The following is a 104,906-nucleotide window of genomic DNA, read 5'->3' on the forward strand; positions in this document are numbered from 1 at the left end:
CTGGTGGACCGGGCCCTCGCCGGTCTCCGCGCCGGCGGCGACCGCTGGGGGACCGCTGCGGCGCTGAGCACCCGGGCCGCCCAGGCGCTGCTGCGGGGGGACCTCGCCGGGACGCGCGCCAGCGCGGACTCGGCCCACGCGCTCTTCGAGGAGGAGGGCGACGCCTGGGGGCTGCTCCAGACCTCCTATCCGCTGGCGGCGCTGGCCGCGATCACCGGTGACCACGCCCGGGCCGCGGCCCTGCACGAGCGCGGCTTCCGGCTGGCCGAAGAGCTGGAACTGCCGGCGGACGCCGCCGACCGGCTCACGGGCCTCGGCCGGGTCGCCCTGCTGGACGGAGACTTCCCGAGGGCCGAGGAACTGCACCGCCGGGCCGTCGCGCTCGCCGCCGAGCACGGCTACGCGGCCGGAGAGATCCACGCCGAGATCGGCCTCGCCCTCGGGGCCCGGCGCGCAGGCGATCCCGAACGGGCCGAGGCGCTGCTGCACAAGACCCTGACCTGGCACCAGGAGGTCGAGTTCGGGCCCGGACCCGCGCTCCTCCTGGCCGAACTCGGCTTCCTCGCCGAGCAGCGCGGAGACGCCCCCGCCGCCCTCTCCTTCCACCGGCGGGGCCTGGCGATCGCCCGCGGCGGCGGCGACCCGAGGGCGGTCGCCCTCGCACAGGAGGGCCTCGCGGGCGCGCACGCCCTCGCGGGGCGACCCGTACGAGCCGCCCGGCTCCTGGGCGCGGCGGCCCGAGCCCGTACGCGCGCGGGCGCTCCCCTGCCGCCGGCCGAGCGCGGCGACGTGGACCGTGTCACCGCCCGCGTCCTCGCGGCACTGGGCCGCGAGGCGTTCACGGAGGCCGCGCGCTGACCGGCGGGGGGCCGCGGCTCCTTGCGTCCGGTCGGCGGACGACCCTCGCCCGCCCGGGTCCATGGAATCATCGGAGCCGCCGAGCACGGATCTCTACGGGACGGAGGCGGGAGCGCATGGCCGCGGGATGGGTGGGGGACGACACGCTCTTCGCGGGCACGGCCGCCTACTACGGGCGCGGAAGACTCCCGTACGCCCCCGGGCTGGTGGACGCGCTCGCCGAGGCGCTCGCGCCCGACGGACGCGGACGCCTCCTCGACGTGGGATGCGGCCCCGGCACCCTCGCCCTGCCGCTGGCGCGTCTGTTCCGGGAGACCGTCGGCGTGGACCCGGACGCCGGGATGATCGCCGAGGCCCGGCGCGCGGCCGAGGCGGCGGGAGTCGCCGGACGGACCCGGTGGTTCCGGGGCCGGGCCGAGGAACTTCCCGCGGGCCTCGGCTCCTTCACGGCGGCGGCCTTCGGCCAGTCCTTCCACTGGATGGACCGCGAGACGGTGGCGAGGACGGTGAAGGGCATGCTGCGCCCCGGCGGCGCGCTGATCCATGTCTCGGACCTGAAGACGGAGACCCGGACCGTCGAGGCCACGCCCCACCCGGCGGTCCCGTACGCCGCGATCGACGAGCTGGTCCGGCGGTATCTGGGGCCGGTACGGCGGGCCGGCCGGGGCGTGCTGCCGGACGGCACGCCCCGGCGGCGAGGCCTCGGTACTGGCCGGGGCGGGCTTCTCGGGTCCGGAGCGCCTCGTCGTGCCCGGCGGGCAGATCCTGGAGCGCACGTCCGACACCGTGGTCGCCTCGGTGTTCTCGATGTCGTTCTCCGCTCCGCATCTGTTCGGAACGCGCCGGGGCGACTTCGAGTCCGATCTCCGCCGGCTGCTGCGGAACGCCTCCGCCTCGGACGTCTTCGCCGAACGCGGACCGAGTACGGAGGTCTTCGTCTGGCGGAACGGTCCCGCCGAGCGCTGACCGCCCCGGGGGAGCCGCGGCGCGGGAGCGGCCCGGCTCTCCCCCGGCGCCGGCGCGAGGTCACCGCTCGCGATGGACGGCCGGGGCGACGGCTACCCCTTGTCGGCCTCGGTGATCTGTCGCGCGACGGCCGCCGCCTGCGAGGTGGCGTCGGCGGGGGAGTCGAGGCTGACCGCGACGGCCAGCGGCCGGCCGGCCGGGGTGCGGGTGAACGACAGGGCCCAGGCGACCGACGCCGAGGGCACCCACGCGCCGACCGGGGCGTCGAGCGCGGACCGCAGCTGATCGGCCGTGTGCTGGGAGACGGCCCGCCGGGGCGGCACGGGCGTCTCGGGGTCGGCGACCAGGTGCGGGCGGACGCGATGGCCGCCGTTGGCGAGCACGGCCATGACCATGGCCATCTGCACCGGGGTGGCCTTCACCTCGAAGAGCCCGTTGGCCAGGAGAGCGAGCTGAGCCGGATTCTCCGCCTCGCGCGGCCAGACGCTCTCCAGGGCGGGCACCGGCGTCCTCATCGAGTCCTGCCCGAAGCCGAACGCCTCGGCCGTCGACGCCAGCGCGCCGGCCCCGAGATCGGACGCGACACGGGCGAACACATTGGCGCACGAGTGCCGCAGGGCCTCCCGCAGGCTGGCATCGGCGCAGTGGGCCGGATCGCCGGAGAACTCGGTCGCGCTGCCCGGGACGGTGTGGTCCGCGGGGCTGCGGGTCGGCGTGTCGACGGACGCGAGCAGTCCCTTCTCCAGCGCGGCGGCCGCGACGAGGACATGGGCGGCCGTACCCGGGTTGTCGGCGCTGCGCAGCGCCCGGTTCCTCAGCGGGCCGTCGGTCCCCCCTTCCTGGAGCCGGTCCCACGCCTTCACGTCGGCCGTCGAGTTCCCGCTGAACGCGGCCGGGTCGAACGACGGGGCGCTCACCAGGCCGAGGATGTCGCCGGTCTTCGCGTCGAGCGCGACCGCGGCTCCTTCGCGGCCGCGCAGCCCGTCGAACGCGGCCCGCTGTATCGCGGGGTCGATGGTCGTCGCCACGTCCTTCCCCGCCTCGATGTCCTCCCGCACGACGGCGTCGAGCCCCGTCGCGCCGAACGCCGTCGACCGGTAGCCCGTGACCGACGCGTACAGCTCTCCGTCGGTGTAGGTGCGCTCGAACGGGGCCTTGGGAATTCCCGTGGGCTGCCAGCCCGTGATCGGACGTCCCGCCACGAGGAGGTCCCCGGGGCTCCCGTCGGGCTTGGGGGCGGGCGGCCCCGTATCCGCCGACGCCCCCGTCTTCCCCGTGGGCTTCGGTCGCGCGTCATCCGTGTCGCGGGTCTCCGCGGCGCATCCCGCCGACACGCACACGGCGAACACCGTGAGGAGCGTGGTGAGTACGAGGGCCGGGCGGCGAAGCGGCAGGGGCATGTGATCATCCTATGCCCGCCCTCGGGCCCCGGCGCGGAGTCGGCCGAGGGCGTCCGCTGCCACGCGCCGGGCCGGTGGGCCGCCCCAGGAGCCCCGAGTGCAGCGGGAGTTAGGGGAATCACGTGATCCCGGCGATCCTCGGGCCGGCCCGGCGACCCGTCCGGGGATCCCGCGGCGGCCGACGGGAGGCCGCTGCCGGTCCCGGCGCGGGTCCGGCCGCCCGGAGCGGTGCCCTGACGTGCGGTCAGCCGGCCCTCGGGCACTCCGCGTCGTGGGGAAGGGCTCCGGTCCGCCGCGCGTCGGTCGTCTCCCCGGCCGAGACGGTCGGAGGCGTGGTCGGGTGCGTCGTCGCGGTCGCGGTCGCGGTCGGAGTCGGAGGCAGAGGCGTGGCCGTGGCCGTGGCCGTGGGCGCGGGCGCGCTCGGGCGCGCGGGCGGAAGCGACGCCGGGGGACGCATGCGCGACGCGGCGATCAGGGCGAGGACGACGACCCCGGTCATGACCAGGAAGACATCGGAGTAGGCGGCGCCGTCCTGACCGGAGTGGAAGGGGTTGACGGCATCGCCGCCGCTCTGCTGCCTCGCGGAGAGCAGGACGCCGAACGCCGCGGGGCCGGCGCCTGCCCCGAGGAACTGGGCCCCCTGGAGGACCCCGAGGCCGACGCCGACCTGTTCGGCGGGCAGTTCGCCGGCCGAGGCGCCGATGATGGTGGTCATCACGAGGACGAAGCCGACGCTGAGCCCGAGGACCCCGATGCCGGCGGGGATCACCGAGGACCCGCCGGTGAGGGTCGAGAGGAGCAGCGAGAACACCCCGATGAGGGCGAGCCCGGTGACCACCGTCGGCCGGGTGCCGAAGCGGTCGGCGAGACGGCCGATCAGCGGGGAGAGCAGGGCGACGGCGACTCCGGCCGGGATCATGACCAGCGCGCCCTCTCCCGGAGTGAGGCCGTTGACCTCGACGACCAGCAGCGGGACGAACACCAGACCGCCGAGGTTGGCGATCATGACCAGGAACGCGATGACGAGACTGGACCGGTAGACGCGGTTGGCGAACAGCGCCGGAGGGACGAACGGCTGCTCGACCCGGGCGGTGCGCCGGCCGAAGAACCCGAGCGCCGAGACCGCGACGAGCAGGCTGCCCCAGGACAGCGGGGCGGAGAAGCCGGAGACCTGGGCCTGGGTCATGCCGAACAGGACCAGCCCGGCCCCGAGGCCGAGGAGAAGGCCGCCGGGAAGGTCGAGCCGTCCCCTGCCCGCCGGAGTCTCGTGCGGGAGCACGCGCAGGGCCGCGGGCAGGAGCAGCAGCGAGACCGCGAACATGATCCAGAACAGCGCCGGCCAGCCGAGCGCCTGGCCGACTCCGCCGCCCATCGCCGGTCCGGCGGCCGCGCCGACGCCCGCGCCCGCGGAGACGAAGCCGATCCCGACGCCGCGCCTGTGGGCCGGGAGCAGCCGGGTGACGGCGATGACCGAGAGCACGGGGATCGCGGCCGCGCCGATCCCCGTCACGATCCGCCCGGCGACCAGCACGAGCAGGCTCGGAGAGACGGCGGACACCAGGTTCCCCGCGGCATAGGCCAGCAGGGCGAAGGCGAAGAGACGCCGCAGGCCCACCCGGTCGGAGACCCGTCCGTAGAGGGGAATGCCGACCGAGAACACCAGCAGGAACCCGGTGACGACCCAGGCGAGTTCCGCCTCGGTGGCCCCGAACTCCGCCCCGATCGCCGGGAGCATCAGCACGACCATGTCGCTGGCGGCGACCGTGACGAGGATCGCCGACATCAGCACGGCCAATAAGGCCCGTTCCGGAGCGGTGCGTTCGGTCGTGGTCGGAGTGGAAGTCATACGGCACGTCCTCCGGGTGACAGTCTGCCACCGTAGTAGTTACAGTTTGGGCGTGAAAAAGGCGGAGGCCCGTGCCTCCGCCGTCGAAAGCTCAGCGACCCCGCCGCGCGACCTCGCGCTCAACGGTCAGCACCCGCTGGACCAGATGGGCGATCGTCGTCCGGCCGAGCCGCTCCTCCATGGCCCGCTCGGCGGCCTGGAACTCCACCTCCAGCAGGGCCTGGATATTCCGCCCGACCTCACACGCGGAGCTGGGCGGATGGGGGTGCCGCGAGAGGACCGGCCCCGCCTCGACGGCGGCGTAGGCGTCGTGGAGCGTGATCTCGCGCGCGGCTCGGGCGAGCGACCAGCCGCCGTTGCGCCCCTCGGCGGACCGGACCAGGCCGGCGTCCCGCAGGCTGCCGAGGATCCGCCGCACCAGGACCGGATTGCTCGCCAGACTCTCCGCGATCTCCGCGGAGGTCAGCCAGCGGCCGCCCCGGTGCGCCAGCATCGTGAGCGCGTGAATGGCCACCGCGCTTCTGCTGCTGACGCTCACCCTGCCCCCCTTCTCCGGCCGGCGCTCCGCCGACGAACTGCAACTACGTTAGTGACAGTTGGATTCGGGTGTCAACGCGATTCCGTGCGCGGTCGCCCGCGGCGGTCGGGCGGTACGCGTTGTCGCGGAGGCGACGCGGCCGTGACGGCGGCCGTGGCGCGGACCGGGACGGGGGTGCGGGTCGGGCCGGGGGGCGGGTCGGAGGCGCGGGCGGCTCGGCACCCGCGCGCCGGGAGCGCCCCTGCCTCGGCTCTTGGCCCGACCCGGGCTGCCCCGACCCGGCCCGGGCGACCGTCCCTCAGCCCGCAGCCCCGTTCTTGATGAGCGGCATGTCCCGCGTCAGCAAACGGAATCCGACGCCGTAGTACAGCCCGCGCGCCTCCGGATGCCCCGGCGCGCCCAGGCAGGCGACCGTCGCGTGGACGGCCCCGGCCGCCCGCGCCCGGCGCATCCCGTGCAGAAGCATCGCCCTTCCCAGCCCCAGACGCCGATAGTCCGGATGCGTGCCGACCGGCTCGAACTCGACCGTCCTGTTCGCTTCGTCGAGCCACATGATGGTGGAGGAGGCCATCGTCCCGTCCGGCGCCTCCACCAGGATGTGCAGATCGCCGCGGTACGGCGCCGTCCGCCGGACGCCCTGATAGCTCTCGGCCGTGTACGCCGAGGGGCCCCAGGCGTCCAGATGGGCCCGGACCGCGGCCTCCGGCCCGGTCTCGTCGGCGGTGCGGAACCGGAATCCGTCCGGCAGGACCGGCTCCGCCACATCGACGAGATCCCGCTCGTTGAACTGGGTCCACGATCCGGAGTCCCCGAGCGAGTCCGGATCGGTCTCGTAGCCGTGCGCCGCCCAACGCTCCAGGGCGAACCCGTCGGCGGCGCTCGGCAGCACCGTGCGCTCGGTCCCCGCCGCCGTCCCGTCGTACCAGTCGATCACCTCGTCGACCAGCCCGGCGTGGTCGGGATGCACCTGATACGCGAGATACGCGCCGGTCACGTCCTTCACGGACCCGTCGCTCCGCCTCACCCGGTGCGGAAGGTGGGCCCAGCCCCACGCCGCCAACTCCCCGCCGGAGAACCACAGCCGACGGGGCCGGTGCGTACCGTCCTCGGCCCGCCGCCTGCCCCAGTTCCAGGCCAGTTCGCCATAGGTCGCGTCGCTGTTCACCAGATCCGGGCGGACGGCGGTGATCCGCTGCGCCAGATCCTGCATGAGCCGAAGGTCCGCGGCACTCACAAGCTCGAACGTCGTCATGGTGCGCCACTGTTTCAGGACTCCGCCCGGCTCTCGAACCGTTTTCGCGGGCCCCCGCCGTACCCGCGCCCGACGCCTGCGGCGACAGCGCCGCGACGGTCCTGGCGACCGGCGGCCAGGGCGTGCTCCAGCGCGAGGGCGACCGCTACCTCTGGACCACCACGTACAACAGCACCACCAGACCCGTCCCGGCCCTCGACGGCGCACCCCAGGACGCCATCGCGCGCACCCACGACGAGTACGACCGCGTCATCCACATGAAGCCGCGCGAGGACGGCGGCACGGACGTCGTACGGGTCGGCGTCGAGGACCCCGGCTGCACCAGCACCGTCGCCGTGCCCGCGGCGACGGAACGGGAACTCCTGCGATATAGTGATCATGTGCTCGCGGCCGTGACTCACGGCGGTGGGACCGGCGTTGGTGGTCCAAGGAAAGACACCCCACTTCCCGTGGGGGGATGCAGGTGCAAGGCCTGCCCAGCGCTCTACCGGGTCCCGGTCTCCTCATGGAGGCCGGGACCTTTTCGCTGCGGCCTCGGGCGGCGTCCCCGCCGCACCGGTCGCCGTCACGGCCCGCTGTCCGGCGCGCCCCGGCCGCCCGGTCACGCCCACTGGTCGAACGCCAGCTTCGCGACCAGCGAGAAGACCACCACCAGCAGCACGCCCCGGACGAACCCGCTGCCCTTCCGCAGCGCCATCCGCGCGCCGACCATCGCCCCGGCCAGATTGAACACCGCCAGCACCGCCGCGAGCTGCCAGAACACCGTGCCCTGGAACGCGAAGACGGCGAGCGCGCCGGCATTGGTGCAGACGTTCACGATCTTCGCGGTCGCCGAGGCCGTCACCAGATTCAGATGGAGGACGGCGGTCAGCGCCAGCACCAGGAAGGTCCCGGTCCCGGGTCCGAACAGGCCGTCGTAGAAGCCGATGCCGCCGCCGACGAGGACGATCGCCGTGACCGTACGGGCCCGGGTGACCGGCTGCCCCTCCCCGGCGCCGGCGGTCGCGCCGAAGCGGGGGCGCAGCAGGACGAAGGCGGCCACCCCCAGCAGCACCACCATGATCACGGGCCGGAGCACCTCGCTGCTGATCCCCGCAGCGAGGGACGCCCCGCCCATCGATCCCGCGAGCGCGGCGAGGCCGATCCGCACCGCCGTCCGCACCTTCACCGGTGTGTTGCGCACATAGGTGACGGCGGCCCCGGAGGTGCCGACGATGGCGACCGCCTTGTTGGTGCCGAGGATGTACGCGGCCGGGGCCTGGGGCGGTCCGAGCAGCAGGGCGGGGAGCAGCAGCAGCCCGCCGCCGCCCACCACCGCGTCGATCCAGCCGGCCGCCGCGGCGGCCAGGGCGAGAAGAAGCAGCGTGGTCAGCGATATGTCGGGCACGGTCGACGACCTTAGGGAGAAGATCGCCGCGGCGTCCATTCGGCGGGGCGGGCGCCGCTTCGCGGGGGCGCGGCGGCCCTCGGCGGTCCGTTGGACGGAATACTCTGGGCGGATGAGTGAGCGGGCGATGCAGGAACTGGCACTGCTGGTGCTGACAGCCCTGGCGGACGCGCCCCGGCACGGGTACGCGGTCGCTCAGGAGATCAAGGGAATCACGGACGGCCGGGTGGCTCCGCGCACCGGCGCGCTCTACGGGGCGCTGGACCGGCTGGTCGCGGAGGGGCTGATCACCGTCGTACAGGAAGAGGTGGTCGACGGCCGGGCGCGGCGCGTCTTCGCGCTCGCGCCCGAGGGCCGCGAGCGGTTGGCGGTCGAGACGGAGCGGCTGGCGGCGGCCGTCCGTGAGGCGAGGCGGCGGCTGGGGATCGACGGCGCGCCGGTGACGGCGTGATCGACCGGCTGCTGCTGCTCTATCCGCCCGGCTACCGGGCCGCGTACGGTCCGGAGATCGCCGACACCTACCGGGAGATGACGGCCGGCGCGGCGCGCCGGGACCGGCTGCGGGAGGGCGCCGATCTCGCCGGACACGCCCTGCGGGTCCGCTTCGGCCTGGGGTCGGCCGACCCGCTGGGCCGACTCGTCGCCTCGGCCGCTCCGTTCGCCCTGGCCGCCGCGGGAGTGAGCGCCGGCATCCGGCTCGCCCGCTGGTACGCCGGGATCGCCGCCTCGCCGACACCGTGGGGGACGGCGCTGCGCGTCATGGACGGGGCCGAGGTGCTCGGCCTGGTGTTTCTCCTGCTGGTGTCTGTCGGCGCGGTCGTCGGGCTGACGGGGCGGTGGACGGCGGGGCGGGCCGCCGTGGTGTGCGGACTGGCGGGAACGGCGGTGCTCGCGCTCACCGAGACCCATCCGAACGAGTACCAGTACCAGATCGTCGTCCCCGCGGCCGCCGTGCTCACCATCGCGGTGATACTGGCCTCCCCGCCGGATCTGCGCCCCGGACCGAGCGCGTCGGCGGTGGCCGGGGCGATGGCGGGGGCCGCCTGGCTGCCCGCCGTCGTCGTGGAGGCGGGAGCCGTCGGCTGGATGAGCACGGACTACGGCGGCTGGCCCTTGCTCGTTCTCGCCGTCACGGGGATCGCCCTCGCCCTGCGGGCGCGCTCCTCCGGACTGCGGGAGTCGGGTGCGATGGCGGTGGCCTCGCCGCCGTTCCTCGCCGACGCCTGTCTCCTCAACTGGTACGACCCGAAGCCCTTCGCCGTCCTGCTCCTGGTGCTGCCGGCCGCCGCGCTGCTCAGCGCGGCCGCCGCGAGGGCGCGCCGCCCGCGCTGATCCGGTCTCCGCGCACTCCGAGCCGCTCTCCCCCGGGAGAGCGGCTCTTCCTTGTGGCGAGCCTCCGCTCGTGGCGAGCACCCCGCTCACGGCGCACGCCCGCTCGCCGCGCACGCCCGGAAATCGCGCGTCCTGGACACTGTCACTCCAACGGAATATTCTCTTCAACGTTCCATCTGGCCGGTGTGTCCCGGGCTGCCCCGAACACGCCGTCCGGCCTGCCGTCCGACGGATCCGAGGCCCGCGCGCCCATCGGCTCACCCGAGCGAAAGGGCGTCCCCCGAAGTGCCGTTCACCCTCTCCCACGCGGCCGCGGTCATACCGCTGCTGCGCCGCCCCTTCGTACCCGTCGCGCTGGTCATGGGAGCCATGGCCCCGGACGTCCCGTACTTCCTCCAGACCCTGCGCGTCACGGTGACCGCCGGCGCCTGGTACGAGCCCTTCCTCAACGCCACCACCTCGCACTCGCCCACCGGGGCCCTGACCGTCGCGCTCCCGTTCACCCTCCTCCTCGTCGCCCTGTACCGGATGCTGCGGGGACCGGTCGGCGCGCTGCTCCCCCCTCACCTCGCGATCCCGGCTCCCGCGCCGCCGCGCGGCACGGCGGAACGGGCCCGCCGCGCGGGGTGGCTGGCCCTGTCGGCGCTCATCGGCATCGCCACCCATCTGCTCTGGGACTCCTTCACCCACATCGACGGGTACGCGGTCGAACGGATCGCCCTCCTGCGGGAGGCCGGGCCGGGCGGGCTCTCGGCGGCCCGGCTGCTCCAGCACCTGAGCACGGCGGCCGGTCTGGCGGTCCTCGGCGTCCATCTCTGGCGTCGCCGCGACCGGCTCCGCCCGCCGCCCCCCGCCCCGGCCTCTCCCGCCCCCGCCGCCCGGTGGAGCGTAGCGGCGGTCCTCCTCCTGGCCGCCCTGCTCGGCGCGGTCGTCCACACCGGCGGCGTCGACTCCTACCGCCGGGTGACCGTCACCGACACCAGCCGCCCCGTCATCCACGAAGTCGACGGCGAGGTCACCGAGATCACGTACCCCACCCGGACCGAGAACGCCCCCTGGACCACGGTCGCCGAAGGCGTCCTGTCCGACGCGGCCAAAGGCGCGGGCGCGTCCCTCGCCGCCGCCCTGCTCCTCCACGCGGCCGGCTGGCACCTCCACCGCACGCTGCGCGCGCCACGGCGAGCGCGTACCGCGGCCTGACCCGGCGTACGGACCGGCCCGGCCGAAGAGCGCTCGTACCGGTTCGTACCCGTGAGACGGCGGACGCCGGTTCACCCGATGTCGGCCGTTGTCGTCCGCGCGCAGGTGCCCGCCCTCCGGCACTTCTTCGCCAGAAAGGGAGGGCGTCCCGGCGGCGCGGGTGCGGACCCGCCGTCCCGCTGTCCCGCGGAAGGAACAGGGGTCCGGAACTCAGCGGCCGAGCCCCCGCCATGACCACCGTCGCCAAGCCCACCGGCGCGCCGCCGACGGCGGAAGAGCGTCGCTCACGGCTCCTGCGGGGACGGGGGCGAATCCCCAGCCGGGCGCTCCGCCGAAGAGCAGACGCCGGAGGTCGTCCAGATGCTCCTGCTGGGCGGCGAGCCGGGTGTTCAGCGCGCGCACCTCGGCCTCGGCCAGATGCCGTTGGAGCCGGGCGTCGGCCAGTTCCTGCCCCAACTGGTCGATGCTCGGAGAAGGGCTGCCCGGCCCCGCCACGGTCATGGCGGTGACCGGGCCGTCCGGATCGGCCGGCGAGTCCGGCTCCCTCGCCTCCCTCTCGGCGCGGGGCCGTTCAGCGGCCGGGGCCGATGTCTGCACGGGCAGACCCGCGGCCGACAGGTCCTCCGCCGGGATCAGCCACCCCCGTGCCGGATCCTGTCGGGCGCCGGGGAAGCCGCCGTTCTCCCGGCGGCGGCGGATCGTGGACAGGGAGACCGCGCACACGGCGGCGGCCTCCTTCTGAGACAGCAAAGATCGTTCCATAACAAGACATACTGCCCCGGTGTGGTCGAAGCCCGGCTCCCACACGGCCGCGAACCATTCGAATGCCTCGCCACAGCCGCCCGCGCGGACCCGGGCGCACGCTGGGGCAAGGCGCCGCCCGGCTCGGCACGGGCCGTCCGCGCCGCCGCGCCGACCGGCCGGGTCCGGCTCCAGCCCCGCGTCCGGCGTCCTGGGCAGGCCACCGCCGGCCCGCCGAAGCCGAGGGACGCCCGTTCGGGGGAGCACCGCCTACGGAGCGGACCTCGGGGGAAGCGCCACCAACAGCCCGATCGCGGCCAGCGCCACCAGCGGGCCCGCCGCGTGAAAGGGCGCGGCGAGGGCCACCGACCCGGCGATCCAGCCGCCCGCCAAGGCTCCGGCCATGCCGCTGCCGTACAGCGCGATACGGTGCACGGCGGTGACGCGGCCCAGCAGCTCCGGGGGAGTCTCCCGCTGCCGGGCGGAGAGCGCGACCACGTTCCACAGCGCGAAGCCGGCGCTGCTGACCGCGAGCAGCGCGCCGGCCGCGAAGGGGCTGTCGGTCAGGGCGATCAGCACGGCGGGCAGGCCGGTGGAGAGCGCGGCCGCGGCGAGCAGGGGCCGCACCCCGAACCGGGCGGCCAGCCTCTCCGAACCGAGCGCGCCCAGTGTGCCGCCCACCGCTCCGGCCGCCAGCAGCGCGCCGAAGGCGGCCATCGGAACGCCGAGTGCGCTGTCGCTGTAGAGGACGAGGACCGACCACCAGGCGGCGTCGGCGAAGCAGATCACCGCTCCGGCCGCGCTGATCACCCGCTGGCGGGGATGGTTCAGCAGCCACCGCGCGCCCCGGAGGATCTCCGTGCGCAGCCGTGCCGTCCCGGCCTGCTCCGCGCACCGGGCCGGGGGCGCGGTGCGGGGCAGGGCGAGCACCAGCAGCACCGCGGCGACCAGGACCGCGGCGTCCACGGCCACCGGCACGGTGAACGCGATGCCGAAGAGCGCCGCGCCCAGCAGCGGGCCGATGAACTCATTGCCGACGATCTCGGTGCCGAACAGCCGCCCGTTGGCACGCTCCAACTGCCGCTCGGACACCAGCCGGGGCAGCATGCTCTGTGCCGAGGTGTCCCGGAAGGTCTCGGCGGCCCCCAGCACGAAAGCGATGCCCGCCAGGATGGGGATGGTCGCGGTGTCCAGGGCGAGCGTGGTGAGCAGCACGGCCAGTGCGATCACCCGTATCGCGTCCGCGACCACCAGGACCCGGCCGGGGGAGCGGCGGTCGGCCAGCAGCCCCGCGCCGAGCCCGAAGACCAGCCAGGCGCCCTGCTGGCACGCGGCGACCAGGGCGACCCCGAACGGACTGCCGGTGAGGGCCGCCGCGATCAGGGGGAACGCGCCCGCCCGGATGCCGTCGGCGAGGTTGGCGGCGGTCGCCGAGGCCCAGAATCGCCAGAACGGCGCTCCCAGCGGTTCGGCTGCGGTGGTCATGACCACCGTCCCCGCTTCGGCCGACGGCCGGTGTCCGTTCTCCCGTGTCGGACTGTCAGCTCCACTTGGCCCTCCCGTTGACCATGGCTTGCCCGAGTCGGCGTCCAGTCGACCACAGGGCGAGGGCTCCCGTCAGCCGTCCGAGAGCCCCGATCCACGCCGTGCGCTCCCCGACGATCCGGCTCCGGGGCCGCGCCGCCCCGACCGCCTTCGGCCGGCGGGCGCGAGGCGCCGGGCGGAAGGGCCGCGAGGCGGACGGATCCCGCCACGGAACCGACAGCGGACCCCGCGTGCGGATCCACGCCCCCGGCGAGGCCGTCCACTCCGCCCTTGCGCGCCGGCGGGAGACCGTCTTCGTCCGGTACGGCGAGTCGTCGGCGTCGCGGCCCTCCACCGGGAGGCGTCCTCGCGGCTGTGGAGCCGGCCGCCGAACACCGCCTCGCGGCCCGGGTACGCGACCCCGGGCCGAACGGTCCGAACCGGCCGCTGTTCACCGGCGGGCGGAGAGGAGTCCCGCCGCCGTCCGCCCGGGGCGACCCGGGGAGAAAGCGGGGCGGCAGGCCCCGGGCGGACCGGGCCGGGGGGACGCCCGAGGGGATTCCCGCCTATGCTCCGGACATGCCCAGCAACACATCACCGGGACTGATACCCGCCTCCGGCGGCGCGAAGGCCCGCTTCGACGGCCGGCGGCTCTCCGTGGAGCGCGACCGCACGGTCTGGCACATCCCTGTGGAGGCGATCCGCTCCGCGGAGCTGGGGGAGGGCAGCGCGGTGAGCGTCGAGCTGAGCGGGGACGCGTCCGGCGCGTCGCGCCACGGGCTGGGCGTGTCCTTCTCCGCGCCCGCCGCCAACGTGATCGCCGCCAAGGTGCTCCGCGACCGGCTGAACGCGGCGCTGGCCGCCGTCTCCCCCGCCGCGGACGGCCACTCCCTGGTGGTCAGGGAGACCCTGCCCAGGTTCCGCCACCGCTTCCTCACGGCCGAGTTCCGCCGGCAGCAGATCGCGGCCGGCGCGCTCCTGGTCTGGCTCGTCGTCATCGTGGCGATCGCCGGGCCCGGGACCCTCGCCTTCGTCTCCTGGCTGACGCCGCTGGGCGGTTTCGTGGTCGGGATCGCCGTGGCCCGCCGTATCCGGCCGATGCGGACCCTGCGCCGCCGGGGCGTCACGGTGCCGGGCCGGGTCGTCGGCTCGGTCTCGGCCGGTTCGAAGAGCAGCGCCCAGCACTATCCGCTGCTGACCTTCGCCGCCGACGACGGCACGACCCACGAGAAGGTCAGATCCGTGGTGTCCGTCTGGGCGGTGCCCCTGAACGGGCCCGTGGACGTCACCTACGATCCGGAGGACCCGGCTCTGGCCACCCGGCCGAAGACCTTCAGCCACTCGTTCAACACCGTGGTGATGGTGGCCATGGGCGGGCTGCTCGCCGGCCTGGGCCTGTTCATCCTCGTTCTCCTGGCGACGGGCTGAGCCCGTACCGCTCAGCCGAGGGAAGCCCCGCCGGGCCGAACCGGCGTCCGGCCGTCGCCGCCGGGTCTCTCCGAGAGAGTCGGGCGTGAGCGTCCGCGGCCCCGCACGGGCTCCCCGTACTCCGCTCGTTCTCGTACGACACGGCTGTGGCCGCCGTCCCGCTTCGTGCGGGCGGCGGCCACAGCCGTCTCGTACACCCGGCGCGAACCGCCGGGGCCGGGTCACGCGGCCTTGGCCAGGGCGGACCTGTCCGTGCGGGCCGGGGGCCGGACGGGTGTCGCGGGCCCGCCTGCGGTCTGCCCGTCGTGGCGCGGCCACAGGAGGAGGGCGCCGGCGGCGCCCGTGCCGGCGAGGGCCGCGAGGACGGACCAGGTGAGAGTGAAGCCGGCGTTCGTGCCGAGCCATCCCGCGACGGGGTAGGTGATCAGCCAGGCCAGGTGCGACAGGGAGAACTGGGCCGCGAAGACCCCGGGGACCGCGTTCGGTTCGACGGAGGCGCGCAGGACCTTGCCGGTCGGCGTGATGACCAGCGCCATGCCGGCGCCGATCACGGTCCAGACGATCGCCGTGCCGGTCCACCCGGTCAGCCCGGTCGCGACGAGGGCCGCCGCGGCGACCGTGCCGCCGACGAGGACTCCGGCGCCGGTCACCATGACCGTGCGGGCGGCGATCCGGTCGAGCACGCGGGGCAGCACGAGGGCGGCGAGGAGGGTTCCGCCGCCGGAGGCGGCGAGCATCCACGCGACGTCCGACTGCGAGCCGCCGAGACGGTCGCGGACGTGGTTGACGGTGTTGACCACGACGATGGATCCCGCCGCCGCGACCACGAGGTTGAGCGCCATGACCCCGCGCAGCCGCGGTGTCCGGAGGAAGGTCCTGATCCCCGCCGCCGCCTTGTCCCAGGCCCGGGTGTGGCCGCTCGGGCGGGCGTCGGGAATGCGGGTGGACAGGACGAGCAGCGCGGAGACGAGGAATCCGGCGGAGGTGCCCAGGAACAGCCGGTCGAAGCTCATGACCGCCAGGGCGGCCGCCGCCAGCACGGGGCTGAGCAGGCTCTCCATCGTGGAGGCGACCTGGGAGGCGGACAGGGCGCGCGTGTAGTCGGACTCGTCGGTGACGATGTCGGGGATGACGGCCTGGAACGTCGGGGTGAACGCCGCGGACGCGGCTTGGAGCAGACCGATCAGTACGTAGATGTGCCAGATCTCGGTGACGAGCGGCAGCGCCAGGACCACCCCGGCGCGCACCGCGTCGAGGAGGAACAGGAAGGTTCTTCGGGGGAGGCGGTCGACGTACGCGGCGACGAGCGGGGCTATGACCACGTACATGACCATCTTGACGGTGAGCGCGGTGCCGAGGACGGTGCCGGCGCTCGGCCCGGCGAGGTCGTAGGCGAGCAGCCCGAGGGCCACGGTCGTCAGTCCGGTGCCGAAGAGGGCGATGATCTGGGCGCTGAAGAGGCGGCGGTAGTCGCGGATGGCGAACAGGCTCATGACGTGTTCCTTCTGAGTCCGTCGGGCGGGGCGCGGCATCGGGCCCGGGGCCGGGTCCCCCGGCGGGGGACCGGGCGGCGCCTACACATCGGAGCGGCTCTCCGGTGTGAGGCCGGCGAGCAGGTTGAAGGCGCCGGTGAGGATGTTGAGCGCGACGACGCCGACGACGTCGGCTATCGCACGGTCGCTGTAGCCGTGCTCGCGCAGCGCGGCGACCTGCTCGTCGGTGATCGACGTCGGCTCGCGGTAGATCTGGAGGGCGAGGGCGATGATCGCCGCGATCGCGGGATCGGCCGAGGTGCCCGCGCGGGCTCGCTCGATCTCGTCCTCGTCCACGCCCAGCTTGCGGGCGGCGCCGACATGGGCGTCGAGGCAGAGCCCGCAGCCCTGGGGGACCTGGACGGCGATCGAGATCCGTTCGCTGATCCTCCGGTCGAGTTTGGCTCGTCCCATGGCCCGGCTGAGCTGGAGATACCCGCTCAGAACGGCGGGGGAGTGCGCCATCGTGGAGACCATGTCGCCGATCTGGCCGTGGCGTGAGACCAGCTCGGCGAGGAGGTCCCGGGAGGCGCCGACCGCGGTGTCGGGCGTGAGTCGGGTCAGGCGGGGCATGACGGTCCTTCCGGAGCGGAGGCTGTACGGGGGACGGCGGGGCGCTCGACTCGTCGGGCGCCCCTCGGCCGCGCCGGGTGTCGCGGCGGCCGTCCGGCGGCGTTCGTACGGTCAGTGGTGTGCGTGGTGGCCCGTGTGCTGCTCGGGCGCCGCCTGGGCGGTGCGTACCGTGAACTCGGCCGTCCGGACGATGTCGTCGTGCCGGAAGTCCAGGTAGAGGCGGTAGGTCCCGCCCGACGGCGCGGCGGCCATGAAGGTGATCCCGGGTCCAGGCCGGGTGGTGCCGTCACCGGGCTCGCCCTCCGGGTGCACGTGGAGATAGCCCAGGTCGCCGACGCGCAGCGCCACCAGGTGCCCGTACGCGCCCAGGTAGGGCTGGAGGTCGGTGACGGGCCGCCCGTTCCGGCTGACGGTGAGGGTGAGGTCGCTCGCCTCGCCGGGCGCGAGTTCGCCGTTGAGGGTGACGGTGTACTCGCCGATGCGGGCGGTGCGGGTGTCCTCGGAGAGCGGGCGGGGCTCGTACCGCCCCGCGACCGAGCCGTCGATCCCCAGCGTCATGCTCCCGTCGTGGCCGACGGGGTGGATGTCGGCGAAGAATCTCCAGTCTCCCGGCTCCAGCGTCAGTCCGACGCTCCAGGTGCCCTTCCCGTCCATCACCGGGTGCACGTGCTGGAACCCGCTCGTGTCGCGCCGGACGGCGATGAGGTGCAGTTTCTTCTCGTGCTCGGGAGTGAACTCGGTGACCGGCCGGCCGTCGGGGCCGGTCACCCGGAAGGTCACCGTCTGCTCCCCGGCGGGAAGGATCGTCGAGTCGAATTCGAGGGTGTACCCGCTCTCGGAGACCGACAGTCCGCCGGGACGGGCGTCGCCGTGGCCGCTGTGGCCGGTCATGTCGTGGCCGGAATCGCTGTTCATCATGTCTCCACCTGTGGATCGGGTCGGCTTGCGTTGTCCGTATCTGAGGAACAGCATACCCCCCGGGGGTATTCCCGCAAGGGGAAGTCTCGACGGGCGGCGTGTCGTCGGGGGGATCCGTACCCGCGGCGCGGGGCCGAAGGCGGCGCTCTTCGGGTGGTGGGAAGCGCCGCCCGGCGATCTCGTGGTCCTCGGTGCGGGCCGCGCGGGGCGGCGGCCGGGCGCAGGGTGTGCGGGCGTACAGGGGTGCCGAAGGGTCCGGCCGGTCGGGCGATCCAGACCGGCGGGCCGTGCCGGAGACGGGCGGCCGCCCGGAAGAAGGCGGCCGGCTCCTGGTACGCGACCGCTGCGTCGTCCAGCCGCTCGCCGGGTTCCGAGCCCGCGTGGGGATGGATCCCCGCCTCCGCCGGCTCGGCCGGGGTGGTCCCGTCCGCGAGCCCCTCCGGCGTGTCGCCGGAGCGGTGCGCCCGGACCCGGCGGATTCGTGGTCCGGGAGCCGGAGGTCCGGTGCCACGGCGGCACGCCCGCCCCCGCGAGGCGGTCGGCGACCGCTCCGGTCGCCGGACCCGCGCGCGCCGCCACGCCCTGTGCGCGACCGAACAAGCTATCGATCGGAATGCGTGGACAGCCGATAACAAGCCGACATCACTGACCGGTACATCCCGAAACGACTCACCGCCCGGTCGCCTTTTCCAGGTGGTGACCGCATGTGCGGCAGTGGCATCGGGGCTGAAAAGAGTCCCGTCCATCACGGGCTTTCGTGTTCGAACGCGTGATCAGTCAAGGTCGGCGAAGGGCTACGCGGTGAAACGGGGGAAGCGCGACGAAACGGGGGAAGCATGGAACGGTACGGACCGCGGGCGAGCCCCGGCTTGCGCGGGGTGAACCGCGCGACCCGCTGGGCGGGCACGTCGCTGTGCTGCGCACACGCGGCCGCCATGGCCGCCACCGCCGCCGAGGTCCTGCTCGAACCGACGCCGAGCTGGTGGTCCTGGGCCCGGACGGCCTCCTGGGCCCTGACCGGCGCGCTCCTCATCGCCTGGGCCCTGCTGCGCGCCGCGCAGAAGCGCCGCCTCCGCGGGCTTGCCCGGAGCGAGGACGACGACGACTTCGGCGATGAGTTTCCGGAGGAGCCCACGCGCTACGACCAGGCCGCTTAGCCCGGCCCGGCGGCGGTTCAAGGGCCCTCCTCCCGTCATGGAACGGGGGTGGGCCCGGACCGTTCTCGGTCCGGGCCCACCCGTTCAGGGGCTCCCTGCCCCCGGCCCGCGCGTCAGCGGGCCTGGTGCACGGGGGCGTCGTCGCGGTCCGGAGTCCGCTCGGAGTCCTGCGGTGCGGCAGGTGTGGCAGGTCCGCCGGGCGGGGCGGCGGGTGAGGCGGCCGGGCGGGCGCCCTGGTCGAAGACCGCGCCGACGACGACCACGACGGCTCCGGCGATCAGGATGAGAGAGACGCCCCAGGTGGCGTGGGTCGCGCTGGCGCCGACGATGGCCAGGGCCGCCAGCGGGGCCAGACCGCCCGAGAGGGCGGCGCCCAGCTCCCGTCCGGTCCCGACCCCGCTGACCCGGACGTCCGCAGGGAACTGCCGCGAGAGGAAAGCGCCTTGCGGGGCGAACATGGCCGGGGCCAGCACACCCGTCGCGATGATCAGGCAGAGCCAGATCACGACGGAGTTCTGAGTGTCGAGCAGCACGAAGAACGGGAAGGCGAAGAGCGCCGAGGCGATGCCGCCGCCCGCGAGCACCTTCCGGCTGCCGAAGCGGTCGCTGGCCCAGCCGAAGAGCGGCACGGTGACGATGGCGGTGGCGCTGGCCAGGGTGACGCCGAACGCGCCGACGCTCGCCGAGACGTCCTGGAAGTCCGAGAGGTAGGCCAGCGAGAAGGTCTTGAAGATGTAGCTGAGCGCGTTGTATCCCAACGAGACGGCCAGGACTATGAGAAGACCGCGCCGCTGCTTGCGCAGCAGGGTGACGAAGGGCAACTGCGAGGGGCCCTCCCGCTCCTGCTTCTTCTTGCTGTCGTGGAAGTCGGGCGACTCGGGCACACGGCTGCGCACCCACAGACCCACGCCCGCGAGGGCGAAGCTCGCGACGAACGGGACGCGCCAGCCCCAGGTCAGCAGGATCTCCTCGTCCAGGCTGGTGAGCAGAGTGACGGTCAGCGACGACAGCAGCAGTCCGAGGTTGAGTCCCAGGGCCGGCCAGGCGCCCTGACGGCCGCGCCGGTTCTCGTCGGCGTGCTCGTAGGCGACCACCGCCGCACTGCTGTACTCGGCTCCGGCGCCGAGGCCCTGGAAGATGCGCAGGACCACCAGGGCGACGGGCGCCGCGACGCCGACGGTGTCGTACGTGGGCAGCAGCCCGATCAGACCGGTGGAGACGCCCATCAGAACGAAGGTGATGATCAGTACGTTCCGCCGGCCGATGCGGTCGGCGAGATGGCCGAACAGGACGCCGCCGAGCGGGCGGGCCAGGAATCCAGCCGCGAAGGTCGCGAAGGCGGCCATGGTGCCGGTCGCGTCGTCGCTCTGCGGGAAGAAGATCTTGCCGAAGACCAGCGCGGCCATCGAGGCGTAGAGATAGAAGTCGTACCACTCCAGCGCGGAGCCCACGATGGTGGCCGTGGCGACGCGGCGGCGGGCGACGGCGGGGGGCGGTCCGGGGTCCTGCGCGGCATTGTGCGGGGCGTTCGCCATGGGCTGTCCTCGATCACCGTTGAGAGGGAGGGGAAGAGACTGGGCAGAGAAGAGGGGGGTGGATTGGGTCGGCGGGGAGCGGTCAGGCCGCGGCGGACTCTTCGCGTACGGCCCGGGCGGCATCCCCGTGGCCGAGCTGTTCGAAGACGTCGGCCGCGATCCGGCTCCCGATGCGGAGGCTCGACGTGGCCGCGGGTGACGGCGCGTTGAGCACATGGACGGCGCGCGGAGTGCGGTTGATGACGAAGTCGTCGACCAGTCGTCCGTCCGCCGTGACGGCCTGCGCCCGTACGCCGCTGCCGTGCCGCCGCATGTCCCTGCTCTCGATCTCCGGGAGCAGCCTGCGGACATCGCGGACGAACAGCGGCCAGAACAGCGAGCGGCTGATCTCGGTCACCCCGTGCCGCCAGAAGCGCCGGGCGAGACCGCGCAGGGCCGGGTCGCACAGCAGCTCGCCCACCATGCGGGGATCGATGTCGCGCCAGCGGTAGCCCTGACGGGCCAGCGCGGGCACGGCGTTGGGGCCCACATGGACCGAGCCGTCGAGCATGGGGGTGATGTGCACGCCGAGGAAGGGAAGCTCGGGGTCGGGCACGGGGTACACGGGGTTGTTGACCAGCCCTCGGCGGCCGGGCCTCAGCTCGGCGTACTCGCCCCGGAACGGCATGATCCGTACCGTCGGGCGGTCGCCGGCCGCCGCCGCGATCTTGTCGCTGTGCAGGCCCGCGCAGTTCACGAGGGTCCGGGCCCGGATCTCCCCACCGGGCGTGTGGATCACGGTCCGGTCCTCGGCCGCGGTGAAGGAGAGGGCGGGTGACCGCGTACGCAGCTCGGCGCCGAGTTCCGTCAGCTCGGCCGCCAGCGCGCCGCACACCCGGCCGAAGTCGGTCATGGCGGTGTCGGCGACGGACAGCGCGGCCACCCCGGCGACATGCGGTTCCCGCTCGGCGAACTCGGCGCGGCTCAGCCGCCGCACCGTGACGCCGTTCGCCCGGCCGCGCTCCGCGAGCGCGTCCAGGCCGGGGAGCTGGGCCGCGGACGTGGCCACCACGAGCTTTCCGGTGCGCTTGACGGGCACCTCGTGCTGCTCGCAGTACCGGATCATCTCCTCCCCGCCGGCCCTGGCCAGCCGGGCCTTGAGGGAGCCGGGCGCGTAGTACAGGCCGCTGTGGATGACGTTGCTGTTGTGCCCGGACTGGTGGGCGCCCCAGCGTGCCTCCTTCTCCAGGACCGTGACGGACAGGCCGGGCCGGGCGCGCAGCAGGGCCCGGGCCGTGGCGAGCCCGAGCAGCCCTCCTCCGATGACGGCGACGTCGACGGCACGTGACATCCAGCAGCCCCTTCCGGTGGCGTGAGCGAGGAATGCGCAGCGACTGTATACATTCGCTGCGAGCGAAAGTGAATGTATATAGCCGCTGCGTAGGTGCGCAAGAGGTAGAGTCACGAGGTGACCCGAGCAGCCCGGACCCCCAGCACGAGCAACAGCGCCGGCGTCATCGCCGAACGGCTACGCACCTCCATCCGCGACGGCGGACTGCTCCCGGGCACCCGCCTGGTGCAGGAGAAGCTCGCCACCGAGCTGAAGGTGAGCCGCATCCCCCTGCGCGAGGCCCTGCACACGCTGGCCGCCGAGGGCCTGGTGGAAGTGCAGCCGCAGCGCGGCATGGTCGTCGCGGAACTCAGCCACGGCGAGATCGCCGAACTCTTCGAACTCCGCCTCCAGATGGAACCGCACCTGGCCGACGAGATCGTGCGCGGCTGCCGCGACCGCGACATCGACGAACTCCAGCGCCTCGCCGACGAGATGCGCCGCCTGGGCGCCGACGCGGCGGGCCGGGCCACCCTCAACTACGAGTTCCACCGACGCGTCTACGCCCTCTCCGAGCGGCGGCTCACCCTGCGCTTCGTCGACCAGCTGCTGCACCTCGTCGAGCCGTACAGCCGGCGCTGGGCGCGCTCGGGTCACGACCTCGAACGCATCGACGACGAACACCAGCGGATGGTCGACGCGCTGCGCGACCGCGACGCCGAGGCTCTGCGCCGCGTGATCACCGCGCACGTCGAAGGAGCCCGCGACCACGTCATGGCCGCGCAGCGCGGCGCGTGACCCTCGGACCGCGCTCCCGCTCGTAGGCGAGCGGTGGACTTGGGCGGCGTCCGAAAGGGTCGCCGCGCCGACGCGAAGCACCCGACCCGCGAGACGGAACACCACCGGCGGGCCCCGGTCCCGACGGTCGCCCGGGCGCTCGGCAGCACCGGGAGGCGCCGGGCGGATGCGCGGCCGGTGGTCCCCCGGCGCGCGCTCCGGGCGGCCGGCGACCGGGGTACGCCGGCCCGCCGGTGCGAAGGGCACGGGTCCGGTCGTCCCTTTCCGAGGTCTGCCGACGCCGTTCGCGTCCGGCTGGAACCCGCCCCGGCTCAGCCGCGTCACAACGGCGGAACAAGCCCGTCGTACACCGTCCTCCAGGGGGACCTGTGCGCAGCAGAGCCTCACGCTCCGTCGTCCTGTCGGCAGGGGCCGCCCTGTCCGCCGTCGGCCTGGTGCTCGCCCACGGATGCGGCCGGGACGAATCCGGGAGCGGCAGGGAGACGCGGGAGCGGCGTGCCTCGCAGGTCGCCGCGGCCTGGGACGGGTCGGCCGCGGCATCCGAGTGGCGTTCCGGCTTCCACCCCATGGGCGACATGGTTCAGCTGCCGAAGGGCGGCCCGCGGAGCAAGGCCGACGCGCGGGCCGTGAGGGAACGCGGCTTCGTTCTGGAAGGCAGGTTGCCGGCCGCCCGGCCGCAGGACGGCCGAGTGGCCTGGGACGGCGGCGAATCGCTCGCGCGCCCCCTGGCCGGGGCGCACGAGTCGTTCGAGACGCTGACCGGCGCTCGCGTCGGCGGAAAGCCGCACCTCACGGTGACCGGGGCGAAGCTGGGCGAGATGACCGTGGCCACAAGCCGCGGCCCCGCCGTGGTCCCGGCCTGGCTGTTCCGGTTGAAGGGCTACGACTCTCCTCTCAAGCGGGCCGCCGTCGCCCCGTCGACACTCCCTCAGCCGCCGATCGAACAGGCTCGCGAAGACCCCGGACACCTCGACCGGCTGGTCGAGGTGTCCTCGGACGGACGGTCGGTGACCGTGGTCGCCCTGCGCGGCGCCTGCGACGGCGACTCGGTCGTGGAAGTGCTGGAGACACGGGGCAGCGTCGTGCTGTCCGCCACGGTCGAGGACCCTCAGAACGGCGGCGACTGCACCGCGCAGTTGCTGTCGCAGCAGGTGACGGTGACGCTGAAACGCCCCGTCGGCGACCGCGTTCTGCTCGACGCGCACACCGGCCGTCCGGTTGCCTGCAAACCATGGCTCGGGCCGTCGCCGAGCTGGAGCTGAGCCGCGCACCTCCCCACGGCGCGGACACGCTGCCGTCGTCCGCACCGGCTGTTCCGTACTGTCCGCCCTGGCCGCACCGGCTGTTCCGTACCGTCGAACCGTGGCCGCCGTCGTCGAGGACCGAGCGCTGTGGACGGCCGAGGGTCACGGACGGCGCGCCAGGAAGACGAACTCCTTCCCCGGCCGGTCGGGTGCATCGCGGACGTCCTCCACCGTGTAGCCGTGGTCGGCCAGATCCCGTTCGACTTCCTCCCGCTCGCGGAAGCGCAGCGTGGAGTCCGACGTCAGCACCGCTCCGTCCGCCGCGAACACGTAGGTCCAGCGGAATGTCACCAGAGGCAGGCTCACATCGGTCACCCGGCCCCAGCTCTCGACAGCGCCGACGCCCGGGATCTCTGTCACCTCACGGGTGTTCTCGCGGGTCCACTCCTCCCAGGCGCGTCCGGCCGGGTCGCGGGTCTCGAAGACCAGACGCCCGCCGGGGCGCAGTGCCTCGTAGGCTCCCCGCAGCGACTCGTGCCAGGTGTGCGGGTCGGCGACGGCCTGGGCGACGTTTCCCGTCATCGTCGCGAGGTCGACCCGCGACGGGGGAAGGTCTGTCGCGTCGCCGACGATCCAGCGAACGCGCTCGCCACCCGGCTTGGCCCGGGCGATGTCGATGGACGCCAGGGCGGGATCGACCCCGATGACGTCGATTCCGCGATCCGCCAGAAGAAGCGCGAACACCCCGGTGCCGCAGCCGATGTCCAGCACCCGGCGCGCCTCGCACTCTTCGGCGATCCGGAGGTACGCGTCCAGATCGCCCCGGTCGGAGTGGAGCGCATCGTAGATCGCGGCGAGCCGCGGACGCGCGAAACAGTCGTCAGCCATGCTGCCGAAGGTAGCCGTCGCCCGGCCCGAACAGCCACCCGGTTCCCGCCGGGCCGGCGACGCCAGGCCCGGTCGAATCCCGGTGCGGTGACGGCCCAGGACGCCGTGTCCTCCGTCGTCGGACCTCGCGCGTCGCCGTCGGGGTGTCGAGCGACGCGCGCCTCCGGCCTCCGGTCGAGGAGCCTCCGTAAAATCCGTTGGAGGACCCCGGCGACCGCTGCTAGCCTCCCGGAGGCCGTGGGAGAGAACGAGGAGGTGGTACCCGTGAACGCAGTATCGACATGGGTGCTCCCCTCCGGGGCCGCGGTCGGGCGGTAGATCGTCCGGGAGCGCCGTTCACAAGCGCTCCCGAAAGGCACGATCATGCGGTTCACTTCCGAGAAGCTCCTCGACGACGGCGTCCTCGAACGCGAATTCGCCTTCGGCGAGATCCCCGGCACCCTGTGGACGCCGGAGAACAGCGTCGCACCAACCCCGCTGATCCTGATGGCCCACAACAACGGCCTGCCGAAGAGGGATCCCCGGCTGGCGGCCCGGGCCCGGCACTCCGCGACGCACGGCTACGCGGTGGCCACGATCGACGCCGCCGGGTGCGGCGACCGGCCCCGTTCCGCCGCCGACGAGCGGGCCCGCGCGGACCTTCACCGAGCGTTCCAGTCCGGTGAACCGGCCGACGAGATCCTCGAATCCTTCATCGGTCCACTGGTCGAAAAAGCGGTCCCGGACTGGCGGACCACCCTCGACGCCCTCCTCGCGCTGCCCGGGATCGGCGGCCCGGTCGGGTACGCGGGGTGGACCGCCGTCGGCATCCGCCTCGCGGCGGCCGAGTCGCGCATCGCGGCCGCCGGACTCTTCGCCGGAGGCTATGTGCCCCGCGCCCAGCGCGAGGAGGCCCGGCGGATCGCCATTCCGCTGCTGTTCCTGCTGCAGTGGGACGACGAGGGCAACCCCCGGCAACGCGCCCTGGACCTGTTCGACGCCTTCGGCGCCAGGGAGAAGACGCTGCACGCCAACCCGGGCGGGCACACCGGCACCCCGTGGTTCGAGGTGGAGGACGGGAACCGGTTCTTCGACCGGCACCTGAAGCGAGGCCGGGCCGTCAGGGCGCCGGCAGAGGGCAGCCGGTGACGGCCGGGCCACCTCTCCCGCCGTGAGCGGTGGCCCGCAGCCGCGCCCCCGATCGCGCCGCCACCGGCGGCCGGCCGGGGGTGCTCGGCCGCAGGGGCCGTCCGAAGGAAGGGTCCCTCGCATCGGGAAACAGACCAGAGGGCCGCTCGCCTCTCCGACCAGCGCACAGGTCGACCCACCGAAGTAGTCGTCTCCGTCTTCGGCGGGGTCGGGCCATCGTTTCGGAGGACCCACGCCCGGTCGACGCGACGGCTGGAGACCTGAAGGCCGCGGTGGGCCGCGACCACGTGGCGGACACGGTCTTCGGGGTCGGAGGCCAGCTGCGCGGAGAGTTCCGGGGACAGATCCGGATTACGGGGCGCGACGGAGCGGAGCCGGGGGTCAGGGTCGGTGGCGAAACGGTTCAGGGCTGCCGGCGGGAACGTCGGGACCCCCGCCTTGTCCCACCAGAATGTGAACTTGTCCCGTCGAGGGCGGTAGCGGCGCTCGATGCTCTCGGCGGTCTCGGGATCGACCAGGTGCGGGGCGGTGTACGCCATGGTGAGACGGACGATCTCCTCCTCGTCGTCGAGCAACCGGGCCAGCCGACGCCGCCGGGCTTCGGCTCGCAGCGGTCAGGTCTCACTCGCCGGGTGTGACGCGGGCTGCTGACCACCGCCGCGTCCCCGTCGTTGCGCCATGACGGACGAGCGTCTCCCCGTAACAGCTTCCCGCACAGCTCCCCGCGCAGGACTTCCCGAAGCGCCTTCCCGAGGCGGTGGAATCCCGGCCCGGCGCGCCGCGGGACCGCTGCTCTGGCTTCAGCCGGATCCGGGTGAGTCCGTCCGACGCCGCGACGGCGTTCCACGCCGAGATCCAGGACACCAGCGCTCCGGGCCGGCTCCGGCTGCTGGAACCGATCGAAGGGCCGGTGTGCTCGCCCCCCGGCACCGGGGCCGGCATTCCCTGTGCGCACGGCCCGTTGTGGCCGTGCACACGTCGGGAGGCGCGCCGCCCGACGCTCCGGGAGCCGCCGAGGTGACGCCCCGACCGCGATCCCGCCGCAGGCCGGACCTCGCCCGTCGCGGGGCCGCGCGCCGGGAGCTCAGCGTCGGCGGCAGCGATCCCGCAGCTCCGCGATGACCGCCTTCTCGTGCGTGTTGAGATCCCCGTCGACCGTGGCGACCCGTTCGGCGGCGTGGACGACGTCCGTGAGGTCGCCGGGCTCGGCGTCGACGCGGTGCCATACCTCGTCCGGGTCGATGGTGACGACGTCGGCGAGTTGCTCGTCATCGACCTGATGCCGTTCCCGGGCAAGCCGTGTCAGTCGCTGGAACAGCAGGCGCTCGGCGTCGGAGATCTCGTCGTCCGCGTTGATGACGAGCCACGCGACCCACAGCATCAGCCTCGGGTGCCGCGTACGCCGGATCAAGGTCTCGGCGAGTTCGATCACCTCCGCCTCGCCGCGGAAGACGGATGTGGCGTGGCGTCCCGCGGCCACGGTCGTGTAGCGGTTCATGAGGATGGTGAGGGGGATCCCGACGCCGGGGATGCCGAACTTGATGACGTTGCGTTGCAGAAGATGCTTACCGACGAACGGAAGGCTCTTCGCGGCGGCGAGGACCGGACCGGAGTAGTACTTCTTGAGGGCTTGCCGGACCAGGCCGGGTACGAACTTCATGCTGCCGCGCGCGACCTCTCCGGCCTTGATGCCGAAGGCCACCCGGACGAGTTTCATCATGTCCTCGGGATCGTCCACGTCCAGCGGAATCCGGTAGATCACCGCGATGTCGTGGGCCAGGCGCATCTGCAGCTGGGTGATGTACGTCAGATCGACCATGAACGTCACGACACCCGCCGGAACAGTGGCGGCGCTGGCGCCGCCCAGCGACCCGATGGTCGCGGCGACGGTCCCGGTGTAGAGGCTGGAGGTGATCCCCCCTTGAATCATGGCGTTCTTCGCCGCCAGCTGGATCTGCCGCCCGACGATGCCGTCCGCGGGCACCCCCTGGTACTTCTCCTGGAAGTACTCCCACGTGGCCTTCTCCGTGTACGACCGCAGAGCCTGGGCGCAGAGTTTGGTGAACCAGCCGCCCGATGTGATGTCGTCCGAGCTGAGGCCTTGGACGAACTCGCGCAGTTTGGCGCGCTCCTGTTCGATGGCTTCGCGGTCGGCATCGTCGTCGGCGCCGACGGAGCCGGGCAGCACTTCGGTCACAGCGGGGTCCCCTCCCAGATGGTTCAGCGACCTGCCAGGCTGCCAGATGTGGGCGATCCGCAGGGGCCGATCGGACGACTGATGCCTGTGCCTGTGCCTGTGCCCGTGCCTGTGGACGTGGGCGCCGACCGGTCGGGATCTCGCCCGGTCTCCGTGGCGGTCGGCCCCCGGCCATGGTGGCGCCTGACGTGAATCGTCCTCCGCCGCGCAGATGCGGGTCGGGGCCGCGGACCGGGCCGAATCGGTCGCGGCCCAACCCCGGAAGATACTCCGATTAGGTTAAATGAATGAGTTAAACACGTGGGTAAGTGTTGATACTGTTCGGGCGGAGGGAGACAGACATGGCATCCGAGGAAGAGCTGTTCGCGAGCGTGGACGCGCTGCTGGCGGAGGAGCCGCAACTCCCGCCCCCGGCGGAGCGCGCCCGGCTGCGGGAGGCCGCGGGAATCACTCAGGCGCGCCTCGCGCAGGCCCTGAAGTCGACCGTGCAGACCGTCAAGAACTACGAGAACGGCCGCTCGGAGCCGAAAGAGCCGCGCCTGTCCGCGTATCAGCGACTGCTGAACGGCTGGGCGGCGAAGTATCCCGCCCACTCCGCGCATCCCGCCCACTCCGCTCAGGACACTTCCGTACCGCCAGCCCCTCCGGCCTCGGTGACCGTGCCTCAGCCGACCGCGCCGGAGACGTTCACCGGCCCGGCCGCGCCCGAGGCCGCCGCGCCGGAGACGACCACGCCGGCTCAGGCCCCGTCCCTCCAGACCGCGCCGGAGCGGTCCGCCGCCCGCCCGGTGACGCCGTCGCGCCGACCGGCCCGCAAGCGCGTGGTCCCGAACATCGCCGCGCCCCCGTACCAGCACGGCCCGCTCGCCGTCCTCGACGGCGACGGCTCCGCGTACGGGGTCGAAGGCATCGTGCTCGACTGCCCGGCGACCACCGTCCCGGAACTGGTGGAGTGGACGCTGAAGGAGTCCGGCCTCGGCGCCGCCAAGCTGAACCGCTACGGCAAGGACTCCGACCCGCTCATCGTCCTCACCGCGTCGGCGGCGGTGAAGCTCGGACTCCCGGAGCGCCTGGAGGGCCATGAGCAGCGCCGCTCCCTGCGCCTGCCCGAGGACCACCCCGTGGTCAAGCAGGTCGCCAAGGCGAAGTGGCAGCTCACCCAGCGCGGGTTCGGCCCCTGGGCACGGATCTACCGCAAGGCCCAGGGCAGGGAGAGGCAGTGCGTACAACTAGCCCTCCTCTCCTGGGACGCCCTCGACCCCCGGTCCTGGCCCGGCGTCGCGGACATGGAACCGGCCGACATCGCCCGCGTCCTCGGCGTCTACGCCACCCGCGTCATCACCCCGCGCGGCTCCACGGCCGTCTCCGGCCTGGAGCTGATGACCGCGCTGCGCCCGCCGACGAAGGCCGTACGCGACGAGGCGACCGGGAACTGGGTGTCCGGCCGCAACCCCGGCTCGCTCGGTACGGAGCCGATGGACCCGGCGCCGCCGGAGGCCACCCCGGAACACCCCGTGGTCGTGGACTCCGGCTGGACGGGCGGGTTCCTGAACGAGGAGGCGTACCAGTGGGTGCGCGACGTCGACCTGCTGACGGACGAGGAGTGCCTGCGCCCCTTCGCCGTCGGCCTGGACCTCAACACCGCGTTCCTCGCCGCCGCCGCCCGCCTCACGGTCGGGCTCTCCGCCCCGGACCACTTCCACACCCCGAAGTTCAACCCCAAGATCCCCGGCTCCTGGCTGGTCGACCTCTCCGGGATCGAGCTGGACCCGCGCCTGCCCTCCCCGTTCACACCGGACGGCAGCCGTCCGACCGGTCCGGCCTGGTACCAGACGCACACCGTCGCCTACGCCCAGGAACTGGGGCACGACGTGCACCCGATCGAGGCGTATCTGCGCCGCGAGACCGGCGCGTATCTGGATCCGTGGCACGACCGGCTCAAGGCCGCGTACGTCGACACCCTCGCCGACCTCGGCGTCACCAAGGCCCTGAACGACGTCGAGTTCCTGGCGGCGATGGAGCGGCACAAGCAGGTCGACCCGGCCCTGAACGCCGTACTCTCCGCGATCAAAGCGACGGTCAAGGGCGGCGTCGGGAAGCTGCGCGAGCGTCCGCAGGGCAGGAACTACCAGGACGGCGAGCGCTGGCCGGCCCTCCAGCGCCCGACCTGGCGACCCGACATCCGCGCCGCCGTCATCTCCAAGGCGCGGGTCAATATGCACCGCAAGCTCAACAACATGGTCAAGATGACGGGCCTGTACCCGCTCGCGGTGCTGTCCGACTGCGTCGTCTACCCGTCCCCGGGCGCGTCGCCGCTCGACTTCCTCCCCTACGCCGCCTCCGGCAAGCCGCAGCCCGGCGGATTCCGCCTCGGATCCACCCCGGGCCTGGCGAAGCTCGAAGGGGTGCAGCCGATGCTGTGGGCCGTCGACCTCATGGAGCAGGGCCTCAACCCCGCCCGCCACATCAAGGGCGACGGCCACGACGCCGTCCTCGACGAAGGGGAGTGACCCGTGGCTGAGATCGAGGACGCGATCGAGCGCGCCGACCGGGAGGGGTTCACCCGCGAACCGCCCAAGACGCTCCAGGGCCGCATCAACTTCCTCCTCCGCCGGCTCGGGTCCGCGAAGGCCGTCGCGGCGGAGCTGGGCGTCACCGCCGACTCCGTCAACCGCTACCGGCGCGGGGCCCGCAAGCACCCTCCCAAGGACATCGCGGCCAAAATCGACGACGCGGTCCGCTCCCGCTGGCAGCCCCGGATCCGCAAACGCCGCCGCGAACAGGCCGCCGCCACCGGCATCACCGTCGAGACCCGCGCCCGATTCGGCTACACCGCCTCCATCGGCTCCACCGACGACGGCCGCTTCCGCCGCCTCACCGTCCGTCTCCCCCCGGCGTACGCGCAGCGCCTCTTCGACGCCCGCGAGGCGGGGGAGGGCGACCAGCGGATGCGCGAGATCATCGCCGAGGGGTTCAAGGAGGTCTACTTCCAGGACGGCGGGGGCCGCGCCATGGGGCTGTCGGACGTCGCCATCAATGACATCGACTACCTGGATCTCGGCTACTGAGCTTCGGTGCCTTTCGAGGCGAGCGTCGGGCGGGCCGGCCAGCCGTGGAGAATGCGTTCGATCGGGCCCCTGCCCCCGGTCTACGCTGCTGCGATGGAACGTACGAACACGAATACGGGCACGATCACGGATGAGGAGTACTGCCGAATCTGCGGCTACGGGGACGGCGGGCTCATCTGGGAGAACGGCTGGCCCACGGCCGTCATCTGCCCCTGCTGCGGTACGGAGTCGGGCATCGGCGACATGGGTGATCCGGGCACCTGGGAAGGGCTCCGGGGCATTCGCGACTACCGCGGCTACTGGGTCGGCAACGGGGCCCGCTGGCACTCTCCCACGCTGCGTCCCAAGGAATGGGATCTGCTCGCCCAGCTCGCGGACATCCCGACCGTGTGGCGCTGAGGCGCACACACCGGACTCGCCTGCCCCGCCATCGTTCCCTGGGGCGGCTCCGTGCTCCCGCCACGGAGCAAGTCGCCGCGCCCGCCCCGCGTACGGCCCGGCTCACGGCCTCCGAGCGCGATCGGTCGGAAGTCTCCGGGGCCACCGTTCGCTCGGACGACTCCGCAACGGCGGACCGCGCCGGGTCTCGGCCGGACACGGCTGCCGGGGAGGGTGTCCGTTCGGACTCTCGGGGAAGCTCCTCTGACCTGGTGATTTCATGGCGTCTGCCTAGCCTGGGGAGTGCTGCTGGACACCACCGGAGAGGGACTTCATGACGAGGGACGCAAGCGGATTCGACGCGAGCCGCGTCCAAGTGCTGGAAGGGCCCGAAGCCGTGCGGAAGCGGGCCGGGATGTACGTCGGCTCGACCGGCGAACGGGGCCTGCATGAAATGGTGTTCGAGGTCGCCGGCCTGGCGGTGAACGCGGTCCTGCCCGGTCGCGTCGGCTACGTCGACGTGGCGCTCCTGCCCGACGGGGGAGTGCGGGTCGCCCACGACGGACCGGGCGTCCCCTTCCAGGCCGTGGACGACACCGCCGGTCCGGGCCTCGAGGCGCTGCTGACCCAGAGGTGCGCCGGGGCCGGGCCCCTGGGCCGCCACGTCGCGGCTGTGTCGCACCTCGGCCCCGGAAGGCTCTGCGTCGCCAACGCTCTGTCGAGCCGTCTGACGGCCGAGGCGCGGTACGAAGGAGTGCGCCGGGTGCAGGAGTACGCGCGCGGCGTCGCGGTCGCCCCGCCCGCCGTTGCGGGGCCGGCGACCGGAAGCGGAATCACCCTCGCCTTCTGGCCGGACGCCGACGTCTTCGAGACCGCGGAGTGCTCGTTCGCCGTGCTGGCGGAGCGCTTCAGAGAACTGGCCTTCCTGAACCGGGGCCTGGGCATCTCCCTGACCGACTCACGCACCCCTGGCGGGTCCCGATCGGCGCGGTTCCGGTTCCCGGCCGGGACGCGGGACTTCGTCGCGTTCCTCGACTCCAGGGCCGGGGAGCCCGTTCATCCGGACATCGTCGGGTTCGAACGGGAGGACCGCCGGATGGCGGGGACGATGGAGGTCGCCCTGCGGTGGTGCCACGCGCGCGACGCGCGGGTACGGAGCTTCGCCAACAGCCGGCCCACCCCCGAAGGCGGCACGCACGCCGAGGGCCTCCGCGACGGCGTGGCGGCCGCGGTCAACGCGTACGCGCGAAAGCGGCGACCGCTGACCGGAACCGGAACCGGAACCGGAACGGACACCGACCTCGGCGCCGACCGGATCGGCGAGGGCCTCACGGCGATCGTGTCGGTGAAGCTGGACCATCCCGAGTTCCTTGGTTCCACGCGCGGCCTGCTGGGCAGCACCGCGGTTCGCGCCTGTGTCGCGGAGGCCGTTCGGGAACACCTCGAAACGTGGCTGGAGGAGCACCCGGAACAGGCCGCCGCCATCGTCGGCCGAATGCCCTGGGGCATCTGAGAGGCCGCGCTCTCCCGATTGCTCGTCCTGATATGCGGACTTCGCTGGATGACGTCCGGCCGTGCCAGGGGCTGGTGGTCTCTCGGGTGCGGCAGCGGGGAGGCAGTTCGGGCACCCTGCGGTGGACCACTGCTTCGCAGCGGGCGGGAGCGCTCTCGGGCCGGACCCGGTGGAGCACCAGCCCGTCGTACGCCCACCGCTTCGGGATCGGTGCGAATCCTCACTCGTGGACCAGCTGATCGCCGTCGCGGACGGGGATCTCGCTGCCGCCCTCGTCGGCCGCGAGGAGCTGAGCCACGCCCGGGCGCGCACCCTGGCCGCCCGCGCCGCGAACGGCCTGTTCGGCTCGGAGTACACCTCGTAACCGCAGCCCCCGCACGCCGAACGAGCGGTGAGCGCCCCCCCACAGCCCCCACCGGCTCCCACTGCCCCCACCGCCTTCGCGCCATCACCGCGCTCGCTGGGCCGGGGCCGGGAGCGGGCCGTCGCCTCCCGGTGGTCCCGTCGAAGGACGCGCGGCGTACGGTCGGCGCATGCACGATCAGCGAGGCCAGGATCAAGGCGTCGGCGAGCCGGAGCGCAGGCAGGTGACCCCGTCTTCCGGTGCCACCGACGGGGCCCCGGGGGCCGAGGCGGTGGTGTTCGTCTGCGCGACGTGCGGCGTTTCGCTGACGGGGCCGCTCACACGGCTGCTCGAAGTTCCCGAGGCTCCCCACTACGCCTGGTGGGACGCCGACGAGTTGGGCCCGTCGCCCGCGACCGTGCCGTCGGGGTGCTGCGCGATCGAGACCGCCCCGTACGGCGGGCCCCGGGCCGTCGTTCAGACGTCCGGGCCGGTGATGCCTCGCCACGGAAGCCGGTGGAACGCGGAGGGCAAGCCCTTGGTGTCGCGGGGCCCGCGAGGCGGCATCGTCATCAACCCGGACGACGCGCGGGGTCTGGAGCTGCGTCACGTGTCTCCCGCCTGCTGCGGGGCGACCCCGGACGGCGGAATGAACCAGCTGTGCGCCTGCGGAACCCTCGTCGCGACCCTCTGCTCGGACTGCTGTCTGCCGTACGAACTCCATCTCGAGGCCGACCGCGTCCGAGCGGTTCGCTCCTGAGCCGCGAGCGGCTCCTTTTCTCACCGGCATGCCTTCGCCGGTCAAGCGCTGACCGGTGTCTGCCGCCGCTGCCGGATCTCGCCCATGAGGCGGTCCCGCAGGTCGTACCCGGGTCATCGAAGCCAGGCCGCCACGCCCACGCGGGCCGACACCTCGCGAAGGACCACCCGCGACCGCCAGTCGGCCCGGACGGGCCGTCAGGGCGGAGCGCTCGGCGCTACGGCGGCGTCCTGCGCCGGCGCCCGAATCCGCTGGGGAGCCGGGGCGGCCGGCTATCGGGGCCGGGACACTCGTCCGCCGGCCCCGGCAGGAGGCCCCGGGGCCGGCGGACGGCCCCCGGGGCCTACGCCTCCGGCTGGACCTCGTCGGCCTGCAACCCCTTCTGTCCCTGGACCGCCACGAAGGTGACCTTCTGGCCCTCCTTCAGGGACTTGAAGCCGTTGCCCTGGATCGCACGGAAATGCACGAACAGATCGGCTCCGGATTCCGGCGTGATGAAGCCGTATCCCTTTTCATCGTTGAACCACTTCACAGTGCCGTTCTGGCGCTCGGCCATGTCATCCCCCAGTCAGGAACAGGCGATCATCGTCGTCGGCGAAAAGCCGCAACGATCATGGCATGCGACAGTCCGCATGACTACGGAACATCACGGAATCACCCGATGGAGAGCATGGGCCGAAATCGTCCTCCCAAGACCTCGCCGCCGAGGTGCGCGCCGTCTGGAGCCAGGGCCTCGGGCGCGTCCGGGGCAGGGGCTTGGGCCTGTCGTTCGTCCGCCGCGCGCGCTACCGGACCGCTGTCGGCGAGTCAGGGCCGGCGATCCGGCGGGCCCGCCCGCCCGGGAGAAGGAGTGGGCGCGGGCTCCTGGCCGAACACCCATGGAGCGAGGACGACCATCCAGCCGTCGGGGTCCTGGAACAGGACGGCGCCGTACCGCGTCCAGTACGGGTTGGCCGCCTCCACCGGCCGGTGGCCGCGCTCCATCAGCCGGGCGGCGATCGTGTCCCGGGCGTCGGCGCCGCGCAGGTAGAGCACGAGCTGGTTCTCGGGGTCCGGTTCGGGAACGCGGGGCGGGCTGCCGTGCTGGGTGATCTCCATCTGCGCCGCCGCGCCGGGCAGACCGAACACAGCTCCGTCGTATCCATCGTGATCACGCCACGACGCGATCACCGGCAGGCCCAGATCCTCCCGGTAGAAGGCGAGGACATCGTCGAACCTGCCGGTGGGCCGCGCGAAGCGGATCGCGCCGACGGGCAGGTGCTCGGGCCAGATCTCAGTCATGACGACCACGTTGACACCCCACCGGCACCGGTCCCAGAGACCTTGGGCGGGCACGCTCTGCGTCTTAAGGCTTACTCCCTGCGACCATCGGTCCCGCGCCGGACCGGGCGCGGGGAGTACGACCGGCTGCGCGGTACGCCGCCCCGGCCGATGCGCCCGCCGGTTCGGGCCGTGGTCGTGTTCCTCGACGCCGGGCCCGATCCGGAGACGGTCCCCGACGCCCCCGCCGGGGCCGCGCCCGCGAGAACGCCCGAGCGACACGGCTCGCGGGCCCCCGTGCACCACGTCCTCCGCGCCCCCGGCGGACCGCGTCGACCAGGGCATCGGCCGGGTCATCGCCCCCGGCCCACGGATTTGACAGTGGATCTCCCCTCGATACATCCTTTCACTACTCAATTAGTGAAAGGATGTTTCTGTCGGATGCTCGAATACCGCATCGACCGGCGCAGCGGCGTTGCGACCTATCTGCAGATCGTCCAGCAGACCAAGCAGGCCCTGCGGCTCGGCCTGCTGGAGCCCGGGGACAAGCTCCCCGCGGCCCGCGAGGTCGTGGAGGCCACCGCCGTCAACCCGAACACGGTACTCAAGGCCTACCGCGAGCTGGAACGGGAGGGGCTGGTCGAGGCCCAGCGCGGGCTCGGCACCTTCGTCCGAAGATCGCTCGGCACCGCGTCGGGCGACTCCCCGCTGCGGGCCGAACTCGCCGAGTGGGCGCGGCGGGCCCGGGCGGACGGGCTGGAGCGGGACGACGTGGCCGCGTTCTTCACCGCCGTGCTGGACGAGTACTTCGAGAACATCCGAGAGGGACAGTGATGACAACGACCGCCATCGAGGCGACCGCGCTCGGCAAGCGGTTCGCGCGGCGCGGGGGCTGGGCGCTGCGCGACTGCACGTTCCGGCTCCCCGCCGGACGCGTCTGCGCGCTCGTGGGACCCAACGGTGCGGGCAAGTCGACGCTGATCGCCCTCGCCGCCGGGCTGATCGCCCCCACCGAGGGCACCGTCGCCGTGCTCGGCGGTCATCCGTCCGACGCCCGTCCCGGCATCGGGTTCGTCGCCCAGGACAAGCCGCTGTACCCGCGGCTCACCGTCGCCGAGACGCTCCGCATGGGCGCGGACCTGAACCCCGGCCGCTGGGACGCGGCCACCGGGGAGCGGGTCGTGGCCGACGGCGACCTGGACCCCGACGCCCGGATCCGTTCGCTCTCCGGCGGCCAGCGCACCCGCGTGGCGCTCGCCCTCGCCCTGGCGAAGCGGCCCGAGCTGCTGCTGCTGGACGAGCCGATGGCCGACGTCGACCCGCTGGCCCGGCACGAGCTGATGGGCGTCCTCATGGGCACGGCCGCCCGCCACGGCACCACGATCGTGCTGTCCTCGCACGTGATCGCCGAGCTGGAGAACTCCTGCGACCACCTGTTGCTGATCGGCGACGGCCGTGTCCGTCTGGCGGGCGGCATCGACGACCTGCTGGCCGCCCACCGCCTCGTCCACGGCCCCGCACAGGAGACGGCCACCGGCGCCGTCCGCGACCTGGGCCCGAACACCGTGGTGGTGTCCTCCCGCACCACCGGCCGTCAGCGCACCGCCCTCATCCGCCCCGCCGGCCCCCTGCCCGACGGCTGGCGGAGCAGCGAGCCCTCCCTGGAGGAGCTGGTCCTCGCCCACCTGCGCAGTCCGGCGGCGCCCGCGCTGGCCCTCGACCCCGCACGCATACCCGCCACGTCCCAGGAGACGACCGTATGACCGGCCCTGCCGCCGCCCCCGCGCCGACCCGGCGTCCGCCCGCGGCCGCGCCCCGCCAAGCCCGGTGGCTGCTGCGTCTGCACCGGCCGGCGCTGTGCGTCTGGGCGGGGCTGGTGATCGTGGTCTCGGCCGCGCTGCTGTGGCTGGGCGGCCCGCTCACCGACGCCGCCGCGACGGCGTGGCGGCAGTACGACGCGTGCGGCACGGCGGCGACGTGCGCGTACGACCAGCGCGCCATCCTGCGTTACCGGGACGTCTACCAGTACTCCATGGTCGCCGTCCTCGCCGTCCCCTTCCTCGTCGCCGCCTGGGCCGGGGCCTCGCTGACCGGCCGGGAGCTGGAGACGGGCACGGCCCGACTGGCCTGGACCCAGTCGGCGTCCCCGGCCCGCTGGCTCGCCGCCCGGCTCGCGGTCCCGGCCGCCCTCATCGCCGTCGGCACCGGCCTGTTGGCCGGGCTGTACCACCTCGCCCGGTCCGAGGGGCGGGGCCGCTCCATCGACACGGCCAAGTCCTGGCACGACAGCTCGAACTTCTTCGCGAGCGGCCCGACCGCCGTGGCCCTGGCCCTGACCGGCCTCGCCGCCGGAGCCCTGGCCGGCCTCGTCTGGCGCCGCTCCCTCCCGGCCCTCGTCACCTCGGTCGTCGCCACAGCCGGCGTGTTCGGCGTCGTCCAGTCGGCACTGCCCCGCCTGTGGCCCAGCACCACCCGGGTCAGCAGCCTGACGCTCGACGCCCCGGCAGGCACAGGACTGACGGTCGACGCGGGCGTCCTCACCTCCACCGGCACCCGGCTGCCCGACCCCGGCTGCGGCATCCACTGGACGAAGGCCGAGTGCCCCGCCGTGTACGACAGGCTCGGCGCCGTCAGCCACTACCGCGACTACCATCCGCTCTCGCACTACTGGCCCCTCCAGCTCACCGCGACCGCCCTCGTCCTCGCCGTCGGCGCCCTGCTGGTCCTCGCCGCGTTCCGCCTGCTGAAGCGCCGTACCGGCGGAACCCCGCCCCGTGCGAAAGCCGTCGCGTGAGCGCCGGCCCTCGCCGTCCGCGGCCGTCCCGCCGAACCGGCCGGCGGCACGGAGTCCCCGCCCGGCGGTCTGCGACCGTCTCCCGCCGTCCCGAGCCGCGAACGCACACCCGTGGGGCCTGTGCCCGGCGGCGCGGGATCCGTCGGGACAGCGCGCGGCACGCGCGCCCGTACGGCCGACGCCGCGGGGACGACGGTCCGATCCCGGCGAACACCGGCGGCGAGATCGCCGTCACGGCCTTACCGCACCCCCCGCGTGCCGACGCGTGACCGGGTTCACCGGCCGTCGACCGCGACGCCGGGCCCGCGGCCGTCCCCGATGAGACGCGCCGGCGGCGCTGACGCGGGAGCCGTACGCACGGTCGGCCGGCCCCGCCGCGCCGCCCGCTGACCGGACCTCCGGAGCCCGGCTCCCGGACGTCCGCGCCGCCGGACCGTCGCCGCGCCGCCGGACCGTCGCCACACCCTCGGCACCGTGCCGCGGAACGCCTCCCGGACGTGCTCCGACGCCGGGCGGACCTCCCTTGTCGCGAACCTCTCAACGATCCCCCCTGTCCTTCTCAAGAGATTGATCTCCGATGTCGATATCTGTTCGGGAGCAAGAGCCGAGTGCTCGCTCCGCAGGCGAGTCCTCCCGCGGCCGGCGGCGGTGGGACTGGCCTGTGCTGGTGATATGCGCGGTGTCGGCGCTCGTGGTGGGACTGCTGTCTCCGCCCGACACGGCCCAGCAGGCGTGGGGCCTGATCGCCTCGGCGGGATACGCGTGCGCCGCCCTGGTCGCGGCGAGGCAGTCCCTGTCGTGGGCCCGTACCCCCGCGACGATCGCGGTCGTCGGCGCGGCGGTCGTGCCCCTGCTGTACCTGATGGTGATCGGCAAGGCGCAGATGGAGGTCGGCGTCGTACAGCGGGCGGCCGACCTGCTGCTCTCCTCCGGGACCCCGTACAACACCGCCCTGCACGAGGTGAAGGACTTCAATCCCTACCTCCCCGGCATGGCGCTCTTCGGGATACCGCACGTGCTGTTCGGCGACAACCCGTTCACCAGCGCCCGCTTGTGGTTCGTCATCGGCTTCCTCGCCGCCGTGGCCGGCGCCGTACGGGTGCTGACCAAGGGCCGGGGCGCCGACGCCGGTCCGTACGGCACCGCGCAGGGCATCACGGCGTGGACGGGCGCGCTGTGGCTCGTCGCCTGCCCCGTCGTCGCGCTGCCCCTCGCCATCGGCGGCGTGGACCCGCCGGTCATGGGGCTGATCTGTCTGGCTCTGGCCTGCACGCACCGGGGCAGGGCCGGACGCGCGGGCCTGGCCGTGGGCGCGGCGGCGGCGCTGAAGTGGACCGCCTGGCCGGCCATCCCGGTGATCCTCGCCGTGCTCGCGGTACGCGAGGGGAAGCGCGCCGCGCTCACGTGCGCGGCGGTGGCCACGGCGATCCCCGTGCTCTCCGTCCTGCCCATGGTCCTGGTGGACAGCGACGCGTTCTACCAGAACGTCGTTCTCTATCCGCTGGGCCTCGGCCCCACGGCGTCGTCCGCGCAGAGCCCCTTGCTCGGGAGCCTGATCGTGTCGCTGGTCCCCAACGGCAAGGCCGTCACCGTGGCGCTCATCGGGCTGAGCGCCCTGGGCGTGGGGATATCACTCCTGGTCCGCCCGCCCCGGAACACCGTCGCCGCCGCCGACCGGATGGCGCTGGGTCTCATCCTGGCCATCGTGCTGTCCCCGGCCACCCGCGTCGGCTACGCCATCTACCCCATCGTCCTCCTCGTCTGGCCCCGCTTCGCCGCCGCCCTGTCGCCGGACCGGCCCGCCGATCGCCCTGACCCGGTCGAACGGGAAGCCGACCGGAAGACCTCGGAGCCGACCGGCTCCTGACACCCCGGCGGGTCGCGGTCCGGAGCGAGCGGCCGAGGGGAGACGCGCGGATCCGAACCGGCGGCACGCGCCCCGCACCGATGCTTCGCCGCTCGGCGGGGCCCAGTTCTCGTACCGCCGTGCCGGAACAGGGCCCCGCCGAGCGGCTCCCGCCAGTCGCCCTACGCCGCTCGCGGCCGCCGAAGGCCGTGTCTCGCCCCGCCGCGGCTCATCTCGGGGGCGACGGGGGAAGCCCGGGTCCCGAGAGCGGTCAGGTCCAGCCGAGTTCGGTGAAGACGCGACCGGCGCGGATTCCCTCGATCGCCGCGCGGGTGTACGGCACGATCGGCTCGGGCAGCGCGTCCAGGGGCCACCAGGCCCAGCCCGCGCACTGGTCCGGCTCACGGACCACCGCCTCCCCGTCCCAGGCACGGGCCCGGAAGACGAGCTGCACCCGGGGCAGGCCGCCGGACCGGTCGGGAGTGTGCACGACATGGACGAGTTCGAGATCCTCGGGCCGGATCCGAAGGCCCGCCTCCTCCCACGCCTCGCGCACCACGGCCCCGGTCGCCGGCTCCTGCTCGCAGTGCCCGGCCAGAAAGTGGTGGATGGATCCGGCGAACGACGAGTCCGGGTGACGCAGCCCCAGCAGCACCTGTCCGTCCCGTTCCAGATAGAGGTGGACGCCGACGATGTGCGGGCGGGTCCGGTTCACCGGCGCGGCGGCGGTGTCGGTCCGGGGCGGCGGGAGGGGCCGCTCGGCCCGGTGGAGGTCGATGACCCGCTGGGCCCACGGACACATCGTCAGATACGCGATGGTCGCGGTGTCGAACCACCGGTACATGATCCCCTCGGTCACGGGCAGAGCGTCGGCGTCCCCGTCCCAGGCTCCGAGATAGACCTGGATACGGCCCTTGGTGTGCCCGTCCGGCCCGACGGACTCGACGACGGTGAACGGTATGAGCCCGCGAACGGCCAGCCCGGTCTCCTCCGACAGCTCGCGCTCGGCGGCCTCAAAGGCTGTCTCCCCGCTCTCCCGGCCGCCTCCCGGAATGCTCCACGTACCCGGGTCGCAGATGTGCGGCTTGTTCGCGTCGCGCAGATGAAGCAGGTACTGACCGGCCGGGTTGACCAGCAGCACCGCTGCGCCCTGCGGCTCGGAGGGATCGTGCATGGGACCGCCTTGTCATCGGGGAGAACGAGTGGACGAGATCGCTGCCCGGCCACGGACACACCTCTTCGGAGGGGGTGACCGGCTGTCAGGGTACGGTCATCGCGTCGAGCGGCCGGGCGGGCCCGAACCCCGGCAGCACGGCGGACAGGACAGGCAGGCACGAGGCCGTCTCCGCGCTCGTCGCGGGGTCGATGCCCCGGCGATCAGGACGGCGGCCCGGCCCCCGGCCCTTTCCGGCGATCAGGACGGCGGCCCGCCCCCCGGCCCCTTCTGGCGGACAGCGGAGGCGCACTCCTCGGCCGGGCGGCGGCCCGGGGTGTCATCGGCGGGCCCCTTCCCGCGGGGCGTCCGCCCGCGGAGGGTCCCGCGCCCGCGGTCATGCCTCCTCCGCGCCGGCCGGCGCCTTCTGGTACCCGGCCGCCTGAAGGGCGAACATCTGGGCGTACTCGCCCTGTCGCTCCATGAGCTGCCGGTGTGAGCCGGACTCGATGATCTTCCCGCCGTCGAAGACGACGATCTTGTCGCACTCCACGACGGACGCCAGCCGGTGCGAGATGAGGACGGTGATCTGACCGGGCCGGCGGCCGCCCCGGAGGACGGCTTGGTAGACGGCGTGCTCGGCGCGTGGGTCCATGCTGGCGGTCGGCTCGTCGAGGAGGAGGACGGGCGCGCCCTTGTAGAGCCCGCGGGCGACCGCGATCTTGGCCCACTGTCCGGCGGAGAGTTCCTGCCCGCCCGCGAACCGCTTGGACAGCAGGGCCCGCCAGGTCGCGGGGAGACCGGCGATGACGGTGTCGGCGCCGGAGGCCACGGCTGCCGCGTGCGCTTCCTCGGGAACGGACTCGGTCAGTGACCCCCGCGAGACGGTGATGTTCGCCAGCGCGGTGAAGGGATAGTGCACCGGATCCTGCAACACCACGGCGACGCGCCGCTGGAGCGAGACCGGGTCGAGGGTCCGTGCGTCGGCGCCGTTCCAGGACACGGCTCCGGCGGACGGGTCGTACAGGCCGGCGATCAGCTTGGAACAGGTGGACTTGCCGCTGCCGTTGACGCCGACGAACGCCACGGTCTCCCCGGCCCTGAGCGTGAGGCTGACGCCGTCGAGCGCGGGGACGGACTTGTCCGGGTAGGTGAAGGAGACGTTGTCGAGGCGGATCTCCCGTACGGTCCCCGGGGCCGGTGCGCCGCCCGTGCGGGGGAGCAGACCGCGGCAGCGGGCCTGCACCGCGAGCAGATCCGACACCCACAGGGCCTGCTCGTACACCAGGTGCGCCGTGTTCACGAAGACGGTGAGCGAACGGTGGCTGGACTGGATGGCCAGCACGGCGCCGGCGCCGACGGCGAGGGGGATCCAGCCGCCGATCAGCATCGCGCACAGCGCCGCGTAGGTGACGCCGGTGCCCACGCCGCCGACCATGCGCCCGGCGAGATGGATCCGGGCCGCGCGGACGCCGAGCCGGGTGTCCTCGGCGGCGATCTTCTCCGTGAGCCGCCGGTGCTCCGCGAGCAGGGCGCCCTGGGTGGTGTTGGAACGGATCTCGGCCGCCGAGTCCTGGTCGAGCAGGATCCAGCTGAAGGTCCGCACCCGCCGCTGGAGGGCGTTCCACCGCATGTACGAGTGGAAGCGCTCCTTCGCCGCGCGGACGGCGGCTGCGCCGACCGGCAGCACGGACAGCGGCAGCATGAGGATCAGCAGCGGGTGGAGCACGGTGAGGACGGCCGCGGTGGCGACGAGGTCGAGGAGGGCGGCGGCCAGGGCGACGATCTGGCCGACGACCTGCCGCGCGAAGTACAGGCCCCGGTCGGAGGCCCGGTGGATGTCGTCGTGCCAGTTCGCGTCGTCGACCGCTTCGAGCCGTACGTGCGCGACCAGCCGGTAGAACTCCACTTCCAACGAGGTGCGGATCTTTGGGGTGAGGCGGGCCTCGGCGGTGGCCACCGCGGTCTCCAGCGCGGCCCGCAGCGACAGAAGCACCACCACCAGGGCCAGCTCGGGCAGCGCGGAGCGGATCTTGTCGGGTGTCGGCCCGGACGCGAACAGCGTGTGGAGGACGGCGACCGAGGCGACCAGCCCGAAGGCGTTCATCGCCGCCGACAGCAACTGGAGCACGGCGACCGCGACGGTGCCCCGGCGGTCCGCCCGCCAGGCCAGCGCCCCGACCTGCCGCACGATCCGGGGGAGCTGGACGAGGATCTCCCACACGCCGGCCTTCGCCGACGCCCCGTCGTGCACCGCCCAGTACGCGGTCTCCATCCCGTCGGTGATGTCGTCGCCGTCGGCGGGCCCGGCGGGCACCCGCGCCGGGGGAAGGCCCAGCCCGGACACCGCCCGGGGCGGCGGGACGTGCCCCCCGGCCGTCCGGCCGAACCCGTTCTGACCCCCGTTCTGAGCCCCGCTCCGCGCGTCGGTCATCCGCGCCTCCCCGGCGCGGGCTGCGGGCGCGGTGCTCCCCGGCGTCCTTGGACGGGCGGAGCCGCGGTGCGGGTCGTCGACGTCATCGGCGTTCTCCTTGATCTGTTCACGCGCCGAGGGGCGCGGGAGGGTCATCAGCCACTGGCCGGGTGGGGCGTCTCGGCTGTCGGTGACGCGGTATCGCCGCGGTATTCGGGACAACGATCCGGACCGCTCGTTCGAACACACGTCTTTCGGCCGGGCCGGGAACCGCATGAACAAGCGAATCTCCGAGGCTGTAGCGGCCACCGACCCGTACCGGGCCCGGGGCGGTGCCGGGGCCCGCGGTGGCCGAATCGCCGACGGCGATAGCCATGTGACGGATGGGATTTCCCGCCTGCCCGCCTGCCCGCCTGCCCGCCTGCCCGCGCCTACCGCCTGCCGCCCACCGCCCGGGGGCAGACTGACGGCATGAATCGCGACGATCCGCCGACCGTGACGACCTGTCCGACCGCGCCGACGGTCGACCACCGCCACGACACCCTCTGCCGACCGACGACCGGGAGCCCCCTGTGGACCGAGCAGCCCCCCCGCCGGCCCCGCGACCTCGCCGGAGCCCGGCCGTTCTCCGCTCGTCCGGCTGCTGGACCTCCGGCCCCACCCCGAGGGCGGCTGGTATCGCGAGACCTGGCGGACCGGACCCCACACCCGGCTCCGGCCCCCCGGCTACAGCGGCCTCCGTACCGCCGCGAGCGGGATCTACTACTGCCTGGAGCCCGGTGAGGAGTCGCGCTGGCACAGGGTCCTCTCGGACGAGCTGTGGCTCTGGCACCGCGGCGGCCCGCTGACGCTCCGGCTCGCCGGTGACGGGCCCGCCCCCGATCCCGGCCGGGAGACCACGGTGACCCTGGGACCGGAGATCGAGGCGGGACACCATCCGCAGTACTTGGTGCCCTCCGGTCACTGGCAGGCCGCCCGGCCCCGGTCGGGAGAAGAGGTCCTGGTCAGCTGTGTGGTGGCACCGGGCTTCGCGTACGAGGATTTCACCCTGGCCCAGGAACCGACGGGTCGCGGAACCCCGGCCGACACGGCCGAGTGACCATGGGAATCGGCGTTTTCGAAGGGAGCGCCGGGCGCACGCGCGTCTTCAGGCCGCTGCGCGCCGGATCGATGCCCTGACCACCGCCCGGACCGGCCCCGAGCCGACGCGGGCTCCCGCCCAGGAGCGTCCGGGGCGAGCCGAGTGCCGCGACCGCCACGGCCCGGGCCGCCGTACATCCGCCGGCCCGTACGACCTGTACGACCTGTACGACCTGTACGACCTGTACGACCGAAAAGTATGCCGAGATCCCCGGCCCGGCCCGTTGCCACCACTGCGGGCCCCGCCGTTGAGTGGGGACATGACCGACCCCCGGTACGCGGCCGCCGACCGGATCGTCCTGCGGATCGCGGCCCTCCCCGTCGGCGCGTTCGGCGTGTTCGACGGGCCGGGCCCGCGGGCCGTCCGGTGCGATCCGGAGGGGCCCGACGAGGAGACGGCGGCGTATGTGACGGCGCTGGCCTCCCACCCGGTGCTGCGCGAGGCGGTCGAGCTGGCCGGCGACTCACTCGCGCTGACGCTGCGCCAGATCGAGCGGGGCCGGGCGCCCCGGCACGGGCGGCTGGTCGCGGCGGCCGCGGCCCTGACGAAGTACGCGCTGCGGATCACCCGTCGCCCGACGCCCTTCGGCACGTTCGCCGGGGTCGCGCTCGCGGAGCTGACGCCCGTACCGTACGCCCGGATCGGCGCGGCGCACCGCAAGTCGGCGCGCCCGGACGCCGGATGGTTCGCCGGAGCCGTCGACGCGTGCGTGGCGGAGGGCGGGCCGGTCGACGACACGGAGGTGGTCGTCAACGATCTGTGCCTGATCCGCGGCGACCGGCTGCATCTGCCGTGGACGGGGTCGGCGGACGGCGCCGCGGCGCGGCGGGAGCGCTCGGTCCGGCTGGGCCCCGCGGTCCGGTTCGTGTACGAGCGCGCGGCGGTCCCCGTGCGGTTCGGCACGCTGGCCGGGGAGCTGGCGGAGCACGGGCCGGCGCCCTCCGCGAGGTGGGCCGATCTGCTGCTGCGCCGTCTCGTCACGGCCCGTTTCCTGCTCACCTCCCTGATGCCCGAGGTGATCGACGCCGCCGCCCTGGACGAGCTGCCGCACCGTACGGTCCCCGGTGCGCGCGCGGCGCCGGGCGGGGCGCGGGAGGCGCTGGACGCCTACGCCCGTACGCCGCCCGGCGAGGGGCTCGGGGAACTGCGGCGGGCGAAGGCCGTGCTGCGCGGGGTCCGCGAGTCGGTGCCGCCGCCGCTCCAGACCGACCTGCGGGCGGACGCCGAGGTGGGCCTCCCGCCCGCCGTCGGCCGTGAACTGGAGCACCTCGCGGCCTCCTTGTGGCGCATGTCGCCGCACCGCGGCATCCTGCCGCATCTCGACGCCTATGCCGAGTCCTTCGCCGAGCGGTACGGCGACGGGTCCGCGGTCCCCCTGCCCGAACTGACCGATCCGCACCGGGGCCTGGGGCTGCCGGACGCCGCCGCGCACCGCCGCCCCCGGCCGGAGGAGGAGCCCCGGCGGGCGGCGACACTGGCCCGGCTGGTGCACGACGCGCTGCGCGGCGGCGGGGACGCCCTGCTCGACGAGGAGACGCTGCGGCGGCTGGAGGTGACGCACGACGGCGAACCGGGCCCCGCGTCGCTCGAACTGTTCGCCCAGGTCCTCGCCCCGAGCCTGCCGGCGCTGGAGGCGGGCGACTTCACGCTGCTGCTGTCGCCGTCCGGCGGCTCGGAGAGCGCGGGCGCGTCGGCGGGTCGATTCGCCGGCCTCCTCGGGACCCGGGAGGTCGCGGACCTGCTGGCGGAGCCCGTGCCGCCCGGGGCGGTCCGCGCCCAGGTGATGTTCGAACCGGCCGGCGCCCGGCACCGCAACATCAGCCAGGTCCCCCGGCTGCTGGACCACGTCCTGCCCGTCGGGATCTTCGCCGACCGGTCGGCGCCCGGCACACTGGACTGGCGGCGGCTCGCCGTCGTCGCCGACCGGGGCCGGCTGCGGCTGGTGGAACCGGAGCGCGGACGGGAGATCGTCGTACGCAAACCGCATCTGCTGGGCGCGAGCGCGCTGCCGCCGCTGGTGCGGTTCCTTCTGGAGCTGTCGACGGCGCGCCAGTCGACCTGGTCGCCGTGGCGCTGGGGGGCGATGGACGCCCACCCGTTCCTGCCCCGCGTACGGCACGGGCGCGTGGTGGTCGCCCCGGCCCGGTGGCGGCCGTCGCCGGACATGCTCGGCACGGACGGTCCGACGGCGCGGTGGCGCGCGGCCTTCGAGGAGTGGCGCTCGTCGCTGGGCGTGGCCCGGCACGTGCTCGCGGCGGCCGGGGACCGGGTCTGCGCGCTCGACCTGGACGAGCCGCTGCACCGCGAGGTGCTCCGGCAGGAGCTGCGCGACGGCGGCGTTCGCGATGGCGTCGTTCGCGACGGCGGCGTCGAGGTGTACGAGGATCTGGCGGCCGGCCCCGGGGCCTTCGGCTGGCTCGGCGGACGCGCTCACGAGATCGCGGTGTCGCTGACCCGTCTGCCGGACCCCGCGCCGCCCCGGCCCGGGCCCGGCGGAGAGCCCTCGGATCGGCTCGTCCGAGCGCCGTCGCCCCGGCCCGCCGAACCGCCCCCGGTCCCGCCCGCCCGGGCGCAGCCCGCCGAACTCCCCCCGGCCCCGCCCCTCCCCGTCCACAGCCCCGGCGGCGAATGGCTCTGCCTCAAGCTGTACGCGGCCGCCCCGGAGCACGACCGGCTGCTGGCCGGACCGCTGGGCCGTCTCCTGGAGTCGGCGCGGGAGTCGGGGCACACCGACCGCTGGTTCTTCACCCGTTACCGGGACCCGGCCCCGCATCTGCGGCTGCGGCTGCACGGCGATCCCGCCGTGCTGCTGCGCGAGGTGCTGCCCGCGCTGCACACCGGCCTGACGCGGCTGAGGGATTCGGGGCTGGCGGGGGACTGGGTGCTGGACGGCTACCGCCCGGAGCGGCGGCGCTACGGCGGCCCGGCGGCGCTGGCGCTCGCGGAGGAGGTCTTCGCCCTCGACAGCCGGGCCGCGCTCGGCCTGATCCCGGTGTGCGCGGCGGCCGGCCCGGAACTGCCGTCGGAGATCGTGGCGGCGGCGCAGCACGGCGTTCTGCTCGACGCGCTGGGCGCCTGGCCGTGGTGGGAGTGGGTGGACCGCCACTACCCCAACACCGAGGAGGGCCGCCGCTTCTACCGCCGCCACCGCGCGGCGGCGCTCACCCGGATCGTCCCGGGCCGCTGCCTGCGGGCGTTCGCCGGGCTGCCGGGAGCCGGGGCGGCGGCGGAGCTGTGGGCAAGGAGCGCCGCGCCGCGCCGCTTCGGGGAGGCCGTGATCGGCGGGCGGCCCGGGGAGCGGGCCGCGACGGCCGTCGACGGGCTGCTGCACATGCAGCACAACCGGCTGATCGGCACGGACCGCGCGCACGAGACCCGTACGCTCGCGGTGCTGCGGGGCGTCGCGCGCGACCACCTCGGCCGCTCGCGGCACGGGAGCGCCGCCTCCGGCTGAGGGGCGGGCGGGCTCCCGGCCGACCGGCGGGCGGGTCAGCGCAGTTGGTGCCGCACCAGCCGGGCGAACGGGCCGCCGGCGTCGGCCGTCAGCATGGCGGGCGGGCCCTGCTGGACCACGCGGCCGGCGTCGAGCACGATGACGCGGTCGGCGTTCATGACGGTGGACAGCCGGTGGGCGATGACGATCCTGGTGGCGCGCTGCTTCAGCGTGCTGTCGGCGACGATCGCCTGGGTCATATTGTCGAGCGCGCTGGTGGCCTCGTCGAAGAACAGCACGCGGGGCCGTCTGATCAGGGCCTGGGCGATGGCCAGCCGCTGCCGCTGCCCGCCCGACAGGGCGCCGCCGTCGCTCAGGAACGTCTGCATGCCCATGGGCATGGCCGCGATGTCCTCGTCGAGTCCGGCGAGCCGGGCGGCCTCCCACGCCTCGTCGAGGCTGTGCCCGCGTTCGGCGGTGATGGCCTGGAGGATCGTGCCGTCGAGCGGCCGCGCGTGCTGGGTGACCACGCCGCACTGCCGCCGGACGGCGGCTCCGTCCAGGGCCGCCAGGTCGCGGCCGTCGTAGCGGATCACACCCGAGGAGGGCCGCTCGAAGCCGAGCAGCAGCCGCAGCAGGGTCGACTTTCCGCAGCCGCTGGGGCCCACCACGGCGAGCATCTCCCCCGGGCGTACCCGCAGCGAGACGTCGCGCAGCACCGGCACTCCGGGTTCGTAGCCGAAGGACACGTGCTCGACGGCGATGTCGCCGGTGAGCCGCCCGGGCGGCGCCGCGTCGGCGGCGGCCTCCAGGGGGTGGGCGAGCAGCGGGCGCAGCCGGGTGAACATCGGTACGGCGGCCAGGGCCGCGTTCAGCGCGCCGGCGACCTGTACGGCGCCGGTGACGGTCACGGCGAGGGAGGCGTAGAACGACAGGAACCGGGCCTCGGAGACCCCGGCCCGGGCGGGGCCGGACGCCAGGAAGACGACGGTCGCGCACAGCGGCAGACAGCCGGAGGCCAGCGCGGTCGCCGTGTTCTGGAGGCGTACCGCGCGGCGGGTCGCCCACTGCTGGTCGCGGTGGAGCATCGCCCAGTCCGCGACGACGCGGTCCTCCGCGCCCGCCCCCCGGATCTTGGCGTGCGCGCGCAGCAGGTGGAAGTCCCGGTCGGTCAGGGCGTTGCTGCGGGCGAGCAGTTCCTCCTGGGCCCGGGCCTGGAGCAGGCCGAGGCGGCCGAGGACGGCGGCGGCGGCGAGGATCGGGACGGTCGCGATCAGGGCGAGCGGCACGCTGATCCAGTACATGAGGGTCAGGCCGACCACGACGGTGACGGCCGAGTGCAGCAGCAGGGAGGTCAGGCCCGCCAGCGCGGTGCGTCCGGCGAGGACGCCGAGGACGGTGTGGGCGAGTTCCCCGGTGGAGCGGCGGCCGAAGAAGCGCGCGGGCAGCCGCAGGAGCCGGTCCCACAGCGCCGCTTGGGCGGTGGCCTCCAGCCGTCCCTCGATCCGCAGCAGGGCGGCGTTCTGGACCACCCCGAAGACCGCCGACGCCAGGCCGGCCGCGACCAGCGCCAGACAGAGCCGCGTGATGCTCCCGGTGCGCCCGGCGGGCACGTGGGAGCCGAGTACGACGCCGGTGGCCAGCGGTACGAGGAAGGCCAGGGCCACGGCGGCGAGCGCGGCGGCGGTCATCCGGACGGCGTCGGCGCGCGAACCGCGCAGCGCGTGGCGCAGCAGGTCGCGCAGTCGCAGCGGCCCGTCGGGCAGCGGGCGGTGGAAGGTGACAGCGGTCCGCTCCAGGGCGGCGGCGGTCCGCGCCGTGACGCGCGTACTGCCCCCGAGAGGGTCCCGCAGCCGGTAGCCGCCGCGCCGCCGCAGGAGGGCCACGGGGGTTCCGTCGGCCGTGCGGCGGCCCAGCAGCGGGCCGTGGTCGAAGCGCCACCAGGGCCCGGTCAGGGCGATCCGGCGGGCCCTGGCGCCGGTGCGGCGTTCCAGGTCCGCTATGGGATCGCTCGCGTCGCCGGGCCCGGCCGGGGGTCCGGCGGGGCCGAGGGGCAGTCCGAGGGCGACCGCGACGGCTGCGTAGCGGTCGGCGGGTTCCGCGCCGTCCGCGGGGACGGTGGGGAGCGGCCCGGGTGCGGCGGCGGCCCGCAGCGCTTCGGCGGTCCGCCGCCGGGCGTCCCGGTCGGCGCGGCGGGAGGCGGCGGCTTGACGGTCGCGGCGCCGCTCCCGGGCGTCGACGGCCGCCTCGGCTGCGCGCAGGGCGTCGGCGAGGCGCGCGGCGGCGCGGTCGCGTGCGGCGGCGCCGGTGCGGTCCGGTCCGCCCTGCCCGGCACCGGGGGGCGGCGCCGGGCAGGGGGCCGGATCCGGGGGACCGCACGGGCCCGCCGGGTTCGGCGCGGACGCGGCGGCGAAGTCGGCCAGCACGGCCAGGACCGCGTCGACGCCCCGGTCGAGGGCGGCCAGCTCGGGGCCGGTCAGCGGGTCGGCGGGATCCTCGGGGAGGTCGACGGCGCGCACCCTGGCGCCGGCCAGGGGGCGCAGCACGAGGCGGTGGCGGGGTCCGGCGGCGGGAGCGGCCAGGACCGCCCCGGGCCCCAGCCTGCCGAGGTGGTGCCAGGGACCTCCCGCGCCCTCCGGGTCGGCCGCGAAGAGGTCGGCGGATCCGGCGGCGACGAGCCACAGGACGCCGGGGGCGACGAGGGCGAGCGGTCGATGTCCGGCGGGTGAGCCGCGGCGGGCGAGGGCGTCCGCCGGGGAGGGGTCCGGCGGGGCGGTGGCGGTCCACGGTTCCATCTCAGCCCTCCTCGGCCAGCCGGCTGTACAGCCCGTCGGCGGCGAGCAGTTCGCCGTGGGTGCCCCGTTCGCGTACGCGTCCGCCGTCGAAGACGATGATCTCGTCGCTGTCGCGCACGGTGCTCAGCCGGTGGGCGATGACGACGATGGCGCAGCCCCGGCGGCGCAGCCGGTCGGTGATGACGGCCTCGGTCTCGGCGTCCAGGGCGCTGGTGGCCTCGTCCAGGACGAGCAGGCGGGGGTGGCGCACCAGCGCGCGGGCCAGCTCGAGGCGCTGGCGTTCACCGCCGGAGAAGTTGCGGCCGTCCTCGGCCACCCGGCAGCGGAGGCCGCCGGGGCGCGCGAGGACCGCGTCGAGGACGGCGGCGTCCCGCAGGGCGGCCATGACGTCCTCGTCCGGTACGGAGGGGTCCCACAGGGTGATGTTGTCCCGCAGGCTGGCCTCGAAGAGCACGACGTCCTGTTCGACGAAGGCGACGCCCGAGGTCAGGGCCTCGCGCGGCACATCGGCCCGGGGGCGGCCGTCGAGCGTGACCGCGCCGCTCCAGGGCCGGTGCAGGCCCAGCACCAGGCGGGCGACGGTGGACTTGCCGCTGCCGGACGGGCCGACGAGCGCGATCTGGCGGCCGGGCCGCACGGTCAGCGACACCTCGCGCAGCAGCGGGGGCCGGGTCGGGTTGTAGCCGAAGCTGACGCGGTCCAGGACCAGGTGACCGGTGAGTTCGCGGGGCGTGCCGTGCCCCTCGGACGGCGGCTCGGGCTCGGCGGGGACGTCCTCCACGTCCCGGAGGCGGGTGACGAGGACGCCGAAGTCCTGGATGCGGGCGGTGGAGGCGGTCAGCTGGGCCAGCGGGACGCCGAAGCCCGTGACGAAGATCTGGAAGGCGACCAGCGCCCCGACGGTCAGCTGCCCGTGGACCGCCTGCACTCCTCCGACGAGGAGCACCAGCGCTCCGTTGACGGCGGCCACCGTCGGGGCGACCGCCATGAGCAGTGAGCTGACGGCGTCGACGCGCTGGCGGCTCGTCACCACCGTGGCCAGCGCGCTCGTCCAGCGCCGGAAGTTCTCGGCCTCGCCGCCGGTCGCCTTGAGCACCTCGATCAGCTGGAGGCTGTTGACGGTGGTCGTGAAGAGCCTGGTCTCGTCCTCCGCCAGCCGGTTGGCGCCGTCGGCCCGGGCCCGGGCCGCCCGGCGCGCGGCGGCCAGGTTCACCAGGGACAGGGCCACGGTCACGCCGGTGAGCCAGGTGTCGTACGTCGCCAGCAGGGCGAGGTAGACCGCCGCCGTCAGCCCGTTGACGGCGAGGTTGGTGATGTCGGTGGACAGTACGGAGGCCACGGTGTCGTGGGAGGTCATGCGGCGGGTGAGGTCGGCGGTGCCGCGCCGGCCGTGGAAGGCGGCGGGCAGTCGCAGCAGATGCCGCAGGAAGCGCGCCGAGGAACGGGTGGCGACGATGAGACGGACGCGCAGGACGAGCGCCTGGCGCAGCGCGGTCACCGCCACGGTGAGGACCGTGGCGGTGACGAGGGCGAGAAGGAGGGTGCGGGGGAGGTCGCCGTGCGGGAGGGTCAGGTCGATGAATCCCCGGGTGAGCGCGGGCAGCGCGACGCCCGTGAGGGCGGCCAGGACGCCGCAGAGCAGGATGAGCCACATCAGGGGGACCGCGCCGGCGAGTCGTCCCCGCACCCCGGCGAACGGGCCGGGCCGCCTTCCGGCGCGTACGAAGCCGTCGCCGGGGCTCATGGTCAGGGCGAGGCCGGTGAAGTTCTCGTCGAACTCCTCGGCGGAGACCTTGCGGCGGCCGAAGGCGGGGTCGTTGAGGTGGACCAGGCGTCTGCCGAAGCGGTGGCCGAAGCGCTCGACGACGAGGAAGTGGTTGAACTGCCAGTACACGATGGCCGGTGAGCGCAGCGCGGCCAGCCGGTCGGGTTCCAGGCTCCGCCCCTGGGCGTTCATCCCGTAGCTCCGGGCGGCCTTGACCAGGGCGGCGGCGGTCGCGCCGTCCCGGGAGACGCCGCACGCGATCCGCAGCTCCTCCAGGGGCACATGGCGTCCGTAGTGTCCCAGCACGATGGCCAGGCTGGCCGGACCGCACTCCGTGGCCTCCATCTGCTGGACGCGCGGGGTGCGCGTCCGGCGGCGGACGGCCGCCGGCATCTAGGACACCACCAGGCTGAGCGGTCTGACCGGCGGCAGCCGGACGGCGGCGGTGACGTGGGTGCGGGTGTCGATCCGGTAGGGCGGCCCCTGGGGCGTGGACCAGCGGTAGCCGCTGGCCGTGCCGGCGGGCACGAGGCGCACGGTGACCCGGATCGGCTCGCCCCGTGAGGTGAGGTCGGCGGCGAGTTCGGGGTCGGCCAGGAAGGCCGTGAGCCGGCCGCGGCTCTGGGGGCGGGTCCCGACCGTCCGCACCACGCCGCGCACGGTGCCGTACTCCCGATCGGGGACCGATCGCACCGCGAGGTCGACGCGCTGGCCGGGCCGGACGCGGACGGCGTCGGCGGGCGGCAGATAGAGGGAGGCTTCGAGCGGGGAGTCGGCCGGACCCGGTTCGACGACGGCCAGAACGTCGCGGGCGGTCACCTCCTGGCCGACCACGGCCAGGAGGGAGGCCATCCGGCCGGCCGAGACCGCCCGTACCGCGTGCCGTCCTTCGGCGTCCGCGACGGTGAACAGCACCGCGCCCGGCCCGAACGCGGCGCCCTCGGGCACGGGCGCGCGGACGACCCGGCCGGTCACCGGGCTGTGCGAGGTCACGCTGCCGGCCGCCCGGGTCAGGACCCCGGACGCGTGCACGGTCTGCGGCAGCGATCCGGCGAAGGCCCACACGGAGCCGCCCGCCACGAGCACGGTGACCAGCACGAGCAGCAGCAGAGTACGGGTGCCCGCGAGCACCACCGGGACGTCCGGCTCATCGGCCCGGGCGAGTCGGGCCAGGGCGCGGCGGCGGAACTCCATACGCGTGCTCACCTTTCGCTTGCCCGGCGCCCGGCCCGGCGGCGAGCCGGAGAGAACCGGCCGCCGCCGGGCCGGGCGCCTCAAGGGATCAGTTGTTCAGCAGGCGCGGGATCGGCAGGGAGGCGCCGGAGACGTCCTCCAGCTCCTCCTCGGTGATGATGATCTCGGTCGACGCGAGTTCGGCGTCCACGTCCTGGGCGATGTCAGCGTCGTTCACAGCCATGGCCATTTCCTTTCTCGAAACCGAATGTCCTGGTCGGACGGCTCAAGGTAGGAACGGGCCTGATCGCGGGTCAACGGATTCCGGGAGATGTGACGGTAGTTCCCTCGGTGACGCCCGGCGTCCCGGTCGGGGCCGGTGTCCGGGCCGGGGCCGGTGTTCCGGTCGGAACCCGGTGTCCTGGTCCGGGCCGGTGTCCCGGTCAGGGCCGGCGAGCGTCCGGCCGGCGGACGACTCCCGCGCGGTGGAGGGTGCGGACGAACGCCACGGCCGCCTCCTCCCCGACGCCGTGCAGGTCGCGGGCGCACCAGGGGGAGCGGTCGTCCCGGCGCCACAGGTCCTCCAGGAACCGGGCCGCGGGACCGTGAAGCGTCAGGGACCGGTCGGCGAGGTCGAGCCGCAGCCTCCCGTCGTCGCACCGGACCACGTCGAACAGACCCTCGGGCGCCAGGACGACGAGGGCGCCGGCGTCGAGGGCGGGGCCGAGGGCGGCGGCGACGGGAGCGACGGACGGTTCGGGATAGCCGGACCGCACCGACCGGGCGACGCCCTCGGCGAAGGCGGCGGAGTCCACCCGGGCCAGCGCCTCGGCCAAGTCCCGCCGCACCTCGTCGGTCACCGCGGCCAGCCGGCCGGTGTCGCGGCCCAGGCCCCAGGGCAGCTCGCCCCGGAGTTCGGCGAACTCGCCCTTGAGGCTGCCCAGATGGCGTACGAGCTGCTCGGCGAGCCAGTGCCGGGTCAGCATCGGCACGAATCCGATGGTGACATGGGCCGAGGGCTGGTCGGTGGCCGTGCCGCTGTGCAGCCAGCCGCGCGGGATCCACAGCACGTCGCCGGGGTACAGGGTCGCCTCCAGCGCGGCGGGTTCGCGCGCGAACCGCTCCAACTGCGCCGCGGTGGGGGCGTTGTCGCGGGTGGTCTCGTGCGGCAGCGGGTCCGGGAAGGGCTGCTCACGCACCCGCCAGGTCTTGCTGCCGACGGTCTGGACCAGCAGATTGCCGCGTTCGTCGTAGTGGTACGGGAAGCCGGTGGTGCCGGGCGGGGTCAGGAACCCGGTGGCGGTGGCGGCCGTGCCGGCGTCGTGGGCGAGGGCGCGGCAGAAGTCGGCGACGGGCCGCCAGTACCGGTGGAGATTGTCCAGCACCAGGGTGGCGCCCCGGTCGAGCAGCCCGGTCACCGCGCCGGGACGCACCTGTCCGGCGAAGGACGGCTCCAGGGAGCGTTCGCCCCAGGTGTAGTCGGCGGCCGGGACCTCCCGGCCGCCCAGCACGACGCGGACGTTCGCCGCCGACACCCCGTCGCGCAGCAGGTCGTCGACGCCGTCGAGGCCGAACAGCCCGGTCAGTTCGCCGGCGGGCATCGACCACACCCGCGGGGCGGCGGGCGGGGCCGACAGGAACTTCTCGGGTGACGGCACGAGCTTCGCGAGTGCTCGGTAGCGCATGGTGCGGCCTCTCCGTTCCGGCGGGGGTCTCCGGGCGCGGCCTGCGCGCCCGGGGACGAGTGGAACAAGGAGGCGGAGGGCGGGCAAGACACGGCGGGGAAGACTGTGGTCCGCGTCTCGGGCGCGCCGGCCCGGCGGTCCGCCGGCGGGCGAGCGGCCGCGACGGGACCGCCGGCAGCGGCCGCGACGGGACCGCCGGCGGCGGGCGCGACGGGTCAGCCGGCGTCGGCGCGGCGCGCCACCCCCAGCCGCAGCAGGGTCCGTACGGCGTCGAGGGCGGCGCCCTCCCCGGCGAGCGGCGCGATGTCGAGGGCGCACCACGGCTGACCGGCGTCGGCGGACCACAGGCCCTCGACATGATCGGCGACGGCTCCGCGCAGTGTGAGGGTGGTGCTGCCCAGGTGCAGTCGCAGCCGGCCGGCGTCGCCGCGCTCGACGGCGGCGAGCGCCTCGGGCACCAGGACGACGCGGGTCGCCGGTCCGGTCGGGTCCGCGGTCGCGGAGACCGCCGGCGTCCCGGCCGGTTCCAGGAAGCTCTTGCGGAGGTCCCGTACCAGGGCGCCCGCCAGACCGTCCGCGTCGACCAGGGGCAGGGCCCCGGCGAACTCCTCGGCGACCTCGGCGACGACGGCGGCCAGCTCGTCGGGGCGGCGCATGACGCCCCAGGGCAGTTCCCGGCGGAATCCGGCGAACTCCGGCCGCCGCTCGTCCAGCCGCTCGGCGAGCTTCCCCGCCAGCCAGTAGCGGGTGAGCATGGGGACGAAGCCGACGGCGACATGCACGGAGGGCTCCCCGGTCGCGATCCCGCTGTGCAGCCAGCCGCGCGGGATCCACAGCACGTCGCCCGGCCGCAGGGTGGTCTCCAGGGCGGGCGGCCGCCCCGTCAGACGGGCGGATTCGGCCTCGTCGGGCTTGTTGCGCCGAAGGGTCTCGTGCGGCAGCGGGTCGGGGGCCAGGGGCTCGTGCACCCGCCACTCCTTGCTGCCCGAGGTCTGGATGAGCAGATTGCCGCCCTCGTCATGGTGATAGGGGAATCCGGGCTGGTCGGCCGGGGTGAGGAAGCCGGTCGCTGAGGCGGGCAGACCCACCTCGTGACCGAGGCGGCGGCAGAGGTCGCCGACCGGCTCCCAGAAGCGGTGCAGTACGTCGAGGACGATCGTGGAGCCGTCGCGCAACAGCGTGCCGACGGCGGCGGGCCGGACCGTGTCGGCGAACGGCCGCTCGATGGGACGGTCGCCCCAGACGTACTCGGCCGGATCCACGCCCCGGCCGTCGCGCACGGCGCGGAAGGCGGCGGCCGGCACGCCGGCGCGCAGCATCCGGTCGACGCCGGCCTGGTCCAGCAGCGGGCGCAGGGGTTCCGGCGGCATCGACCAGACCTGGGGCCTGGTCGGCGGGTTCGCCACGAAGTCCTCGGGCGACGGGACGATCTGTGACAGGGCGGTGAAACGCACGGCATCCTCCTCGAGTCGGCGGCCCGGACCGGTGACGGCGCCCCGGGCCCCGGGCGGCGGACCCCGCCGGGACGGGCGGCCGGTGCGGAACGCGACGGCCGCGCCCGGGGCGGGAGCGGGCCGTCGCGGGTACAGCCCACAGGCGGCGGCCCGATTCGACAACGGGACCGGGGCACATCCTGTGGTGAAGTTCTCGGGCCGGGGCCGGGGCCGGGGCCGGCCCGGATACGGGCCCGATCGCCGTCGCGTCCCGCTTCCGGCCCGGTCCGGGGAGCCCGGCCGCCTCCGCGTCCCGGCGGCCTCCGCGTCCGGGGCTCCCCGCCGCCGCGCCCCCGGCCGCGGAGCGCGACGCGCGGACCGAGAGATCACCGAAATCCCTGGGGCCGCGCCTTGCCCGGACGACAGGGCCTCTGGTCGACTCGGCGGCGTCCCCCAGTCGCGGAACAGGACCCGGAAGGGCAGGGCCCGGTGCGCTCATGAACGACGATCTGATCGCCAACCCACAGGTGACCCTGGAGGTGTTCCTCTCCGTTCGCAGACGCGGACGGCCGCTGGAACGCGTCAGGCTCAAGTCCCCCGCCGAACTGGCCCTCCTGCCCCCGCTGCTCGCCGGGCAGACGGCGACGCCCGAGGAGAAGCGGCAGGCGGCGGTGGACCTCGGCCTGTTGCTGCCGCCGGACGAGGCCCCCGCCCGGCTGGAGGAGCTGCGGCTGCGCTGCGACGTCGACGAGGACCTGCTCGCGCGGCTCCCCCCGGAGGCCGCCGGGCTGCCCGTGCCGGACGCCGCGCGGCTGCGGGTCAACCCCGGTCTGTACGTCCAGTACGGCCCGGACCTGCCGCCCGCCGTCGCCGCGGACGTGCCCGAGGGCCACGCGGTCGCCTCGGGCCCGGCGGAGTTCGCCGCCGAACGGCCCGTCGTCTGGGTGCGTGACGCCCGTTCGGGCGTCGTGGTGCCCTGGTGGTGCGACGGCACCTGGGGGCCGGACCTGCGGAGGGTCGCCCTGGAGGGCGCTCCCCCCTCGGAACTGGACCCCGAGGCGCGCCGGGCGCTGTGGCTGGCGGGAGTGCTCGTGCCCCGCGCCCTCCCGGAGGCGGCGGACGGGGCCGGGGACGGGGTACTCGTCCTGCGCGCGGTGTTCCCCCCGCTGTTCGCGGCGGCGCTGCGGCGGCACTTTCGCCGCCTGCGCCGGGAGGGCTGCTTCAGCACGGACCGCCGGCAGGTCCGCGACGGCCTGCGGGACGGCGTGTACTGCGACGCCGTCACCCTGTTCGTACAGCGGCAGCTCGCGCGGGCCGTCTCCGCGTGGACCGGCGGGCCGGTGCGGCCCTCGTACACCTGGGCGGTCACCTACCGGCCGGGGGCGGCCCTCGCGCCGCACCGGGACCGCCCGCAGTGCCGGTGGAACGTCTCGCTGTGCGTGGACGACGACCCGGCCGGCGAGGACCCGTGGCCGTTCCGCGTCCGGACCGCCGACCGTCTGCACGACATCGCGCTCGGCATCGGCGACGCGGTCGTCTACAGCGGCACCGACGACGAGCACTGGCGCGATCCGCTGCCCGCCGGCCGTCACGTCACGATGTGCCTGCTGCACTACGTCGCCCCGGACTTCACCGGCCCGCTCGACTGACCGCGCGCCCACCCGACCGACACCCGACGCCCACGAGAGCAGAACAGGAAACCGACGTGCGATACACCGCCCTCCAGCATCTCGTGCCGCGTCCGGGGGAATTCGCCGCCGCGCCGCCGGAGTCGCCCCGGAGCTGGTCGATGCCGGCCGGACCGCTGACCTCGCTCCTGGGCCTGACGGACATAGACGCGATCGTCCGCGCCGGCCTGCCGGCCGACAAGGCCCATGTCGTCCAGGAGGGCCGCGTCGTCGATCCCGCGCGCTACGCGTGGGACCGCAGGGCGGACTCCACCGGCTTCGCCGGACAGGTACGGGCCCCGGCCCTGGCCCGGCTGCTGGACGAGGGGGCGACCCTGGTCGTCCAGTCGTTGCAGCACAACCACCGGCCGGTCGGCGAGTTCTGCGCGCGGCTCGAACACGAGACCGGCCAGACCGTGTTCGCCGAGGCGTTCCTGACGCCGGGCCTCCGGCCCGGTCTGGAGGCGCACCACGACGAGGAGGACGTCTTCATCGTCCAGACGGCCGGCAGCAAGACCTGGAGCCTGCACGAGCCGGTGCTGAGACGCCCGCTGCAGCACGAGACCTATCAGCGGCTGGCCCTGGACGCCTCGGCCAGACGCCGGATCGCCGAGGCGCCGCCGGACCTGGAGGTGACGCTGCGGCCCGGTGACGTGCTGTGGATCCCCCGCGGCTGGCTGCACCGCGGGCAGGCCACGGACACGGCGTCCCTGCATGTGACGATCGGCTTTCCCGTGCTGACCCGCTACTGGCTCGCGCAGCGGATCGCCGAGCGGCTCAGTGTCCGGGACCCGGCCTCCCGGCCGCTGCGCGAGGAACTGCCGTGGAACGCCGCGAAGGACGCGGTACGGCTCGCGGGCCTGGCCCGTGACGTCGCGCGGGAGGTACGGGACGCGGTCGGCGCGCTGGATCCGGCGGAGCTGGCCCGCGACCTGGCCGACCTGGCCCTGGGCGGACGCCGGGAACCGGACGCGACGGCGTCGGTCACGGCCGGACTGCGCGCCCGGGAGGTGGGGCCGGAGACCTCGGTACGGCTCGTCCCCGAGGCCGTGCGCGCCACCACGCCCGTCCCCGGGCGCGGGGTACGGGTGCGGCTGCGGGACCGGTCGGCCGTCGTCCCGGAGCCCGTCGGCTCCTGGCTGCACCGCCGGTGGGAGGCGGGGGACGAGACACCCGTCACCGCCGCCCGGCTCGTTCCCGGACTCACGTCCGCCGCCGCCGTGGACGCCGTGAGACATCTGGTCCGGCTGGGCGTGCTCCGCCCGCTGGACCGGACCGCTCCGTGACCCGCACGGCCGCACAGCCGCCGGCCGCCCGGCGAGACTCCACGACACCCAGAAACCTACCCTCGGGGGACCGTATGAAGGTCAGACCGGAAAGCCGTACCTCCCTCGGACCGCTCTCCTTCGAGCCAGGGTCCGCGATGACCGAGGCGGGGCATGTGCGGGACTTCGCCGCGACATGGGAATGGCTCGAACCCCTGCTTCCCCGTGTGCCCATCACCCGGGTGTACGACGTGGCCCCCATCGACTTCATCGGCGTTCCGGTGTGGTCGGCCGTCACGCCGCTGGCCAGGGACCTGGCTGTGAGCATGGGCAAGGGCGCGACCGTCATCGCCGCGAAACTGAGCGCGGTGATGGAGGCCATCGAGCGCGTGTCGGCCGAGGAACTGCCGCCCGGCCGGATCGTCACCGGGTCCTATCGGGACCTCGCCCCCTCCGGAGCGGTGGACCCGACGGACTTCCACCTTCCGTCCGGGACCGCCTACCGGCCCGACGCGGTGTTCTCCTGGACGGGAGCCTACGATCTGATGGGGAGGAGGCACCGGCTCGTGCCGACCGACCTCGTTCTGAACCCGGCGAGCGAGGGAATGACCTCCCGCATCGAGACGAACGGACTGGCCTCGGGGAACACCTACTCGGAGGCCGTGCTCCACGCGCTGTACGAACTCGTCGAGCGGGACGCCGTATCCGAGGAGGACTTCTACACCGTTCACCACGACCCGGGGTTCTCGCCGCCCCGCCCGCTGCGCCTCGTCGATCCGGCCACCGTTCCGCCCGGGACCGCACGGGACTTCATCGAGAGGCTGGGCGATCAGGGGCTGACCGTACGCGTCCAGGAGATACCGAGCGTCGTCGACGTCCCGGTGTTCGGCGCGATTCTCATGGACAGCGACTTCTTCGGCTCCGAGGGCGAGCTGCGGACCTTCGGCGGATACGGCGCCGATCTCGATCCGTCGCGCGCGCTGCTCCGCGCCGTCACCGAAGCCTGTCAGGCGCACAGCGGTGTCGCCGCCGGCGCTCGCGATGTGTTCGAGAGCGTCCACTCACGGCGGAGACCCGCCGAGCAGAAGCGCCGGTCCGAGCTCTACTACGGCCCCGCGTCGGTGGCGTTCCCCCGGAGAAGGAGCGGCGGCGACGACGTTCTGCGGGACATCGAGGAGATCGTGAACCGGCTGCGCGCCGTGGACATAGCACAATGTCTGGTGACGGAGGTGACGCGCCCGGACCTCGACGTGCCCGTCGTCCGCGTTCTTGTGCCGGGATTCGCCTGTTCCTACGGCGAGACCTCGCGCACTCCGACTCTCCGCATGCTCGGATCGGTCGTCTGAGCGATGAGAACGACTGTCTTCACAGGCCCTTCCCTGTCACCCGGTCAGGCGCGGCGCATGCTGCCCTCGGCGGAGGTCCTCCCCCCGGCGAAGCGCGGAGACGTCTACCGCGCCCGGGAGAAGGGCAGCACCCGCATTCTCGTCGTGGACGGCGCCTTCGCGCATGAGCTTCCCATCACTCCCCGGGAGGTGGTGGACGTGGCCCGGGACGGCGCGCAGATCTTCGGCGCGTCCAGCATGGGGGCCATCCGGGCGGCGGAGTGCCGGCCCGCCGGCGTGCGGGGAGTGGGCGCGGTGTATCGCATGTACCGGATGGGACTTCTGGACTCCGACGACCCGGTCGCGGTCGCGACCGATCCCGACCAGGGCCATGCCGCCGTCAGCGTCGCTCTGATCAACATCCACGCGGCCGTCGGGAGACTCCGCGGCCTGCGCATGATCACGCCGTCCCAGCGGGCCGCGCTCCTCCAGTCCGCCGCCGCGCTCTACTACCCCGACAGGACATGGCGGCTGATCCTGAGACAGGCGGGGGTGAACGACCCGGACGGGGCGCTGCGGCGCGTCTGCGCCGCCGTCGACATCAAGCGCGCCGACGCGCTCAGCGCCGTTCGCCTGCTGGCCTCCCTGCCCGACCCCGCGGAGTCCGACAGCACGTTCCGTGCGCTCGACCGGGGCCCGCGGTACTTCTCGCACGATCCGCTGCTCGGGTACGACCGGCGGCGGCTCGACGACGACCTCCCCCGATTCATCGCCGGCAGCGGCCGCTACCGGAAGTACGTCCGCTGGCTGGTGGCTGATGAACCGGAATTCCACGGCATCGCCGCGAAGGACTGTCCGACGTCCCCGAGGGACCCTCTCGTGGAGAAGGCCCTCGCCCGTGTCTTCCGGAGCCGTCGGGGGATCGCCTGCTCCGTCATGGACAAGGTCGCCTCCTTCGGGCAGTTCGAGACGGAGGTGATGCTGTGGCACGCGGTCCTGCGGCTGAAGGCCGACAGGATCAGCCACGGCGTCGAGGTGTCGCCCGGTCATGAACGGCAGGTCAGGGACGGCGTCGCGCAACGCCACGGGTACCGGACGTGGGAGTCGCTCACCTCGGACCTGAGGGACGGCCGTCTCCCCAGCGGCATCCCCTTCGACTGGGTCGAGGAGGCGTGTGTGAGCCTGGTCCACGCGAGGGCGTAGAGCGCACGTCCCCGCCGTCGCCCGGGGCGGGCGCGGGCCGAGAACGAACAGGGCCGCCCGGCCCGGACCGCGCGAGCGGCCCGGGCCGGGCGGCCCGTCGTCATTCCCCGCTGTCGGCGCCGGTGTCCGTTTCGGCCGCGGCGAAGGCGGTGAGACGGCCGCGCGGGACCGGGACGTGGAGCCCGGCGGCGGTGCGCTCCGCCTGGGCGATCAGCTCCCGCGGCGAGAGGCGCTCCCACAGCAGCCGCAGCAGTTCGGCCATGGTCTCCTCGGTCTGCCGCCGGGCGGCGAACCCGGGCGGCAGCGCGCGCCGGAAGGCGACGTCCTCCTCGAAGACCCTGCGGATCCCGTCCTGGATGGCGGTGGCCCACAGCACCGGCTCGACGGCGATGGTCAGATGCAGGGAGGTGACGTCCTCGGTGGCCGCCGCGTGGATCGTGCCGCGCGGCAGATAGAGCAGGTCGCCGGCGCGCAGAACGATCTGCTCCTCGTACCGGGCGGCCCCCGGCCTGCTCTCCCGGAACATCCGCGCCTCGAAGGGCAGCGGGGTGCGCACGCCGTACAGACGCCAGCGTTTGGCGCCGTGGATCTGCGCGACCAGGACGTCGTGCCGGTCGCAGTGCGGAACGAAGCCCTGCGCGTTGCCGCCGGGGGTGAGATAGGCGTTGGCCCACACCTCGGCGCCCGCCCACTCGCCGAGGGCCTGGGTGAACCGCCGCAGGGGCTCCCAGCGGTGGTCGACGTGCTGCACCTGGAGCGTGGCGCCCGCCTCGAAGGCGTCGTAGAGGGTGTCGAGTCCGGTGCCCGGATCGACGGGGTCCTTGCGACCGGCGTGGACCACCCGGATCTGGTGGAAGTCGGGGCCGGACAGCGCGAGCAGTCTGTCGAAGCCGTCGAGGGTGAGCAGGTCCGCGTAGTGCTCCGGGCGATCGCGCGCGACATGCAGATGCCGCTGCTCGCGGACGTCGCGTTCGAACTCCTCGGCGGTGACCGGTGCGAGCAGTCGTGCCAGGTCGAATTCCTGCGGAGGCATCGCCGTCTACTTCCTCTCCTCGGCGGGGGCGCGGTCGGTGAACGGCTGGAGGTTGACTCTGCGCCGGTGCTCGGGGAACCGGTCGCCGTCATGGGTCTCGCCGCGCAGATAGTGGCGCTGGAACTGCTCCTGATGAGCGCGGGTGCCCGGGACCAGGCGTTCTTCGCTGAACCGGTCGCGGCTGGCGCTGAAGGTGTCGTAGCCCGCCTGCTCGGCGGATCCGGCCAGCGGAGCCGTCTCGGGCCGGAAACGGCTCAGTTCGTCGCGCCGCTGGGGCGCCAGGGCGCACACCGGCTCCCCGGCGCGGAACTCGATGGGGTGGTGCGGCCGGGTGACCTGCCAGTTCATGGTGAAGAAGGCGCTGGTCCAGTCGGTCTCGACAAGTCCCGACAGCGCCGTGATCCCGTCCTTGGGCAGGTTCGCCGGGCCGCGCACGATCAGATTCCATCCCGGCGGGGTGCGGAAGAGATAGGGCAGGTGGAAGGTGAGCACGCCGTGCCCGAAGTTGCTGAACGCCGAGCGGCGGGCGTGCTCGTCGGCGTAGCGCACCCGCAGGGCGGGGGCGTGCCGATTGCCCTCCCACTCGACGGTGAACGTGCTGTTGTTGAGGATCCACCACTCCGACTGGTTGGCCATCATCAGGGGCAGACAGCGACGGGCGAAGCCCTCGTCGGTCGCCGCGATCCACTCGCGGTGGACGGACGCGGGCACCAGCGGCATGTCGGGGCCGCCGTCGACGGTGTAGGCCGTCAGCGACAGGCGGCCACGCCCGTCGGCGGCCGGTGCGGCCGGGCCCGGAACCGGGCCGGGGGTGCGCGGCGGTGTGGTCATCGTTCCCGTCCTGTCGCGGATTCGTGGCCGCCGGGGCCCGCGGCGACGCGGTGGGCCCAGTCGGCGGAGTTGACGGGCTCCCAGCCGCTCGCGTCCGGCGGGCCCCCGGGGGAGGAGCCGTCCTCGGGGCGCGTTCCGAGCAGGAACTCGCCGAGGACGACCTCGCGGATCCCGTCCAGCCCGAGGGCCCCGGCGACCGTGTCCGGCTCGGCGACCCCGCGCAGCGCGCAGGGCGCGAGCCCCATGGCGGTCGCCACCAGATACATCGTCTGGTGCAGAACGCCGAGGTGCTGGAGGGTCAGCGCGTAGGCGATCGCTCCGTAGTTCCACGACAGCCGCCGCACGCGTGAGGTGACGGTGATCAGCAGATCGGGGGCGGCCCGGTGCCATCGGCCGACCCGGCGGATCAGCGCCTCCCCGGTCCGCTCGGGTTGTTCGACGGGGACGAGCGCGTGGCCGAGCGGGTCGTAGTGGTAGGTCCCCGCTGGCAGTCCGTCGCAGCGGCGGACGGTGACGTACAGCTCCAGTTCATGGATGCCGTCCGTGCCGGGATAGGGGCGGGAGGTGCGCTCGAACAGCGGGCGGGCGTCCCAGGCGTAGTACGGCCCGGGGCGTTCGCCGAGGCGGCCGCGGACGCGGGCCGTGCGGTAGAGGAACTCGCCCAGCGCGCGGGCGGTGACGGGCTCGTCCCCGTAGCGCTTCCAGGAACGCCGGGACTCCAGCGCGGCGGTCAGCGACGGGTCGTCGCGCAGCAGGTCCGCCAGCTCGGGCCGGGACAGCGGGACGCGGGTCGAGCCGGGCGGGTACGGGCGCAGCGCGGGCTGGGGCGGCAGCTCGTTGAGGAAGCGCGGCAGGGTGTCGCGGACCGGGGTGCTGCGGCCGGCGAAGAGCAGCTCGTGGAAGTCCCACTGGCGCAGCGCCGGATCGTCCTCCTCCCCGCCGGGGCCGGCGGTCTCCGCGAGGCCGAGACCGGTGAGCAGTCCGGCGAGCCGGGCCATGACGGCGGGGGTCGCGGCCGGGTCGCGGGGCCGGTCGACCAGGCCCGGCAGCTCCTCGGCGGTGCGGGGTTCGGCCAGTCGCAGGACGGCGGCGCGGGCGACGTCGCCGGTGAGCCGCAGCCGAGCCGGTGAGCGGGGCGATTCCAGGACGATGTCGCCGTCGTCGGCGCGCAGCAGGGCGAACCGGGAGAGCCGGACGGGAGTGCCCGCCGCCACCGGGGGCGGCAGGGACAGCGGCAGCGCCCGCAGGGGTTCGACGCGCAGCAGGGCGCCGCCGCCGGGGGCCCGGACGTCGCGCACCAGCAGATGACTGAGGCGTTCGAGCACCCGGGTGAGGTCCGGGTGGCGGGCCGCCCGGCCGGACGCGGGCTCCGCCGCCGCGCGATCGCCGGGCAGCGGCAGGGGAAGAGGCAGGGGCAGGGGATCGCGGGCGAGGCCGCACAGCACGTCGCGGAGCGCGGGCGGCAGGCCGCGCAGCACATAGGACCGCGGTGCGCGGTGGACGACGAGCCGATCGTCGTCGGGGTGGAGGCGCACGTCCGCGGCGAAGGAGACCGCCTGGTCCCCTTCGCCGCCGGCGCCCGGCTCGTTCTGCACTGGTCCGTCCCTTCGTCGTGAGGCGCGCCGGGGCTCCCGCTCGGCGTTGTGCGGAGATCGGCGTCGTGCGGAGAGTGGTGTGGTGCGGAGATCGGCATCGTGCGGAGGCCGGGCGGGCGGGGTCAAGGACCGGGGGAACTCTCTTCGGTCCGCCCTTCGGTGGTCCTCCCGGGGAGGCCGGGCGAGGGCCGGCAGGACTGCCGCAGCTGGTCGCGGCTCTCGATGCCCAGCTTGCGATAGGTGTTGGTCAGATGGATCTCCACGGTCCGCAGCTGGACGAACAGGAACTTGGAGATCTCCCGGTTCGTGTGGCCGCCCGCCGCGAGCGCGGCGACCTTGCGTTCGGCCGCGGTCAGGCTGTCGAGCCCCTTCCGCCGCGAACGCGGCATACGGCCCCCGGCCGCGGTGAGTTCGGCGGCGGCGCGCTCCAGTACGGGCGCGGCGCCGATGTCCTGGGCGAGGTGGACCGCCTCGCGCAGGGCCGCGCGGGCGGCGGGAGTGCGTCCGGCCCGGTGCAGCAGCACGCCCTGGTCGGTGAGGACCCGGGCCAGTTCATGGGGCGCTCCGTGGGCCCGCAGCAGGTTCACCGCCTCGTCCATGACCTCCGGCGCCGTGCCGCCGGCCGTCCGGGCGACGGCGGACAGGGCGAGTCCGAGGATCCCGGGGGCGTGGTGGGCGCGGGCCTCCTCCGCCTCTTCGAGGGCGAGTTCGCGGGCCTGCCCGTCCCGGCCCGCCTCCAGGAGGGCGCGGGCGGCCGAGGACCGCCAGGGCAGCAGCACGCCGGCGAGGCCGTGCTCCCGCAGACGCCGACCGCACTCCAGCAGGTCCCGGACGCCGTCCTCGGTGTAGCCGAGCGTGGTCTTCAGCTCGCCGCGCGCGAAGAGGTGCGTGGCGCCGGCGAGTCCGACCGGCGGACCGTCCGGGACGCCGGCGCGTTCGAGTTCCGCGCCCGCCTCCTCGCAGCGTCCGGCGAGGGTCAGCAGATGGACCAGGCGCGCCCGGACCAGGGTGGCGAGCGGCCCCGAGGGGGCGGCGGCGCAGGCGTGCAGTGTCGCGACGGCGGCACGGGCGTCGTCCAGGGCGGCGGCCGGGCCCTCGGCCGCCAGGAGCCGCAGGGACCGGAGGGACCGCGCGAGGGCCTCCAGGGGCCGGTGCCGCCATCGGCGGGTACGGATCAGCGCGGCCTCCAGCAGCGCGGCAGCCGCATCCGGGCGCCCTGTGTGGATCATCACCTCGGCCGCCCATAAATGGGACATGACGTGGGCGGGAGTGCTCGGGAACTCGGACCGCGCCGCCTTGTGCGCCTCGGCGAACGCGGCGGCGCTCTCCCCGTGCCGGCGCAGCCTGGTGAGGGCGGTCAGCGCCCCGGCGAACACGCCGCCGTCGTCCGGGCCCCCGCCGTCGTCCGTGTTCCCGTGACGGTCCGTGTCCCCGCCGGCGGCCGGGGACACGGACGGCGACGGCAGCGGTCCGCGTACACCGCAGTGGTACAGCCGCAGGGCGAGGGCCGGGTCGGCGTCGCGCGGCTGTGGGCCGGCGAGGGCGAGGGCCGTCTGCTCGGCCTGTTCCGGCGGCGCGCTCAGAAGCAGCAGATCGAGCAGGCCGGGAGTCCGGCGTACGGCGCGGCGGGCGTCGGGCGAGAGCCGGATCGCCTCGTCGAGGGCGGCGGCGGCCTCGGCCAGGTCGGTACGGGAGGCGGCCTCGGCGAGTTCCAGCAGGAGCGCGGCGCGTGGTTCGGGCGCGAGCGGCTCGGCCAGGGCGCGCCGCAGATGGCCGCAGGCCGCGTCGGGGTCCCCGGCGGCCGTACGGTCGGCGGCGCCGGCGCGCAGCGCTTCCAGGACCCAGGGTTCGCCGCTGGGCAGGGCGCGGGCGAGGTGCCGGGCGACCGCGTCGGGCGCCGCCTCGGCCCGGTGCAGCAGGCGGGCCGCCCTGCCGTGCAGCGCCTCGGCCTCGCCCGGGGCCAGCGCCGCCCTGACGGCGGTGGCCAGCACGGGGTGGCGTACGGTCACCCCGGCCGGGCCGGGGGCGAGGACGCCGAGGCGGACGAGGCGTTCGGCGATCGAGGCGACGACGGAGCGGCCGAGCCCGGTCAGTTCGGCGATCCGGGCCGGAGTGGCGGGGGAGTCGAGTACGACGAGTGCGCCGACGACGTGTGGCGCGTAGGGGGACAGCCGGCGCAGCTGGCCGTCGAAGGAGCGGGCTATGGAGTCGACCACGATGCCGGGCAGCGCGCTGGCGGCCCGGGCGTCGCAGCCGTGTCCGAGCTGGGCCAGCCGGGCGGCCAGCGAGGCCACCAGGTGGAGGTTGCCGCCGGTGGCGGCCATACACGCGTCGGTGAACTCCTCCTCGGGGCCGACCCCGAGGTGGTGTTCGAGGACCGCGGCGACCGAGGTCCGGCCGAGGTCGCGCAGCGGCAGTTCCCGGGACTGGGTGAGCGTCAGATCGGCCAGCAGACCGGCGCCGTGCTCCTCGGTGCCGGGGCAGAGGCTGAGCAGAAGGGTCAGCGGGGTGTCCCGGCAGCGTTCGGCCAGGCCCACCAGCCACCGCAGGGAGTCCTCGTCGGCCCAGTGCACATCGTCGACGGCCACCAGCAGCGGTCCGGCGGCCTCCGGTGCGGCCAGCCGGCCGAGGACGCCGTACAGGCCGCGCGGCGCGGCGGCGCGGGGGACGCCCTCTGCGGGCAGGCCTCGCAGCAGGTCCGCGGCCTGCCGGGCGATCGGGAACCAGAGGCGCTGTGCGCCGAGGCGGCAGGCGGACTGCGTGAGCCGCTGCGGGAGTTCCAGCGGCGTCTCACGGTCGGCGTAGCTGCACCGGACGTGCAGGACGGTGAATCCGCGCTGCCGGGCCGCGGTGGCGGCGTCGTCCAGCAGAATCGTTCTTCCTGTTCCGGCCGGCCCGGTGATCAGCAGGGAGCTGCCGGTGCCGCGAGCGCCCTGGTCGAGGGCCTGCTCGAGAGCGGCCCGCACATGCCCGTGCTCGGCCAGGAGCGGCACGGCGGGACGGTCGGGGGCCGGAGCCGGGGAGTCATGGACAGCGTGCGAGGTCAGGGAATCGACGAGGGGCGTCACTGCAACCTCTCCTCCTGGGCACTGCCTTCGTGCCTGCGTCGCCCGCCTCCGCGCTCGGTGCGGGCCTGGTCTGCTCGCCCTGCCGGGCTGCCGTCCGCCCGGCCCCTCTGTCACCCACGGTCATGGGACAGGGGGGCGGGGCGCGGTCGGGCGACCGGCGAGCGACAGGGGTGACACCCCCCGCCGGCAGCCCGCGCGCGGCGGCCCCGGGCCCGGCCGCCGGTTCTCACTCGCATGTTCTTCCTCGTCTCCTTCGGGGCCCGAGTGACCAACCAGCCACAGTGGTAAGGCTGTTCACCCCCGGCCTTGCTGGGAGGGAAGAGGCGGAACGCGTCCCGGAGGTTGCCTCGACGGGCCGGTCCGCGCCCGTGAGACGTGGTCGTCGGCCTGCGGGGTGCCGGGGCGGCCACACCGGGCCCCGCCATCCGGAGGGGCAGGGCCCGCGCCTCGGCGCCGTGCCGCCTTGCCCGGGACGGCGGCCCGGGACGGCGGAAGAGCCCGGGCCGTACGGCGCTCCCGGGGCCCGCCGTACGACGTCCGGACGCGGCTCACGCGGCTCACACGGCTCACGCGGACCGCGAGGCCCACGCGGTCCGCGCACCGCGACCCGGCGCGGCGGTTCCGCGCTCCGGGCCGCCGCCCGCCCTCCGTATGATCGTTCCATCGTCACGGGGAGGAACGGACACCATGGCATCGAGCCGGAAACGCGGCCGCGGGAAGAACACGGACGGCGAGGAGGAAGAGGAGGGCTGCTGCGTCGGCACGCTCGACACGCTGACGCACCCGTGCTGCTGCGGCGGCGGCATATCCGGGCAGATAGCCACGCTGTTCGCCGTCCTCAGCCACTCGGTCACGACCGCCGGCCACGGCGCCGATCCCGCCGCGCCCGCCCCGGGCGGCCGAGTCGCCGCCGCGATGTACCGATCCGTACGGCACTACCGCGTCACGGTCAGCCCGGCACGCCCTCCGTGCTGCCCCTACACCCCGAGCTGCTCCACCTACGCCGTCAAGGCCCTCCACCGCCACGGCGCCCTCCGCGGCGGCCGGCTGATCCTGTCGCGTCTCCTGCGCTGCCGCCCCGCCGCCGCCCGCCGCCGGGGCGCCCACGACCCGGTCCCGCCGGCCCGCGGCTGACCGCCGGCACCGCTCCGAGGCCGAGCTTCGGACCCGCCGGCGGCGCGCCGGAGAGCCGTCCCTGACGACCGTGCTCCGTCGGGCGGGCGGATCCGGACCGGCGAGCCGTCAGGACGGCACGGCGGGGCAGCCGCTGCCCCGCGGCGGGACCGCCAGGTCGGTGAGATAGCCGTCCACCGCGTCCTCCATGCACGGGCCGCTGGTGACGCTGCCGTGGCCGTGGCCCTCGTAGGTGAGGAGCACGCCGCCGCGCCCGAGCTGCCGGGCCACCGAGACCGCCCACGGGTAGCCGGTGGCGGGGTCGTGGAGCGCGTTGGACAACAGGATCGGCGGGGCGCCGCGTACCTCCAGACGGTGCTGCGGGTTCGCGGTCGGCGCGCCCAGACACGCCGCTGCCATGTGCAGCGGCAGCAGGTGGGGCAGGTCGGGCGCGGTCGTGTTCATCATGGCGACCAGCGAGGCGTACTCCCGGTAGTCGCGCACCGGCAGGCGCCAGTCGGAGCAGAAGACGGGCGTGGCCGCGGGCAGCGGCGCCGCCGACGTGGGCGACGGGGACAGCGGCCCGCTCGCGTCCATCCCCGCGATCGCCGCGGCCAGGCCCGCGTGGTCGGCCCGGTAGAACTTCCGGAACGCGATCTTGTTGACCAGGTCCGAAGTCGACAGCGAGGTGCCCCGGCTTCGCCGGATCCTCCAGCTCCCCCCGCCCGGCCCGCGCCAGCAGGCTCCGCCAGACCGCGCGGACGTCACGGCCGTGCAGCGCGCAGCCCGGCGCACCGTCGCACCACTTCACGAACTCCTGGAACGAATCCTGTGCCGCGGCCGCCGAGGACCGCAGAAAGGCGCGGGCGGTCGGGACGCTGTGGTCCATGACGCTCTCCAGCACCATCGCCCGCACGCGGCGCGGATAGGTCTCGACGTACCGCGCCCCGAGCAGCGTGCCGTACGAACTGCCGTGGAAGGTCAGTTTCCGCTCGCCGAGGGCAGCCCGGAGCGCGTCCAGGTCCCGGACCGTCCGGGCGGTGTCGAGATGGTCGAACACCGGCCCGGTACGGGCCCGGCAATCGGCGCGGAGCCGCTTGTTGTACGCCACGGTGGCGTCGAAGTCGGCCTGCCTCCTCAGCTCCGGTGACGGGCGCTCGGCGAGCAGATCGGCCGAGCAGGTCACCGGCTCGCTGCCGCCCACACCGCGCGGGTCGAAGCTGACGATGTCGAACCTCCGGCGGACCTCGGGGCTGAACCGGCTGATCCGGCGCACCACCGTCTCCACCCCCGAGTCGCCCGGCCCGCCGGGGCCGAACACCATCGAGCCGACGCGTGCGCCGGGGTCGGCGGCCTTGCGGCGGGCCACGGCCAGGTCGAATCTCGGCCCGCCCGGGCGCGCCCAGTCGACCGGCACCGAAAGCGCGGCGCACTCCGCTCCCGGCCTCGCCGGGTCGTCGCACGGCGCCCACCGCAGGGCCCCGACGGCGGACGGCGACGCGTGGAGCGCGGGAGCGGCGGCCAGACCCGTGATGACGACCATGGCTGCTCCCACGGCCATGGCCGTGCCCCGTCCGGCGATGCGCGGCGCGGATCTGCCCCTGAACGGCATGGATCCTCCTCCTGGAGAGAGCTGTCGCGTCAGGCGTGCGGACCCGGCCGGGGGCGCTCCTGTCACGTGAGACGCCATGCCGCCCGCCCGGTGCGCCTGTCGGGGACTCTTCCGGGTCGGATCAGGGACCGCTCAGGGGCGAAACGGGGCCGGGTCCTTGCCCGTCGCCGACCTGCTGCCGGAGAGCTACATCTGGGCAGACCACCAAACCGATACCGGATGACCTCACCGTCATGCTCGCCCCGAGGCTCGGCGCCGAGCGGGTCGACGCTCTGCTGCGGCCCGTCGGTTGGGCGGGCGGCCGGCGCCCGGTCCCGGCTTCGGCGCCCGGACCAGGCCCGCCGGGCCGGCCCTTTGCCCCGTTCCGGCGTGGCGCTTCAGCGGTTCGACGGCCCCGCTCGGTTTCATGGTCCTTGACCGGCTGTCCGGCGGTGGAGGAGCTGAAGTGGTGAGTGACGTTCCGGCGCGGGACGCGATGGATGTCCGGGTGAACCCGTCGCGTCGGCGGCTGCTGACCGCTGCGGCGGTGTCGCCGGTCCTGGCCGGCGCCGGCGCGAGGACGGCGACGGCGCAGACTGTACGACAGCAGGCTGTGCTGCCGGCGCCGACGGCGGAGGCGGACTGGTCCGAGGTGGCCGGCGTCCTGGGCCGTACGGGGAAGATGATGGACGGGTCGGTCTACCGGGTGCGCTTCGCCCGGCAGGATCTGCCGGTGGTCACCTACGGCGTCAGGCTGTTCCTGGGCTCCTACGCGGCGTTCACCCGCTACGGCGACGGCCGGGCTCTGGTGATGGGCAGCCTGGCGGTCACCGAGACCGAGCTGCAGCCCGCCGCCGACGCGCTCCGCACCGGCGGGCTGGAGCTGACCGCGGTCCACAAACACCTGCTCGCCCACGAGCCCGCCATGTGGTGGACCCACTTCCACGGACACGCCGAGGACCCTCGGACCCCGGCCCACGGCGTGAGGGCCGCTCTGGCCGTCACGACCACGCCCTCCACCCCGCCGGCCGCCTCGCAGCCGCAGATGGACCTGGACATCGCCGCCGTCGAGGAGGCGCTCCACGCGAAGGGCGTCAACGACAGCGGAATCCTCCGGTTCACCTTCAACCGCCGGGAGACGGTCACCGACCACGGACGCGTCCTGCCCCCGGCCATGGGCATGACCACGCTCATCAGCTTCCAGCCGGTCGGCGGCGGCCGGGCCGCGGTCCACGGCGACTTCGCCATGACCGCCGGCGAGGTGCGGAACGTGCTGGCGGCCCTGCGCCGAGGCGGAATCGACATCGTCGAGCTGCACAGCCACGGCCTCACCGAGGAACCCCGCTTGTTCTTCGCCCACTTCTGGGCGATCGAGGACGGCGCGACCCTGGCCCGCGCGCTGCGCGCGGCGCTCGACGCCACCCGTACCGCCCCGGCCGTCGAACTGCTGTGACCCGAGGCCCGGCGGACTCACGGCCCTTCGGAGGCCCGGCCGCCCCGGGTCCGGTACGGAGTCCCCGGCCGAGGCCGTCCGTCCGGCCGCTCTCCGCCGGCCGCGGCCCGCGTCGCCGAGCCGGCCCGCGCGGGCGGGCCCCGCCCCTCCCGGAGCCGCCGGCGTCACGACCGGACGCGCGATCACCGTACGGCGCGGCCTTCCGCTTGCATGGGACGTGGTCGTACGGGGCACATAGCCGCCAGTCGAGAGCTGGGTGGCGGCGATGGGGTGGGTGGCCGATGAGGGACTTTTCGCGGTCTGGTGGCTGCTGGGCTTCGCGGCGGTCAACGGCGTACTGGGCTGCCGCTGCCTGATCCGGGGATGGGGCGACCGCGCGACCGTGCGACGCGTCCGGCGAAACGGCATCGGGCCGGTGGAAGCGGCCTGGCAGGCGGACGGGGAGCGGGCGGCCGCGCGGACGGCCGTGGGCCTCCTCACCCTGCGGGGGGCCGTCGAGGTGTCGAAGAAGGGCGTGGTCACGGCCGTGCCCGACGCCCCCGAGCCGGCCGACCCGGTACTCTCCGCGCTCTTCGACGGCATTCGCCTCCGGAGCGCCCGGAAGACGCGGCTGTACGAGATCGTGGACGCGGCCGACTTCGAGGAGTACCGCGTCCGACTCGCCCGGCGCGTGCCTGATGTGCGCCGGTACGCCGAGCCCGGCCGGGTCGTCGCCCTCTTCGCCGCGTGCGGCGTCAGCCTCGGTCTGACCGCGCACGGCCTGGGCGCCGGGGTGCGCCTCCCCTTCCTGGGCGGGGATCCCGCCCTGTGGGTGGTGGTGTGGTGGCCCCTCTGGGGTCTGCTCGCGCTCTGCGCCGCGGCGTGGCCGGCCGAGCGCACCCGGCGCTGGCGGCGCTTCAACCGCTCCTGTCGGCGAGTGGCCGACGCCGCGCTGGAGGGACTTCCGGGCCGGACCCGCGTCGCACTGCGCAAGGGGGCGCTCCGCCCGGCCCCGCCCCGTCCACGGCAGGAACGGAAACGGTCCCGGCCGAAACGCGACGCTCCGACCCCCGGTGGCGGCGGTTGGGCCGACGACTCCGGGACGGACTCGTACGGGGGAGGCGGCTGCGGGGGCGGCGACTGAGCCTGTCGCCGGGACCGAGGCGCTTTCGGCGGTCGCGCCGCCGGCCGCACGGGGTCCGGAGCACGACCGGCGGCGCGGGGGCGGGGGCACCGGCGGCCGCCGCACGGCACGACCCCACCGGCCGCCCCTCACGCGCCGGCACGCCCCGCCCCTGCACCCTGCCGGCCGCCCGACATCGCGCCAGGAAACACCCCTTGCGCGTTCCTCGCTCAGGCTCCCTGCTCCGGCGGCTGCTCGTCGTCGGCGCGGTTCTCGTCCCGGGTCCTCTTCCGGGAGAGCTTCTCGACGACCGGTCCGCCGAGAGCGACGAGGAGTAGTCCGCCGGTGAAGTCGCTCAGCACGTCCCCCAGGAAGCCGCTCATGAGGTCCAACAGAAAGCTCGTAACCATGGTGTACTCCGCCGTAGTTGGGGATTCGACAGGTGCGCGCCCAGCGTGCCGAGAGGCCCGGTTGTCCGTTCGCCGCCGGCGTGAAGGCCGAGGTGAGCGGCGCGAGAGCTGGACATTGGACCGGTCGGAGCCGGACAACTCAGGAGGGCGCGATGGGCAAGGCGGGTCGGAACCGTAGATTCCACGGGTCGGACGCCGAGGTCGCCCTGGCCAGATTCCTGACCGAGATCACCGCAAGCGCCGGATTGGACACCGTCGCCAAGCTCGCCCAGCGCTTCCGCCACGGCGGAAGCCGCTCGACCTGGGCGGACTACCTCAACGGCAAGAAGCTCATCCTCCAGACGCTGCTGGGCGAGGTACTCCAGGAATTACGGAGGCAACGGCCGGAGCGGTGGAACGGCCGGCTCATCACCCAGGCCAACAGGCTCTGGAAAGAGGCCGCGAACGGCATCGCACCGAGCGAGGATTCCGGGGCCGAGGTCCTCAGCCTCCACCGCAAGCTCCACCAGACCCAGGACGCCCTGGTCAAAGCCCAGACGGTGACCGCGGGCAGCGAACGCGTCATTCAACTGCTGCTCCAGTTCTCCGGACAGCAGGAGACGAGGATCGCGGCCCTCACCTGCGAGATCGGCCACCTGCGCGACGGAGAGCGCGCGGCGGCCACCCACCGCCTGGACCAGGCGCGTTTCCGCCTCTCTCGCATCCAGACCGAGCTGGACCGCGCGCGGAACGACCGCTACACCGCCGAGCAGGCCCAGACCGTCCTGTTCAGGGAGCGGCGCGAAGTCATCAGGGAGATCGAGGCGCTCCAGCGGAGCACGGTCGTCCCGGATCAGCCGGAGGACGGGGCGTGGGCCCGGGCCTCGCTCCCAGCACCCGCGAGGGGGCCGGAGCTGTCCGTCGAGGAGCTGGACCGGCAGATGGACGAGCGGCTCGACGTCATCCGTACCAGGGGTGAGGAACGCGAGGCGCTGCTGTCCGAGGTGCTGTGGCAGGCCGACATGGACACCGGGACAGCGGAGGAGGGTTCCCGGACCCTTCCCGGAGCCCTCGTCGGCGAGGACTTCCCGGACGCGGACCCCGCGCCGCCTCCGCCGCCCGCTTCCGCCGGGCTCCGGGCCACTCCGAAGTCGACGACTGTGTGCTCGCTGTCCGAGAGGGCGACGCCGACCCTCTGCTCTCGGACGCCCTGACGCTCTACGGCTTCGCCGAGAAGTACCCGGACCTCACTGTCACGGGCAAGGCGCTCATGCCGGGCCGGGTGAACTACGGGCTCGCCATGCCCAAGGGCCGACTCGAGGAGTGCCTCCAGCTCAAGAAGGCGGTCAAGGGGTACATCAGATCCATCGAGTGGACCAAGGACATCAACGACCTGCCCCAGGTCTTCCGCAAAGACGATTGGACGGACTACCTTCCGGTCGCCCAACAGATCGATGAGCTTTCCTGCCGGGGCGAGACCGATTCCTGACGCCGTCGGCCGGCCTCGGCGCGGACTGTCGTTCTGCCGCTCCGACGCCGCCGGCGCCCGGCCGGGCAAGGCCGCGGCCGGGGCGGCTCAAGCACGGGCTTCCTGGCACCGCTGCTTCTCCGCCTCGGTCAGCGTGCCTGCGCGCCGGTGGACGCGCGGGCGGAAGACGGTGTCGGTGACATCGAACGCGCCGGTGATGACCCGCTTGTTCCCGGCCGCGCCGACGAGGCTGAAGGCTCCCTTCGCCGGGCCGTCCTGGACCTCAATCCAGGACGATTCCCCAGGCTGGACGGGCTCCTTTTGCGAACCGCTCGGGCGGTGGGAACGATCCGCTCCCCGGCGGCGGGCGCGTCGTTCGCGCCCCTACGCGGCCTCGGGCGCGCTGGGGGAGAACCGGTACCCGGCGAAGTCGCCGACGCGGACGTATCCGAGCCGCTGGTAGAGGGCGTTGCTGGTGGAGTTGTCCGGATCGGTGAACAGGACGACGTCCGTCGCGCCCGAGGCCAGCGCGGCCGCGCTCGCCGCGGCGGTCACGGCCGCCGCGTATCCGCGGCCCCTGTGGCGGGTCGGGGTGTAGACGGGGTCGATCCGGACCATTCCGCCGATGACGGAGGTCGCCGCCGCCATCGAGACGGGGGCGCCGTCCGGGGTCTCCCACAAGGTGAAGTGCCGGTCCCCGAAGCGCGAGTGGTCCCAGGAGCCGGCGTCGATCAGGTCGATGGAGGGCTGCTCCCCGACATCGACGCAGAACTCACGGCACCAGCTCACCACGTGCTCACGCTCCGCCCCGCCCGCGACACGGCCCGCGCCCTCGGGGTGCGGTCGCGGCGGGGTGAGCGTGCCGAGACGGTAGAGATGCGTACGCCAGAAGAGCGCCGACGCCGCGCCCGTCCGCCGCTGCCAGGCGTCGGCGAAAGAGGCGGCGGTGTCGGCGTCCGCGATGACGTTGGCGGGGGAGTGGCCGAGCCCGGCCAGGTGAGCGGCGAGCGCGTCGGTCCGCTCGGCGGAGAGAGGGGTGACGCCCAGCCGGCCGCGCGAGGTGAGATAGAAGACGGCGTGGACCGTGCTTCCCGTCTCCAGCCGGCCGAAGACGGCAGTGACGGGGCCGTGCGCGTCCGGCCTGCGTATGCGCAGCTTCTCGATGTCCGTGAGCGGCGTGTTGTGCAGGGCGGGGCGCGAGCGCAGGAAGTCTCCGGCCCGGTCGAGGAAGTCGTCTACGTCCTGAGTGAGGTGCCAGTGATCGGGGAGCATGCCTCATGATCGCGGATGTCCCCGCCCCGACGGGAGCACCTGTACGAAGACGCGCCAGAACCGGTATCCGCTCCGCCCGGGAACGGACTGGTGCCACGTGGACAGGCTGGGGGTCCCGGGGCGTCGGGCTGGTCTCCGCCTCGGGAAGGGGCGAACGCCCGAGCGGCTCGACCCTGGTGCCGGAGCCGCCTCCCGGCGTGCCGGCGGTACGGGTCGATCAGGACGCCGGACGGTGTCGGCGTTGTGGCGGTGGGCGTCAGTCGGCGCGGGGCCCTTGCCCTGGGGCCTGCCTTCCGCTGGGGAGACGAGTGGCCGGTAATCGCCGACGAGGTCGTGCTCGATCCGCGTTGGACCGGTAGGGGCGCAACTCGCTGGTCTCGGCCGATGGGCAAGACTGAGTCCATGAGAGACATCGTTTTCACCCGTGCAAGTGGCTGGATCCCAAACGTGGTCCGCGAGGACGGCGAGCTGAAGCTGATGCTCGGCGCCGGGGCCGACGCCAACCATGAGCCCCGCACGTTCACCTTCTCGATCGGGGAAGCCCATCTCGCGGTGATCCAGGAGGACCTGGCCAGACACCTGCTGCTGTGGAGTGCGGTTCTTCCGCTGTGCGACGCCGCCGGTACCCGTGGCCGGCTCGACGAGCACGCCGCCGCCGCGCTCCTGGACCCGATCCTCCTCTCCCCGCCCGCCGACGTCGACGCGTTCTTCCGGCGCATCCGGTGGGACAGGGCCCGCCTCATCGCCCACGGGGCCGACATCGGCCTGCTCGAACGCGGTCAGCTCTGCGCGGCGATGCGCGCGGCGACGGAGACGTCCAACGCGAAACGGGCTCAGAAGTACCACGCGGACCGCCGCCGCGCCGAGCGCGGAACCGTACTCGGTCCGCTCGACGCCGCCCTTCTGATGTACACGGGCCAGTACCTGCACGGTGCGACGGTTCCGAAGCGCCTGCCCGACGCCGTCGACCCCGCGCTGCTGCCCGAGGTCATACGGGTGATCACCACCGCGGAACAGGCGTGCGCCGGAATGCGGATCGGCCTCGATCCGCGCAAGGGTAAGCGCGCCACGGACAAGCGTGACTGGGACCGGATGACGGCGGCGGTCGACACGGCCGTACGCCGCGCCCGCCCCGAACTCGCCGACGACGCCGTGCGCACCGTGAGCTTCCTGATGTGCTCGGAGGCCGCGACCCGCGCCAGGAACACGCCCCTGGAGGATGACGAGGAAGCCGCCGGCGACCGCCCCGACTCCGGCGGCGGCGCGAGGAAGACGATCCTGTCGTTCACCGACGACAAGGGCGCCGAGAAGAAGTGGCTCGCGGACGGCCCCCGCTCCGCCACCGCTGAGTTCTGGGAGTTCGTCGCCGATCGCTCCGCCGCGGACAACGAGGTCTTCACCATCGAGGACGAGGAGATGGGCGAAGGGATCCAGCTCCACTTCTACGCGGACTCCATCGCCCGGATCACCACGGTCCGCGAGGCCGAAGGCGGCTCTGATCCGGAGTACCGGGTCGAGTACGGCCTGGTCGACGGCCTCGGCGCGTACCGGAGCCTGGTGACCGCCTTCGTCCGGGGCGGCTGCGCCGCACTCGATCAGCACGGCCCTTGGATACCCGACGCCGCCGAGTTCGAGCGCGCGCGCAAGCGGCGCGACACCGGGCAGAGGGAGCCCGCGCCCGTGCTGCCGGAAGACCCCGCGAAAGAGCGGACGCAAGAGTCCGTCCACTCTCCTACGCAGGCGGCTGACTCCGCCGCACCGCTCGACCCGGACCTGGTGGGGCGCTTCTGCCGGTTCTGGGCCGACACCGGGTACAACGACCCGACCGACTCGTACTACGTCCTCTTCGACAGCCGCACGCTCGACGAGACCGGCGAAGACCGGGACGAGCTTCTGCGACTGGTCCAGTCCCTCGGCCTCGAGACCGTCGACGCCCCGCCCGGCGCAGCCGACGGAGAGGTGTGGGTGCGCGTGGACCCACGCATCGACGCGGAGCTCGGGAACTGGGCCTGAGGGGGCGGCCCGATCTCGCGCGCCCCTGGGCGTTCTCCGGCCTCGGGCATTCGGCGCGAGTGATGTCCGGCACCTGACCGAGGCGGTAGAAAACGCTCCTGAACTGCACCGATACGACGGTAACCGGCCGGAAGCGAAGCACCGCCCAGGTGAGGAAGCGCATTGGATCCTGTTCATCTGTCCGTGCCAGGACAGCGGCCGCTCGGTCGTCTCGCGGTCCGGATCGGTGCCGCCGGTCGAGGCGGTCGGCCAGCCCGGGCTTGACCGGGTCGTACCGGCGGCCACGCTGCGCGACACTGACCCGACGGAAGCGGAATCTGGCACCCACCTGACGCGAGCGCCGGGCCCGCAACCAGCCGCGTACCGGGATCCGTCATTTCCGCGAGGAAAGGCCCCGTCGGGCCGCCGCCCCAGTACCGAAAGCGGGCACGACTCGGCCCGTCCAGGCGGTGCCACCCGGTGCGGGGCCGATGTCAGTGCCCTGTTCTACATTGACCGCATGATCGCCTTCACCGACTTCAACTTCAAGCTGCTCGTCATCGAAAAGCTCATGTACTGGGACGAGACGCTGACGCCGCAGTTCAGCCTGGGGGAGCACATGCGCCGACAGAGCGGAATCACCGACCTTCACCGGTACGCGGTCGACAACGACCTCGACTACAAGGTCTTCCCCGAGGCACGCGCCTACTTCGAGAAACTCGACATACCGGATGAACTGCTCCTCACGGTCGACGAACTGACCATCGACGGCGGTCACCAGGTCTACCAGGAGTGCGCGCCGGTCTGGGACGGCGAGGACGAGCTCTTCGATGTCCGCTCCCTCGCCGATCTCGCTCTCGTGCCCCATCTCCAACGCGTCATCGGCGCGGACGAGGCCCTGCTCGCGGTCCCGGACAAGCTCGACATCCTCGCGGCCCGCGGCATCGCCTCGGACTGACCAGGACCAGAGTCGGCCCGTTCACCATCGCGGGCCTCGATCTCGACGACGTGGGCGTCGCCACAGGAGGAGGGCTGGGCCGCGCCCAGACCCCTGGCCCCGGCTGGCGACGACTGCGCCGAGCCGAGCTTGCCCGGAGGACCGGCGACCCGGACCCGTGTCCGACGGGCCGATGCCCTCCTGCCGTTGCTTTCCCTTGGTCGAAAGGTCCTCCACGACCGCTGATCCCGCACCGCACGTCGGTCTGGACGGAGGCCACACTCCCGCCGGACTGCCGGCGCATCCCCGTCACCGTGCACCAGGCTGCCGGACCGGCCGTGGCCCGCGCGGTCGGCGACGCAGGCCTCCTCGGGCATGTCGTCTTGGAGGCTGCTCAATCGGTGGTCCGGCTCCACGGGGAGGACGGCCACAGGGCGAAGTGGGTTCGGCGCCCATTCCCCGTTGCTGTGCTGCAAGATCTCCGGCGGCTGCACTTGCAGTGCGACGGATGCGAACGCCGGCACGGCGGGCTGTCCGCCTGGACCACGGTCGGACGCGGGCTTGGCCTTCGCTGAACGGACGGTCGGCCGAGAGCGGCCGCGGAAGCCGCGGGAGCCTCCCCGTGACCCCGCGGCCGCAACGGGTGGTTTCTCTGGTGCGGGCGGTGAGCTGGACAGGCACAGGGGGAGGGGGCCTGATCCTTCTCCTGCTGGGTTTCGATCCGGGCTCGGCATCAGGCCTCGGGATTCAGCATCACCGCCGCGGTCGCCAGGTCGGCCTCGACGCCGGTGGTCAGCGCGTACAGGGCGTACCCGATCGGGGAGGCGTCCCACAGGCGCTTCGCCCGGGCGGCCAGACCGGGGCGGACGTCCCCGCCCGCCTGCTCGTACGCGGTGAGGGTGGCCTGCAGCATCTTCTCGCCCGCGGCGCCGTACTGGGCGGACAGGTCACGGGCGGGGTCGTCCACGCGGGCGGTGGTCCAGTCCAGGACCCCGGTGATCGTGCCGTCCTCGTCGAACAGCACGTGCGCGGGGTAGATCTCGCCGTGGGTCATCACGGTCTGCCCGGGCCAGCAGGTGTCGTCCTCGAGCCAGGCCTGCCAGGCCTCGGTCAGGGCGGGAGAGACAGTGAAGGCGTTACTCACACGGGCGATGTCGTCCCGCCACGCCTGACGCACCTGGGCCGAGGTGCGGACCTCGACGCCCGCGGTCCCGGCCTGCTCCGGGGTGATGGAGTGCAGACGTGCCAGCAGGCGCCCCAGGTGCCCGGCGTAGTCCGCGTCGGCAGGGTCCATGTGCCAGACGGGCTCCCCGGCGTCGGTCAGAGTCAGGCCGGGGGCGCCGGGAAGGGCCGGGTAGGCGATCAGCTCGGGGGAGCGGATCCGCCAGTCCGGGACCGCGACGCCGTCCTCGGCCAGGACGGGCGCGACCAGGCCGAGGACGCGCGTCTCGGCGGCCATGCCCTCGGAGACGTCGGCCCGCCGCGGTACGCGCAGCACCCATCTCCGGCCTGTCGCGTCGGAGGCCATGACGACGCGGTAGTCCAGGCCCGCCTCGTTCACTGTGGCGTCCCGCGCGGACAGGTGCGCGCCATGGGCTGCGGCCAGAGCGATGACGTCGTCGACGGTACTCATGGGGCCAGGCTCTCACCCGCGCCACTCCTCGTCGCCCGCCCCTGTCTCCTCGCGACCACCCCCGGCCGATGACGGGCCGTCACCGGCAAAGTGATCCGTCCGTGCGCGCGGGTCCGCCCGGCGGAGCCCGGCGTCCTGTGCCCTCGCGGAGGAACGCGAGGCAGGGCGCGCGCGGAGGTACACCGTCCTGGCCGGCGGGCCGCTGTACGGGGTGCCGCTCGGCATCACGGGCCGGAGGCCGGAGGAGGTCGAGGACGGTGTCGCCCTGACCACGGAACCGGAGCGGTGGCCCGGCGGCCGGGCGCCGCACGATCCGCACCCCGGCGACCTACGCCCGCCGGCCGGTCCGGGTGTGGCGTCCAGACGGCGGACGGGCGGCCGCCCGCGTGGCCTCCCCGCCCCGGTCGCCGTGGGCCGCTGCGGTGCCGGCGCGCCACCCCGCCGGACCAGGGGCGGCCCGGCGGCGGGCGGTCGTCAGTCGGCCGCCACGGCCTGGCGGTCCTTCAGCGCGCGCGACTTCGCGTTCTCGATGTGCTCCCGCATCCGGTCGGCGGCGCCCTCGGCGTCTCCGGCGGCCAGCGCGTCGTAGACGGCCGCGTGGTCGCGCGCGGGTGACTCGGCGTCGGAGGAGCCGAGTTCGGTGAACAGGCGGAATCGCTGCACATGGCCGCCGAGCGAGCGGTACGCCGACTCCAGGAAGGGGTTGGCCGACTGTTTGGCGATCAGGAAGTGGAAGCGCTCGTCGGCCGACAGATAGGCGCGGACCGACGTCGAGCCGCCCCCGGTCGCGCAGTGCCGCAGTTCCTCGATGCTGTCGGCCACGTCCTGGAGGAACTCGGGGGTGGTCCGGCGGCCCGCCTCGTAGGCGAGCGTCGGCTCCAGCACCAGGCGCGCGTCCATGAGTTTGATCAGCTCGGTCTCGCTGAAGAGCGGGGCCACGCGGTAGCCCTTGAGCGCCTCGCGGCGTACCAGACCTGTGTGTTCGAGCCGGGCGAGCGCCTCGCGCAGCGGGGTCTGGCTGACGTTCAACTCGCGCGAGAGCGCGCCGATGTTGAGCGGCCGGCCCGGTGACCACAGTCCGTCCATGAACTGCCCGAGCAGTACTTCGTACATCTGGTCGGCCAGGGGTTGCCGGTCGGACGGGCGCGTAGCCATGCGAGTTCTCCTTCGTCGCCCGATGGTAACGCGGGCTCCCCGCCTCTGATCGACTGGCTCCAGAACCGCTATAGCGTTTTACATAATCCTATACTATAGTCCGGATCTCTTCACTGAACGTGCCACTCAGAACGCAGAGGACCACCCTTGATGACGCAGCCGCCGAAGGAACGTGCGCTCCGTGTACTCGTGACAACGCCCTATCTCGAACCCGGCGGCGCGGTCGACCGGACGCTCCGGGACGCCGGTCTGGAGACCGTCTTCGCCCGGCGCGCCGACCGGGAGGCCACCGGGCGGGCCCTGACGGACTGCGTCAGGGATGTGGCGGGCGTCATCGCCGGCACCGACGCCTTCACCGCCGAGGTCATCGAGGCGGCGCCCGGACTGAGGGTCTTCGGCCGCTGCGGCGTCGGCTACGACAACATCGACGTCGCGGCCGCGACCCGGCGGGGCGTCGCCGTCACCATCACCCCCGGATCCAACCGGATATCCGTCGCCGAGCACGTCCTGGCGCTGATGCTGAACTGTGCCCGCCGCATCCCGCAGAACCTCGCCGCCGTACGCGACGGCGGCTGGACGCAGGACAGCGGGCGGGAACTGCACGGCACGACGCTCGGCGTCGTCGGCCTCGGCTCCATCGGCAAGACCGTCGCCCGCGCGGCGCTCGCCCTCGGCATGCGGGTCGTCGCCCACGACCCCCGGCAGGACGAGGAATTCCTGAAGGAGACCGGAGTCGAGGCGCGATCCCTCGACGGCGTGCTGGCGGCGGCGGACTTCCTCACCCTGCACCTCTCCCTCGACAACACCACCCGACATCTGATCGACGCCGCCGCGCTCCGCCGGATGAAGCCCGACGCGTATCTGATCAACACCGCCCGGGGCGGCGTCGTGGACGAGGACGCGCTCGCCGACGCGATCGAGGCCCGCCGGCTGGCGGGCGCCGCCCTGGACGTGGTCGAGCACGAGCCGCTGCGACCCGACAGCAGACTCCGCGCGCTCGACAGCGTCATCGTGACCGCCCACATCGGCGCGGCCACGACCGAGGCCCGCGCCAGGTCCGGTGACATGGCCGCCCGCCAGGTGATCGACCTGCTCGCCGGCCGCACCCCGGACCACCTGGTCAACCCCGAGTACGCGCACGCCCCGCACGCCGCCGGAGCCCGCTGATGCGGGCGCCGAACGGGCTGCGCCTCGACGCCAACCTGAAGTGGCTCTTCACCGAGGTCCCCTTCGAGGAACGGTTCGACGCCGCGGCCGCCGCCGGCTTCACCGGCGTCGAGTACGCCGACCCCTACCCGTACCCGGCCCCCCGGCTGCGCCGCCGCCTCACCGACGCGGGGCTCCACCAGGTGCTGATCAACGCCCCGATGGGCGAGCCCGGCACCCCGGAGCAGGCGGGCGTGGCCTGTCTGCCCGGCCACGCGCCCCGGTTCCGCGCCGATCTGGAGCGCGGCCTCGACTACGCGGCCGAGCTGGGCAGCGACTTCCTGCACGTGCCGGGCGGGATACGTCCGCCCGGCGTCGACCACGACCGCGCCTTCGCCGTCTTCGTCGCGAACCTCGCCTGGGCCGTCGAACGGGCCCGGGGCACCGGGGTACGCCTGGTGCTGGAGGCGCAGAACACCCGGGACGCGCCCGGCTTCCTGCTGGACACCCAGGCACGGGCCGCCGCGGTCGTGGAGGCGCTCGGCCCCGACGGCCTCGGGCTGCTCCTCGACGTCTACCACCTGCAGGTCCAGGAAGGCGACCTCGTCTCCACCCTCCGCGCGCTGCTGCCCGTGGTCGGTCACATCCAGGTCGCCGACCCGCCGGACCGCACCGAACCGGGCAGCGGCGAGATCGCCTGGCCGAGGGTCTTCGACACACTGCTGGACGCCTCCTACGCGGGCTGGATCGGCTGTGAGTACCGCCCGGCGAACGGCACGGCCCAGGGGCTGTCCTGGATCGCCGAGCTGGCCGGAACGGCGACGCGCGCCCGGGCGGTGGCCCCATGAGCGGCGGACGGGACGACCGGGCCCGGGACCGCGCTCCGAGGATCGCGCTGATCAGCGCCACGCCCACCGCCGTCGCCCCGGCGGTCGCGGGACTGGCCGAGGAGTTCCCGGCGGCCGAGCCCTGGAACCTCCTGGACGACCGGCTGCTCACCGACGCGCCGGACCACGGCCCCCTGCCGCCCCGCCTCGTGGACCGGATGCGCCGGCTGATCGGCCACGCCCTGGCCGGAGGGGCCGACGGAGTGCTGCTGACGTGTTCGCTGTACGGCCCGGTCGTGGACGGGATCGAGACGCCGGTACCGCTGCTGGCCCCCGACACGGCCGCTTTCGCGCAGGCGCTGGCGCTCTCCCCGGAGAGCGGCGGGGTGCTGGTCCTCGCCTCCTTCGAGGCCGCCCTGCGCGATACGACCGCCCGCTTCTCCGCCGCCGCCGCGGCGGCCGGCTCGGCGGCCGAACCGGTCGGCGCGGTCGCGCCCGACGCCTTCGGGGCGGCCCGGCGGGAAGACCCCGCCGCACTGTTCGAAGCGCTGCGGAACGCGTGCGCGCCGCACCGCGCCGACGTGGTCCTGCTCGCCCAGTACTCGCTGGCGCCCGCCGCCGCACCCCTGTCCACCGCGCTGGGCCTGCCCGTCGTCTCCGGCCCCCGGGCCGCGGCCGTCGCCCTGCGCTCCGCACTCACCGGGAGGCCCGTATGACCGAGCACCGGGACAGCCGCCCGCCGGCACACCCGACCGACCGCACCGCACCGCTCGGCGTCATCGCCGACGACTTCACCGGCGCGACGGACGTCGCCGTCGCCCTGCGCCGCGCCGGGCTGCGGACGCTGCTGTTCTTCGGAGTCCCGGACGGCACGGACGGACCGGACCACGGCAGCCCCGGGGGCCGGCTGCCGGAACACGAGGCGCTGGTCGTCGCGTTGAAGAGCAGGATGGCGCCCCCGGACGACGCGGTCGCCTCGTCCGCGGCCGCCCTGGAATGGCTGCGCGCACAGGGCGCCGGACAGATCTACCTCAAGTTCTGCTCCACCTTCGACTCCACCCCGCGCGGCAACATCGGACCCGTCCTGGACCGGCTGGCCCGGGCGACGGGCGCCGGTCCAGTGCCGCTGACGCCGAGTTCACCGGAACACCTGCGGACCCAGTACCAAGGCTGTCTGTTCGTGGACGACGTCCTGCTCGCCGAATCGCCGATGCGCGACCACCCGGTGACCCCCATGACGGACTCGTATCTGCCCCGGCTGCTGCGCGCCCAGACCCGCGAGCAGGTGGCCCTCGTCGCACTCCGCACCGTACGGGAGGGCCCGGCCGCGGTCCGCGCGGCGCTGGAACGCGCCGGAGCGCGGGGCGCGCGCTACGTCCTCGCCGACGGCATCGACGAGAGCGATCTGCGCACCCTCGGCAGGGCCGCCCTGGGCGCACCGCTCGTCGCGGGCGCCGCCGGACTGGCCGCCGGTCTGGCGCACGCGTACGCCGAGGAGCGCGCCGCCCGCCCGCCGGGCGCCGAGCGGTCCGCCGCCGGTGACGCCCCGGAGGCCGAGGCCGCCCCGAGCGCCCCGGACGGCCCGGCCGCGGTGCTCGCCGGAAGCTGCTCCCGCCGCACCCTGGAACAGCTCGCCGCGCTCATCGACGCGGGCCGGCCCTGGTACCGCCTGGACCCGGTGGCGACCCCGGATCCCGAGGCGCTCGCCGAGGCGGCGCTCGCCTGGTACGGCGCTCTGCCCCCGGGCGGCGGCGCCCCCGTCCTCTACTCCTCGGCCGCCCCCGGGAAACTGCGCGAGATACAGCGCGAGCTGGGCGTGGAGCGGTCGGCCGCCGTACTGGAGCGGGCGACCGGGCTGATCGCCGCCGGGCTGGCCGGACGCGGGGTGCGCCGGCTGGTCGCCGCCGGGGGCGAGACCTCGGGAGCGGTGGTCGCGGCACTCGGGATCACCGGCGCGCACGTCGGCGCGGAGGCCGCGCGCGGAGTGCCGTGGATCCATCCGCTGGGCGGCCGCCCGCCGGCGCTGCTGCTGAAGTCCGGCAACTTCGGCGGCCCCGGCCTGCTCCTCGACGCCTCGGCGGACCCCGTATGAGCGCGCGCCGCGACGAACCGGAGCGCCGCCGGCTGATCGCCCTCGCGCGAGCCGTCGCCGCCCGTTCGCTCACCCACGGAAGCACGGGCAATGTCTCGGTGCGCGCCGGCGAACACATCCTGGTGACGCCCACAGGGTCGAGTCTGGCCACCGTACGCGCCGGAGAACTGTCGGTCATCGACTCCGACGGGGCCCATGTGTCCGGCCCGGGGCCGTCCAAGGAAGCGTTCCTGCACGCCGCAGTGCTCCGCGCCCGGCCGCGGGCCGGAGCCGTGGTGCACACCCACTCCACCCACGCGGCGGCCGTCTCGTGCTTGGCCGGCGTCGACCGACGCGACGCCCTGCCGCCGTTGACCGCCTACTACGCGATGCGCGTCGGAAGTCTCCCGATGCTGCCGTACTTCGCCCCGGGCGACAGCCGGGCGGCCGCCGCCGTCCAAGCGCTCGCCCGCGACCATGCCGCGCTCCTGCTGAGCAACCACGGCCCGGTCGTCGCCGCCGCCGATCCCGAGGGCGCGCTGGCGGCGGCCGAGGAGATCGAGGAGACGGCGAAGCTCTTCCTGCTGCTCCGCGGCGACCGCACCCGGCCGCTGACACAGGCCCGGCGCACCGCCCTGCGCCCGGCCTCCCTCTGACCCACCCCCCCTGAAATCTCCTGAGGGAGCTGCGGGGACCCCCGGCGGAATCCCTGCCGGAACGCCCGCCTCCCCACCCTGGTGAAAGGACGAAGATGTCCACGGACACACCGAGCACGGTGTCGCTCTTCAGCGCGCTGGCGGTGAAGAAGGCCCTCGACGACGTCATTCTCGCGGCGTTCAGCGAGCGGACCGGGACCGCCGTCGAAGGCGTCTACGACCCGACGAACGTGCTGCTGCGGAGAATCGAGGCGGGTGACCGGCCGGAGGTCATGGTCGCGGTGACCGGCTCCTTCCCGGCGCTCTGTACGGCGGGGGTGATCGACCGGGCCTCCGTGCGGAGCGTCGCCCGGGTCGGCATCGGCCTGGCCGTGCCGCCCGGCGCGGAGCCGCCCGCGCTCGACACCGTCGACGCGCTGGTCACGGCGCTGCGTTCGGCCCGTTCGGTCGCCTACTCGCGAACCGGGGCCAGCGGCGTCCACTTCGCCGCTCTGCTGGAGCGGCTCGGCATGGCGGAGGAGGTCAACCGGCGGGCCACGATCGTGGAGAAGGGCTTCACCGCGCTGGCCGTGGTCGACGGCCGGGCCGATCTGGCCGTCCAGCAGATGAGCGAGCTGCTCTTCGTGCCCGAGGCCGAGGTGGCGGGCCCGCTGCCCGACGGGGCCCAGCACTTCACCGAACTCTCCGCCGCGCTGGGCGCCGCGGCCGCCGACCGGGCCGAGGCCCGCGCCCTGCACACCTTCCTCACCGGGAAGGAGGCCGCAGATGCGTACCGGAACGCGGGACTCGAAGCGCTGCCGCTGGACTGAACCGCGCCCGGCCCGCGGACCGTCCTCCCCCGAGCCCCTCGTACGCCGGGAGAGACGCCGATGAACGCGATACTCGCGCTGGTCGCCTTCATCGGAGCCATCATCGTGTGGAACGTCTGGGCCAGACGCAACATCGGCGAGGCGATGGTCGTCGGCTTCCTCGTCAGCGCCGCGTTCGCCGGCACGGACGCGCCCCGCGTCGCCTGGGAGAGCCTCCTGGAAGGGCTGCGGTCGGAGATCACCTTCGCCGCCCTGGCCTTCGTCTTCGTCAGCGAGCTGCTGACGAGAACGGGGCTCGTGCAGCGGATGATCGACATCCTCAGCTCCCTGCTCGGCCGCCGCGAGGGCGGCTCCGCCTACGCGGCGACGGTCTCGGCCGGTCTCTTCGGCGCCGTCGCGCACAACGGCGCGGCGATCGTGGCGACCATCGGGTCCATCACCATCCCGTGGATGAAACGCTCCAAGGCGAGCGGCGAGACCGCCGCGCTGGTCCTCTCCGGGAACGCGGGCGTCGGCGCCACCTTCCCGTTCAGCGGGGCCTTCTTCATCCTGCTCGCGGCCCCGACCGTCACGCCGGTCCTCCAGGCACGGGACGTGGTCGGAACGATCTTCGTCGTCGGCGCGTGGATGGTCGCGATGCGGCTGGTCATCGCCTATGTCATCGTCAAACGGCGAGGCGTGGGCGCGATGGCGCCGGAGGACATCCATCCGCTGCGCCGGTCCTTCGCGGCCGGCTGGACCTCGCTGCTGGTCCTGGCCGCGATCGCGGTGCCCATCGTGCTGACGGCTTCGCCGACCAGCGATCTCATCGGCGACCGGCTGGGCGGGCTGGACGTCTCCGACGCCGTGCCGCTGCTGGTCTGGCTGCCGGTGGTGATGCTGCTCGCCGGACTGCTGGTGGAGCGGCGGGCCCTGCCGCGCGGCGGTGGCCAGTGGTGGACACTGCTGTCGGAGATCAGCCCCAAGCTCGGGCTGATCGGCGTCACGATGGTCTCGGCCTTCGCCGCCTCCAACGTGCTGAGCACCCTGGGGATCGGCGAACAGCTCACCCCGTATCTGCGCGGTCTGGAAGGGGTGCCGCAGGTCGTCGCGGCGCTCGTCGTCGGACTGATCGTGGTGATCGTCGCGGGCCCGCTGAACACGACGTCCACCCTCGCGGCCGTCGGACCGGTGGCCTTCGCCGCGCTGACGGCCGCCGATGTGCCGCCGTACATCGCCTTCGCCGCCGTCATCGTGTGGGCCTCGTCCGAGGGCTGCTCGCCGCCGGGCGCCGCACCGCTGTACGTGGCCGCCGGCATCGCCTCCATCAACCCGGTGCGCATCTTCGTCCCGGTGACGCTCTACTACCTCGTGCCCTCCTACCTCATGGGCGTGCTGATGGTGGTGGGAGCCGTATGGATCCCCGGATAGGAGTACGAAGATGTACACGATCTGCCTGAACGCCTCCCGAGTGCTCGTCGCGCTCTTCCTCATCGCCGGAATCGTGGTGGTGGTGGGCCAGACGGTCGCCATCGCCGTCGGCTCCGCCGATTTGATGACCCGCTTCGGCACGGATGTCACCGACGTCGCCTGTGTCCTGGCCGGCCTGGCCGGAGTCTTCGCCTTCCTGCTGCTCTACACGGCGGAGGGGAAGGAGAAGGCGGGTGAGTGGGAGGAATGAGGCCGGCGCCGGCCGGCCGCTCCTGACCGGCCGGCTCGCCGAGTGAGGCATCCCGGTCCCGGCGGTCCGCGGCTGCGGCCCCCGGCCGTACGCGGATGTCGGCCCCGACCCCGCCCGCCGGCCGGCCGGTCCCGCCGCGGGCAGCGGAGCTACGGGTTCTGCACCTGGGCAGGGCTCGCGGAAGGGGAGGGGCTACCGGATCACCGTGGCGACGACGACCCCGCACCGGCTCACCCGTGACGGGCCGACCGACCGGTGCGGGGGGCGTCGGCCAGGGGGAGGACCGGCGTCCCCCTGGCCCCGCTGCCGAAGGCCCGGTGAGCACGGCGGCCCGGCCACCGCCGCCCCGGCAGCGGGGGAGCGCCCCCGGATTTCGTGTTGACGCCGGTGAGGATCCGAGGCCCTTGTCAGGGGTCCGGCGGCCGTCGTGTCACGGTGCCGGGGCGGTCCGTTCAGGAGTCCGGCTGTTCTCCGGCGGTCGCGCGGATCCGGGCGCGGGCGGTGTCGGCCTGTTGCCGGATGCGCTGTTGGACGTGGGCGGGGACGCCCTGGTCGTGGAAGTGGGTGACCAGGGTGTCGAGGGTGGCCTCGGCGCGTTCGAGGTCGCCCGCTTTGGCGTGGACGCCTGCGAGGCGGCGCAGGGCGGCGTTGAGGGTGAGGTTGTCGAGCCCGGTGTCCTGGTCGGCACGGGAGGTGGTGATCGCCTCGCCGAGCTGGGTGACCGACTCGGTGATGTCGGGCCGGCGGATCCGGAGGCGCCCGTCGCCGATGGTCTGGAAGTGGCGTCCGGCGTTCGCGCCCCGGGCGAGACGGGCGTACGCCGTGAGCGGGTGGTCGCCGTGTCGTTCGATCAGTTCCTGGAGGGCGTCGTTGCCGGCGGTGAGGTGGGGTGCGTCGGAGCCGAGGAAGGCCAGCAGGGTGCCCTGGTCGTCGCCGGTGAGGAGTTCGCCCACCTCCTGGTCGGCCCGGTCGAGCGGGGTGCGGACCCGCAGGGTGCGGGTGGGGGAGACGGTCCGGGCGCCGTCGAGGCCCGTGTGGACTGCGGTGACCCGGTAGGCGCCCGGTTCGGCAAAGTACAGTCCGTCGCTGCCGTAGCCGAGGTAGGCGGTCTCGTAGACGGCCGGGGCGGCCTCGGTGAGGGTGACGGTCCGCTCCTCGGGGCCGTGTCCCGTGCAGGCGCGGGCGATGGGGCGGAAGGCCCGGGTGCGCCCGTAGGGGTCGGTGATCACGATCGTGGTGCGCTCGCCCTTCGGGCCGATCGCCGCCGCCACGGTCACATCCCCGCGTACACCGGTCCGGGAGAGCCTCAGTTCGGCCATGACGGGCTCGCCGTAGCCGAAGACCTGCTTCCCGCCGAGCGAGAGGGTCAGGCCGGGGTCCTCGGGGGCGCCGGGCAGGACGAGCGCCTCCGGGGAGGGGGCGGGATTGATGAGTGCGGAGTTGCCGCCGAAGTCGCTGCCGCCGGGAACGATGTGGCGGTGGAAGGCGTGGCGCAGATGGCGCAGCTCGTCGTCGGTGAAGGCGTAGGGGAAGTCCTGCCAGAAGTGCCCGGCACCGGCGCGGACTCCGCTGTCGTAGGACGACGGGTAGTTCATCCAGGAGAGGTCGCCGTAGCCGTTGTTCGGGCCCAGCGGGGCCGGGGGTGTGCTCAGGCTCTTGTGGAAGGAGTGGTACAGGTTGAAGACGTGCCCCAGCTCATGGACGTACGTGAACAGCTCGAAGGCGCCGCCGATGCTCTGGGTGTCCCGCAGGTTGCTGTTGAAGATGGCCATGCCCTGGCGCTGACTGCCGAAGAAGTCGAACATGAGTCCGGCGGCGTCGTGGGCGTCGGAGCTGCGGTTGGCGACGAAGGTCCATACGCGCCACTGCTCCGCGTCCCGGTGGAGGCTGAAGTTGGCGGTCATGGCGGCGTGCAGCTCGGCGACGGACCATGCGAGGTCATCGCCCGAGGTGTTCGCCACCGCGTTGACCTGGCCCGCGTTCTTGAGCTCGATACCGGCCTCTGCGTAGGCGGAGGCGACGGTCGCCAGGCGGTTGCGGTAGCCGCGCGGCCCCTGGTGGCGTGAGGTGTCATAGCTCTGGAAGACCGCCTCGCCCGCCAGAGCATCCGTCTCCAGCTCCACCGACCGCAGCGCCGGCCCGCGTAGGAGCAGGAGAGCTGCAGCGAGGTGGTGGTGCCGGGGCCGAAGAGGGCGAGGTGAGTGGTGCGCGCGGGGCTGTTCACGGCGACACGGGGAAGCTGGACGGTGAGTTGCGTCCACGGTGAGTTGTTCGCCCAGGACAGGTTCGGGCTGGAGACGACGAAGTGGCTGCCGCCCGCTACGACACTCAGATCGGAGGGGGTGCGGAAGGAGTCGGTCCAGGTGTCGCCGGTGAACAGGTCGCCGCTGATCACTCCCAGGGACCGGTCGCCCTCCAGATCGACGCGCAGCTCGATCCGCTGGTTTCCCGTGGTGCCCGTCCAGCGGCCGGTGACCTGGCGGTGGGATCCGCGGTAGTGCTCGGGGAGCGCGGCGAGGCCCGGCACGCCGAGCCGGTCCAGTGCGCCGGAGGCCAGTACTCCGGTCTTCCAGTTCAGCAGGACGCCCTGGCCGCCCTTGATCAGCAGGCTCTGCCGGGTCCCGTCGGCCGCCGTTTTGTACGGCGCCACATGGTCCAGGCCGGAGCGGAACTCTGCCGGGAGCCCGGCCCAGCCCGCGGAGCCCGACGCGTCCGGGCCGTCGGTGATCAGGGCCTCGCGCACCACGCCGGTGGACCAGTTGAGGGTGAGGACCCGCCCGGCCTTGAAGACGTACGTCTGCCGCGTTCCGCCCGTGCCGTCGGGCGCCTGTAACAGGGCGTCGATCTCCGAGCGACAGCCGGCGGGGAGCGCGGTGCCCCAGTTCGCCAGTGCCGTCCACGGCCCCTGGCCGACGATCCGTCCCTGCTCCCAGTCGTACCAGTAGTGGTTGTCGCCCGAGAAGAACAGACTCTGCCGGTTCTCACCCGGGCGGGACAGGAGTACGGCGCCGAGGGAGAGGCCCCGGTCCTGGAAGTTGAACAGCTGGGGCGCCAGCGCGGTGAGGTAGTCCGCCCCTATCCGCTGCTCTTCGCTGACCAGGGCGCCTTCCATGCCCTGCGAGAACAGCAGCCGCCACTCACTGCCCGCCGGATGCGCCAGCACCCAGCTGAAGCCCGTCGCCTTGTACCGCATGAATGCCATGATCCGTACTCCTCTCAGAGAAGGTGAAATCCGGGGGACGGATCGTCCGCCCCTGGAACAGGGAACGCGGCGAGGCCGGCCGTGCCCTGTCGGTGTGTGCGGCACTCCGGACGGGGAGACCGCGCCCAGCCCCCGGCCCCGCTGCCGGTCAGTGGCCGTGTCCGGCCGTGACGGCGTCGCGCGGACATCGCCCGCGAGCACCGCGTGGGGAACTCTCCGGCGCGGGACGGGAGAGCACCGGCCGTCTCGGCGGCCCACCCGCCACGTCCCCGCCCGTCCGGCCCGGCGGCCGCCGTCCGGCGCGGACGGCCACGGTGCCGGGGGAAGCGCGATCGCGGGCGCGGTCGCCGGAGATCTCCACGGGGCTCCGGTCAGCCATGGTCATGGACCGTCCGTTCTCGAACACCGCCCCCGCACGGGGAGCGGGGGCGGGGCGGGCTGTCGGGTGGGACGAACGCCGGGCAGGGAAGGGCGGCCGGCCGGTGCGGGGGCCACGGACGCCCGCCGGTCAGCGGGTGAAGAAGCGGTCATGCCGAGCCGGGCACAGCAGACCACACCTCGCGTTCACCAGAAATCGAACAGAAAGCCCATTGCTGTCGCACAGAGGTGGAATGGCGCATACCTCCCCTGTCCGGGGAAGTCGGCCTTCCCGGGGGCTGGGAAGCTCCCCCGGATCCCGCCGCTGTCGGGCACGGCCGCACACCGCCCCCGGGCCCGGATCCACCAGCCCGAACGGCCGCTCGCCCGGATGCGCGCCAGGTGCCCACCTGGGCCCGGAACTCCACGACGGGCCGCCCGGTTCCCCGCTCGCACGGAGCCGCACACCTCCGTCACCCCCCTGCGGCCCCGACAGAACGACCGGAACCCGTCCCCGGAGACCGGCGGCTACGTGCGAACCGGGTTGGGGGCGTACTTCGGAACGCGCTTCCGGGCCGCTGCGGCCCTCGCGATCGATGGCGGCCGCAGGAAGAGCCGTGGGCCGCGGCCAGGAATCGCTGTGGCCGGCAAGTGCCACTTGCCGACGAATCGTACGGAGCCGGACAGTGACGGAAGCCCACAGGACTCGACTCACAGGGGAGGGACCGGATGGCCATCAGCGCAGGGCGCAGCTACGTGCTCAGGAACCGCAAGTCGGGCATCGTTCTCAATGTGGCGGGGAATTCGACCCATGCCGGCAACAGGCTGGACACCTGGCGGCTCGACACCGGCCAGTACCGCACCAGTCAGGTATGGCACATCTTCCCCCTGGACGACGGCGGCCATCTGATCGCCAACAAGTTCAGCGGGCTGGTGGCCACGGTCGTGGACAGCAGCGCCGCACCCTCGGCCAAGCTGGAGCAGAACACCTTGCAGACCGGCCCCGCCGCGCTGCACACCTGGCTCGTACGGGAGGCTCCGGGCGGCGGCCACCACATCGTCAACCAGCGCACCGGCCTCTACCTGGGCCTCCAGGGCAACGCGACGGGCTCGGGAACGCAGACCCAGCAGGACTTCTTCCACCGTCCGCCGCAGGCGACGAACGTCTGGGATCTCGAACCCGAGGACGAGTACCGGCCGGTGCTCGATCTCGCGCCGGTACCGGCCGGCCCGAGCGACATCGGCGACGTGGTCCGGCTGACCGGCTTCGGGCAGCCGTCCCAGCAGCAGACCGCTCCCGTCCTGATCGGGCAGGTCGCCCTGCCGTTCCCGCTGATCACGGACTCCGCCCTGCCACGCACCCGGCTGGGCATCGAGAGCCCGTACTACCTGCTGAAGCGCCAGGGCTACTGGAAGCTGGCGCACTACTACGACCACAGCGGCGCCACCCAGCAGACCAGGACCCAGCAGATCGCCGTCGGCCTCACCACCCCCAACGCGCCCGCGGTCCAGACCGCCACCGGAATCTCCGTCACCGCCGACGCCTCCTTCGCCTACACGGGATTCACCGCCTCCCTCGGCACCACCATCAGCCGCGGCCTCAAGACCACCACCAGCTCCAGCGCCACGCCGGAGAGCAGCCGGACCCACACCCTCAACCGGATCTACCCCCAGGGCAGCCGGGTCGCCGAGGCCCTCTGGTACAAGGAGGACAAGTACACACTGACCAGGCTCGACGGCACGGTGGCCGTCGAATGGACCACCCGCGACCCCAACACCTGCGTCTCCGACGCCTGGACGAGCTGACCCGCGGCTCCCCGGCCCGTCCCCGTCGCGCGTGAGGGGTGACGGGGTCGATACGGGCGCGGCGGGCTCGGCATGCGGAGGCCGCCTCCGCATCCTCGACCACGAACCCGTCGACGCGCCCCCCACCTCCGGCACCCTGATCGCCCTCAGCGCGTGGGCAGCCTTCGAAACCGGCTGGACGTTCATCGCCGCGCCCTGACCACCCCACCCCTTCTCCCCATCCGTCCGGGCGCACCGGTGCCGAGGCAGAGCCCACCACGAGGTGCTCCCGAACGGATCCGTCCCGCCACGAGCACAGCGCGCCCGGCCGCCGCCCGGGCCGGGCCCGTCGGCGGGTGAGAGCTTCCCATCCCAAGACCTGGAGGGGATCCATCGATTCCGACCGCGAGGCGAAGCCGGACCGATCGAGCATGTCCTGGACCGTTTCCCCGACCGGGTCTTCGCGTCGACGAGTTCGGCCCACTCAGGATCCGGCCCACCGCAGGCTGGGGCTGGGCAGACCCGGAGCCCCGAACGGGGACGGTTCAGGAGAAGGACGGCACCAGAGGAGAATGACTCAGGAGGCGGACGGCTCGATCTCCCCCGCGAAGACGATGATCTGGTCGATGAGGCTCCGCCGCAGATGGACGACGTCCGTTCCCGCCAGGCGGGGGCCTCCATCCGGCGTCGTGAAGACCCACTGGTACCGGGCCCACTCGTCCGGCATGTCCACCGCCGAACAGCGCACCATCGTGCCGGTCCCCGCGGGGTGGCGCCGGATGTCCAGCACGAACCGCTCGACTGCCTCGATCCCCTCACTGCGGCCCAACGGTCCCCAGAAGACCACGTCCGAGGTGAGGGCCTGGGAGAGCAGCGCAGTCACATACCTGTCGTCCGAGGCGTTGAACGCGGAGATGAACGTGTCGATCGCGGACCGCGCGGTCTCTTCCTGCATGCACCAGTAATACCACCCGCCTCGCGGACCGCGCTCGTCTCGTGAGCCATCTCCCGACCACGGTGAACCAACCCCGGTCACAGCACTGGCGAAGTCCGTGTTCTACGGTCCCGCCCGCTCGGTCACGCGACCGCGTCTCCACCCAGGAGACCGGCGCGGCCGGACGGAGACGGCCGTCACCATGACCTTCATCGAGCCCGGTCTGCACGTACGCGACGGCTTCGCGGAGGGACCGCTCGCGGATGCCGCGCTGTCCCGCGCGGCCCGGCGACGCCCTGACCCTGGTGTCACGCCGGAACCGGCTGGGGCTCCTCCAGCACCCCGGCGGCCCTCCGCGTCGGCGCCGCCGCCAGAAGGCGTCCAAGCGAGCGGGCGAGCAATGCCGAGAGAGAGCGGCCCAGTACGCCGCACCGGACGACGCCGACGTGCCGTCGCGGCCGGTGCGCGCGGACGAGCAGCGGGCGCACCGTCCGCAGCAGCCCGGACGCCATCGCGGCCCGGGGGCCGGCCGTTGAGCGGATCCGGCGGGTGAGTCCACCGGCTGGGCCCGCTGGGCGGAGTGCTCTCCACCGGCGGGGAGTGAGCCTCCACCAACTTGAAGTCGCTGGTCAAAGGGCTGGTGTGACCCGTTCTCGGGGTGCTCACACTGGTCGTGGGCGATTGTCTGGGGTGTAGATCGTTGGTCAGCGGTCGGCTTGTCGGTTCTTGCGATACGCCTCGTCATCCCGGCCAGATGCTGGAAACGGGCTCGGGCGGCGAGGTTCGGGGCGGCGGCATGACGGCCCCTCGCGGAAGGGCGGATGCGCGCCTGGGATCATGAGTGGATGTCCGAGGAACCGAACCCGATCTCCAGCCTGTGGCCGCTCGTGCCGTCCGGGGCCACCGACTGGCTGCTGGAGCTGTGCGGTGACGGCCTGACCGGGTTCATGCCTCCGGCGATGCCTGACGCGGTGTGGGTGCTCAGCGCCATGTACGAGCACGAGCAGGGGCCGGCCGATGTGTCGTACCACGAGTACCACCAGGCACGTCTGGCAGACGGGAGCACCCCGCCCCACATCGTGGCGGGCATTGACCTCAACGCCGTGGGCGTCGCCACAGGAGGAGGGCTGGGCCGCGCCCAGCACCCGGGCCCCGGGTGGCGACGGCTGCGCTGGGCCGAACTCGCCCGGAGGACCGGCGACCCGGCCGTGCCCGACGGGCTGATGCCCTCCTACCGTTGCTTTCCCTCGGCGAGGAAGGAGGGCAGCTGGCCGCTGGGTCTGATCCCGCCGACCGAGGGGAGCCTGGACCGTGAGACCTGGAACCGGCTGATCACCATCCTCGCCCAGTACAGCCCCGCGGGCCCCGACACCCGCTGCCTGGCCTACTACAACCCGCTGATGCTCGGAGCCACCGACTTCGACAACCTCCACGTGCGGGCGGGTCGGCTCGGCGACGCCGAGATCCTTTACGACCAGTCCGATGCGGACTTCAGCCCGTCCAACCTCTGGGCCGATGACCGCTCCTGGGTCCTGTGCACCGACTACGACCTGTGGGCCACCAAGATCGCCGGGCCCCCGGCCCTCATTGACGCGTTGCTGAACGACTTTGAAATCGAGGCGGTTCGTCTGCCCTGGGCGCACTCGTGACGAGCCGCTTCGTCGCCATTCAATCTGGAGCGTAAGCGCATTCCAATTCCTGCCCGCTGGGGCCGGACGGCCCTCGACGATCCGGTGCATGCTGGATCCCGAGTCGCTGGAACGGATCACCGCGCGGCGCGGAACTGGACGAACTCGAAGAGGTGCTGGCCAAACAGCTGGCGGAAGTGCGGGCCGAGCGGGATGAACTCGCCGTCGCCGAACGTGTCCTTGAACGGATGACCGGGCAGCTCGCCAAGGAACGCGCCCAGGCCGGGCAGGTGGGCGGCCGGGCGGTGATGCTGATCCCGCATCGCGAACCGGGAGTGGGGGAGGACTCGCTCCCGTGGGACTACCAGCGCATCATCACCGCCGTGCGGCAGGCAGCTGAACCGCTCATGGCCCGTGAGGTCGGCGAGGTGGTGGGTGTGGACGTCGGCGTGCGGGCCAAGCTGGAACCGTTACGCGGCAAGCTGGTCAGACTTGTCGATCGCGGCCGGCTCCGCAAACTGCCCGACGGCCGGTTCACCACCCGCCTGTGACCAGGAGCACCGCCGCTCGGAGCGGCTCGGCACCGGCACAACCAGGGTGCCTCCGGCACCCGTTGGAATTGTGTGACGAATACCAAAGAGCGCGCCGAGGAAACCTGCCCGCTTGTTTACCAGCGCCGTCTGCCGCTGTCCACGCGCACCGTCAACCACCTCGCCGATCCGCTGCGGCGTCACCTGACGGAAATCCGGTCCAGGTGGCGGATCCTGCCGTCGGGGAAGATCGCGGTGATCGTCCTGGCCGTACCGCGCCACGACCAGCGCCCGGCCGACATGGCCGGCGGCGACGACGTGTCCGAATCCACCGTCCGCCGCTGGCGGGGCGAGCTGATCGGACTGCTCGCCGCCCAGGCCCCGCGCCTGGACCGAGCCCTGAAAAAGGTCGCCGAACAGGGCGGGGAGCTGGTCCTGATCGACGGCACCCTCATCCGCACCAGGCGCCGCACCGGCAAGGCCGACCGACGGAACTACTCCGGCGAGCACCGCAGCCATGGCCTGCACTTCCTCGCCCTGACCGACGAGAACGGCCGCCTGATCCGGATATCCGCCGCCCGGCCCGGCCGCACCCACGACACACCGCCGCCCGCCACGACCACATCCTGGCCTACCTGCGCGCCGCCGGCCTCGGAGCCTTGGCCGACCTCGGCTTCCGCGGCCTGGACAACGACATCCTCGCCCCCGTGATCATCACCGGCTACATACACCGCCACCCGCACCCACAAGCTCACCCCGAGCCAGAAGACCGCCAACCGCGTCCTCGCCGTCGGACGCGCCCCGGTCGGGCACAGCTTCGCCCACCTCAAGAACTGGCGGACCCTCACCAAACTCCGCACCGACCCCGCCCGCGCCCCCGACTCCTGCGTGCCCTGCTCGTCCTGACGAACCGCGAAGTCAACCGCTGACGGATGATCTTCTCCGCTGACTCCCGCCCACGATCAGCGTGAGCACCCCGAGAGCCGATCACACCAGCCCGTTGACCTGCGGCTTCAAGCTGACGGAGGCTCAGTGTGACGCATCGTGTCCCGCGCATCGCTCCAGGCACATGCTGTCGTGTCCACCGGGGCGCCACCGGCATCCGGCTGACGGTCGTTCATCGTCACCGTTCGGGGGTTCTGTGCTCCCGCTCGGTGAGACAGGCCCCGGGACAGGAGGCCGCGAAGACGGCTCGCGCCAACGCCGCCGTCCCCTGCCCCGCGCACTCTCTCCGGACCGCCTGGCCCATGGCCGACTCCCGGAGGGCCGGCATCAGCCGACCGACCGGGCTGGGACCTGTCTGGTCATTGGTCTTGGGAGAGGACCTGTCGGCTGTGGGCGTGGTCGCCCTTGGCGCGTCTGCCCCACCCGGTCAATCTGTCGGGTTCACCGGCCTCTTAGCATGCGCCCGCATACGAGCGGGCGTGAACAGGCTGTTTCGTACCCGGAAGAGTGAGCCCCGGGCGTTCCGGCGAGGTCGGTGCGGTCACAAGGTGATCATGGAGCGTTCGGCACGACCAGCCGTCACACGCGAGGAGACGTCGAAAAGTATGCCCAAGCCCGTCGTCAACATCTGGGGTACCCCTGAAGGGGCCGCGTCCGCGGCCGCGCAAGCCGCCCCCTGGGACGCCAAGTGGGACCTGCGCAACGCGTCCACCAGCGGGACCGCCTGGGTCTTCCACAGCTCACCCGGCCAGACGGCTCTCAAGCGGCCGGTGATCCTCGCCGACGGCTTCGCCCCCGGAGGGACCAACGTCGACGCTCTGTACGACGGTTTGGAGAACGGGGAGTACCCGTTCGTCTCCACTCTGCGCGCGGCGGGCTTCGACGTCGTCCTGCTGGGCTTCGCCGACCGCACCGCGTCCGTCATCGACAACGCCGAACTCGCGATCGAGTGCGTCATGCGGACGATCGCCGACCGCGAGGGCGACGCCAGGCTGACGGTGGGCGGCTTCAGCATGGGAGGACTGGTCACCCGCTACGCCCTGGCCAAGATGGAACGCCAGCGGATGCAGCACGAGGTCTCCACCTACCTCTCCTACGACACCCCGCACAACGGCGCGTGGCTGCCCCTGGGAGTCCAGGCGTTCGCCCACTACGTGAAGGAACACTGGGGAGGCCCCGCCACGCCGCTCTACAACTCCTTCTCCCATCTGGTCAACAGCCCCGCCGCACGCCAGATGCTGCGCTGGCACCTGGAGACCGCCGCCGGGACCACCCTCGACGCCGCCGACGGCCGGCACCAGGACCGGACCGACTTCCTGGCCGCGCTGGAGCGGATGGGCAACTGGCCCCAGATCCCCCGCCTGCTCGGCGTCGCCAACGGCACCGGCACCGGCGCCGGCAACAGCATCCCCGCCGGCGACACCGCGATGGCCGCCTACGGACCGGCACTGATCGGACAGCTCGACACCCAGGCCCGGGGCTCGCAGACCGTCGCCCGGATCGACAAGCCCGGCCAGGACCCGACCGAGATCCGCACCACCGGCTTCCCTGAACTCGACGGCGCTCCCGGCGGCCTCTTCCCCCAGGCCCCCGCCCTCGGCGACGCCGCCGGCTTCGGCATCGCCGCCATGCTCGCCGGCCGCGTCAACAGGACCGAGGCCGACCTCACGCACAACACTTCCACCTTCGTCCCCACCATCAGCGCCGTCGCGTCGGCCGACATCAACGACCACGACGCCCTCTACGCCAAGATCGACTCCGAGCGCAGCGACCTCCACGACTTCAAGTGCGCCACCACCAACGAAGGCCACACCACCATGACCCGCGAACTCGGCGAGTGGATCGTGACCAGGCTCAAGGAAGGGTGACGACCGGCCGGTCACCGGCGTGAGCGATACCCGTGTGGGGCCCGGGACCGACGGTCCCGGGCCCCACACTCGCCGCCGAGGCTGTGTGGATATCGCTCGTGACGTCGGTAACGAACATTTCGGTCGTTCAAGGAGTACTGGACGCTGGCCGGCAGTAGCCGCCAGACATCGGTCAAGGGGTGCGTCTGCACGGTGGGTCCGGCCGTGCGCAGGTTCGTGTGCGGGCCGGACGACTGCTGACCCGGCCCGCAGGCCGGAGGAAACCGAGGACACCCACGAACTGGTCGCCAAGCCGCGCCGGTACGACACCTACCACTGGATGATCACCGTCGGTGACTACGGTCAGGCGGTGCCCGTGGTCGTCACCACCCTGGAGCGGCTCCAGGAGCACGGCGCGGACGCGGTGGTGTGATGACGTTCGACAGAACCGGCGAGCAGATGCTGACCGCCGCGCTCGACAACCCCGACGGCGACTCCCTCTACCGCGGCCGGGCTGCCCGCGCCGACGCCGAGTACAAGCGGCGCCGTGCCGCCGAACGGGAGGCGCAGCGCTCCGTGTGCGGGGGTGTGGGGCGAAGTTCACGGATCAGCGCTGGGAGGAGGCCACCGTACACAGCCTGGTGCCGAAGGCCGGTGATCTGTCCGTGTGCGGGACGTGCCACTGTGACGACGCCGGCCGGAGGGCAGCCGCCGCAGAGGCCGAGTGTGTCGCCCGGCGACAGGCGGAGGAGCCTGCTGCCCGCGCGGCGGCGGGAGTGAAGAGCCGCCGCCTGTTCGGACGCCTCCGGTAGCCGGCCCCCCCGGGGGCGTACTCCGGACGGGCCGGGACGGCAGTCCGGCCGGAGGCGAGGATGAACACCGCGGACAGTGCCGTGAAGGACCGGGTCGACGTCAGCGCGAAGAGGGCGATCGTTTCCACCTGGTGCGTCGTTGAATTCCGGTAGGGGACTGAATGACGAAGCGGTTTCTGTCAACGGACAGCGGGCCGTCCGGGTGAACGGACGTCTCAGCTCCTTGTGTGCGGACAGTTGCCCTCCCTGGCCGGTACGACTATTCATCCCTCGGATGGGGGATATAGCGTCGCCATCATGAGACCCCTGACCGACACCGCCACCGATCAGGCGCCGGCTGATCCGGCCGCCACCGACGACATGCTGGCCACTCAGCCCATCGGATACTGGAGTGGCCTCGCGCATGCGGCCGTCACTCGGCAGCTGCGTGACGCTATGGCCAGGATCGACGTCACGCAGCCGCAGTACTGGGTGCTCAACCGGGTGAACGGCGGGTCCGCGACACCGAGCCGTGAGGAGGTCGTCATCCAGCTGACGCCCCTCGCGGACGGGCCGCACGAGATCGCTCGTGTCATCGACCAGCTGGTCCACCGCGGCTGGCTCAGAATCGACACCGGGCAGCGCCTGCAGCTCACCGATGCCGGGGAAGCTGCCAGGGTGCGGCTGCGCGAGCTGGTGACCCAGCTGCGCGGTGTGGTCCACGAGGGCATCAGCGACGAAGAGTACGTAGCCGCGCTCAAGGTGCTGCGCAGGATGGTCGCCAACGTCGAGGGCAGTAAAGCCTCCTGGCCAGGTTCTTCCTCTCGGCCGGCCGGCGAACCCGTCGGCGGAGACACGTTCTGACTCGGCCGGTTCAGCGGGACGGCGCCCTGGCCGGTGGTGGGTCAGCCGCGGGTAGCGCCGGCAGACCGGCCAGCACCACGGAGTCGACCGTCTGGTAGCGGACTTCGTCCGCAGTGAGCGCCGCTGGCCACCGGTTCACGCACCAGGACAACCGCCTCCTCCGGATCGGCTCGCCATCGCTCGACGACTTCGTCGGCGGCGGCGCTCACCAGACCCATCGCGGCGGACTGGTGCACTGTCGGCAGCGGCACCCCCGTGCTCACCAGGCGGCGGGTCGGCCCACTCCGTGAGCTCCCGGGCCTGCGCCACGGCGTACCGTGCGGCATAGGTCCCGGTGGTGCCTCCCCCCGCTCCCGCGTTGCGGCGGTCAGCCACCGGGCATCATCCTCGGCGCTGGCCCGGTCCAGCAGAAGGGCGGCGCTGAGACTGACCTGGATACACGGCCAGAGGGCCGCCTTCACTTTCTCCTGGCCGGGCGGCGCGGCACCGAAGCGGGCTGGTACACCGGGCCCGCCGCTTCGACACAGGCGCCGATCAGCGTGGTCGGAGCTGCGATCAGCCGCGCATGGCGGCGTCGGCGGACGGGGGGTAGAAGCGGCGTGCCCAGTGCCTGAAAGGGCCGATCGGTCCGTCGCCGTGGGCGAGACGGGGCGGCTGCCGGTACTGCTTGTGGTGCCAGACAGGGAAGTCCGCGGCGGTGAACTCGCAGCTGGCACGGAAAATCGTACGGTTCAGCAGCCGTGCGGCGGTCCGGCTCACCGCACGGGCGAGCGGACCCGGCAGCCGTTCCGGTTCGCTGAACGCGAGCCGGTTCAGCTGCCGGAACTGCATCCGGTTGGGGCCGATCGCGGTCGGCATCACCATCGTGCACATCCGCAGCCCGACCCGCGGCGTGTGCACATCGGCATGCAGACACCCCAGCCCGTATCCGTCCACCTCCACCTCGACCTCGAAGTCTCCCAGCAGCGGCGTCGATTCATGTGCCCGCAGCGACACATGGAAGCCCGCTCCGTCATAGGCGACCGGCCCGCCGACGTCCGCCCGTTTCCAGCCGTGGAGCGTGGCGAAGTGCCCGACGTCCACCGAGTTCTCGATCACTTCCTGCACATGCCCCGCCAGCTCCCACGCGGCGCTGCGGGCGGGCTGCCGGCCGATCACATGCCAGTCGGGAATCGACCAGTCCGGCGCACGCCCGTCGTGATGCCGCCACACGAACACGGCACCGTTGGCCTCGCGCACCGGCAGCGATTCCAGCCCCAACCTGGGCGGCGGGGTGCCGTAGCCCGTCCGCACACACGCTCCGTCGGGGCCGAACGCGAAGCGATGGAACGGACACACCAGATCGTCCCCCTCCACCCGCCCCAGACCGAGATGCGCACCCAGGTGCGGACAGTAGGGGCGCACGGCCCGCACCGCCCCCGTCCGCAACCGGTACAGCACCACGTCCTCCCCCGCGAGCGGCCGCGTCAGAACGGCGCCCGCCCGCACCTCGCCGCAGAACGCCAACGCGGACCAGCCACTCGGATACGGCAGAACCGGCGCCCCCGCCCTGTCCGCCGGAGTCGGCCCCTCACTGATCCCGTTCCCGTACTCACGTGAAAATCCCACCAGTCCCCCTCACGGATTCGGCTCCGTGAAGCCTGCCCACCCAGATCCGGCATCGTCCGGGCAGACCGCACATCACCCGAACGAGTAGCCCAGGACCTGGCAGGGAGGTGCCGAATCTGTCGGGGAAAGGAGCAGGCGCCCGCCGCGGTCATCGCTCTCCCGCCGACATGCGTCCGCACCCCGGCCGTGCCCGCCCGGTGCGATGAGAGGCGAAAGCTCTCGACCCGACCGAGCTCCGCCGCCTGGTTCCGGACGCCGTCGGCCCGTACATCGGCCGCGACGCCCTCGTGGGGGGTGAGACCGCACAGGCGGCAACCGAAGTTCGGAAGGAATGAATCCACCATGCCCAAGAAGACCTCGACTGTTCCCGCCCAGTGATCATGTGCGTTTGATGGGCTTCTGAGCTGGGGTGATCAGGTAGCTGGTTGGTGCTGGTGGGTCCGAGTCGAT

The 104,906-nt window shown here is 73.6% G+C and carries 81 protein-coding genes and 3 pseudogenes (1 of these 84 running past the window's edge); 47 read left to right on the forward strand and 37 right to left on the reverse strand.

All coding sequences use genetic code 11. The features are described from left to right. Together ACF089_RS31430 and ACF089_RS31435 are read left to right on the forward strand one after the other, a co-directional pair. Nucleotides 1–858, forward strand: the 3' portion of a protein-coding gene (locus ACF089_RS31430) for a BTAD domain-containing putative transcriptional regulator (RefSeq protein WP_392034055.1). The gene continues 2,190 nt to the left of window position 1, outside the view; only the last 858 of its 3,048 coding nucleotides appear in the window; the start codon falls outside the window, past its left edge; the stop codon is at nt 856–858. A 116-nt stretch (nt 859–974) separates the two neighbouring features. Further along, a pseudogene (locus tag ACF089_RS31435) lies at nt 975–1,824 on the forward strand (class I SAM-dependent methyltransferase). A 92-nt stretch (nt 1,825–1,916) separates the two neighbouring features. Here the strand turns inward: ACF089_RS31435 and ACF089_RS31440 are convergent. The 5 genes from ACF089_RS31440 to ACF089_RS31460 all read right to left on the reverse strand — a co-directional run bounded on the left by ACF089_RS31440 (nt 1,917) and on the right by ACF089_RS31460 (nt 8,247). Further along, nucleotides 1,917–3,224 (reverse strand): penicillin-binding transpeptidase domain-containing protein, encoded by a 1,308-nt coding sequence (locus ACF089_RS31440; protein WP_392034058.1) that lies wholly within the window; start codon nt 3,222–3,224, stop codon nt 1,917–1,919. Between the two features lie 244 nt (nt 3,225–3,468). Then, nucleotides 3,469–5,070 carry an MFS transporter gene (locus ACF089_RS31445; protein WP_392034061.1) on the reverse strand — a complete coding sequence of 534 codons (1,602 nt, stop codon included), beginning with the start codon at nt 5,068–5,070 and terminating at the stop codon, nt 3,469–3,471. A 91-nt stretch (nt 5,071–5,161) separates the two neighbouring features. Beyond that, nucleotides 5,162–5,608, reverse strand: a complete 447-nt coding sequence (locus ACF089_RS31450) for an Rrf2 family transcriptional regulator (RefSeq protein WP_392034063.1) — start codon at nt 5,606–5,608, stop codon at nt 5,162–5,164. A gap of 298 nt (nt 5,609–5,906) precedes the next feature. Continuing rightward, nucleotides 5,907–6,818 carry a GNAT family N-acetyltransferase gene (locus ACF089_RS31455; protein WP_392034066.1) on the reverse strand — a complete coding sequence of 304 codons (912 nt, stop codon included), beginning with the start codon at nt 6,816–6,818 and terminating at the stop codon, nt 5,907–5,909. A gap of 643 nt (nt 6,819–7,461) precedes the next feature. Beyond that, on the reverse strand, nt 7,462–8,247 hold the full coding sequence (locus ACF089_RS31460) for a sulfite exporter TauE/SafE family protein (RefSeq protein ID WP_392034069.1): 786 nt from the start codon (nt 8,245–8,247) through the stop codon (nt 7,462–7,464). 112 nt (nt 8,248–8,359) lie between these two features. Here ACF089_RS31460 and ACF089_RS31465 point away from each other — a divergent pair, with 112 nt between their 5' ends. The 3 genes from ACF089_RS31465 (at nt 8,360) to ACF089_RS31475 (ending at nt 10,779) form a co-directional block, all read left to right on the forward strand. After that, nucleotides 8,360–8,698, forward strand: coding sequence for a PadR family transcriptional regulator (locus ACF089_RS31465; protein ID WP_392034072.1), 339 nt, complete (start codon nt 8,360–8,362; stop codon nt 8,696–8,698). Continuing rightward, a complete protein-coding gene (locus ACF089_RS31470) occupies nt 8,695–9,579 on the forward strand; it encodes a hypothetical protein (protein WP_392034075.1) in 885 nt (294 codons plus the stop codon). Before ACF089_RS31465 ends, ACF089_RS31470 begins: the two co-directional genes overlap by 4 nt. Nucleotides 9,580–9,864: 285 nt before the next feature. Beyond that, complete coding sequence (locus tag ACF089_RS31475) at nt 9,865–10,779, forward strand: DUF4184 family protein (protein WP_392034078.1); 915 nt, start codon at nt 9,865–9,867, stop codon at nt 10,777–10,779. Nucleotides 10,780–10,989: 210 nt separating this feature from the next. Here ACF089_RS31475 and ACF089_RS31480 read toward each other — a convergent pair whose 3' ends face one another. Both ACF089_RS31480 and ACF089_RS31485 read right to left on the reverse strand, forming a co-directional pair. Further along, nucleotides 10,990–11,529 (reverse strand): helix-turn-helix domain-containing protein, encoded by a 540-nt coding sequence (locus ACF089_RS31480; protein WP_392034081.1) that lies wholly within the window; start codon nt 11,527–11,529, stop codon nt 10,990–10,992. Nucleotides 11,530–11,790: 261 nt separating this feature from the next. Continuing rightward, nucleotides 11,791–13,005, reverse strand: coding sequence for an MFS transporter (locus tag ACF089_RS31485; protein ID WP_392034084.1), 1,215 nt, complete (start codon nt 13,003–13,005; stop codon nt 11,791–11,793). 618 nt (nt 13,006–13,623) lie between these two features. Here ACF089_RS31485 and ACF089_RS31490 point away from each other — a divergent pair. Further along, nucleotides 13,624–14,472: a DUF3592 domain-containing protein gene (locus ACF089_RS31490; protein WP_392034086.1), complete on the forward strand. Its 849-nt coding sequence runs from the start codon at nt 13,624–13,626 to the stop codon at nt 14,470–14,472. A gap of 221 nt (nt 14,473–14,693) precedes the next feature. On the opposite strand, the gene ACF089_RS31495 is transcribed toward ACF089_RS31490, so the two are convergent. The 3 genes from ACF089_RS31495 to ACF089_RS31505 all read right to left on the reverse strand — a co-directional run bounded on the left by ACF089_RS31495 (nt 14,694) and on the right by ACF089_RS31505 (nt 17,492). Beyond that, nucleotides 14,694–15,965, reverse strand: a complete 1,272-nt coding sequence (locus ACF089_RS31495) for an MFS transporter (protein ID WP_392034089.1) — start codon at nt 15,963–15,965, stop codon at nt 14,694–14,696. A gap of 81 nt (nt 15,966–16,046) precedes the next feature. Then, a complete protein-coding gene (locus ACF089_RS31500) occupies nt 16,047–16,577 on the reverse strand; it encodes a carboxymuconolactone decarboxylase family protein (protein WP_392034092.1) in 531 nt (176 codons plus the stop codon). 111 nt (nt 16,578–16,688) lie between these two features. Next, nucleotides 16,689–17,492 carry a hypothetical protein gene (locus ACF089_RS31505; RefSeq protein ID WP_392034296.1) on the reverse strand — a complete coding sequence of 268 codons (804 nt, stop codon included), beginning with the start codon at nt 17,490–17,492 and terminating at the stop codon, nt 16,689–16,691. 881 nt (nt 17,493–18,373) lie between these two features. Between ACF089_RS31505 and ACF089_RS31510 the strand changes: the two genes are divergently transcribed. Continuing rightward, entirely contained in the window at nt 18,374–18,652 is a 279-nt protein-coding gene (locus ACF089_RS31510) for a hypothetical protein (protein WP_392034095.1), read from the forward strand. 113 nt (nt 18,653–18,765) lie between these two features. Here the strand turns inward: ACF089_RS31510 and ACF089_RS31515 are convergent, their stop codons facing one another. Together ACF089_RS31515 and lhgO are read right to left on the reverse strand one after the other, a co-directional pair. Further along, nucleotides 18,766–20,187, reverse strand: coding sequence for an MFS transporter (locus ACF089_RS31515; RefSeq protein ID WP_392034098.1), 1,422 nt, complete (start codon nt 20,185–20,187; stop codon nt 18,766–18,768). Between the two features lie 82 nt (nt 20,188–20,269). After that, nucleotides 20,270–21,517 (reverse strand): L-2-hydroxyglutarate oxidase, encoded by a 1,248-nt coding sequence (gene lhgO / locus ACF089_RS31520; RefSeq protein ID WP_392034101.1) that lies wholly within the window; start codon nt 21,515–21,517, stop codon nt 20,270–20,272. Nucleotides 21,518–21,634: 117 nt separating this feature from the next. Here lhgO and ACF089_RS31525 point away from each other — a divergent pair, with 117 nt between their 5' ends. Together ACF089_RS31525 and ACF089_RS31530 are read left to right on the forward strand one after the other, a co-directional pair. Further along, nucleotides 21,635–22,294 carry a GntR family transcriptional regulator gene (locus ACF089_RS31525; protein WP_392034104.1) on the forward strand — a complete coding sequence of 220 codons (660 nt, stop codon included), beginning with the start codon at nt 21,635–21,637 and terminating at the stop codon, nt 22,292–22,294. A 368-nt stretch (nt 22,295–22,662) separates the two neighbouring features. After that, the gene (locus ACF089_RS31530; RefSeq protein WP_392034107.1) at nt 22,663–23,556 is read left to right on the forward strand and encodes a hypothetical protein; all 894 of its coding nucleotides are present in this window, start codon (nt 22,663–22,665) and stop codon (nt 23,554–23,556) included. A 144-nt stretch (nt 23,557–23,700) separates the two neighbouring features. Here the strand turns inward: ACF089_RS31530 and ACF089_RS31535 are convergent, their stop codons facing one another. Continuing rightward, a complete protein-coding gene (locus ACF089_RS31535) occupies nt 23,701–24,426 on the reverse strand; it encodes a class I SAM-dependent methyltransferase (protein WP_392034110.1) in 726 nt (241 codons plus the stop codon). 363 nt (nt 24,427–24,789) lie between these two features. Here ACF089_RS31535 and ACF089_RS31540 point away from each other — a divergent pair, with 363 nt between their 5' ends. After that, on the forward strand, nt 24,790–25,554 hold the full coding sequence (locus ACF089_RS31540; protein WP_392034113.1) for an alpha/beta hydrolase: 765 nt from the start codon (nt 24,790–24,792) through the stop codon (nt 25,552–25,554). Nucleotides 25,555–26,638: 1,084 nt separating this feature from the next. Here the strand turns inward: ACF089_RS31540 and ACF089_RS31545 are convergent. Further along, complete coding sequence (locus tag ACF089_RS31545) at nt 26,639–27,751, reverse strand: hypothetical protein (RefSeq protein ID WP_392034116.1); 1,113 nt, start codon at nt 27,749–27,751, stop codon at nt 26,639–26,641. A 341-nt stretch (nt 27,752–28,092) separates the two neighbouring features. Between ACF089_RS31545 and tap the strand changes: the two genes are divergently transcribed. From tap to ACF089_RS31575, 6 genes are all read left to right on the forward strand, one after another. Next, complete coding sequence (gene tap / locus ACF089_RS31550) at nt 28,093–30,261, forward strand: telomere-associated protein Tap (RefSeq protein ID WP_392034119.1); 2,169 nt, start codon at nt 28,093–28,095, stop codon at nt 30,259–30,261. A gap of 3 nt (nt 30,262–30,264) precedes the next feature. Then, nucleotides 30,265–30,819 (forward strand): telomere-protecting terminal protein Tpg, encoded by a 555-nt coding sequence (gene tpg, locus ACF089_RS31555; protein WP_392034122.1) that lies wholly within the window; start codon nt 30,265–30,267, stop codon nt 30,817–30,819. A gap of 93 nt (nt 30,820–30,912) precedes the next feature. Then, nucleotides 30,913–31,218, forward strand: a complete 306-nt coding sequence (locus ACF089_RS31560; RefSeq protein WP_392034125.1) for a hypothetical protein — start codon at nt 30,913–30,915, stop codon at nt 31,216–31,218. A gap of 313 nt (nt 31,219–31,531) precedes the next feature. Continuing rightward, nucleotides 31,532–32,710, forward strand: a complete 1,179-nt coding sequence (locus ACF089_RS31565; RefSeq protein ID WP_392034128.1) for a DNA gyrase subunit B — start codon at nt 31,532–31,534, stop codon at nt 32,708–32,710. A gap of 226 nt (nt 32,711–32,936) precedes the next feature. Next, complete coding sequence (locus ACF089_RS31570) at nt 32,937–33,074, forward strand: hypothetical protein (protein ID WP_392034131.1); 138 nt, start codon at nt 32,937–32,939, stop codon at nt 33,072–33,074. A gap of 169 nt (nt 33,075–33,243) precedes the next feature. Further along, the gene (locus ACF089_RS31575; RefSeq protein ID WP_392034133.1) at nt 33,244–33,813 is read left to right on the forward strand and encodes a hypothetical protein; all 570 of its coding nucleotides are present in this window, start codon (nt 33,244–33,246) and stop codon (nt 33,811–33,813) included. Between the two features lie 343 nt (nt 33,814–34,156). On the opposite strand, the gene ACF089_RS31580 is transcribed toward ACF089_RS31575, so the two are convergent. Further along, nucleotides 34,157–34,369 carry a cold-shock protein gene (locus ACF089_RS31580; RefSeq protein ID WP_392034136.1) on the reverse strand — a complete coding sequence of 71 codons (213 nt, stop codon included), beginning with the start codon at nt 34,367–34,369 and terminating at the stop codon, nt 34,157–34,159. Nucleotides 34,370–34,620: 251 nt separating this feature from the next. Continuing rightward, on the reverse strand, nt 34,621–35,094 hold the full coding sequence (locus ACF089_RS31585) for a VOC family protein (protein ID WP_392034139.1): 474 nt from the start codon (nt 35,092–35,094) through the stop codon (nt 34,621–34,623). A gap of 420 nt (nt 35,095–35,514) precedes the next feature. Here ACF089_RS31585 and ACF089_RS31590 point away from each other — a divergent pair, with 420 nt between their 5' ends. The 4 genes from ACF089_RS31590 (at nt 35,515) to ACF089_RS31605 (ending at nt 39,734) form a co-directional block, all read left to right on the forward strand. Then, nucleotides 35,515–35,907: a GntR family transcriptional regulator gene (locus ACF089_RS31590; protein ID WP_392034142.1), complete on the forward strand. Its 393-nt coding sequence runs from the start codon at nt 35,515–35,517 to the stop codon at nt 35,905–35,907. Then, the gene (locus ACF089_RS31595; RefSeq protein ID WP_392034145.1) at nt 35,907–36,836 is read left to right on the forward strand and encodes an ABC transporter ATP-binding protein; all 930 of its coding nucleotides are present in this window, start codon (nt 35,907–35,909) and stop codon (nt 36,834–36,836) included. The genes ACF089_RS31590 and ACF089_RS31595 overlap by 1 nt, the downstream gene beginning before the upstream one ends. Next, nucleotides 36,833–37,867, forward strand: a complete 1,035-nt coding sequence (locus tag ACF089_RS31600) for an ABC transporter permease (RefSeq protein WP_392034148.1) — start codon at nt 36,833–36,835, stop codon at nt 37,865–37,867. Before ACF089_RS31595 ends, ACF089_RS31600 begins: the two co-directional genes overlap by 4 nt. A 661-nt stretch (nt 37,868–38,528) precedes the next feature. Then, on the forward strand, nt 38,529–39,734 hold the full coding sequence (locus ACF089_RS31605) for a glycosyltransferase family 87 protein (RefSeq protein ID WP_392034152.1): 1,206 nt from the start codon (nt 38,529–38,531) through the stop codon (nt 39,732–39,734). 250 nt (nt 39,735–39,984) lie between these two features. Here ACF089_RS31605 and ACF089_RS31610 read toward each other — a convergent pair whose 3' ends face one another. Both ACF089_RS31610 and ACF089_RS31615 read right to left on the reverse strand, forming a co-directional pair. Further along, complete coding sequence (locus tag ACF089_RS31610; protein WP_392034154.1) at nt 39,985–40,887, reverse strand: NUDIX domain-containing protein; 903 nt, start codon at nt 40,885–40,887, stop codon at nt 39,985–39,987. Between the two features lie 376 nt (nt 40,888–41,263). Then, complete coding sequence (locus ACF089_RS31615; protein ID WP_392034157.1) at nt 41,264–43,300, reverse strand: ATP-binding cassette domain-containing protein; 2,037 nt, start codon at nt 43,298–43,300, stop codon at nt 41,264–41,266. Nucleotides 43,301–43,922: 622 nt separating this feature from the next. On the opposite strand from ACF089_RS31615, the gene ACF089_RS31620 reads away from it, so the two are divergent. Continuing rightward, nucleotides 43,923–44,378 carry a cupin domain-containing protein gene (locus tag ACF089_RS31620; RefSeq protein ID WP_392034299.1) on the forward strand — a complete coding sequence of 152 codons (456 nt, stop codon included), beginning with the start codon at nt 43,923–43,925 and terminating at the stop codon, nt 44,376–44,378. Nucleotides 44,379–44,679: 301 nt separating this feature from the next. Further along, complete coding sequence (locus ACF089_RS31625; protein ID WP_392034160.1) at nt 44,680–47,874, forward strand: lantibiotic dehydratase; 3,195 nt, start codon at nt 44,680–44,682, stop codon at nt 47,872–47,874. A 35-nt stretch (nt 47,875–47,909) separates the two neighbouring features. On the opposite strand, the gene ACF089_RS31630 is transcribed toward ACF089_RS31625, so the two are convergent. The 6 genes from ACF089_RS31630 to ACF089_RS31655 all read right to left on the reverse strand — a co-directional run bounded on the left by ACF089_RS31630 (nt 47,910) and on the right by ACF089_RS31655 (nt 56,725). Beyond that, nucleotides 47,910–50,648, reverse strand: a complete 2,739-nt coding sequence (locus tag ACF089_RS31630) for an ATP-binding cassette domain-containing protein (RefSeq protein WP_392034163.1) — start codon at nt 50,646–50,648, stop codon at nt 47,910–47,912. Nucleotide 50,649: 1 nt separating this feature from the next. Beyond that, nucleotides 50,650–52,806: a cysteine peptidase family C39 domain-containing protein gene (locus ACF089_RS31635; RefSeq protein WP_392034165.1), complete on the reverse strand. Its 2,157-nt coding sequence runs from the start codon at nt 52,804–52,806 to the stop codon at nt 50,650–50,652. Further along, nucleotides 52,807–53,607 (reverse strand): HlyD family efflux transporter periplasmic adaptor subunit, encoded by an 801-nt coding sequence (locus ACF089_RS31640; RefSeq protein ID WP_392034168.1) that lies wholly within the window; start codon nt 53,605–53,607, stop codon nt 52,807–52,809. Nucleotides 53,608–53,695: 88 nt separating this feature from the next. Continuing rightward, the gene (locus tag ACF089_RS31645; RefSeq protein ID WP_392034171.1) at nt 53,696–53,830 is read right to left on the reverse strand and encodes a hypothetical protein; all 135 of its coding nucleotides are present in this window, start codon (nt 53,828–53,830) and stop codon (nt 53,696–53,698) included. Between the two features lie 199 nt (nt 53,831–54,029). Continuing rightward, nucleotides 54,030–55,271 carry a JmjC domain-containing protein gene (locus ACF089_RS31650; protein ID WP_392034173.1) on the reverse strand — a complete coding sequence of 414 codons (1,242 nt, stop codon included), beginning with the start codon at nt 55,269–55,271 and terminating at the stop codon, nt 54,030–54,032. 215 nt (nt 55,272–55,486) lie between these two features. Beyond that, nucleotides 55,487–56,725, reverse strand: a complete 1,239-nt coding sequence (locus tag ACF089_RS31655) for a JmjC domain-containing protein (RefSeq protein WP_392034175.1) — start codon at nt 56,723–56,725, stop codon at nt 55,487–55,489. A 476-nt stretch (nt 56,726–57,201) separates the two neighbouring features. Here ACF089_RS31655 and ACF089_RS31660 point away from each other — a divergent pair, with 476 nt between their 5' ends. From ACF089_RS31660 to ACF089_RS31675, 4 genes are all read left to right on the forward strand, one after another. Next, a complete protein-coding gene (locus ACF089_RS31660) occupies nt 57,202–58,353 on the forward strand; it encodes a hypothetical protein (RefSeq protein ID WP_392034178.1) in 1,152 nt (383 codons plus the stop codon). Nucleotides 58,354–58,409: 56 nt separating this feature from the next. After that, on the forward strand, nt 58,410–59,657 hold the full coding sequence (locus ACF089_RS31665) for a JmjC domain-containing protein (protein WP_392034181.1): 1,248 nt from the start codon (nt 58,410–58,412) through the stop codon (nt 59,655–59,657). 74 nt (nt 59,658–59,731) lie between these two features. After that, entirely contained in the window at nt 59,732–60,982 is a 1,251-nt protein-coding gene (locus ACF089_RS31670) for a YcaO-like family protein (RefSeq protein WP_392034184.1), read from the forward strand. A gap of 57 nt (nt 60,983–61,039) precedes the next feature. Then, nucleotides 61,040–62,164, forward strand: a complete 1,125-nt coding sequence (locus tag ACF089_RS31675; RefSeq protein WP_392034187.1) for a TfuA-like protein — start codon at nt 61,040–61,042, stop codon at nt 62,162–62,164. A gap of 100 nt (nt 62,165–62,264) precedes the next feature. Here ACF089_RS31675 and ACF089_RS31680 read toward each other — a convergent pair whose 3' ends face one another. The 4 genes from ACF089_RS31680 to ACF089_RS31695 form a co-directional block, all read right to left on the reverse strand. After that, entirely contained in the window at nt 62,265–63,197 is a 933-nt protein-coding gene (locus tag ACF089_RS31680; protein ID WP_392034190.1) for a JmjC domain-containing protein, read from the reverse strand. Between the two features lie 6 nt (nt 63,198–63,203). Further along, complete coding sequence (locus ACF089_RS31685; protein WP_392034193.1) at nt 63,204–64,028, reverse strand: DUF6065 family protein; 825 nt, start codon at nt 64,026–64,028, stop codon at nt 63,204–63,206. Next, nucleotides 64,025–65,623 carry a SagB family peptide dehydrogenase gene (locus ACF089_RS31690; RefSeq protein WP_392034196.1) on the reverse strand — a complete coding sequence of 533 codons (1,599 nt, stop codon included), beginning with the start codon at nt 65,621–65,623 and terminating at the stop codon, nt 64,025–64,027. The genes ACF089_RS31685 and ACF089_RS31690 overlap by 4 nt, the downstream gene beginning before the upstream one ends. Before the next feature lie 122 nt (nt 65,624–65,745). After that, nucleotides 65,746–68,691, reverse strand: a complete 2,946-nt coding sequence (locus ACF089_RS31695) for an AAA family ATPase (protein ID WP_392034199.1) — start codon at nt 68,689–68,691, stop codon at nt 65,746–65,748. A 687-nt stretch (nt 68,692–69,378) separates the two neighbouring features. On the opposite strand from ACF089_RS31695, the gene yidD reads away from it, so the two are divergent. Then, nucleotides 69,379–69,825 carry a membrane protein insertion efficiency factor YidD gene (gene yidD, locus ACF089_RS31700; protein WP_392034201.1) on the forward strand — a complete coding sequence of 149 codons (447 nt, stop codon included), beginning with the start codon at nt 69,379–69,381 and terminating at the stop codon, nt 69,823–69,825. A 108-nt stretch (nt 69,826–69,933) separates the two neighbouring features. On the opposite strand, the gene ACF089_RS31705 is transcribed toward yidD, so the two are convergent. Together ACF089_RS31705 and ACF089_RS31710 are read right to left on the reverse strand one after the other, a co-directional pair. Beyond that, nucleotides 69,934–70,572 carry an alpha/beta hydrolase gene (locus tag ACF089_RS31705; RefSeq protein ID WP_392034204.1) on the reverse strand — a complete coding sequence of 213 codons (639 nt, stop codon included), beginning with the start codon at nt 70,570–70,572 and terminating at the stop codon, nt 69,934–69,936. Nucleotides 70,573–70,600: 28 nt separating this feature from the next. Then, nucleotides 70,601–71,494 (reverse strand): annotated as a pseudogene (locus tag ACF089_RS31710) (alpha/beta fold hydrolase); the annotation flags it as partial. 370 nt (nt 71,495–71,864) lie between these two features. Here ACF089_RS31710 and ACF089_RS31715 point away from each other — a divergent pair. Further along, on the forward strand, nt 71,865–72,848 hold the full coding sequence (locus ACF089_RS31715; RefSeq protein WP_392034207.1) for a DUF1259 domain-containing protein: 984 nt from the start codon (nt 71,865–71,867) through the stop codon (nt 72,846–72,848). A gap of 265 nt (nt 72,849–73,113) precedes the next feature. Further along, entirely contained in the window at nt 73,114–73,971 is an 858-nt protein-coding gene (locus ACF089_RS31720; RefSeq protein ID WP_392034210.1) for a hypothetical protein, read from the forward strand. Nucleotides 73,972–74,180: 209 nt separating this feature from the next. On the opposite strand, the gene ACF089_RS31725 is transcribed toward ACF089_RS31720, so the two are convergent. Then, entirely contained in the window at nt 74,181–74,360 is a 180-nt protein-coding gene (locus ACF089_RS31725; protein WP_392034213.1) for a hypothetical protein, read from the reverse strand. A gap of 152 nt (nt 74,361–74,512) precedes the next feature. On the opposite strand from ACF089_RS31725, the gene ACF089_RS31730 reads away from it, so the two are divergent. Further along, nucleotides 74,513–75,553: a hypothetical protein gene (locus tag ACF089_RS31730; protein WP_392034215.1), complete on the forward strand. Its 1,041-nt coding sequence runs from the start codon at nt 74,513–74,515 to the stop codon at nt 75,551–75,553. Beyond that, on the forward strand, nt 75,502–75,828 hold the full coding sequence (locus tag ACF089_RS31735) for a hypothetical protein (RefSeq protein WP_392034218.1): 327 nt from the start codon (nt 75,502–75,504) through the stop codon (nt 75,826–75,828). Before ACF089_RS31730 ends, ACF089_RS31735 begins: the two co-directional genes overlap by 52 nt. A 363-nt stretch (nt 75,829–76,191) precedes the next feature. Here the strand turns inward: ACF089_RS31735 and ACF089_RS31740 are convergent, their stop codons facing one another. Next, entirely contained in the window at nt 76,192–77,079 is an 888-nt protein-coding gene (locus ACF089_RS31740; RefSeq protein WP_392034221.1) for a GNAT family N-acetyltransferase, read from the reverse strand. Nucleotides 77,080–77,481: 402 nt separating this feature from the next. On the opposite strand from ACF089_RS31740, the pseudogene ACF089_RS31745 reads away from it, so the two are divergent. Both ACF089_RS31745 and ACF089_RS31750 read left to right on the forward strand, forming a co-directional pair. Continuing rightward, a pseudogene (locus ACF089_RS31745) lies at nt 77,482–78,735 on the forward strand (DUF6357 family protein); the annotation flags it as partial. An 856-nt stretch (nt 78,736–79,591) separates the two neighbouring features. Continuing rightward, nucleotides 79,592–80,029: a DUF6892 domain-containing protein gene (locus ACF089_RS31750; protein ID WP_392034224.1), complete on the forward strand. Its 438-nt coding sequence runs from the start codon at nt 79,592–79,594 to the stop codon at nt 80,027–80,029. Nucleotides 80,030–80,741: 712 nt separating this feature from the next. On the opposite strand, the gene ACF089_RS31755 is transcribed toward ACF089_RS31750, so the two are convergent. Beyond that, entirely contained in the window at nt 80,742–81,641 is a 900-nt protein-coding gene (locus tag ACF089_RS31755; RefSeq protein ID WP_392034227.1) for a macrolide 2'-phosphotransferase, read from the reverse strand. A 474-nt stretch (nt 81,642–82,115) separates the two neighbouring features. Next, nucleotides 82,116–82,796 carry a GntR family transcriptional regulator gene (locus tag ACF089_RS31760; RefSeq protein ID WP_392034229.1) on the reverse strand — a complete coding sequence of 227 codons (681 nt, stop codon included), beginning with the start codon at nt 82,794–82,796 and terminating at the stop codon, nt 82,116–82,118. A gap of 189 nt (nt 82,797–82,985) precedes the next feature. Here ACF089_RS31760 and ACF089_RS31765 point away from each other — a divergent pair, with 189 nt between their 5' ends. From ACF089_RS31765 to ACF089_RS31800, 8 genes are all read left to right on the forward strand, one after another. After that, entirely contained in the window at nt 82,986–83,963 is a 978-nt protein-coding gene (locus tag ACF089_RS31765) for a phosphoglycerate dehydrogenase (RefSeq protein ID WP_392034232.1), read from the forward strand. Next, a complete protein-coding gene (locus ACF089_RS31770) occupies nt 83,963–84,790 on the forward strand; it encodes a hydroxypyruvate isomerase family protein (protein ID WP_392034234.1) in 828 nt (275 codons plus the stop codon). The genes ACF089_RS31765 and ACF089_RS31770 overlap by 1 nt, the downstream gene beginning before the upstream one ends. Continuing rightward, nucleotides 84,787–85,485 (forward strand): aspartate/glutamate racemase family protein, encoded by a 699-nt coding sequence (locus tag ACF089_RS31775; protein WP_392034237.1) that lies wholly within the window; start codon nt 84,787–84,789, stop codon nt 85,483–85,485. The genes ACF089_RS31770 and ACF089_RS31775 overlap by 4 nt, the downstream gene beginning before the upstream one ends. Next, nucleotides 85,482–86,861: a 3-oxo-tetronate kinase gene (otnK, locus tag ACF089_RS31780; RefSeq protein ID WP_392034240.1), complete on the forward strand. Its 1,380-nt coding sequence runs from the start codon at nt 85,482–85,484 to the stop codon at nt 86,859–86,861. The genes ACF089_RS31775 and otnK overlap by 4 nt, the downstream gene beginning before the upstream one ends. Next, complete coding sequence (locus ACF089_RS31785) at nt 86,858–87,496, forward strand: class II aldolase/adducin family protein (RefSeq protein WP_392034243.1); 639 nt, start codon at nt 86,858–86,860, stop codon at nt 87,494–87,496. The genes otnK and ACF089_RS31785 overlap by 4 nt, the downstream gene beginning before the upstream one ends. A gap of 95 nt (nt 87,497–87,591) precedes the next feature. Further along, nucleotides 87,592–88,305 carry a molybdate ABC transporter substrate-binding protein gene (locus ACF089_RS31790; protein ID WP_392034246.1) on the forward strand — a complete coding sequence of 238 codons (714 nt, stop codon included), beginning with the start codon at nt 87,592–87,594 and terminating at the stop codon, nt 88,303–88,305. Between the two features lie 60 nt (nt 88,306–88,365). Continuing rightward, the gene (locus ACF089_RS31795; RefSeq protein WP_392034249.1) at nt 88,366–89,715 is read left to right on the forward strand and encodes a TRAP transporter large permease subunit; all 1,350 of its coding nucleotides are present in this window, start codon (nt 88,366–88,368) and stop codon (nt 89,713–89,715) included. A 10-nt stretch (nt 89,716–89,725) separates the two neighbouring features. Next, nucleotides 89,726–89,965: a hypothetical protein gene (locus ACF089_RS31800; RefSeq protein ID WP_392034252.1), complete on the forward strand. Its 240-nt coding sequence runs from the start codon at nt 89,726–89,728 to the stop codon at nt 89,963–89,965. A 452-nt stretch (nt 89,966–90,417) separates the two neighbouring features. On the opposite strand, the gene ACF089_RS31805 is transcribed toward ACF089_RS31800, so the two are convergent. Then, nucleotides 90,418–92,088 carry a hypothetical protein gene (locus ACF089_RS31805; protein ID WP_392034255.1) on the reverse strand — a complete coding sequence of 557 codons (1,671 nt, stop codon included), beginning with the start codon at nt 92,086–92,088 and terminating at the stop codon, nt 90,418–90,420. Between the two features lie 2,165 nt (nt 92,089–94,253). Between ACF089_RS31805 and ACF089_RS31810 the strand changes: the two genes are divergently transcribed. Further along, nucleotides 94,254–95,330 carry an RICIN domain-containing protein gene (locus tag ACF089_RS31810; RefSeq protein ID WP_392034257.1) on the forward strand — a complete coding sequence of 359 codons (1,077 nt, stop codon included), beginning with the start codon at nt 94,254–94,256 and terminating at the stop codon, nt 95,328–95,330. A gap of 556 nt (nt 95,331–95,886) precedes the next feature. Here ACF089_RS31810 and ACF089_RS31815 read toward each other — a convergent pair. After that, complete coding sequence (locus ACF089_RS31815) at nt 95,887–96,264, reverse strand: nuclear transport factor 2 family protein (RefSeq protein WP_392034260.1); 378 nt, start codon at nt 96,262–96,264, stop codon at nt 95,887–95,889. An 824-nt stretch (nt 96,265–97,088) separates the two neighbouring features. On the opposite strand from ACF089_RS31815, the gene ACF089_RS31820 reads away from it, so the two are divergent. From ACF089_RS31820 to ACF089_RS31840, 5 genes are all read left to right on the forward strand, one after another. Further along, nucleotides 97,089–97,892, forward strand: coding sequence for a hypothetical protein (locus tag ACF089_RS31820; protein ID WP_392034263.1), 804 nt, complete (start codon nt 97,089–97,091; stop codon nt 97,890–97,892). Nucleotides 97,893–98,044: 152 nt separating this feature from the next. Beyond that, on the forward strand, nt 98,045–98,422 hold the full coding sequence (locus tag ACF089_RS31825) for a hypothetical protein (RefSeq protein WP_392034266.1): 378 nt from the start codon (nt 98,045–98,047) through the stop codon (nt 98,420–98,422). A gap of 72 nt (nt 98,423–98,494) precedes the next feature. Continuing rightward, the gene (locus tag ACF089_RS31830; protein WP_392034269.1) at nt 98,495–99,112 is read left to right on the forward strand and encodes a transposase family protein; all 618 of its coding nucleotides are present in this window, start codon (nt 98,495–98,497) and stop codon (nt 99,110–99,112) included. An 839-nt stretch (nt 99,113–99,951) separates the two neighbouring features. Continuing rightward, complete coding sequence (locus ACF089_RS31835; RefSeq protein WP_392034272.1) at nt 99,952–101,214, forward strand: esterase/lipase family protein; 1,263 nt, start codon at nt 99,952–99,954, stop codon at nt 101,212–101,214. Nucleotides 101,215–102,302: 1,088 nt separating this feature from the next. Further along, complete coding sequence (locus tag ACF089_RS31840; RefSeq protein WP_392034274.1) at nt 102,303–102,848, forward strand: MarR family winged helix-turn-helix transcriptional regulator; 546 nt, start codon at nt 102,303–102,305, stop codon at nt 102,846–102,848. Nucleotides 102,849–103,403: 555 nt separating this feature from the next. Here the strand turns inward: ACF089_RS31840 and ACF089_RS31845 are convergent. Continuing rightward, nucleotides 103,404–104,456, reverse strand: coding sequence for a Rieske 2Fe-2S domain-containing protein (locus ACF089_RS31845; protein ID WP_392034277.1), 1,053 nt, complete (start codon nt 104,454–104,456; stop codon nt 103,404–103,406). Nucleotides 104,457–104,906: the final 450 nt, after the last annotated feature.

Origin of the sequence: Streptomyces sp. NPDC014894 (genome assembly GCF_043080985.1) — a bacterium.
Taxonomy (GTDB): domain Bacteria; phylum Actinomycetota; class Actinomycetes; order Streptomycetales; family Streptomycetaceae; genus Streptomyces.

What these genes read in the sequence shown, in the direction of transcription:
- ACF089_RS31440 (WP_392034058.1), bottom strand. Translation starts at nt 3,224, where the DNA reads ATGCCCCTGCCGCTTCGCCGCCCGGCCCTCGTACTCACCACGCTCCTC.
- ACF089_RS31445 (WP_392034061.1), bottom strand. Translation starts at nt 5,070, where the DNA reads ATGACTTCCACTCCGACCACGACCGAACGCACCGCTCCGGAACGGGCC.
- ACF089_RS31455 (WP_392034066.1), bottom strand. Translation starts at nt 6,818, where the DNA reads ATGCAGGATCTGGCGCAGCGGATCACCGCCGTCCGCCCGGATCTGGTG.
- ACF089_RS31465 (WP_392034072.1), top strand. Translation starts at nt 8,360, where the DNA reads ATGAGTGAGCGGGCGATGCAGGAACTGGCACTGCTGGTGCTGACAGCC.
- ACF089_RS31485 (WP_392034084.1), bottom strand. Translation starts at nt 13,005, where the DNA reads ATGACCACCGCAGCCGAACCGCTGGGAGCGCCGTTCTGGCGATTCTGG.
- ACF089_RS31490 (WP_392034086.1), top strand. Translation starts at nt 13,624, where the DNA reads ATGCCCAGCAACACATCACCGGGACTGATACCCGCCTCCGGCGGCGCG.
- ACF089_RS31495 (WP_392034089.1), bottom strand. Translation starts at nt 15,965, where the DNA reads ATGAGCCTGTTCGCCATCCGCGACTACCGCCGCCTCTTCAGCGCCCAG.
- ACF089_RS31500 (WP_392034092.1), bottom strand. Translation starts at nt 16,577, where the DNA reads ATGCCCCGCCTGACCCGACTCACGCCCGACACCGCGGTCGGCGCCTCC.
- ACF089_RS31505 (WP_392034296.1), bottom strand. Translation starts at nt 17,492, where the DNA reads ATGAACAGCGATTCCGGCCACGACATGACCGGCCACAGCGGCCACGGC.
- ACF089_RS31515 (WP_392034098.1), bottom strand. Translation starts at nt 20,187, where the DNA reads ATGGCGAACGCCCCGCACAATGCCGCGCAGGACCCCGGACCGCCCCCC.
- lhgO (WP_392034101.1), bottom strand. Translation starts at nt 21,517, where the DNA reads ATGTCACGTGCCGTCGACGTCGCCGTCATCGGAGGAGGGCTGCTCGGG.
- ACF089_RS31535 (WP_392034110.1), bottom strand. Translation starts at nt 24,426, where the DNA reads ATGGCTGACGACTGTTTCGCGCGTCCGCGGCTCGCCGCGATCTACGAT.
- ACF089_RS31540 (WP_392034113.1), top strand. Translation starts at nt 24,790, where the DNA reads ATGCGGTTCACTTCCGAGAAGCTCCTCGACGACGGCGTCCTCGAACGC.
- tap (WP_392034119.1), top strand. Translation starts at nt 28,093, where the DNA reads ATGGCATCCGAGGAAGAGCTGTTCGCGAGCGTGGACGCGCTGCTGGCG.
- ACF089_RS31560 (WP_392034125.1), top strand. Translation starts at nt 30,913, where the DNA reads ATGGAACGTACGAACACGAATACGGGCACGATCACGGATGAGGAGTAC.
- ACF089_RS31565 (WP_392034128.1), top strand. Translation starts at nt 31,532, where the DNA reads ATGACGAGGGACGCAAGCGGATTCGACGCGAGCCGCGTCCAAGTGCTG.
- ACF089_RS31575 (WP_392034133.1), top strand. Translation starts at nt 33,244, where the DNA reads ATGCACGATCAGCGAGGCCAGGATCAAGGCGTCGGCGAGCCGGAGCGC.
- ACF089_RS31580 (WP_392034136.1), bottom strand. Translation starts at nt 34,369, where the DNA reads ATGGCCGAGCGCCAGAACGGCACTGTGAAGTGGTTCAACGATGAAAAG.
- ACF089_RS31585 (WP_392034139.1), bottom strand. Translation starts at nt 35,094, where the DNA reads ATGACTGAGATCTGGCCCGAGCACCTGCCCGTCGGCGCGATCCGCTTC.
- ACF089_RS31590 (WP_392034142.1), top strand. Translation starts at nt 35,515, where the DNA reads ATGCTCGAATACCGCATCGACCGGCGCAGCGGCGTTGCGACCTATCTG.
- ACF089_RS31595 (WP_392034145.1), top strand. Translation starts at nt 35,907, where the DNA reads ATGACAACGACCGCCATCGAGGCGACCGCGCTCGGCAAGCGGTTCGCG.
- ACF089_RS31600 (WP_392034148.1), top strand. Translation starts at nt 36,833, where the DNA reads ATGACCGGCCCTGCCGCCGCCCCCGCGCCGACCCGGCGTCCGCCCGCG.
- ACF089_RS31610 (WP_392034154.1), bottom strand. Translation starts at nt 40,887, where the DNA reads ATGCACGATCCCTCCGAGCCGCAGGGCGCAGCGGTGCTGCTGGTCAAC.
- ACF089_RS31615 (WP_392034157.1), bottom strand. Translation starts at nt 43,300, where the DNA reads ATGACCGACGCGCGGAGCGGGGCTCAGAACGGGGGTCAGAACGGGTTC.
- ACF089_RS31625 (WP_392034160.1), top strand. Translation starts at nt 44,680, where the DNA reads ATGACCGACCCCCGGTACGCGGCCGCCGACCGGATCGTCCTGCGGATC.
- ACF089_RS31630 (WP_392034163.1), bottom strand. Translation starts at nt 50,648, where the DNA reads ATGGAACCGTGGACCGCCACCGCCCCGCCGGACCCCTCCCCGGCGGAC.
- ACF089_RS31635 (WP_392034165.1), bottom strand. Translation starts at nt 52,806, where the DNA reads ATGCCGGCGGCCGTCCGCCGCCGGACGCGCACCCCGCGCGTCCAGCAG.
- ACF089_RS31640 (WP_392034168.1), bottom strand. Translation starts at nt 53,607, where the DNA reads ATGGAGTTCCGCCGCCGCGCCCTGGCCCGACTCGCCCGGGCCGATGAG.
- ACF089_RS31645 (WP_392034171.1), bottom strand. Translation starts at nt 53,830, where the DNA reads ATGGCTGTGAACGACGCTGACATCGCCCAGGACGTGGACGCCGAACTC.
- ACF089_RS31650 (WP_392034173.1), bottom strand. Translation starts at nt 55,271, where the DNA reads ATGCGCTACCGAGCACTCGCGAAGCTCGTGCCGTCACCCGAGAAGTTC.
- ACF089_RS31660 (WP_392034178.1), top strand. Translation starts at nt 57,202, where the DNA reads ATGAACGACGATCTGATCGCCAACCCACAGGTGACCCTGGAGGTGTTC.
- ACF089_RS31670 (WP_392034184.1), top strand. Translation starts at nt 59,732, where the DNA reads ATGAAGGTCAGACCGGAAAGCCGTACCTCCCTCGGACCGCTCTCCTTC.
- ACF089_RS31675 (WP_392034187.1), top strand. Translation starts at nt 61,040, where the DNA reads ATGCTGCCCTCGGCGGAGGTCCTCCCCCCGGCGAAGCGCGGAGACGTC.
- ACF089_RS31680 (WP_392034190.1), bottom strand. Translation starts at nt 63,197, where the DNA reads ATGCCTCCGCAGGAATTCGACCTGGCACGACTGCTCGCACCGGTCACC.
- ACF089_RS31685 (WP_392034193.1), bottom strand. Translation starts at nt 64,028, where the DNA reads ATGACCACACCGCCGCGCACCCCCGGCCCGGTTCCGGGCCCGGCCGCA.
- yidD (WP_392034201.1), top strand. Translation starts at nt 69,379, where the DNA reads ATGGCATCGAGCCGGAAACGCGGCCGCGGGAAGAACACGGACGGCGAG.
- ACF089_RS31720 (WP_392034210.1), top strand. Translation starts at nt 73,114, where the DNA reads ATGGGGTGGGTGGCCGATGAGGGACTTTTCGCGGTCTGGTGGCTGCTG.
- ACF089_RS31725 (WP_392034213.1), bottom strand. Translation starts at nt 74,360, where the DNA reads ATGGTTACGAGCTTTCTGTTGGACCTCATGAGCGGCTTCCTGGGGGAC.
- ACF089_RS31730 (WP_392034215.1), top strand. Translation starts at nt 74,513, where the DNA reads ATGGGCAAGGCGGGTCGGAACCGTAGATTCCACGGGTCGGACGCCGAG.
- ACF089_RS31740 (WP_392034221.1), bottom strand. Translation starts at nt 77,079, where the DNA reads ATGCTCCCCGATCACTGGCACCTCACTCAGGACGTAGACGACTTCCTC.
- ACF089_RS31750 (WP_392034224.1), top strand. Translation starts at nt 79,592, where the DNA reads ATGATCGCCTTCACCGACTTCAACTTCAAGCTGCTCGTCATCGAAAAG.
- ACF089_RS31755 (WP_392034227.1), bottom strand. Translation starts at nt 81,641, where the DNA reads ATGAGTACCGTCGACGACGTCATCGCTCTGGCCGCAGCCCATGGCGCG.
- ACF089_RS31760 (WP_392034229.1), bottom strand. Translation starts at nt 82,796, where the DNA reads ATGGCTACGCGCCCGTCCGACCGGCAACCCCTGGCCGACCAGATGTAC.
- ACF089_RS31770 (WP_392034234.1), top strand. Translation starts at nt 83,963, where the DNA reads ATGCGGGCGCCGAACGGGCTGCGCCTCGACGCCAACCTGAAGTGGCTC.
- ACF089_RS31775 (WP_392034237.1), top strand. Translation starts at nt 84,787, where the DNA reads ATGAGCGGCGGACGGGACGACCGGGCCCGGGACCGCGCTCCGAGGATC.
- otnK (WP_392034240.1), top strand. Translation starts at nt 85,482, where the DNA reads ATGACCGAGCACCGGGACAGCCGCCCGCCGGCACACCCGACCGACCGC.
- ACF089_RS31785 (WP_392034243.1), top strand. Translation starts at nt 86,858, where the DNA reads ATGAGCGCGCGCCGCGACGAACCGGAGCGCCGCCGGCTGATCGCCCTC.
- ACF089_RS31790 (WP_392034246.1), top strand. Translation starts at nt 87,592, where the DNA reads ATGTCCACGGACACACCGAGCACGGTGTCGCTCTTCAGCGCGCTGGCG.
- ACF089_RS31795 (WP_392034249.1), top strand. Translation starts at nt 88,366, where the DNA reads ATGAACGCGATACTCGCGCTGGTCGCCTTCATCGGAGCCATCATCGTG.
- ACF089_RS31800 (WP_392034252.1), top strand. Translation starts at nt 89,726, where the DNA reads ATGTACACGATCTGCCTGAACGCCTCCCGAGTGCTCGTCGCGCTCTTC.
- ACF089_RS31810 (WP_392034257.1), top strand. Translation starts at nt 94,254, where the DNA reads ATGGCCATCAGCGCAGGGCGCAGCTACGTGCTCAGGAACCGCAAGTCG.
- ACF089_RS31815 (WP_392034260.1), bottom strand. Translation starts at nt 96,264, where the DNA reads ATGCAGGAAGAGACCGCGCGGTCCGCGATCGACACGTTCATCTCCGCG.
- ACF089_RS31820 (WP_392034263.1), top strand. Translation starts at nt 97,089, where the DNA reads ATGTCCGAGGAACCGAACCCGATCTCCAGCCTGTGGCCGCTCGTGCCG.
- ACF089_RS31835 (WP_392034272.1), top strand. Translation starts at nt 99,952, where the DNA reads ATGCCCAAGCCCGTCGTCAACATCTGGGGTACCCCTGAAGGGGCCGCG.
- ACF089_RS31840 (WP_392034274.1), top strand. Translation starts at nt 102,303, where the DNA reads ATGAGACCCCTGACCGACACCGCCACCGATCAGGCGCCGGCTGATCCG.